Below are 115,343 nucleotides of genomic sequence, written 5' to 3'. Positions count from 1 at the left end.
TGGCGACCTGCGTCTTTGGAGTCACAACCGGCAAGCGAGACGGCTTGCCACGGCTGGGTTCACGTGCAACCGGCCATCGCAAAGTGCGATAGTCGAACACGCGTCGTCTTGAAGCGTCATCCAACATGTCGGTCGCGCGCCGCGCCGACGCCGTCGCCCGGCCTAGCGCGGGACCAGCATCAGTGCGCCGTTGTTCTGGGAGGGAGGCCCTTGCGTGCCGCTGATCAGCAGCAGCACGACGCCCGGCAGGTCGAAGCTGACGGCAAGGTTGCCGGCTGGCGTGAACGCCGGAAACGGGATCTGCTGCGCGCGGTCGCCGTCACCGATCTGGTACAGCCCGTCATGTCCGACCGCGAGCAGGTCGCCGTCGCGGCGCTGCAGCCCGAAGAACGCGGTCGTCTGGGCGAACCAATAAGTTTCCGTCCGCCCGTCGGGCGTCTGATAGGTCGGCGCCCGGATGACATGCGCATAGAGCTGCCGCACCGAGGTGTCGCACACTTCCGCGATGCGTCCATGCGTGGCCATATGGATCAGGCCGATCGCGACGGCGACACAGTCCGGCTTCCAGGGAATGGTTGCGATACCCTTGACCGGATCGCACGCCGGGTTGAGGTTGCCGCCGCACAGGTCACCGTCGACATCCTCAATATCTGATACGATGCCGGTCATCCGATCGATCCGCCGCAGCCCGCCGCCCCACTCTCCGGCATCGGTGCCGACGTAGACATGTTGCGGCGTGACCAGAACGGCGCGGGCCTGCCACCGCTTCAACGGCGTCGGGGAGGGCGGCGCCGCGGGTGCAGCCTGCCATGGTACACCTTCGGTGAGATCGATCACGTCGTCGTCGGTGAACTGCACCCATGCTCCGAGCGTGAACCGCTCCTCCGCCTTGGCCGGCTTGGGGCGGGCGGGCTGCGAAAGGGTGAGAGCCGTCTCCGCTGCCGAGCTGCCAGTGAGCTCAATCATCCTGCTGTCCGTCAGCACGATGCTGGATGTCGCGGCCACGAATGTCTCGCCCCTGGTTGCGATATCGGCCACCGTCTCCCAATCGTCGCCAACCCGCCGGCGCACCGTCCATCGCTCGACAGGAGTCCCGCGCCCGAAAGCCTCCTTTGGGCAGGTCACGATCGCCGCATGCCCATCCTGGACGAACAACTCCATCACCGGATCCGGCGTTGCGACATCGGTCCGTTCGCCGCTCTCTGCGATGTGCGACAGCCGGCCGCCGCCAGCGAGCAGCCAGAGCCGTCCGTCGGCAAAGACGGCCCGATGGATCTGCTCGGGACTGTCCGTGCGCTTCTCCTCGGTTGCGGAGGCACGGCCGGCAAGCAGCGGCACCAGCGCGAGAGCGATGATGGCGAGCCGTCTGGCGATGTTGATCGGCATGTGAGACCTCGGCGGCTTCGATCGGAGCGTCAGCCTGGTTAGGCGCGAACTGCGGCATCGGGAAGCCAGTTGGCGCAGCGACCTCGTTCGTGCCGCCTAGCTAGCGCGGCACCACCATGGGCGCGCTCCCGCTCGAGGAGAGCCGCTGGTCGATCTCGGTCCGCACCAGCGCAAGTCCAGCAATGTCGAAGCTCACCCCGACATCGTTCGTTCGCTTGAAAGCTGGGAGCAGATCGCGCTGGACGAGGCCATTCGGGCCGATCCGATACAGCCCGTCATATCCCGCGGCAAGCAGGTCTCCGCCCAGCCGCTGCACTCCGAAAAACGGTATCGTGTACAGCCGTAACCGTGCGGGCGGCCCATCAGCGTCCCTGATGAGATGGTCCGGGATCGGCTGAGCATAGAGCACACGGACCGTGTTTTGGCAGACTTCGACGAGCCGTCCGTGCGGGAGTGAATGGATGAGACCGATCGCCGCCGCCACGCAGTCAGGTTTCCACGGAATGATCGCAAGCCCGTTGACCGGATCACATGCCGGGTTGAGAGGCCCGCCGCAGAGATCGTCATCGACCGCGATGATGTCAGACACCATGCCCGTCGCTCGTTCGACCCTCTGCAGTCCGCCGCCCCATTCACCAGCGCTGTAACCGATGAAGACGTATTTCGGCGTCATCAGCACGGCGCCGACCGGCCAGTTCTTCAGCGGCTTCGAGGGTACCAAACTGGGCTGAAACACGTAGGAGGGCGGTAAGGCGAACACCGTTTCGGGCTGTCGTTCTTTCGAGGGCGTTGCGGGAGCGAGCATGGGGCCCGGCCACGGAGCCGGTGGCAAAACGAGGGGAATTTCCGTCTGCGTGCCGCCGTCGATCTCGATCAGCCGATTGTCGGTCACCACGGTAATCGTATCGCCAGAGGCCATCGCGGCCAAGAACGCATCGTCTTGACTGGCAATGTCGGATGTCGCGGCCCAATCGTCCCCCACGCGCTGGCGTACGGTCCATCGCGTGCACGTCTGTTGCGGGCAGGTTACGATTGTCGCATGCCCATGCTGGATGAACAGCTCGATCACGCGATCGAGCGTCGTCACGTCGACGCGCTCGCCATTTTCCGCAAGGCTCGACAGCTGGCCGCCCTTATGGAGCAGCCAGAGCCGTCCGTCGGCAAAGACCGCGCGACGAATCTCGAGGCCCGGAATCGCGAGGCCTGAATTCGTGAGGTCTGGCACCCGAATGATGTCCTGAGTTGCAGAGGCCGCATTCGCGATCAAGGTGACGACCGCGAGCGCCATCAGGGCTAGCCCTCTGGCGATCGAGAAGGACATGCGAGACCTCGGCAGTTCGGGACGGAGCACCGAACCGATACGATCATTTTGTGGCGGCGGGAAGCCGTGCGTGCTCTGTCGCAGACCAACAGGCCGGGTGGCGTCTCTGCGGCCGCTTCGCCGGATTTGCATCGCGCCTTACCGATGCTAAGCCTTGGTTCATGCCATGTCCCTGCGGCTCAGGCCTTCCGTTCGACCGCTGCTGCGGTCCCTATCTCAGCGGCGATGCGATGCCGCCGACCGCCGAGGCCTTGATGCGCTCGCGCTACACGGCCTATACGCGCGGCGACATCGGCTATATCGCAGCGACGCTCGCAGCGGATCAGCGCCACGCGTTCGATGCTGCCGCGGCCAAGGGCTGGGCCGCGCGCGCGACTTGGCTTTCCCTGCGCATCGTCTCGACCGCGCGAGGCCAGATCGGTGACGCCGACGGCGTGGTCAGCTTCGTCGCCACCTATCGCGAAGCCGGCAAGACCATCGAGCACCACGAGGTCTCGCAGTTTCGCCGTGATGACGACGGCGCCTGGCGCTTCGTCGCGGGCGATACGCGCGCCATGGTCATGGAGCCGAAGCGCCCCGCCGGCGCGGCGAAGGTCGGTCGCAACGATCCATGTCCCTGCGGCAGCGGTAAGAAACACAAGTTCTGCTGTGCGCGGTGATCTGCGCCGGACGCCATTCGGAATCTCGAAAATTTCGATTGCGTATTATCAGAAATCATGCTTTGATCCAGCCATCCCGTCCTCATGCAGAGGGGCGTACGCGTCGTCACGATACGTAGAGGCGGGGAGCGGTGGCCGCTTGCTTGTCAGGTGCTGATGCGCTGGACGATTGGCAAGCCTGCGGACGTTCAAGCCGTGTGGTCCTGGCGCCCCGACGCTGGCGCCAAGCTCGCGTGACATGACGTGTCGCGCAGGTGACGGGGGCAAGACAGCCGGTCCCCGGGGAGAGCACGGAGCAGACGTGAAGCCCATCGCGCAGGGAGGGCCGGGCCTGTCCGGCTGGACCTGTGGTACCTGCCGCCTGCATTTTTTTCCGCAGGCGGGCCACGGGCCTCAGTCGAGGTCCGGCCTTCCCTGCGCCCTCGCATCTGAGAGCGCGAACGATTAGCAGAACCCGGGCGCGAACGCGCTGCGTGAACGATGGCGGCTGCCTCGTTTCCATCCGTTACCTGAACGCCCGTCGCCATCACTCCGCCCCATCGGCTGGCCTAGAAGGATGCAACCCCTAACAAGGATGGTATCAGGTGGCAGAGTTGGGCGAGCAGGTCCCGCAGGACAATGACGAGGGGGCGCGCGCCGTGGTGGCCGATGTGCTTGCGCCGACGCCGCGCAAGGCCGCCATCCTCGCTCATGCCGACCGCTTTGCCGATGCGCGCGCCTTCTGGCGCGACAAGGCCGGATATTTCCATGATGAGGACGAGCGCTATCTGCGCTTCCTGATTCCGCCCGGCAGCCGCGTGTTGGAAATCGGCTGCGGCATCGGCGATACGCTGGCCGCGCTGGCGCCGTCCTATGGTGTCGGCATCGACATCAGCAGCAAGCAGGTTGCGATCGCCCGCGACCGCCATCCCGGCCTCACCTTCATCGCCGGCGACGCCGAGGATCCGGCCACGTTTCTGGCCGTATCGGGCCCGTTCGATGTCATCCTCGTGCTCGACACGATCGGTTCGCTCGATGATTGCCAGCGCTTCATCGAACAGCTGCATCGGCTGTGCACCCGCGAGACGCGCCTCGTCATCGGCTACTTCTCGCATCTGTGGTATCCGCTCTTGAAGGCGGCGGAGGCGATCGGGCTGCGCATGCCGCAGCCGGAGCAGAACGTGCTGTCGCCTTCGGACCTGCGCAACCTTGCTGGTCTCGCGGATTTCGATCCGGTGAAGTCCGAGCAGCGCCTGCTGTCGCCGCTGCGGCTGTTCGGCCTCGGCCGCTTCGCCAACCGTTTCCTCAGCGTGCTGCCGGGCCTGCGCGCGCTGTCGCTGCGGCACTATCTGGTGGCGCGCGCGATGCGCCCGACGGACGATGACGTCCGCTCGGCCACCGTCGTGATCCCCGCGCGCAACGAGCGCGGCAACATCGAGCCCGCGGTGCAGCGGCTCGCCGCGTTCTGTCCGGATATCGAGATCATCTTCATCGAGGGCCACAGCAAGGACGGCACCTATGAGGAAATGGAACGGGTGCGCGCGGCCTATCCGGGCCACGACATCAAGCTGATGCGCCAGCCCGGCAAGGGCAAGGCCGACGCGGTGTTCACCGCCTTCGACGCCGCGCGCGGCGACGTGCTGATGATCCTCGACGCCGACCTCACGATGCCGCCGGAGCAGCTGCCGAAATTCTTCGAGGCGCTGCGCTCGGGCAAGGGCGAGTTCATCAACGGTTCGCGCCTGGTCTATCCGATGGACGACGGCGCGATGCGCTTCCTCAACCTCATCGCCAACAAGACCTTCTCCTACCTGTTCTCCTGGCTGCTGAACCAGCGCTATACCGATACGCTGTGCGGCACCAAGGTGCTCCGCCGCAGCGACTATCTCAGGCTCAAGGCCGGCAAGGCCTATTTCGGCGATTTCGATCCGTTCGGCGATTTCGACCTGATCTTCGGCGCCTCTAAATTGAACCTCAAGACCATCGACCTGCCGATCCGCTACGCCGCACGCAGCTACGGCGAAACCCAGATCTCGCGCTTCCGCCACGGCTGGATGCTGCTCAAGATGGTCGTGTTCGCGTTCTTCAAGATCAAGGCGATCTGAGGATGATGGGGCCGTCGCGGCAATCGGTCCTGCCAGTGAGTTACTCCATCATGCCCGGGCTCGTCCCGGGCATCCACGTCGGGCCCAGTATACCGAACGACGTGGATGGCCGGGACACGCCCGGCCATGACGACGGGGAGACAGCTGGACCCGAAATGGAGTTCGGTGGTCCCATAGTCGTCCCGCGAGCGGGGCGAGGTGACATTTGCGCGACCGCCGTATGACCAAGGCGGCCGATCCGCTTGACCGCCTCACCCCGTTCGGCTGGCGCGGCGGCGTAGCCATCGCGCTGCTGCTGTCATTCGTCTCGTTCGTCGTGGTCGGCTATTTCACCGTCTATTGGCGCAACGCCGACATGGACTTCATGGTGATCTACAACGCACTCGCCATGAACGACGGCGGCGCGCAGGCGTTCTTCGATCACCCGGCCTATCTCACCATTCTCTCGGTCAAGGCCTGGTTCGCCGGGCTGCACCGGCTCGGCCTGCTCGATGCCTGGACCTTGTCGGCGATCCCATCGGCTGCGGATCGCATCGGCTTCGACGCAGCGATGACCAGTGCGGTTCATGCCGGACGCATCGCCGCGCTGCTCACGGCGGCCGCCATCATTGTCGCATTCGCCTTTCTGGCCCGTCGCCTGGTGTCGGACTGGCGCATCGCCATGCTTGGCGTTGCCGCCTTCACCTTCTCCGGTGGCGTGCAGATGCATCTGCGCATCCTGCGTAGCGAGATGATCGCGGCGTCGTTCTGCATCCTCGCTTTGATGATCCTGATAGCGGCGGCGCGCCGCGCCTGCCTCGCGCGCCCGCTCGCGATCGGGGTTGCCGCGCTGCTGTGCATGCTCGGGCTGACGAACAAGGTGCATGCGATCCTGCTGATCGCCGCGATCCCCGTGCTGGTGCTGCCGTTCGGCAGCGCGGCGAGCGCCAGCGTGGCGTTCTGGCGGACGCCGCGCGCCTGGGCGGCCGTGCTGATCGCGGCGGTGGCCGCGCTGGCTGCCGCGATGAGTGCCTGGCCCTTGATTGCTGCAGGCCTTGATCCGGTCAACACTGCCGCCGCCGGTCTCAAGCCGCTGCTGTCTGGACGCTTCGGCGTCTATCAGCTCGGACTGCTCGCCGTCATCGCCGCCAGCACGATGCTGTTCGCGCGGCTTTGGCGCGTGAGCGCGGCTGAATTGCTGACCGCGGTGCTGGCTGTCGTTGCGGGTGCGGGCCTCGGCCTCTCGGCCCTCGATCTCAGCTACGACATCAACGATGTCGTCGTCGTGCTCAACCCGCTGGAGAAGATGATCACCTATGTCGACGCGCCCGAAGCCGCCGGCAGCCTCTCGGGGGCGATCGGCCTGCTGCTGTCCGGCGTGCTCGGGGTCATCAGGCGCTACACGTTCATCCTGCAGCCGTCGGCGCGCCCGACGGTGGTCCTGACCTGGCTGATCATCCCCGGCATCGTGATCGCCATCAGGCGCGGCGAGCGGCAGGCCGCCATTCAGGCCACGCTGCTGATGCTGGCGGCTGTCGGCATCGACGCGCTCGGCGTCCGCCGCGGGCTGAAGGTCGAGTATTTCGTCTTCACCGATCCCCTGATCATCATCGCCGGCATGATCCTGCTGGATCGCCTCGTCGACCTCAGCCTCGCGCGCTTCGCTTATCCGATCGGCGCCACGCTGCTCGTGCTGCATGTCGGCATCAGCCAGGCCGAGCCGGTCAAGATGGCGCTGAAGCGCAAGGGGCCCGAGGACGTCTGCGAGTGGAACAACTACTACATGCCGCGGCTGGCGCTGCCCTGGTGCGCTCAGCCGAACGGTCCGCCGAGGACATGACCGTGAGCCGGCGCCGTCGTCACGATTGCGCCGACCGCGCCTTGCGCCGCAACGGCTTGACCGGCGCGAAGATCGCCGCGAGATTTTCGCTCTCCGAGGCCCCGTGCTCGTCGAGCCGCAGCCGGCCCTCGACATGCAGGAAGTGCTCGCGCGACACGGCGATCGCGCGCAACAGGTCGCGGTCACGCAGCGCCGCGACGATCGCGCCGTGCTCGTCGACCGCGCAGATCGATTGTGCCGCCGGCTCGTACACCGAGACCATCACCGAGGAGCGGCTGAGCAGATCGCCGAGCATGCGCGACAATTCGGGATTGCCGAGCGCCTCGACGAGATGGACATGGAAGGCGCCGGACAGCCGCACCGATGTCGCGCGATCGCCGCGCTGCGCGGCGGCACGCTCCTCGGCGAGATGCGCATCGAGCCGCGCCAGCAAGAGATCATCGACCCGCAGCACCAGCTGGCTGAGCACGCCGGCCTCGAGCACGCGATGCGCCTCGTAGACCCTTCTGACATCATCGAGGGTCGGCCGCGGCACGCGGGCGCCGCGGTTCGGGATCATCTCCAGCCGCCGCTCGGCGCCGAGCCGGTGCAGCACCTTGCGGATGCGCTCGCGCGACACGCCGAAGATGTCGGCCAATGGCGTCTCGGCGAGCTTGGTGCCGGCCTTCAGCTTGCCCTCCAGCAGCGCGCGCAGGATGGCCTGATACACCGCCTCGTCCTCGGCGGGATTGGCCTTCCCGATTCGCTGCGCTCGCATCGCCATGCGCGATTGCTAGGCCCAAAGGCGCGGCAGGTCACCTCCAAAAAATGTGCACATTCTGCCTGTGGCCGGGCAGACCCGCGGCGGAGGAAACGGTTCAAGATCCGGAATTCATTGGTAAAAATAAAAATGTGCACATTTGGCACGGCGCTTGCTGATCTCTGGTCATACGCCACGCGACAGCTCACACGGGATCCTCTCATGCACCCCTTCTCCCGCCGCAGCCTCCTGAAGACCGGTGCGGCCTTTGCCGCCAGCTTTGCCGCGCCATCGCTGGTGCGCGCCGCCCCGAAAGAGATCGTGATCGGCGGTCCCGCCGGCGCCGCCAAATATTTCAACGCTGACCTGTTTCCAGTGCTGGAGAAGAAGCTCGACTGCAAGGTGCTCTATGAGGGCACGAACTCGCTGACCAATCTGCAGAAGATGCAGGCCGACAAGGCGAGCCCCAAGATCTCGGTGGTGATCATGGACGACCCGGTGATGCTGCCGGCCGCAGCCGAAGGGCTGATCACCAAGATGTCGTCGTCGGCGATTCCCAATCTCGGCAAGCTGGTCGACGACGCCGTGCACCAGGACGGCCTATGGGCCAACTACCAGAAGCCGTGGGTCGGCATCGCCTATTCCACCAAGCGCATGAAGACCCCGCCCGTCAGCTGGACCGAGCTGTGGGATGCGAAATACGACTCCAAGATCGTGATCCCCTCGCTGTCCAACACCGAAGGGTTCTGGACGCTGCTCGCCGCCGCGCATCTCGAGACCGGCAAGCCGTTCAAGGAGGCGCAGTACGAGATCGACGCCGGCTTCAAGAAGATCAAGAGCCTGAAGGCCAACCTGCTGAACGTCTATACCAACGCGCCGCAGGCCATCAATCTGCTGGAGCAGGGCGAAGCGTGGATGATCGGCGGCCAGTTCTCGGCCTACACCTTGATCCGGAAAGCGGACGGCTCGCCGGTCGATCTCGCGATTCCGAAGGACGGCGGCTTCTCGATGCCCTCGGGCATCGCCAAGGTCGCCGGCGGCCCGGCCGGCGATCTCGCCGACGCGGTGATCGACTTCTATCTCAGCCCGGAGGCGCAGACCATTCTCGCCAAGACGGCCTTCATCGCGCCGACCAGCAAGGCGACGCCGCTGCCGGCCGGCTATCCGGATCCGGCCTCGCTGTTCGCGCCCGACTGGGCGTTCATCGCCAAGAACCGCGCCGGCTGGGTCGATCGCTGGAGCAAGGAGATGACATGAGCGCCGCGCCGCATCTCGTCATCAGCGGAGTCTCCAAGCGCTTCGGTGCAACGACCGTGCTCGATCGCGTCGATCTGACGATCGGGCGCGGCGAGCTGGTCACCCTGCTCGGGCCCTCCGGCTGCGGCAAGACCACGCTTCTGCGCGCCATCGCCGGCCTCGCGCCACCGGACACCGGCACGATTTCGCTGGCCGGGCGCGACGTCACCGATGTGCCGCCGCACCGGCGCAATGTCGGCGTCGTGTTCCAGAGCTACGCGCTGTTTCCGCATCTCACCGTCGCCGGCAATGTCGCCTTCGGATTGAAGGTGCGCGGCGCGCCGAAGGCCGAGATCGACCGCGCGGTGGAGCGGGCGCTGGCGCTGGTCAAGCTGGGCCATCTCGGTGGCCGACGCATCTCGGCGCTGTCGGGCGGCCAGCAGCAGCGCGTGGCGCTGGCGCGCGCGATCGCGGTCGAGCCGGACGTGCTGCTGTTCGACGAGGCGCTGTCGGCGCTCGACCGCAAGCTGCGCGAGGAGATGCAGGTCGAGCTGCGCCGCCTGCTGCAGGAGGTCAAGGCGACCGCGATCTTCGTCACCCACGACCAGGACGAGGCGCTGACGATGTCGGACCGCGTCGCGGTCATGAACAAGGGCCGCATCGAGCAGCTCGCCGCGCCGCGCGAGCTGTATGCGCGCCCTGCGAGCCTGTTCGCCCTCAACTTCGTCGGCCTGTCGACGCGCATCGCCGGCCAGGTGGTCGGAGGTCATGACGGCATGGTCGATGTCGTGACGCCGGTCGGCCGGCTCTCGGCGCGCGGCGCGTTCCAGCCCGGCGCCTCGGTGATCATAGCGACGCGGCCGGAGCAGTTGCGGCTCGGCGCTGGCGACGGCGCCAACTCCGCATCCGGCCGCGTGCGCTCGGTCGTGTTCCAGGGCTCGCGGACCCTGGTCGATGTCGACGCCGGGGCCGGCGCGAGCCTGCTCGCGGAGCTGTCGGGACGCGAGGCCGAGCTGCCGCGCGTGCACGACGAGGTCCGTTTCGCCTGGCCCGTCGCCGAAACCTTCGCTTTCGCCGCCGAGGCCTCATGACCGACGCCGTGCTACCAGCGCCCATCGTCAAGCCCGCACCGGATCGCGAGCGGCTCGCCGCGTTCGGCTTCGTCGCGCCTTCGGTACTGATCATTGCGCTGGTGTTCGTGCTGCCGCTCGCGCTGCTGCTCGGCGTCAGCGTGCTCGACGCCAAGGGCGGTGTCACGTCGGCGCATTACGTCCGGCTGCTCGGCACGCCCTATTATCTCGGCGTCATCTGGAACTCGCTGCGGCTCGGCCTGCTGACGACCTTGATCGCCTTCCTGATCTCCTATCCCGCCGCGTTCGCGCTGGCCCGCGCCCGCGGCGCGTTGCGCTCGATCCTGCTGGCGACGCTGTTCCTTCCGCTGGCGGCCTCCGTCATCGTCAAGGCCTTCGCCTGGACCATCCTGTTGCGCAGCGACGGCCTCATCAACACCGTGCTGATCGCGCTCGGGCTCATCGAGGATCCGATCCGGATGATCTTCACCCAGACGGCGCTGATCGTCGGCGCCGTCAACATCTTCCTGCCGTTCATGGTGTTGCCGATCTACGCCGTGGTCGCGCAGCTTGATGGCCGCTATGCCGAAGCCGCGGCGACGCTCGGCGCCTCGCCGTTCGTCGTGTTCTTTCGCGTCATCCTGCCGCTGACCCTGCCCGGCATCATCGCCGGCGTAGCTTTGGTGTTTTCGCTGTCGGTGTCGGCCTATGTCGTGCCGACGCTCTTGATCGGCGAGAAATATCCGACGCTCGCCACCACCATCGCCAAGGCCTATCTGCTGGCGCGCGAGCCCGGCTTCGGCGCCGCCGCCGGCGTCGTGCTGCTGGCGATTGCCGTCATCGTGGTCGCGCTGAGCGCGATGCTGTCGCGGGAGCCGAAATGATGAGCCGCATCGCCATCATCATCTGCTGGGTGCTCGCGATCGGGCTCGCGCTGTTCCTGCTGCTGCCGCTGGTCGTGATCGCCGCGGCTAGCTTCTCGCCGACGCCCGTGTTCGACCTGCCGCTCTCCGGCGCGTCGACGCGCTGGTATGGGCGCATCGGCAGGCTCGACGGCTTCTGGCCATCGCTGTCGCTGTCGCTGCAGATCGCGGTGCTGTCGACCGCGCTGTCGCTGGTCGCAGGCACGCTCGCCGCGATTGCGATTGCACGCGGCAGGCTGCCCGGCGCCACCGCGCTGGGCACGCTGCTGGTCTCACCCTTGATGATGCCCGGCCTCGTGCTCGGCATCGCGCTGCTGCAATATTTCCGCATGATCGGCTTCACCGCGACCTGGAGCGCGCTGCTGGTGGCGCATCTCGTGGTCACGCTTCCCTACGTCGCGCGCACCATGATCGCCGGCCTGTCGCGCTTCGACTTCACCCTGATCGAGGCCGCGCGCACGCTCGGCTGCACCTATGCCGGCAGCGTGATCAGGGTGATGGTGCCGGCGCTGGCGCCGTCGTTCCTGATCGCGGGCCTGTTCAGCCTGCTCGCCTCGTTCGACAACTATCCGGTCTCGATCTTCCTCACCGACGTGCGCTCCAAGACGCTGCCGATCCGCATGCTGCAATATATCGAGGAGGCGCCCGATCCGACGCTGGCCGCGCTCTCCACTCTCATTCTCGCCGGCACGCTCGTGTTGCTGCTGATCAGCGATCGCCTGGTCGGCCTGCATCGCATGGCCGGAACCGCGGATTGAACCGATGAGCGCACAGCCTGCCTTCCGCCGTGACCTCGTCGGCTATGCCGGCCGCCCGCCGCATGCGCGCTGGCCGAACGGCGCCCGTGTCGCGGTGTCGCTGGTGGTGAATTTCGAGGAGGGCTCGGAATTCTCCGTGTCGGACGGCGATGCGACCAACGAGGCGATCTACGAAGTGGTGCACCGGCTCGACGGTCCCGATCCCTGCATCGACAGCCATTTCGAATATGGCACGCGCGCCGCATGGTGGCGCATCATGGATCTGTTCGATGTGCATGGCGTCAAGGTCACGGTCAGCGCCTGCGGCCGCGCCGTCGAGCGCTCGCCGGATCTCGCGCGTGATGCGGTCGCACGCGGCCATGAAGTTTCGGCGCATGGCTGGCGCTGGCAGAGCCATGCCGGCATGAGCGAGACCGAGGAACGGCGCGTGATCGCCCGCACCGCGGAGGCGATCCAGCGCGTCACCGGCAAGCCGCCGCTTGGCTGGCACACGCGCTCGGCGAGTTCGCCGAACACCCGCCGGCTGCTGGCCGAGCAGGGCGGCTTTCTCTACGACAGCGATGCCTATAATGACGACCTGCCGTACTATGTCGATGTCGCCGGCCGCCCGCATCTGGTGCTGCCCTACGCCTTCGACAGCAACGACATGCAGTTCTTCAACGGCTCACGCTTCCGCGGCGGCGACTTCGCCGACTACGTCATCGACGCCTTCGACTGGCTCGCGCGCGAGGGCGCGACCGCGCCGAAAATGCTGTCGATCGGGCTGCATCTGCGCATGATCGGCCGCCCCGGCCGGATCGGCGCGCTCGACCGCATCCTGGCACATGTAACGTCGAGCGGTATCGCCTGGATCGCGCCGCGCGCCGACATCGCCCGGCACTGGCTGGCGACGGTGCCGCCGCCCGGCGCGACCTGACGGGCCTCGGTCTGTGACGGACTGGCGCCGGCGACGTCCGACGCCTACATCTGCGCCATGGTCGATCCGTCAGCGCTGAAATCCTTCATCGATAGCCACAGCCGCATCGTCGTGCTCACCGGCGCCGGCTGCAGCACCAATTCCGGCATTCCGGACTATCGCGACACCGACGGGCAGTGGAAGCGCACCCCGCCGGTGACCTTCCAGGCCTTCATGGCCACCGAGGACACGCGCCGCCGCTATTGGGCGCGCAGCATGGTCGGCTGGCGGCGCTTCGGCCGCGCCCAGCCGAACGGCGCGCACCACGCGCTGGCGCGTTTGGAGGCGCAGGGCCGCAGCTCGCTGCTGGTGACGCAGAATGTCGACCGGCTGCACCAAGCGGCCGGCAACAGCAACGTGATTGATCTGCACGGCCGGCTCGATCAGGTGCGCTGCCTCGGCTGCGGCGCGACGCTGTCGCGGGCCGCGTTCCAGGAGGAGCTCAGTCGCGCCAATCCGCAATGGCTGGCGCATGACGCCGCCGATGCGCCGGATGGCGATGCCGATCTCGACGGTGTCGATTTTGCAGCGTTCATTGTGCCGGCGTGCCGCGCCTGCGGCGGCATCCTCAAGCCGGACGTCGTGTTCTTCGGCGAGACCGTGCCGCGCGAGGTCGTCGCCGCGGCGTGCGATCACGTCGACCAGGCCGACGCCATGCTCGTGGTCGGCTCCTCGCTGATGGTCTATTCCGGCTTCCGCTTCGTGCGCGCCGCCGCCGACCGCGGCATCCCGATCGCCGCCGTCAATCTCGGCCGGACGCGTGCGGATGATCTGCTGTCACTGAAGGTCGAGGCGCCCTGCGACGAGGCATTGGCGTTTCTGCTGGAGGAGTAAGGCGGGCCATACTCTCTCCGCCGTCATGGCCGGGCTCGACCCGGCCATCCATCTTCTTTCCGCAGAGGATGGATGCCCGGGTCAAGCCCGGGCATGACGAGAGAGATGCCGCTCGCTCAACGCGACTGCGGCTTCTCGCGGTTCTCGATGCGGTCCTTGTTGTTGACCTGCTCGCTTTCGGGCTTGCCGACCTCGACGCTCTTGCCGGCCTGGTTGCCTGGATTGTAGTGGAACTTGCCTTCGTGGTTCTCGCCCGGCTGCTTCCGGTCCGGATTGACGTTGTCGGCCATTGAACTCTCCTATGCTGTGTCGGACAACGTCGCGGGCGTGAGGCTTGTTCCGCGGCCGTACGCCGCATCCTCCGCCCGTGCCGATCAGCGAAATGTGCGCACGGTCACGGACGCTGCGCGCCCTGATCGTCATGATCCTCCCCAACGGCTGCAGGGCGCAGCCTCAAGCAACGAGGGACAAGGTCATGACTACCAGCATTCGTCTGTTCGCCGCCGCAGCCATCGTCGCGACCGCCGGCCTGCTCGCGTCAGCATCGACATCGCCGGCCTCGGCCGGCTGGGAGTGGCTCGGCAACAAGAACTACATCAATTGCCTGCAGCTGTTTGCAAGCGGCAATTTCCTGATCCCGGCGAACGCCACTCCAGCCCAGCGCGCGGCGAAGCACGAAGCCGGCCGCCGCTACTGCAATCGCCAGTACTACGGCCACGACTGACGACATACTTGGATGACCTACTTGGATCATGTCCGACCCCCGCCGCAGCGGCGGTGTCCACCTCTCCCGAAGGGAGAGGTCGGATTGCATCGTCAGATGCAATCCGGGTGAGGGCTCAGATGCGCCTGATCGTGTCGATACACCCCCTCACCCGGCGCTGCGCGCCGACCTCTCCCCGACGGGGAGAGGTGGCCTGCCGCTGCCGGCTCGTTCTCCAACACGCACTGTGCGCAGCCTCAAGCCGCCGTCACGCGCCAGATGCAGTTGCCGACATCGTCGGCCACCAGCAGCGAGCCGTCCGGTCCGAGCGTGACGCCGACCGGGCGGCCATAGGAGAAGCTCTCGTCCGGCGCCAGGAAGCCGGAGAGGATGTCGCGCGCCGGGCCCGACGGCTTGCCGTTCTCGAACGGGATGAACACGACCTTGTAGCCGGACAGCTTGCTGCGGTTCCAGGAGCCGTGCTGGCCGATCACCATGCCCTGGGGGAAGCCGGGCAGGGTGCCCGCCGGCAGCCAGCACAGGCCGAGCGAGGCGGTATGGCCGCCGAGCGCGTAGTCCGGCGTCAGCGCGGTCGCGACCAAAGCGGGATCCTGCGGCACGCGGTCGTCGACCGTCTTGCCCCAGTAGCAATAGGGCCAGCCATAGAAGCCGCCGTCGCGCACCGAGGTCAGATAGTCCGGCGGGGTCTCGTCGCCGAGCCCGTCGCGCTCGTTGACGACGGTCCACAGCACCTTCGTCGACGGCTCGAAGGCCAGCCCGACGGCATTGCGCAAGCCTGATGCGAAGATGCGGCTCGCGCCGCTCGCGATGTCCAGCTCATAGATGCAGGCGCGGCCCTTCTCGACCTCGAAGCCCTGCTCGGCGATGTTGCTGAGCGAGCCGACGCCGGCATACAGCTTGGTGCCGTCGGGGCTGACCAGCAGGCTGCGCGTCCAGTGCCCGCCGGGCTTGAAATTCGTCAGCCGCTGGCCCTGAGCAGTGATGCGCTCGGCGCCGTCCGTGTAGGGGAAGGCCACGATGCCGTCGGTGTTGCCGACATAGAACGTGCTACCGACCAGCGCCATGCCGAACGGCTGGCTGAGATTTTCCATGAACGCATTGCGGCGCTCGGCGGTGCCGTCGCCATCGGCATCGACCAGCCGGGTGATGCGGTTGGCGCTGACGCCGAGCGCCGCGGCGCGTCGCATCGTCGCCTGCATCGCATAGCCGAACATGTTGCGCACCGGGCTCGGCACCTGCGTCGACTCCGCGATCAGCACCGACTTGTCCGGCATCACATAGATCCAGCGCGGATGGTCGAGCCCGGTGGCGAACGCATTGACCTTCAGCCCCGGCGCCGCCACCGGCGTCTCGCCATCGCGCCAGCCGCGTGCCGTCGGCATCTTCAGGGTCGGCAGTAGGCCCTGCGGCTTCGCGACCGGAATCTGCGGTTGCGCGCCCCAGGCCGGCTGCGGCGTCTCCCCCTGCAACTTGCGCCACTGCAGCGCCGCATTGCCAACCAGCGCGACACCGCGCGCGACGATGGAGGAGAGCGTTGTCATGGGAGTCCTGTTCAGGCTGGGCAAAAGGAGATTGGGGACGTGCGGGACCATCGGGGGATGGCAGGAAAGGCCAAGCCGTTATGATCTACCACGCCCAGCGTGACAACTGCGTGCGTCGCGCATGGGGGCTGCGGAACCCAATACGTTATCCATCTGTCCAGGGATCGAAGAGGCGAGCGCCCGTGGCCACGAAGTCCTTCACGTTGCGCGTCACCAGCGTCAAATCACGCACAAGGGCGGTCGCAGCGAAGAAGCCGTCCATCACCGAAAGCGCGACGCCGCCTGTGGGACCTGCCGCCTGCAATTTTTCCGCAGGCGGGCCACGGGCCTCAGTCGAGGCCCGGCCTTCCCTGCGCCCTCGGCATTCGACGAGGGTTTTGATGACGATGATCTCGGGTGCGATCGCGCCGCGGGAGGTTTTGGTGTGTCGTGGGAAGGGACGAGCGGCATGCCGTGTCGACATTCACGCGGCCGATGTGATCTGGACATGTGTGAGCCGATCTCTTGCGACGCGGACGGTGCGCTCCCTCTCCCCGTTCTTCACGGGGCCGCGACGAGCTTCGCTCGCGCTGAGAGGGTCGGGGTGAGGGGCAGCGGCGCGAGTGGTGCAGCGATCGGCGCCGGCGCACGAGTCCGATGGAGCTGCAATGCGGCTCCGCTGGTGCCATGCCCCTCACCCGGATTGCTGCGCAATCCGACCTCTCCCCGCATAGAGCGGGGAGAGGTGCACGGCGCACGCTGCGCGATGTGGGCTCAAGCGGGCGAGCGGCAATCCCATGGCGCTGCGGCGGCATTCCCACGCGCGACATCGGCGCGACACCGCCGCACCCGTGGCGCCGTCATTGAATTGCGGTACAGTGATTGCAACACGGGTCGCGCGCGCGAATCGCGCGGCGGGGAGCCAAAGGAGGCGGAAAGCGGCATGGTGGGGGTGATCGTTCCAGGCGCGGCAGTGCTGTCGCTCTCACGCGGTGCGGCTAGAGACGTGTCGACGACCGACATCGCCGCCTTGGCGCCACGCGCGGCCACCTGCGGAGCCTGCCGATGACCGCCTCTCTCGGCATCTCCGCCTTCACGTCGCACGGCTTGCGCGAAAGCGTGCTGAACGAGGTGCATGCGCGCCCGTTCACGCCGCTGACACAGCCGGTCTCGGTGATCCGCTTCGCCTTCATGGCGACCGGCGACAGCGCGTCCGCCGATCGCGACAGCCTCGCCGCGTTCTGCGCCCGCCATGGCGTGCCGGCGCCAGAGCCCGGCATCAAGCATCACCAGGTCGTCATCGGCCCGGCGCGGCTGCGCTGGGAGCAGCATTCGGAGTTCGCCACCTTCACCTGGATCTGGAGCCCGCCGGCCGAGGCGCCGCGGCGGCCGTTCGGCGAGATCGCGCCGGAGCTGCAGGCGCTGATCGGCTCGATGAAGCTGTCCGGCGAGCTGCTGGTGGCGGTCAAGCTCGGCGTCGAGAGCGTCACCGATCCGGTCAAGCGTGCGGAAGCGCTGTTTGACAAGAGCAGCCTGGCGCTGGTCGCGGTGAAAGGCTCGATCGGTGCGCTCGCCTCCGACTTCCGCCTCGACGAGGACGGCTTCACCCGCATCCTGGTCTGCATCGAGGGGCCGACGCCGGAGCGGCTGGGCGCGCTGGTGCAGCGGGTGCTGGAGCTCGAGACCTATCGTACCCTGGCGCTGCTCGGTCTGCCGGTCGCCCTGGAGCTGTCGCCACAGGTCGACCGCATCGAGCGTCGGCTGGTCGAGGTGCTCGCGGAGATGCAGGGCGCGCAGTCGTTCAAGCTCAACAACCATTTGCTGCGCGAGCTGACCGAGCTCGAAGCGCTGCTGGAGCGCGGCGCCATCGGCAGCCTGTTCCGGTTCGGCGCCAGCCGCGCCTATTACGACCTGGTGCAGTCGCGCCTCGCCGTGATCGAGGGTGAGCCGATCGCGCCCTATTCGAGCTGGTCGTCGTTCCTCGCCCGCCGCACCGCGCCGGCGATGCGCACCTGCAACGCGGTCGAGGGCCGCCAGTCCAATCTGTCGCGCAAGCTCGCCCGCGCCGCCGATCTGCTGCGCACCCGCGTCAATGTCGAGCTGGAGCAGCAGAACCGCGACCTGCTGCGCTCGATGAACGAGCGCACCAAGCTGCAGCTGCGGCTGCAGAGCACGGTCGAGGGCCTGTCGGTGGCCGCGATCGGCTATTACGTCGTCAGCCTGTTCGGCTATCTCGCCAAGGGCGCGCACGATACCGGCCTGCCGGTCGAGCCGACGCTGGCCACCGCCGCCTTCGTGCCGGTTGCGATCGCGCTGATCTGGTTCACGACGCACCAGATCCGCAAGCGGCATCTCAAGGAGGACCATGAGGCGGAGAAGGCCGAGAGCGAGTGACGCGCGCCGCTTGCCAGCGGGCGGCGGGGCGGCTAAGCGGCGTGCTGATCATGAAAGGGCAATGAGACGATGAGCGGCACGGCGATCGATTTCCTGGTTCACGCAGACGGCACGGCGGCGCGGCAGCAGGTCATGCTGAACCGGCTCGTCATCGCCGGCTGGACCGGGCGCGATCCGGTCGCGCGCGACAAGCACATCGCCGAATTGGAAGAGCTCGGCATTCCCCGCCCGGCGACGACGCCGATCTATTACGAGGTCGCGGCCAGCCGGCTGACGACATCTGACACCATCGAGGTCAGCGGCGGGGAGTCCTCCGGCGAGGTCGAGTTCGTGCTGGTGCAATCGGGCGGCAAGCTGTTCGTCGGCGTCGGCTCCGACCATACCGACCGCAAGGTCGAGACCTACAATATCACCGTGTCGAAGCAGATGTGCGACAAGCCGGTGGCGCCGGAGCTGTGGCTGGTCGACGACGTCGCCGCGCATTGGGACAAGCTGATGCTGCGCGCCTATGCGACGATCAACGGCGAGCGCGTGCTGTATCAGGAGGGCGCGCTGAGCGGCATGCTGGCACCGTTCGACCTGATCGCGCGACGCTACGGCGAGGCCGGCCTGCCCGAGGGCACAGCGATGTTCGGCGGCACCTTCGCCGCGAAGGGCGGCATCCGCCCCGCCGACCGCTTCGAGTTCGAGCTCGCCGATCCGGTGCTGAACCGCGTCATCCGCCACGGCTATCAGGTCGCGCAGCTCGGCATCGCGGGGTAACGCGATCACGATCGCGTGCGGCTCGAGGACGTTAACGAAGCGCCGCGGCGCGTCGTCGCGGCCGATGCCACGCATGGCGCTATGCGCGCGGGCGTTGTGCGCGGCAAGGGCCTGTTAAGCAAGACGGCCTAGGGTGTCCCAGTGTGCCGAAGCGGGACCATGGCCTCGTTTCGCGTTCTGGTCCGGCACACGCATGTCGCAACATGAGACGCGGTGCGGCTGGCAGATCCTTAACTGATCCCTAACTGATCGCAGTGGATTCGACGGATCGGAGAGCAAGGGCGATTAACTCAAAGTTTAGGATTGGGTTTGTGCGCGTGAACACCTCCCTTAAGGGTTTGTTCAAATACCCCGGGACTTGGGAGAGTGCGATGCGCGTCGCGATCGTCCACGATTGGCTTTACGTTCTCGGCGGTGCCGAGAAGGTGCTACAGGAGATCCTGCGCTGCTACCCGGGCGCCGATGTCTTCACGCTGTTCGACCTGCTGCGTCCCGAGGACCGCGCCAAGCTCGGTTTCGAGACGTCGCACACGAGCTTCCTGCAGAAGATGCCGCTGTTGCGGAAGTATCACCGCTCCTATCTGCCGCTGATGCCGCTCGCGATCGAGCAGCTCGATCTATCGAGCTATGATCTCGTGATCTCGTCGAGCTGCGCGGTGGCCAAGGGCGTTTTGACCGGACCGGAGCAACTGCACGTCGCCTATGTGCATTCGCCGATGCGCTATGCCTGGGACCTGCAGCACCAGTATCTGCAGGAGAGCGGCTACGCGACCGGCATCAAGGGCCTGATCGCCCGCGCCCTGCTGCACAAGATGCGGATCTGGGACGCGCGCACCGCGCATGGTCCCGACGCGATCTTCACCAACTCGCAGTTCGTCGCCCGCCGCATCAAGAAGATCTACGGCCGCGACGCCAAGGTGATCTATCCGCCGGTGACGATCGCGCAGCGCGATGCGATCCTTCCCGTGGGCAACCACTTCCTCGCGGCGAGCCGGCTGGTGCCCTACAAGCGCATCGAGCCGATCGTCCGCGCCTTCAACACCATGCCCGACCTCGAACTCGTCGTGGCCGGCGACGGCCCCGAGGCGGCGCGGCTGAAATCGATCGCGGGGCCGAACGTCAGGTTCGCCGGCTTCGTGCCCGACAAGCAGTTGCGGGATCTCATGACCACCGCACGCGCCTTCGTGTTCGCGGCGGAAGAGGATTTCGGCATCATCCCGGTGGAGGCGCAGTCGGAAGGCGCGCCGGTGCTGGCGCTCGGCCGTGGCGGTGCGCGCGAATCGATCCTCACCACCGGACCGCGGCCGACCGGCATGTTCTTCGACTCCCCCGAGCCCGAGGCGATCGCGGCCTGCGTCCGTGGGTTCGTGGCCAGGGAGAAGTCGATCTCGCGGCTCGATTGCCGCCAGCGCGCCGGCTTCTTCTCGGCCGATCGTTTCCGCAGCCAGTTCGTCGCGGCGGTCAACGAGGAGCTCGAGCATTTCCGCGCCGGCCATCAGGGCCGGGCGACACGTTTGATTGCGTAGCGTTGGTATGTGGTGCGAGTGCAGATCATGAGGCAGGCGGCTCTCAACGAGGCGTTGTCGGGCTTTGACGCCGTCGCCCGGATCTGGCGCCGCCGTGGCGTGTTCGCCCTCGTGGCCGGCGCGGTGCTCGCGCTCGCCGTGGTCGCGCTCGTCGTGCTGCCGGTGCGCTATCTCGCCACGGCGTCGGTGATCATCGCCGAGCAGGAGCCCGGCGCCAACACCTCGGCGGCGTGGGCGCAGAAGGTCGGCGATCCCGCCGACATGGAAAGCCAGCTGCTGGTGATCCGCTCGCCGCGCCTGCTGCGCCAGATCATGTCGTCGCCGGGCGTCGTCGACGCCGTGGTCGGCGAATGCCAGCGTGGCCGCCTGCTCGGGTCAGCGGAGGCGTGCCAGCGGCTCAAGACCGACGTCGGTGCGTTCATCGATCATGTCGACGGCCGCTTCAGCGTCGCCTCGGCGGGGCGTTCGCGCGTCATCAACATTTCCTACCAGTCGAGCAGTCCCGAGGTCGCGCAGACGCTCGCCAACGCGCTGACGCAGACCTTTCTCGAGGACCAGCGCACCGAAGGCGCCAACAGCCGCGAGGTCGCGAGCTCCTGGCTGTGGCAGGAATTGAAGCAGCTCGACCAGCAGCTGCGCGAGGCCGACGACAAGATCCAGAAGTTCCGCCGTACCAAGGGCCTGATGCGTGGCGCCAATGCGCCGATCTCCTCCGAGCGGCTCACCAGCATCGGCCAGCAGCTGTCGCAGGCGGAGGCCGCGCGCGCCGATGCCGCGGCGCGGCTGCAGGAGATCAAGTCAGAGCAGGAGCGTGGGCCGACCGACGCGCCGTCGGTGCTGCAGAGCCGGACGATCGCCGATCTCAAGCAGCAGCTCACCACGGTCAGCGCACAGCTTGCCAGCGCCGCGGGTGTGCTCGGGCCGAAACATCCCTCGATCCTGGCGCTGACGCGCGAGCAGGCGATCATCCAGCAACGGCTGGTCGATGAGATGCAGTCGATCGCGGCGAGCGCGCAGAAGACCTTCGATGCCAACACCGCGCTGGTGAACGCGCTCAAGAAGCAGATGGACACCGCCAAGGCGGAGGCCGGCTCGGCCACGCTGGACGAGGCGTCGATCGAGAGCATGGTGCGCGACACCGAGATCAAGCGCCAGCAATATGCCGAGCTCTACAAGAAGGCGAGCGAGCTCGAGACCGACCGGCGCGTCCTGCGCGGCAGCACGCGCCTCGTCAGCCTCGCCGAGCTGCCGAGCAAGCCGTTCTTCCCGAAGAAGATCCCGTTCCTGGCTGCTGGATTGACGCTCGCCGTCATCTTCGGAGTCGCGGCCGCTCTTCTCGCCGACCAGTTCGCGCGCCTGCGTACGACTCCCAAATCCGCGCCGGACATGCCGAAGCCGGTCAGCAGCGAGGTCGTTGCGTCAGTCGATGCTGCGCCGCCGAGCGTTCCCGATTTGCCGGAGCAGGCCGAACCGTCGATCGTGCCGATCGAAATGCCATCGCCGCCCGAACGGAAATCTCATCTGCCGAGTGTTGCGGATGTCTCGATCCTCGCCTGCCTGCCGCGCCTGAAGACGCTGCGGCAGATGTCGGCGCTCGGCGCCATCCTGCAGGGCTATCAGCCGCTCGCGATCCCGCAGGTGTTGCGCCTCGCGTCGGAGGACGGCGAGTTTCAGCAGACACTGCACGATCTCGTTCATGAGCTCGGTGTTGATCAGGCGACGCGGCCGCAGCGTATCGCCGTGACCTCGCCCGAGTCGGGTGACGGCAAGACGACGACCGTCTGCGCGCTGGCCGAACATCTCGCCGCCGCCGGATCCCGCGTGCTGCTCGTCGAATGCGACCTAGCGCATCCGATCTTCGCGCAGGTGATGGCCCTGCCGCCGCACCGCGGATGGCTGCGCGCGCTCGAGCACGGCACGCCGCTGCGTGACGATGTTCTGAACACGGAACACGCGCATCTGGACGTGCTGCCGGCCGGCGCGGCGACCGGTCCGGTTGGCGATATTCTCGAAGCGATCAATCTCGACGCGCTGCTGGCGGGTCTCGATGACTACGACGTTATCCTGATCGACACGCCGCTGCCGGCCAGGAATGATTTCCTCGCGGGCATCGACTGGGCCGTCGTGTGCGTGCGCAGCGACCGGTCGCTGATCGAGCCGGCAGTCACCACGGTGAACCGCAGCAGGGCGCTTGGCGCCGGCGATGTCGGCATCGTCGTGACGATGACCGAGTCCGAGCGGCACGTGATGCCTCAGCCGCAGGTCGCTTCGGCAGCAGCCTACGCCGAGGCCGGATGATGTCGCGCGAACGCGTCCTGTTCGTTGATCATACAGGACAGATCGGCGGTGCCGAGCTGATCCTGCTCGACGTCGTGCAGGGGCGCACCGAATCATCGGCCTTCCTGTTCGAGCGCGGGCCGCTCGCCAAGGCGCTGGCCGAGCGCGGGCTGTCGGTCATCACGTCGCACTGGGGCCTCGGCCTGTCACGATTCCGACGCGACAGTTCGTGGCTCAAGGCGCTGCCGCTTGCCGGTGGCCTGGCCGCGATTACCGCAGAGCTCGCGCGTATCGCGCGCAGGCACGACGTCGTCTATGCGAATTCGCAGAAGGCTTTCGTGCTCGCCGCGATCGCCAATCTCGCCGCGCGCAAGCCGCTGATCTGGCATCTGCACGACATCATAAGCCCGGCTCATTTCGGCGCGCTGCAGCGCCGGACACAGGTGTTTCTCGCCAATCGATTCGCCGCGAAGGTCATCGTTCCGTCGGAAGCGGCGGCTGCGGCTTTCATCGAGGCCGGCGGCCGGCGCTCTCTCGTCGAGGTCGTGCCCAACGGGCTTGCCATCGAGCCCGTGCCGGCGTCGCGGCAGGAACTGCGGCAACGACTCGGCCTGCCGCCGGGGCCGCTGGTCGGCGTATTCAGCCGGCTCGCGCGCTGGAAGGGCCAGCATGTCCTGATCGAGGCCCTGGCCAGATTGCCGAGCGCCCACTGCATCATCGTCGGCGATGCACTGTTCGGCGAGCAGGATTATGCCGCTGAGCTGCGGCGGCAGGTTGCCGAGCTGGGCCTCGGCGATCGCGTTCACTTCCTCGGCCATCGCAGCGATGTGCCGCTGCTGATGCAGGCCGTCGATGCGATGGTGCATCCATCGATCGATCCGGAACCGTTCGGTCGCACGCTGATCGAGGCGATGCTGGCCGGCGTGCCTGTCATTGCAACGGACGCGGGCGCCGCGCCTGATATCCTGGAGCACGGCCGGGCCGGCATGCTGGTGCCGCCCGGCGATGCGCGCGCACTGGCTGAGGCTCTGGACGCCGTGCTCGCCGAGCCGGACATCCTCAAGCCGCAGCTCGACTACGCGTCGCGCCGGGCTCGCACGCAATACAGCCTCGCGCGCATGCTCGACTCGATCGGGCTCCTCATTCGCAACGTCCGGACCGGAGCGGCGGTGTGAGCACGATCCTCACATCCGCCTCCGCCGAGCGGGACTGGCATGTCCCCGGCTGGGCGGCTGCGGTCCTGGTGCTGGCTGCGACGGCCGTCGCGGCCGGCGTGCTCGGCGGCGCATCGCGCACGCTGTTCGTGCTCGGCTGCGGCGGCGTCGGCTGGTACGCATGGCGGCAGGGACCGGCCGTGCATCTGCAGGCCGCGCTGATCCTGTTCAGCTTCGCGCCGTTCGTGCGGCGCATCGTCGATCTCTCTGCCGGCTATGATCAGCTCGGCCTGATGCTGATCGGCCCGCTGTTCGCCATCCTCGCGCCGGTGCTGTCGTTGCCGCGGCTGCTCGACGAGCGGCAGCTGCCCGCACGCTGGATCTGGCCGCTCGGCATCGTTGCCGTCTGCGTCGTCTACGCAGGTCTGCTCTCGCTTGCGCAGGCCGACTGGACCAACGCCGCATCGGGTCCGCTGAAATGGCTGGCGCCGCTGCTCTATGCGACCGTGCTGATGCTGACCGCTGATCGCCGTGAGTTGATCGATGCCGCCACCTCCGCCTTCGTGATCATTCTGCCCGTCACCGGTCTCTACGCGATCTATCAATATGTCGATCCGCCGGACTGGGATCGCTACTGGATGGAATTCGCGCCGATCATTTCGATCGGTCAGCCCGTTCCCTATGGCGTGCGCTCGTTCAGCACCATGAACGCGCCCGCGGTCTACGCCACCTTCACGGCGACGGGCCTGCTGTTCATCGCCTTCGGCCGCCGCTCTTGGCCGGCGCTGCTGCTGGCGCTGCCGGCAGGCCTTGGCTTCCTGCTGTCGATGTACCGCACCGCCTGGATCTCGCTCGCCTTCGGGCTACTGTTCTGCCTGCTGTTCGCGCAGACGCGGCGCCGCGCCGGCCTGATTCTGGTCAGCCTCGCTGTGACGGTCATCCTGGCCGCGACCTTGACGCCGTTCGGCGATGTCGTTGCGGACCGCCTGTCCTCGCTCGGTGAGGGCACGCAGGATGGCAGCGCGCAAGAGCGGCTGCAGGAATTCGTGACGTTATGGAATCTGCCGGACAGTTCGCTGTTCGGCACCGGCTTCACCATCACCGACGTCGGCGCCGCCGGTGCGATGCCGGTCGACGGCATGATCATCGCCTGCTGGCTGACCATGGGCATCGTCGTCGGCGGCTTCTGCCTTGCGGCGCTGCTCTGGGCGATCGGCAACGCCCTCGCTGCAGCCTTGTCCGATCGATCGCCGGAGGCCGTCATCGTTGGCGCGCTGGCGCTCGGCGCGCTGGTTCAACTGCCGCTCGCCAACATCACCTCGGGTGAGAACGGCTTCCTGTTCTGGACCTTTGCGGCGCTGCTGGTCCCACCGCCCATGGCGGAGGATGCGGCATGAGCGCCTCCGGTCCTTCGCTCCGGCGTTTCAGCGCGCTGCTGATCAGCGGCGCGCTCGCCAGCAAGATGCTCGGCTTCGGCCGCGAGGTGCTGATGGCGCATGTGCTCGGCGCCTCGGTCATTGCCGACGGCTTCCGCGCCGCCATGGCCGCCGTGCTGATTCCGCTCGCGTTCCTGCAGAACGAGAGCGTGCCGGCGATCATGATCCCGATGCACCGCGAGGCGCTGCAGCGCCCGGATGCGCCGCGCAGCCTTGGTGCGCTGACGATCGTGATCGGAGCAGTCTCCACGGTGGTGATGGCGGTCATCCTGCTGCTCGGCGAAATCTGGGTCAACGCCGTCGTCGGCGGCTTCTCGACGGAGGGGCGCGAGCTCACCCTGCATTTCGTGCGGATGATGGCGTTCGGCATGCCGGCGTCGGCCGTTCTCAACGTGCTGGCGGCGGGCGAGATCGCGCTCGGACGGACGCGGCTGACCAATGTCCGCGCCAGCCTGCTGAACGTCGCCGTGATCGGCGGCATCGGTCTGCTGGTGCTGACCGGCGACGCCTACATGCTCGCCTGCGCCTTCACGATCGCGTTCAATGGCCTGGCGGCCTGGGGCCTGGTCTCGCTGTGGCGCGAGGGCGAGTTGAGCTTCGCCGGACTGACCGCCCGCATGGTCGTCGACAAAGGCATCGAGTTCTTCCACCGGCTGCGCGTTCTGCTCGCATTGCCATTGGCGGAGCAGGGCAATGTCTGGATCGAACGTCTGACAGCGTCGCGCCTGACGACCGGCGCGGTGGCCTCGCTCGACTACGCCCGATCGTTGACCGAGAGCGCATTGCTGCTGATCAGCCAGCCGCTCGGCATGGCGGTGCTGTCGCAGCATGCACCCGGCGACCCGCGCGCGCAGACCGAGGCGCTGCTGCGGCCGCTGCTCGCGCTGACCCTGCCGGCGTCGGCATTCCTGCTGGTGTTCTCGACGGACATCGTGCGTCTGATCTACTTCCGTGGCGCCTTCGGCGACGAGGCGCTGCTGCTGACCTCGCATGCCCTGAAGGGCATCGCCTGCGGCGTGTGGGCGGCGACCCTCGGCTGGATCCTGATCCGCCTGCTCAACGGCGCCGGCCGCAACGGCGTCGCGGCGCTGATCATCGTGTCGGCCTATCTCGCCAACATGGGTTTCAATCTGCTGGTGCCGCTGTTCGATCCGTCGCCGGCCGCCGGCATGCAGCTGCTCGGGATCGGCGAAGCGATCCGCAGCCTCGTTCTGCTATCGGGCGTGGTGTTCGTGCTCGGCGATGCGCGCAAGCTGCTGTTGGTGATCGGTCTCGCGCTGCTGCCGACGGCGCTGATGGTGATCCTCGGCCTGACGATCCAGAACGCCGTGCCGGGTCTGCTGCCGCGGCTGTTTGCGGGCGGCATGGCCTATCTGCTGTGCCTGGCCTTTGCCATCGGGATTCTGCTGCCGGCCTTTGTCGGTACGGCGTTTCGGCATGTACGCCGCACGTTCAAGATGAAGGGAGAGCTGAGTTGACCCTGTTGGCCCTTGCTGCAGCCAAGGCCATGATGGCCTCCAGTGCGTTCGTCCTTCCCTTGGCCAAGGCTGCCGATCGGGTGCTCGGCCCGCGCGGCTGCTGTCTGACATTTCATCGCATTGCGCGTTCGGAGCAGTGGGCGCATCTGCCCAACCGCGACTTCTACGTGGATGCGGATTTTCTCGATCGCTTCCTCGGCTATGTCCTCGACCAGGGCTGGGACGTCGTGACGATCAGTGAGGCGCTCCGCCGTGCGGCGGGTGTCGAGCCGGCCGGGCGTTACGTCAATTTCTCGATCGACGATTGCTATCGCGACACGTTCGAGCTTCTGGTGCCGGTGTTCCGCCGCCACAACGTGCCGGTCACGCTGTTCGTGACCACTGGCATTCCCGACGGCACCTTGCCGCTATGGGCCGCAGGACTCGAAGACGCACTGCTGCACAGAGACCGCCTCTGGATCGACGGCGAGCATATCGCGCTGTCGAGCGCCGAGCAGCGCCGCGCGGTGTTTGCGCAGGTCGCGGCCGGCTGGGATGGCCCGCAGGCCGCGGGTTGCTACGCGGCGTTCTGCGCCGCCAACGCCATCGACATCGATGCCATGCATTGGACGCACGCGATCTCCTGGGACATGCTGGAGGCGCTCGCGCGGGATCCGCTGGTGGAGATCGGTGCGCACACCGTGTCGCATGCGCGCATCTCCTCGCTGCCGCCCGAGGCCGCGTTGCATGAGCTGGCTGACGCGCGGCTTCGCCTGAACCAGCGGCTCGGGCTCGATGTCCAGCACTTCGCCTTTCCCTACGGCCGGGCTGCGGACTGTGGTCCCCGCGATTTCGCGCTGGCACGGCAGGCGGGCTTCGCCAGCGCCGCGACCACGCGCAAGGGACTGGTCCATGCCGGCCAGGATGCGTTCTCGATCCCGCGCAACACCATGAATGGCGCTCATCGCAGCCTCGCCGCGATGGAGCTGCATCTGACCGGTCTCAGCGGCACCGCAGCGCGGGTGATGGGCCGTGTCTAGCGGGCGGCGCTTGCGAATCGTCTCGATTGCGCATCCGGCGACCAGCAGCGAAGCGGGCCGGCTGCGCTACCGGCATCTCGCGTCCCGGCCCGACGTCGACCTGCATCTGGTGATGCCCGAGGTGTGGAAGGAGTTCGGCCGCACGATCACGGCCGTGCCGTCCAACGAAAGTTTCCCCGTCCATCGGCTCCCAATCCGGCTGGCCGAAGCCGGACCGATGAAATGGTATCTGCATTTCTATCCTGCGCTGCGTCGCCTGCTGCGCGAGCTCGATCCCGACGTCATTCATCTCTGGGAAGAGCCGTGGAGCATCGTGGCGCTGCAGGCGCAGCTCTCGCGCGGCCGGGCGGCGGTCGTGCTCGAGGTCGATCAGAACATTCTCAAGCGCCTGCCGCCGCCGTTCGAGGCGATCCGCAAATTCGTCCTTGGCCGAACGGATCACGTGTTGTCGCGCAGCCCCGATGCGACGGACGTGGTGCGGGCGCGCGGCTATACCGGTCCGGTGACGCCGATCGGCTATGGCGTCGATCTCGCGACCTTCACGCCGGCCGATGCGTCGCCGCCGAGGAGTGCGGACAGGCCGTTGCGGCTCGGCTATGTCGGCCGTCTCGTGGTCGAGAAGGGGCTGGACGATGCGCTCAAGGCGCTCGCACGTAGCAACTCGGCGGCCACGCTGAGCATCATGGGCGAAGGGCCGCACGAGGCGCATCTGTGCCAGCGCGTGCAGGAGCTCGGCCTGGGCGACCGCGTCGATATCAGGGGATGGGAGGCACCGACTGTCGTCGCATCGTTCTTGCAGAGCCTCGACGCGCTGCTGCTGCTGACGCGAACGACGAACGCGGTGCGCGAACAGTTCGGCCGGGTGATCATCGAGGCCCAGGCCTGCGGCATTCCGGTGATCGGATCGACCTGCGGGGCCATTCCCGACGTGATCGGCGACGGCGGCTGGATCGTGCCGGAGCAGGATCCCGAACGTTTATGCCAGTTGATCGATGAGCTTAGCCTCAACCGGACCGAACTCGGGCCGCGATCGCGCGCCGCGCGCGCCAATGTGCTCAAGCGGTTCACCTATGATGCGGTCGCAACCGCGATTGAAGTGGCGTGCAAGGCAGCTGACCAGTCGAGGAGCGCGTCACGCGCGATGCGGCCGCAGCGGCTGCAGGCGAGCCGGTAGAGCCTAGGCTTTGGCCGACACCGTCATGGCGGACTGGCTCGGCTCCCGCTTGGCCGCATCGATGCGCCTGAGCAGCTCGATATATTTCAGTCCGACCTGGTCCCAGCCATAGGCCTGCGCCGTCGTGTATGCGCCATCCCGAAGTCGCTGCATCAGCGCGGGATCGGCGAAGGCCGCGGCGATCTTGGCCGCGATGTCGTCGGCATCGATCCGGATGCGGAATCCGTTGGTGCCATCATGAAGATAGTCCTCGATGCCGCCGACCGGGGTTGCGAACACCGGCACCGCGCAGGCCATCGCCTCCATGCAGACCAGCGAGAACGTCTCATAGCTCGTGGGCAATACGAACGCGTCGGCCGCCGCGTAGAGCGCCGGCATGTCGGAACGCGAGCCGGCAAAGACGAGCCGATCCCGCGCCTTGCGCGCGAGCTTCTTGTAGGGCGCAGGATTGTCCGAGCCGACGACCAGCAGCCAGACATCCTCGCCGAGCATCTCCAGAGCGCCGATCGCATGCGCCAGGCCCTTGCGGCTGAATTCATGGCCCACGAACAGCAGCACGCGCGCATCCGATGGAATGCCGAACTCGCGCCGGATCGCCTGGCCGCTATGCTCGTCGCGCTTGAACCGGTTGAGATCGATGCCGTTGGAGATCACGTGGATGCGCGACGGCGGCACGCCATAGAAGCGCTGCAGCTCTGCGGTCACCCGCTCGGAGACGGCGACGAAGGCGCGATAGCGCAGGCCGCCGATCATGAAACGGTCGCGCAAGGCCACCCACAGATGCATCGGATTGAGCATCCAGCGCCAGCTGCCGGCGGCGCGCTTCTCGGCAAGGCTCTGCGCGTTGACGGCATGCACGATCAGCACGTCGCCCTTGAGGCTGTCGCCATGGCTGATGACGACGGCGTCGGGATGGCGCGCCAGCGCCCGCGTCGCCGCCAGCGTGAACAGCGGCACCACGATCGCACGGCCGAGGTGACGGAAAAGCCCGCGGGTCGGAATGCGCGCCAGCCATGGCGCGACCCGCTCGACCCTGATCGACTGTTCGAGATTTTCCGCGACCGCGCTGGCGAGCACGACGTTCGATAAACCATTCCGGCCGAAAACGCGCGCCAGCTCGATGGCGACGGTTTCCACGCCGCCGGCATTGCTTATCTCTTGAACGACCTGGACGATCTCGAACGTCATTGCGGACATCTACGGGAATAGCCATTGCGACTTCGTTCCAATCTGCTGGTCATTAGCATAGCGCTGTTAACGATTGGCTCGGCAATCCCAGGCCTCGCCGATGATTTGAAGGGGGCCGCGATCCGCGATCGGATCGGCGGCGGTAATCTCGTCACGCATCTTGCCGGCAAGAGCACGCAGCTCTACCAGGCGCTTCACGGCGTCGGGGCCAGGATGGGGCGGATGGATTCCTACGGCTGGCGCACGCTCGCGCGGGCGCCGACGCCGCATGATTTCGACGCCGCCATGCTGGAGGCGCACAAGAACGGCATCACGCCGCTGATCCTGCTCGAATATGAAGGCAGCTATCAGACCTTGAACCCGACGCAGCCGATCGGGTCCTATCAGGACTGGTTCGCAGCCGGGCAGGCGATGGCCAAACGCTTTCGTCCCGGCGGCGAGTGGGGCCAGGACAACGGTATTCCCGACTGGGGCGCGACCATTTTTACCGCGATCAACGAGCCCGATGTGCAAGCATCGATCCCGCGCAAGGACTATCACGATGCGCTGGCCGGACTGGCCGACGGCGTCCACAGCGTCGATCCCAAGCTGCGCGTCGTGCCCGGCGGCTTCGCCACCTGCAACTCGCATGGCGACGCGACGCTGCGCGGCTATGGACCGGCGATTGCCGATCTGCTCGCGGACGGCCGCCTCGACGGCATCGACCTGCACACCTACTACAATGATCGATGGTATCCGATGACCAGGGGACGCGCGTTCTCGGCGCAGACCTGCTTCGATCGGATCAAGCAGGCGATGGGCCTGACCCGCGACGTCAACTTCTACACCACCGAGTTCAACGTCGCGCGCGCCGGCGCCTGGGCGGACGAGAAGGTTGCTGCCAAATTGTTTCTGAGTGCGATCTGGGATCAGCTGGCCGTGGTCGGGAAGGACGGCCGGACACCGGTCTCTGCCGTCGCCTTTCCCTGGAATGTAGGTGATACACCTGATGTCGACGGGCTCGCTTATGCCATGGCGAGCGGCGCGGATCCGTGGGTGCCGGAGGCGCGTAGCGTGGTGCTGAAGACGGTGCTGCAGCTCGCCGGCCACATGAAGATCGTGTCGATCGACCGGCAGCTCGCACTTTATAGGCTGAGCGGAGCGGATGCCGACCTGATCGTCTGGCAGAACATCGCCGGCTGGACCGACCGGCCGGGCCGCGCGGTCGAGATCGATTTGCCGGCATGGGCGCGCAGCCTGGAGGTCTGGGGGTGGGATGGGCTGCAGCGTCGCATCGACGTGACGCCCGGCCGCTTCTTCGTCGACGGGCTCAATGCCGACGAGACCTACATGTTTCGCGTGCCGAGACCGTGACCGCCTGCGCGTGCCGATCGGTGCGCTGCCAAATGTGAAGCGATGGATGCTGACATCGCGAATGTCTCTCGCGCATGGCGTTAACTCAACAGTAAGGCCGGCACGACGTGGTTCACTGCGACGCGATCCTTTTACGATAATTGCAGCCACGATGGATCCATTCTGCGCAGGCGCGCAGGACGTCGCTTGGGTGATGCTGGAATGCAGCCGATCAGGAAGGCTGAGGTTGTGACCGACACGGCGGCGCCGGCGCAGCCGGTCACCGGCGTGCGCATTCGCGAAATCGGGACCGCGGATCTGGCGGCGGTCGCGGCGCTGCTGACACGCGGATTCGCGTTCCGCAGCGAAGCCTATTGGCTGCGCGGGCTCGAGCGCCACGCGGCGCGTCCGCGGCCGGCGGGCTTTCCGGTATTCGGCTATTGCCTCGATCATGGCGGCGTTCCCGTCGGCGTCATCCTGCTGCTGTTCTCCACCGTGCAGGCGGACGATGGCGCGATGATCGTGCGGGCCAACGTCTCGAGCTGGTATGTCGAGCCTCCGTTCCGTGCCTTCAGCTCGATGCTGGTCCGCGCGGCGACGCGCGACAAGAGCGTGACCTATTTCAACATCACCCCGGCCCCGCATACTTGGCCACAGGTCGAGGCCCAGGGCTTCTCGGTCTATTGCAAGGGACAAATCTATGCGGCGCTGGCGCTGTCCCGACCGCAATCGGGCGTGACGGTCGGAACGTTCGCGGAGAGCGACGTCGGCGGACTGACGCACTACGAAGCCGATCTGTTGCGGGCCCATGCCGGCTGGGGCTGCCTGAGCATCGTCGCGCGCGATGCGGACCGGGCGTATCCGTTCGTCTTTCAGAAACACCGTGTGAAGAATGTTTTGCCGGTCTATCGTCTGCTGTACTGCCGGACTATCGCCGACCTGCACCGCAACGCTGGCAATATCGGACGGTTCCTGGCGCGGCAGGGCGGCGTTCTGGTGCGGCTCGATGCCAACGAGCCCATGAGAAGCATTGTCGGATGGTACTCGGACAAGCGCGGGCGCAAATATGTCAAAGGTCCCCGTCCACCCCACCTGGGCGATCTCGCCTTCAGCGAGGCCGCGCTGTTCGACGGGTGAGGACGCGCGCGTTGGCGGCGATTCGCTCACGGCCGGATCGGTGAGACGACCAGCGATCATGGCGATGCCGCTCTGTTCCCCGCTCGCAACGGACCTCGGCCGATGGCTTTTGCCGATCGTGATCGGCCTCGAACTCTCGGGCCTCGCGCCCGCTGCGCATGCCGAGGCGACGGCGCAGCCCGAGCCCGCGGACCAATTTTCACCGGACAGCGCGATGTCGCGCGAGGCGTGGAAGGAGAGGGTGCAGCAGGCGCGTGAGCGCGCCGAGCGCGCGCGGCGGGACGCAGCTGCGCAGCCGCGCGAGATGCCTTCTCCACCTCCATCCCCCGAGGAACGCGCGACGGACCGTATCCTGAGCGACGAGACCCTCCAGTCTGGCGATGTCATCGTCACCAGCAAGGGATCGTTTGTGTTCCGCGGACGAACGGACGCCGGACAGTTGATCCTGCAGCCGCTGTCGCCGCGACCATAGGCGGATGTGTGCCGCCAAATGGAACCGACGCGCGCAAGCCCCCGCCTTGCTTCTCCTGCATGCGGATGTGCTGATCGGTCGTCGCGGTTTCGCGTTCTCGTTACATGAAGTGAGTATTGTCATGCGTGTGCGCCTGGCCGACAAGCTGGAGGCACAGGGAACGACAGAGAGGATCTACGGATGGCCGCGCCAATGGGACCCTTCTTGCGATCGGGCCGACAGAGTTGCATGCTGCCAAAGTCCATTCGAACTGAAGCCGAGCGATTCTAACCTTAAGAGTCGACTTCGGTTGAACTACGCGCCGGGGGGCGCATACCATATCATAAGCGAAATGGAAGAAGTTCCCCGATGGTGGACTCGAGCAAGCTGCGGCCCATCCTGTCGATGCGCTCGGTACGGCGATTAAGCGATTTATCGGACACCAATCGTCTGCTACGCGAGCAGGTGGTTTCGCTGTTGATCGAGATCGAACTGTTGCGTGAGCTTGCGGAGTGTCCGGATCTGGATGCTGAGCCTTTGATCGCATGCCCGGATCGAAAGCGGAGCCGAAATCATTAGCTCGGGACCAGGCGGGCTCGCGAATCTCCGATCTGATGATTCGAACGCTCAGCCGCCGTGCCGTAAGATCGCTCTGAATTCAAATCTTCGCAGGTTCAAGCGTGCCGGCACCGCATTCGTCGCTGTCGAGACCCATTAACGGCGTGCCTGACATCCATGCGATCCGCAACGGCGGAGCCTGACGGCGATCGCTAGTGGAGGTCTTCTTTCCGCACCATCCTGCGCGTTGCGTCCTTCGTCAGAGCTTCTCGAAGGATTGCAGTCTCCAGCGCCAGGTTCGCCACGGTCTCACGTAGTTCCAGATTTTCGAGAACGAGCCGCTTCAATTTTTCGTTCGGCACGCTGGTCGGGGTCGTCTGCTTCGGCTTATTTGCCACGTTAGATTGCTTTGCCATTATATAGCTCGTTGAGCTAGACCCGAAATATGACGCACGTGTGGAGTGTAGATCGATCCGTTTAGTAGTACGTGCCTATATGGTTTGCAACTTCGCACATATTATAGCGCGTTGCTCAACCGGCCCGCAGGTGTTCCAAAGCTACCACGCGGTTCGAGCGGCAATTGTGAACGAGTTCACAATTGCCGCTCGGTTCAGCTGTGCCGCGAGCGCGTGCCATCCCCGGTCGAATACGGGTGAGTACGGCTGGCTGGCCCTCAAGACCAAGCCGGCGGCCCCCCCCCCCGACGACATCCCCCCCGTCGTCCGAACGGCCACTTCGCCCCAAATGGAGCAAAAAGAGACGTGATAATTCCCGGTGGGGAATGGAAACGTCTCTTAACGGAGGGGATTTTGATAATATATAATGTTACCGAAAGCCCGCCGATCCGGCCGAACCGGCTGCATATCCTGGCATGATGGCGCGGAACTTTCGGGGCCCTAGACTGAACAGACCCAGATGAAGCGGCATTCGGCAGAAGAAATCGCAGCAAAGCTTCGCGAAGCGGGGGATCTCATCGCGAGCGGTCAGTCGCAGGCAAAAGCTTGCAAGGCGCTCGGGGTCAGTGTCATGACCTATCACAGGTGGCGTAAATCGCAGTCTTCAACTGTTGAGGCTGGTGTCCTGCAAGGGGCTGCTGCCGATACCGCCCTTCGGGCCGTGCTCGAACAAAAGGCGGACGCGGATGAAAAGCGGATCGACGAGTTGCGGGTCGAGAATGAGCGCCTCAGGCGGATCGTCACCGATCTCCTCCTGGAGAAGATGAAGATCGAGGAGCAACTGGGCCTGACCGGCCGCGAGAAGAACGTCGGTCGCGGCTGAGCGACTCGGACGGACGCAATAGGGCTGGTTTCTGGAAGGCTGGTTCGGTGTGAACCCGTTTGGAGCGGACACGTAGCTCAGGCGTGGTCTGTGGTGCGAGAGGTCGCTCGGGCGGCTGAGCCGTGACGTCAACAAGCGAGGGCCGTTAGCCTCGGGCGTCGCTGCACCATGAGTCATTTTCCCTGGCTCAGCTTCCAAGGCTCTTCGCGGTCGGTGTTATTTTACTCCGAATGTCATCAGTTGCGGGCGATACCGGCCGGGACGCTAGGTCACGTCCTGCGGCGCGCAACGCCGACCGGCTTGCCTCGTTGCTAACGTACTGATAACCATCCGTTGCAACGTTAATGGGTGTTAACTCTCCGTGACCGAGATAACGGACTCAAGGACGGAGCGGCGAACGGCGATCTATTTCGGCGCTGCGTCGGCGAATGTCGGGCTACTTGAGCTCCTTGCGATCTTTTCTGAAATGCTGGTGGTGTTCGGCGCGAGCCTGACCGCCGGCTATGTTTATCATGTTACCTATTACGGTGTGTTCCAGAAGTTTGAGAGCTTCGTGGGGATCGGTATCTTTGCTGCGGTCCTTCACATGTTCATTGCCAAGTCTCAGGGCTTGTACGACGCGCCGGTGCTGGCGGGGCTTGATCGGCGTTGGAGCCGGCTGATTTGCGGCTGGTTGCTGGTCGTCCTGTTTCTGATCCTCATCCTTTTCCTGCTCAAGGCCGGTGCCGAGGTGTCCCGCGGCTCGATGATCGTGTTTGGCTTCATCGGCTGCGCCGCCCTGGTGACGGGCCGCGCCATTTTCGAGCGTCCGCTTCGGAAGGCGATCGACAAAGGCGTGCTCGCAACGCGCCGTGCGGTCGTCATCGGATCGCCTGACGAACTGTCGCGCTTGCGTCCGGTTGATCTGCTGAAGAAGTACGGGCTTTCGGAGGTTCACAGAGCCTTCTTGTCCGGAACGGATAGCGGCGATGTTGCGGTCGATGACGCCACGGCCGCCCAGGCGGTGATTCAGCGGGCTCGCGAACTGAAAGTGGACGAGATCGTGCTGGCGCTCCGCTGGAGTGATGAAGCGCGGATCTACCGGATGTGCGAGCTGTTCCGCGTCTCTCCGCTGCCGATCCATCTGCTCCCGGATCAGACCGCGGAGCAGTTTCTGTCACTCCCGATCCTGGCGACCGGCCCGCTTCCAACCGTCGAAATGCAGCGCGCGCCGTTGTCGCGCGTGGAGCGCGGCTGCAAGCGCGGGTTCGACGTCATGGCTGCGTCTGCCTTGCTCGTCGTCTTCCTCCCGTTGATGGTCGTTGCCGCCGTCTCGATCAAGCTCGACTCGGCCGGGCCGATCATCTTCCGGCAGCGGCGCAATGGGTTCGACGGCAGAACATTCCGGATTTTCAAGTTCCGTACCATGCTCGTCCAGGAGGACGGAGCAAACGTGGAGCAGGCGCGGCGGAATGATCCGCGGGTGACCCGTGTCGGCCGCGTCCTGCGGCAGCGAAGCATCGACGAGCTCCCCCAACTGCTGAATGTTCTTCGTGGCGAAATGTCGCTTGTCGGGCCCCGGCCTCATGCCATCGCTCACGACAGCGCGTTTTCGAAGCTGATCGCAAGCTATGCCTACCGGCAGCATGTCAAGCCCGGCATCACCGGGCTGGCGCAGGTTCGGGGCCTCAGGGGACCCACCCCCGCCGTCGAGGACATGCAGAGGAGGGTCGAGCACGACCTGGCCTACATATCGAGCTGGAGCTTTACGCTGGACCTCCACATCCTGCTGCGCACCATCCGCGTCTTCTTTCGCAACGAAGCTGATTAGTTGCCGCGGGTCAGCGCCTGGAGGTCGGCTCCGGCTTCCTTGACCTTGGCGGCGATGATGAGCCGGTTGGCGTCGCCGGCTGCAAGGTAGGCGCGACCGATCGCGGGCCTGAGATCCGGGAGCCGAGCCAACACCAGCGCGGTCTGGCTGGCGAGCATGTCGCGGAGTTCGGGATCGTTCGTCGTGTCGATCCGGGCGAGCAGAAGCAGCCGCTCAGCCAGCAAGCTCTTGAGGTTTGCTCCGGTGTAGTAGGACATTTTGAGCGCCCGTGACGATCTCTGGCTGATCCAGGAGAAGCGGTCGGTGGCTGTGGCGAGGCCGAGCCAGGCTTCCGAGTCCATCGGTGATGATGCGACGGCTCGCTCGTAGAGCGGGTGCGCCTCGTCTGCTGAATCGCCCGCGGCCGCAAGGCTCGACGAGCCTGCGCGCTTCCAGAGGTCTGCCCGGACAGCTCCGATCTCCGCGGCAAGACGCGGGCGGCCAGTCAGGGCGTCAGCGCAGATCCACCACGACGACAGCACCAGCGTCACTCCGCCGATGGCAAGCGGAATGCCTCGGCGAGTCCAGCTCATCGCGGCCGACGTGACAGGCCCGGGGATTGTTTCGCTCATAGGAAGCCGACCCGACGCCCCTCGATCCGTGCGCATGTCAGGCGGCCCGTGGCGTAGGCGCCCGTGTCGATATTGATCCGATTGTGGAGCACCTCAGGATCCCGGGCGGGCGTGTGCCCATGCACGATCATCTTGCCGAAATTGTCGTCGCAAAGCAGGAACTCCTCACGGATCCACATCAGGTCCTGATCCTGCTGCTCGGGCAGCGGAACGCCGGGCCGGATGCCGGCATGTGCGAAGAAATAGCTTCCGAAGGAGAACGAGGTCGGCAGCGTCTGCAGGAACTGCAGGTGTGATGAGGGCATCGTCTGGCGCAACTGCTCGGCCAGCAAGAAGCTTTCGTCCAGGTCGGGATTGGCGGATGGATTCAGGCCGTACGACTGCAGCGTCGGTATCGCACCGTACTGCCGCCATGTCTTCAACACGCCGGGGTCTTCAAGGAAGTTGAGCAGGATCTGTTCATGGTTTCCCCGCAGGCAGACGACATGGGGAGCGCGCGCTCTTTCAGCCAGAGCCTCGATGACGCTGAATGAATCGGCGCCGCGATCGACGTAGTCGCCCACGAACACCTCGATCCAGCGTCGCGGTTTCGAGCTCTCGATGTCAGCATCGATCTTGAAGAATGTTTCCGACAGGAGATCCAGGCGCCCATGAATGTCGCCGACCGCGTAGATGCAGACGTCCTCTTGTTCGGCTTCCTCGTTCTCGGAACCCCGCATTCGTGACATGAGATTCTTCCACATCGGTTTAGGCGTCCTGCGTTCTTGTGCGGCTGACACGCTGTGAGATGGCGCAGCCGAGCGCCGTTCCGAGCACGAAAACGTCCGCTGTCGACAGAATGGTCGAAATGCAAAGCGATCCTGCGATCAGCGCGACCAGACTGCCGCTGGCAGCAGCGCAGTAGAACCAATCCTTGCCGCGGTCGAGCGCTCCCAGGACGAGGATGCCGACCAGCGCCATGACGGCCCCGGCGAAGACGAGCGCCGGGATCCTGCCAAATTGGACGACGATGCCTGCGGCGGCGGTGCTGAGTGCCGCCTTCGTCTCAGCGCCGTCGAAATAGGTCGGGAGCAGGGCCGGAATGGTGCCGGCGCCGGTTCCGAGCGCAGGCGTATCCGCGAGAACGCCAAGGGATCTCTGCAGGTCGCTGTCCTGGGCGTCCGCAAAGCTGATCACGAACGGCAAGTCGGGGTTCGAGCGCAGCGCGACGGTCGTGAAGATGGCCAGCCCTGTGAGGCTGAGCGCCGCCAAGCTCGCGGCCCAGACCGGCACTCGGAAGCGCTTGAGCCCCCAGACCAGCGCCACGATGAAAACTCCGGCCGTTGCCGCCACCAGGCCGCTTCCGCGAAACTGCAGGCCGAGCAGCAGGACGCTGCTGGCGATCGCCAGGGCGGGCAACGCCAGCATTCTTGATCGGGATTTGCGGGAGCCCAGCAGCTCGAGCGCGGTGGCCAGACCCATCAGAATGACAACCAGAGAGACCAGCGGGGTCGTCTCCAGCGCCAGCCCGGCGTTGTCCAGAGCGAGTCCGGCGGCCATCGCGACGGCGTGAATGATCCCCGCGCAAAATATCGCGCTTGCAAGCCATTGAGCCCGCCGTGCATCGACGGCGATCGCCGCCGCCACCATCGCGATGCATAGACCAGACAGGCTTGTCAGGAGGGCTCCCGCCGTCAGGCCAATGTCGATGCTGATCGTGCCTCTCAGGGGATGCTGCAAGGCCTCGCTCGCTTGGCTCCAGACGGGGTGCGCCAGCGCCGACAGGGGGGCGATCTGAAGCGCGATCCAGATGGGTATCAAGCTCGCGCCGATCAGGAACGTCGTTCCGATCTGAGAAAGAAAGACAAGCTCACGCGGCCGGATGGCCAGCGCGACCCAGACCAGAGCGACGGCGCTCGCCGCGGCGGATACGCCGACGGCCAGCGCTGCCGGCAGAAAGCCGAGGGCCGGCGAGACGCAGATCAGGCCGCACAACAAGAAGGTCGCTTTCCACACGATATCTCGGAACCCCATCCAAGGTCCAAGCGCGCCCGATGTGCTGTTGGCGTGCCAACGATTGCGTCGCTTGAGACCAGCCAGACGAGCGTTCGACCCAGCCGGCAAGACATGTCGATTGTACCGCGCGATCGGTTTCCGGCTGTGTCGCAGAGCCGGCCGTTGTCTGAAGACAGCGCCGAGATGACCGCGAGATGCGTTATAGCGCAAACCTCAGATCGCCAAAGCACGCACCGCTCGCCCCACCGAAGAGTGCCGCGGCATGGGATGCCGGGGGATCCGGGCGCCCCTTCTTTGCGGCCGGCAAGTCCACGGTGCGCGCGGGCCCATCTCGGAGCAGGGCCGACCGCGACCGGTGCGCGAGCCTGCGCCTGTCGCGCTCACCGGCACCGATCTTCCGCGGCCAATGTTAACGTACGATCATCGGTGACGCCGGCGGATCGCAACGAAGCTTCGCGCGGCGTCGGGATCGATCGGCCGGCGCCGGCTCAACGGTATCCGCCCAGAGACCCATAGCTATAGGCGCTCCAGTAACCGCGCCCGCCATAGGGACCATAGGCACCATAGAGCGGATAGCATGAGAAGCGGTCAGGGCACCCTCCCCAGCAGGTGGTCTTCCATTGGCAGATGTCGCCCTGGCATCGCCAGACGCGCCGGCAATGCGGGCCCAACGGTTCGAGCGACCTCGCGACCCGGGCCTTCGACGGAAAGCCGGACAGGTCGGCTGCCAGGGCGCCGTCCGGCCAGGCCAAAGTGCCGACCGCCATCCAGGCCGACACGACGCAGGCCATCACCTTCGAAATGTTAATGCTCATCAATCTTAGCATATCTTGCCTAGCCTCCAACGCAGGGAGCCGCGGCGGCGCATGAAAACCGCGCCTCGCCCCTGCCACTGTAGCCAAATTGCCTCACTTCGATAACATTCATTGGCCCGTTTAACACCCGCCCGCGCGGGCGCTTGTGAGCGCAACAGTCGCTATGCTACCGAGAGTTCGGGGCGGGTGGTATGTCCATTATTAGATCGATACGCATTTTTCTGGTTTTTGCAGCGACCTCCGCTCTGGCGGGGTGCTTCTACACGCCGACGAGCGGCCCGCAGGGGTCTGACGTCCGGGCGGGGCAGAAAGATCCCGAGAGCCTTCCTTATGCCGTCGTGAAGGTTACGCCTGAGACGGAAGGCGTGCTTGCGTCGTTTGCGCCGCGTCTCGGCGGCGGCATCCAGGGGCCGGCGCCCCGTGAGATTCGCTTCGGCGTCGGTGACGTCGTCAGCGTGACGATCTTCGAGGCGGCGGCCGGCGGTCTGTTCATCCCGGCGGAAGCTGGCGTGCGCCCGGGCAACTACATCACGCTGCCCAACCAGAACGTCGACACCGACGGCAACATCTCCGTGCCCTATGCCGGCGCGGTCCGTGCCAAGGGCCGGACGCCGGCCGAGGTCCAAAAGTCCATCGTCGATGCGTTGAAGAATCGCGCCATCGAGCCCCAGGCCGTGGTGGCTCTGATCGAGCAGCGGACGTCGCTGATCAGCGTACTGGGCGAGGTCAACAGTCCTGCCCGCTTCCCCGCCAACGCCGCCGGCGAGCATATTCTCGATGCCATCACCCGAGCGGGCGGCCCCAAGGGGCAGGGTTTCGACACCTGGGTGATGCTCGAGCGTGAAGGCAAGCGGACGACGGTGCCGTTCGGGCAGCTCGTCTACGAGCCGCAAAGCAACATCTTCGTTCACCCCGGCGACACCATCTACGTCTACCGCGAGCCGCAGACCTTCGTTGCGTTCGGTGCGTCGGGATCTCAGGGCCAGTTCAACTTCGAAGCCTGGCGGGTTTCGCTGGCGGAAGCCGTCGCCAAGGCGGGTGGTCTGAACGACTCCTTGGCCGATCCGGCCTCGGTGTTCGTGTATCGTGGCGAGCTTCCCGAGGTTGCGGCGCGTCTTGGTGTGGACGTGAGCAAGTTCTCCGGCCCGATCATTCCGATCGTCTACAACATCAATTTCCGCGATCCGGCCGGCTACTTCCTGGCGACCCGCTTCCAGCTCCGGAACAAGGACGTGCTCTACGCGTCGAACGCGACGTCGGTCGAGGACGCCAAGGTCATGCAGCAGATCCGGCTCGTGACGGCGACCGTGAACGATCCGATCGTGGCGGCCTACAACGCAACCCTCCTGCGCAATACGATCAAGCTTGCGCCGTAGCCGCGTTGGAGCTGGTGTCGGTGGTTTATGGATACCGCATCAACTCATCATCGGCGACAGGCGCCGATGTCTCGTTCGATCTTTGATGGCGCGTTCTGGCTGTATTCTGCCGTCGTAGTTCTCGCGCCGCTGCCGCTTGGGTCGACGGGCCCCGTCGTCCTTGCGATCGCCACTCTCGTTCTGGGCCTGGCCGTTCCGGGACTGCTGCTGACCAATCTGCGTCGCGGTCAGATCGGTCTCCTGGCAGTGCTGGTGGGGCTCGCTCTGATCACCTTTGGGGTGCTTGGTGAGCAGCTCTCCTGGGTTCAGTGGCCATGGGCCGCTTCCGATCCGCTGTGGCAGGAGGCCGCCAGGCTTCTCGGTGGCAGTGTTCCTCCCGCCGGCGCCGTGGCAAGGGCGCAACCATTCTATGCGATGGGGCTGGGTGCGGCCGGGTTTCTCGCGCTCTCCGGGGGCATTCTGATCGGTGGTGATCCCCAACTGGCGCGGCGTGTTCTGCGCCTCGTCGCGGTCGCTGGCCTCGTCTACGCCCTCGCTGCGGTGGCAAGCTTCGCAATCGATCCCTCGCGGGTGCTTTTGATCTACGCCAAGCAGGCGCACCAGACCTCCCTGACGTCCCCCTTCCTCAATCGAAACACCGCCGGCATCTATTACGGCTGCTGCGCGCTGATCTGGCAGATGTTGGTCTGCGAGGTCCTCGACCGGCATCTGCCGGATGGCCGGTTCAGCGTCGCGTCGCTCCGGCAGCGCTTGAATAACCGGGCGCGGCGCCGGCTGGTGGTGCTGCTCGCGTGCTGGCTGGTCATGTTGTCGGCGATGTTCCTCACCGGCTCGCGCGGCGCCGTGCTGCTCTCGCTCGTGGCCGCCGTCGCCGCGGCGGTGCTATTTTTTCACCGCCGGCTGCCGCGGTATTATGGAGCAGCAATCGCTGCGGCGGGCGGACTGGCGATCGCGGCCGCATTGCTGTCCCTGCTCGGCGGCGGGGTCAGCAGTCGCTTCAGCGCCCAGGGACTGTCCGACGAAGGCCGGCTGTCGACGTACCGGGCAACCTGGAAAATGGTGCTCGACCATCCCTGGCTGGGATCCGGGTTCGGCACGTTCGAGTGGCTCTATCCGGCCTATCGCAGCGACGACATTTCGCTCATGGGGACGTGGAATCGTGCTCACAATTCCTGGCTAGAGCTGGCCGCCGACGGTGGAATGTTAATGGCTGCCGCCATTATCATTGGTTTGATCGGCGGCGGCGTTGTCCTGGCCCATGGGGTGCTGCACCGCCGCCGGGACGTCATCTTCCCAGTCGTCGGCCTGTGCACCCTGATGGCTGCGGTGCTCCATTCCACGATCGACTTTTCGCTGCAGATCCCGGGGTTTACTATTGTCGTTGCTGCGGTCATAGGTGTGTCCCTGGCACAGTCCTTCCGCTCCGGCAGGGCGTCCGTCCCGTCGCGTGACCGCGCCGGCACGACCGAGCGCCGGGTTTAACCTTGATTTTCGGGCCGCCCCGGCGGCCGGGTGAATTCGTTGGCGGACCAACAGCTTTGTGCTAAAAAACTGTTAGCGTGTGAGAAGGAGATGGCCGTGTTGAAACTCCATCGTTCTGTTGGGGCAGTTGGTCTGGGGATGCGGCTGGCTTTGGGCACGCTCGTCCTGGCCGCACCGGGCGCTGTCGCGATGGCGCAACCGAGCGTTCCGTCGGCGGCAGATCAGGCGGCGAATTTCAAGGCGAACCCCGAGCAGATCCTGACGCAGAACCCGACTGGCGGAGCCGAATTGATCGCCAAGGCCCGTGATCTCGCGGTCAACGATCCCGCGACGCTGGACGCGCTGATCGCGCTGTTGGCAAAGGCCAACAAGGATCAGAAGGCGGCCATCGCGTCGGGTCTGGGCCAGGCGGCCCGCATCGTGGTCCGGAGCAACCGCGACTATTCCGAGCGGATCGCCAAGGCGATCGCGGAGACGAAGGACCTCGATGCCATCGTCGCCTATGCGGCGGCGACCGGTGATACCGGAACGGCTGCGACGGGCGCCGGCGGTGCTGGCAGCGCGGGAGCCTCCGGCGGACAAACGACGGGGCTCGGAACCGGGACCGGCGGCGGAGGCAGCCTCGAAGCGATCAACGGCAGCAGCGTGAACACCGGCCAGTTCAGCTTCACGGCAAGCACCAGCGGGGGCGGCAGTTCGACCGGCTCGACGACGTCGACCACGACGACATCGATCATCACGACCGTCTCTCCCTAGTCGACCAACTCGCGGCCACCGCCTGGCGCGGTGGCCGGCTTCGCCCGCAGCGCCTCAGGTCGGCGGCGGGCGCTCATGTTATATTGATGATTTGGCGCCATATTCAGGGCATCGGACCGGCTCTCGCAGGACATGCTTCAGCGCAATCAAGTTTCGCCGCCTGTCGATCTCAGGGCTACGACAGTCGATACGCCTTCGCTCGCTGAGACGTTCGATGGCCTCGTTGCCTATCTGCATCGGCAGTACATCGTCATTGCTGGCGCGGCGGCGATCTGCCTGCTGGCCGGCTTGGCCTATGTGCTGACGGCCGCCCCGAGCTACACCGCGCTCGCCACCTTGATCATCGATACGCGGAAGTTCCAGGTCTTCCAGCAGCAATCGGTGATGAACGACATCCCCGTGGATTCGACGGCAGTCGAAAGCCAGGTCGAAATCCTCAAATCGGAGAACGTCGCCCTTTCGGTCATTCGCGACCTGAAGCTGATCGAGGATCCCGAATTCATCGGCTCGAATGCCGGTGCCGTCGGCGCACTCGTGGACTTCGTCGGCGGCATGTTCGGGAGCAACTCGCCGCACTACGAATTCGAGATGACGAGGCGCGCCGTCCGCGTGTTCCAGCGCCAGCTCGATATCCGCCGCCGCGGCATGACCTATGTCATCGAGATCAGCTTCCGTTCGCTCGATGCGGAAAAAGCGGCCAAGATCGCCAACGCCGTCGCCGACGCCTACATCGTCGATCAGCTCGATTCGAAGTACCAGGCGACACGCCGCGCCAGCGTCTGGCTGCAGGACCGGATCCAGGAGCTGAGATCGCAGGCGTCCGACGCCGAGCGGACCGTGCTCGAGTACAAGAAGTCGAACAACATCGTGACCGCCGCCAACGGCAAGCTCATGAACGAGCAGCAGTTGGGAGAGCTCAACACCCAGCTGGTCACCGTGAAGTCCCAGGTCGCCGACGCGAAGGCCAGGCTCGACCGCATCGAGGCCGTCGTCAAAGGCGGCGCGCCGGATGCGACGGTCGCTGATACGCTCAACAGCCAGGTCGTCACGAAGCTGCGCTCGCAATATCTGGAACTCGCCAATCGTGAGGCGGATTGGTCGGCGCGCTATGGCTACAACCATCTCGCGGCCGTCAATCTGCGCAATCAGATGCGGGAGATCCAGACCTCCATCATGGAGGAGCTGAAGCGACTGGCCGAGAGCTACAAGAGCGACTACGCCATCGCGCTCCAGAGGCAGAACGAGATCGAACGGGCGGTGAGCGACTCGGTTTCGCAGTCGCAATCGACCAATCAGGCGCAGGTCAAGTTGCGCGAACTGGAGAGCTCCGCTCAGACCTTCCGTTCGCTCTACGACAACTTCCTGCAGCGCTACATGGAAACGGTGCAGCAGCAGTCGTTTCCGATCACGGAGGCCCGGGTCATCACGCGCGCCTCCCGGCCGCTCGGCAAGAGCCATCCTCAGACCCTGGTCGTCCTGGCCTTCTCGTTGGTCGGCGGGCTGATGGTCGGTCTTGGCGCCGGCCTGTTCAGGGATCTCTACGACCGCGTGTTCCGGACGAGCGAAAGCGTCGAGGCCGTGCTCGACACCGACTGTCTCGCCGTCGTTCCCCGGGTCCCGCCGGCCCAGCTCAGCGCAACGTCGGCAACGCCGGATCTGGTGCCGCGAGGGCCGCGCATGATCGCGCGGGGCGATGATCCGGTGATGTGGGCCGCCATCGACTCGCCTTTCTCGCGCTTCTCGGAGGCGATCCGGTCGATCAAGGTCAGCGCCGATCTCGGCGTCTCCAAACCATCCAAGATTCTCGGTCTGACCTCGGCCCTGCCGAACGAGGGCAAGTCGACGCTGGCCTTCGTGTTCGCCCAGCTCGTCGCCCAGAGCGGCGTGCGCGTGCTGCTGATCGATTGCGACCTGCGCAATCCGTCGCTCACCCGCAAGGTGTCTCCCAACGCCGAGCGGGGAATTCTGGACGTGCTCTCGAAGCAGTCGTCGCTGCAGGAAACAGTCTGGCGCGACCCCGCCACCGGCCTCGTCTTTCTGCCCGGCGTGATCAAGTCGCGCATCGCCCATTCGCACGACGTCCTGGCGTCCGATCAGATGAAGGACCTGATCGATTCAGTCCGGGGCGACTTCGACTACATCATCGTCGATTTCCCGCCGCTCACCCCGGTGGTCGATGTCAGGACCACGGCTCATTTCGTGGACTCCTTCATTTTCATCGTCGAGTGGGGCAAGACTCACGTCCAGGTGGTCGAGCGGGCCCTGCGCAGCGCCCGCGCCGTGAACGAGAACCTGCTCGGTGTCGTGCTCAACAAGGCCGACATCGCGGCGATGAGCCGCTACAGCGGCTATGGCGGCAAGGGCTATTATTATAACTCCCACTATTCCCGCTATGGCTACACGGAGTGACCGCCAAGGTCCGGTGTTCCTGCCAGGCGCGGTCCTGCTGCGGACGTGCATTGCCCTGATTGCGCTCAGCGCGGTCGCCTGGGGGATTCGCTGTCTGCCGGTCTTTCAGGATCAAAGCCGGCTCGAGGCTGCCAAGGACCTGATCCTGCGCAACGTCAAGGTCAGCGACGCCGATCTCGACGCATTGGCGCCGCTGCTGCAGCGCGCCAGCGATCGCATCGACTGCGTTCCGGTCGTCGATCGGAGCGTCGCGATCATTCGGCTGCGACTCGCCGAGAATGCGCTGTCGTCGGCGACCGACACGCTCGACCGGCGGCTGTCGGAGCTCGATCAGGCGATCCGCAAGTCTCTCGGCTGCGCGCCGACCGATTCCTATCTGTGGCTGGTGCTGTTCTGGGTGCGCAATAACCGGGAGGGGCTGCGGGACGATCACTATGATCTGCTGCGGATGTCCTATCGGCTGGGTCCGAACGAGGGGTGGATCGCCGTCAAGCGCAATGCGATGGCGCTGGCAATGTTCGAAGGCCTGCCACCGGATCTCGCTGACGCCGCCATCGCCGAGTTTGCCCGCCTCGTCAAATCCGAGCTCTACACGGAGGCGATCGATCTGCTCAAAGGGCCGGGCTGGAGGCTGCGGGATCGCCTCATGGCGGGGCTGGCGGGCGTCCCCGAGCGGAACGTCGGTATTCTCGTGAAGGCCATGTCGGACATCGGCTACGATCTCGACAGCCGTGCTCCGGTCGAACGGCGCAATCGCCGACGGATTTGAGGCCGTCGCCACGGCAGGACATCAGCGCGCCTGCCGTGGAACGTTAAGGAATAACGAACAATGCGGCATTTAACGGCTTGGCCGAAAAGCTGCTGATGATATGGGTTTGCGATGATTACCGGTTTCAGCGTCGGCCATCACAACGCCTATTATGAAGGCGCCTATTCGGACGATGAACGTGAATGGCGCCGCGTCTGTGCCATCGACAAGGCCGATCACATCGCGGATCTGATCGGGCCGGCCGCGTCGGCCGTTGCCACCGTGCTGGAGGTCGGTTGCGGCACGGGCGCGGTGCTGGCACGCCTCTCGGCGCTGGGAATCGGCCGGGAGTTCACCGGCATCGATGTCATCGATCCGCGCGTCCACCTGGAAACGGAAGGGGCGGGTGCGGCCGCATTCGCGTGGGGCATCTACGACGGCGTGACGTTGCCCTTTGCTGACGGCTCGTTCGACCTCGTCTATGCCAGCCACGTCCTGGAGCACGTGCCGGAACCTCGACGGCTGCTTCGGGAGCTCGCCCGCGTCGCGCGCAGCTTCGTCGTCGTCGAGGTGCCTTGCGAGCTGCATGCCCGCACCAGCCACCGGGCGCTGCAGAGCACGCTCGATATCGGTCACATCAATTTCTACACGCCCGACACCTTCCGCCTGCTGATCGAGACCTGCGACCTGAAGGTTGCCAGGTTCGGCACTTACGATCACAGCGTCGCGGTCCACGCCTTCCATTCGTCCAGATTGAAGGGCCTCGGCAAGAGCGTCCTGCGCAAGCTCCTGCTCGCGCTGGGACCTGCGGTCGCCACCCGGCTGGCCACCTATCATTGTGCTGCGCTGTGTGACGTCGGTAACCCGCCGCAGAGCGGATGATCGATGTCCCGGCGCGTCGTCGTCTTCAACAACATGATCACCCCGTACACCAACAGGCTCTATAACGAGCTTGTCGCGCAGGGGCTGGATCTTGCCGTCTTGTCATGCACGGAGCAGGAGGCGGATCGCTCATGGGCGGGCTCTTTCGAGCCGCATTATCCGCATCGAACCGTTGCCGGGATATCGCTTCCGCTCAGCCGCTCGCGCTACACCCATGTCAATGTCGGCGTCGGCCGGGCCTTGAGCGCGTTGGCCCCGGCGGCGCTGGTCGTCAACGGGTTCTATCCGTCCATGCTCGCCGGCGCGGTATGGGCGCAGCTGCGGGGGCGGCCTCTCGCGCTGACGATCGACGGATGGCGGGAGACCATGCCTGACACGGCGTACCACCGTCTGGTCCGTCCCTGGCTGCTCCGGCGCTGCCGGACCATCGTCTGCTGCGGCGAGAAGGGCCGCGACTATTTCCTCAGCCAGTCGGTCCCCGCGGACCGGATTGCGACGGTGCCGCTGGTCCCCGCCTGGGGCGCGCCGCCGGAGGTTGTCCCCCTGTCGAGCAGGCCTTACAGCCTGCTATGGTGCGCCCGGATCAATGACGATGCCAAGAACGCGGCGTTCTTCGAGCGGGTCGTGATCGGCCTGTCGGGATCGGTCCCGGGTCTCAAGGTTCGCGTGGTCGGCTCCGGTCCGGTCGAACGGCGCATGTTGTCGCGTCTGGGTGCTGCTGGAATCGAGATCCGCCACGATCCGTACATTCCGTGGCACAGGATGGCCGAGGTTTACAGCGAGGTGCGCGTGCTGCTGCTGCCGTCCCTGCTCGAGCCCTGGGGGCTCGTCTGCAACGAAGCGATGCAGTGCGGCGTTCCCTGCATCGTCTCGCCGCATGTCGGAGCGGCCGGTGATCTCGTTCGTGACGGAGAGAACGGCTTCGTCCGCGCGCTCGCCGAACAGCCGTGGATCGATGCCGCGCGTCTGCTGCTCGAGACGCCGGCGCTCTGGGATCAGATGTCGGTGCGGGCACGAGAGACCATGCAGCAGCGCTCGCTCGGGCACTCCGCGGCGGCCTTCATGCAGGTCGCCGAGGGCCTTCTCGGCCCGGCGGCGCATGAGGGGGGCCGCTGATGCTCGCCAAATGGCTCGCCCGCGTCGATGTGTTTCTCTATGCCTATCTGGTGATGGTGCTCGGCTGCATCTATTTCCTGTTCAACTACATCGAGGGCATCTCGTTCACCGAGCGGGCCGGCGAATCCGTGCTGTTCCGCGGCTGCTGGCTGGTGCTGTACCTGCTGCTGCTGCTGCAGATCCTGCGTCATTCGCACAGCTTCATCCTGCTGCTCTCTCGCTCCCATCTGTTCCTGATCTTCATCCTCCTCGCGGTGGCATCGCAGCTTCACAGCGAGAGCGCGGATGCGGGCTACGTCAAATTCGCGATGTATCTGGCGACGGTCCTGTTTGGTGCCTTTCTGTCGGTGTCCTGCTCCGCCGACGAGCTCGTCGAGGCGTTGTTTCGGATCGGCGCTGTCACTCTCGTCGTGCACGTCCTGCTGCTTCCGATCATCGGCGCGGACTTTTCCTACGACGCGCTTCATCGGGTGACGATCCTGGGGACCGAGGCCTATGCCGGCATCTTCGGTCACAAGAACCTCGCTGGCGCGTTCTTCGGCCTGATGGTGATCGTCTCGCTGGTCCGCGCTCTGGCCGGCCGGCGATCGCAACGCAGATTGTCGGGCGGCGTTGCGGCCTGTCACATGCTGGCGCTCGCTGCGACCGGCGCTGCCGGTCCCCTGGTCAGCCTGCTCGCGACGCTCGCGGTGACTTTCGGACTTGCCCTGATCGTGATCGGCCGACGCGATCTGGCTGCGTTCTATTGGCTGTTGCTGGGCTTCGCCGGCTTGGCCATCCTCGCCGTTCCCACCGAATGGCTCTATGGTCTCGTCGGGCGGACCGCCAACCTGACCGGCCGATCGTTTCTCTGGTCCGTGTGGCCGCACTTCTTCTGGCAGCATCCGTGGCTCGGCTATGGCTTCTCCGGCTTCTTCAACGGCCTGGACAATGCACCGTCGGCCGAGCTGACGCGCATGGCGCCATGGAACACCGAGTTCGGCTCATTCGAGAACTCCTATCTCGATGCGCTGCTGCAATTCGGGCTCCTCGGCGGAGGCCTCTATCTGCTGCTGGTCGTCGCCGCCGTTTGGAATGTGATCGCCTTTGCGTTCCGGGCCTCCGGCATGTTCTGGCTCGCGCCCTTTGCCATCCTGATCTTCATCATCATCACCTCGCTCAACGACAGCAGCCAGCTGCTGCACAACTATTTCGGATGTGTGTTGGTGTTCTGGTGCTATTTCGGTCCGGAAGCGCAGCTCGGACGATCGACCATGGCTTTGAGCCGGCTGAGCCTGAGAGATCTGCGGACATGATGCGGGATGCTGCAGGCCGCAGGGCATCGCCAGCCGCTGACGTCGTGAAGGATCTTCGCGTGCAGGAGAGCGCCCCGTGTCCCCGGGGCGTGCGTCTGGTCGACCGGCTGGTTCAGGCGGGAGCAAGCAATTTCGGTCTCGGCCTGGTCGATCAGGCGCTGTTAAGCGGCTCTGCCTTCGCCTTGACGCTGGTGCTGGCCAATGTGCTCGACGTTCAGGCGTTCGGCAGGTTCAGCGTCGCGTGGTCGTTCTCGATCCTGATCGAATCCGTGTTCCTCCGCGGCCTGTTCGACGACGGCCTGCCGGCCGCGGCCCAGCGCATCCCCAGGCGCCTTTGGCCGCAGCTGCGGTTCGGCATCTATCTGTCGGCGCTTGCCGTGTCCGGCTTGATTGGACTGGGAATCATGCTGGCCGGCGCCATCGGCGCGGGTCTCTCGATGGAATCGGGCCTGCTAGGCGCTGCGACGGGCCTCGCTGTTCCCGCGATCCGGATGCAGAGCGTCTATCGGCGCATCGCCTATCTGGATGGCAAGCCGATCCGTGCGGCGGTTTCCTCGCTGGCCTATTGCCTCGGGCTCTTGATCTCGACGGTCGTGATGATCAGGACAGGCGAGGCCGGCCCGGCTGCAGCCATGTCGTGCATCGCGGTCTCCGCGGCCGTCGCTGGCGCTCTCGTGCTGCTGCGACCGGGGGATCTCGCGCGGTCGCGGCGGAAGATGTTCACCACGGCCATGACCAGGCTGCTGCGCAGCGGCCGCTGGTTCATCGCGACGTCGCTCACCTACTGGATCGGAAGCATCGGACTGATCCCTTTCTGCAGTGTCCTGCTCGGCCTGGAGGCCGGCGCAACACTTCGTATCCTGCTCCTGATCTTCGCTCCGCTCAGCCAGTTCAATCAGACGATCGTCTCCGTTCGCCTGCCCGAGATCGCAGAGAAGCTGCGCGCGGGCTCGCGTTCGGCGATCCGGGCGGCTGCGCGTGACTGCGTGGTGCTGCTGGGCTCGGTCTCGATCGTCTATGGCGCGGTGGTGACCCTGGGCGGCGAAGCGGCGCTGTCGATGATGGTCGGCACCAAGTCCTATCAGCTTGGATCGGCGAATCTGGCTTTGATGGCGCTGGCGATGATGCTCGATTCTATATGGCTGGGGCTCGCATTGCCACTGTTCGCCGTCGGCAAGCCGCAAAGGTTCCTGCTGAGCCGGCTGGCGGGCCTGGTGTCGCTGTGCTGCGCGTTGCCCGCGGCGGTCTGGCTGTGGGGATTTCCCGGAGCGATCGTCGGCATGGTCGTATCGAGCGCCGCGTCGGTCGCCGTATCCCTCCGTACGAACTGGAGGCTGTCGTGAGGACTGATCCCACCTTGCCAATGACGGGGACGTCGGTGATGCCATCCAACGCAAAGCTCCATATCGGAGCCTTCAATTGCGGCATTGAGGGCTGGATCAATACCGACATCACGCCGCATCTCTGGATCGCCCGCATTCCCTTCGCTGCGACCGTGCTTCACGCTCTCGGCTTGATCGGCGACAGCCGCTACGCGGAGCATCGCAGCGGCAAGTTCGCCATGCTGCGCTACGTGAACCTGACGAAGCCGCTGCCGTTCGCGGATGCAAGCACGTCGGCGATCTTCAGCGCGCACGTGTTCGAGCATCTGTTTCCCGACGAGATCGAACGCCTGGTCCGCGAGGCGCATCGCGTGCTCGTTCCCGGCGGGGTGTGCCGGGTCGTCGTTCCCGATGTCGAACGCATCGTGGCTCTCTATGATGCCGCGCGTCCGCAGGCTTTTCTGCAGGGGATGTTCGAAGTCACCACGCGCCGGGACGTGGCCTTCGCGCATCATTGGGGGTTCACGCGCGAATCGCTTGCGACGCTGTTTCGTGAGGCCGGCTTCTCGCAGACCGAAGCGTGTGGTTATCGGCAGGGGCGTTGCCCGGATCTCGAGCTGCTCGACAACAGGCCCGACGAGTCGATCTTTTTCGAAGCGGTCAAATGAGTGGCCGGGGATAGGCCGATCCCGGCCGTTCCACATTGCCATGCCGAACTTGGCGTTAGCCGGAGGTCTGATCTTGTTGGACAGATTGCAAGCTCGATTTTCCGCTGCGGCGCGCCGCCGTCGCGGGGACTTCCTCGTGCAGACGGTCGACATCCCGCGCGGCGCCAGCGTTCTCGACCTCGGCGGCGGAACGGGCCGTCACATCCGTGAGATTCTTCCCGAGCACAAGAACATCACCGTCTGCGACATCTCGGCGACGGATCTTGCGGTGGCCCGGCAGCGCTATGGGTTCAAGACGGTTCTTCTCGAGGAGACCGCGCGCCTTCCATTCTCCGATCAGGAATTCGACTTCTGCTTCTGCTCGTCGGTGATCGAGCATGTCACCGGACCAAAGCAGCAGGTCGTCAAGATCACCGATGATCAGCAGTTTCACGACGTCGCGCGCGCGCATCAATTGCGATTTGCCAATGAAGTATCGAGGGTCGCGCGATCGTTCTATGTCCAGACGCCGTATCGCTATTTTCCGATCGAGAGCCACACCTGGCTGCCGGGGCTGATCGTTGTCCTGCCTCGCCGGTCGCAGATCGCCGTGATCGATCTGTTCAATCGGTTCTGGTTCAAGAAGACGGCGCCGGACTGGTACCTGTTCGATGGCGACGAGCTGCAGCAGATGTTTCCGGACGCCCGGATCTACCGCGAGCGATATCTCGGGCTGACGAAGTCGCTGATGGCTATCAGGGCATAGCGCCGACGCGCGTCAGGTGCGGCGCGCGAGAATGTTGATCAAGGTGCCGAACAGCGGGCTGTGATCGAGGAAGGCCGGCAGCGGAGTGCCGCTGAAATTGAGGCCCAGCACGGAAAATCCGATGTCCTTCATCATCTGTGTCGCGGCGTCTGCCGAGGCCTCGAATTTCGAGACCGCCATGTAGCGGAAGACCGGCCGCGCCCCGATTCTTGATGAAGCAGCGAAGGCCAGCTTGAAGCCTTGCCGCAGCAACGATGCGCGATTGGGAATCGACAGCAGCACCAGTCCGTCGGGACGCAGCACCCGATGGATTTCGCGCAAGGCACCGGCGACGTCGGGGACGTATTCGAGGACACTGGCGCATAGAACGCCGTCGAATGAACCGTCGGAGAACGGCAGGGACTCGATCGTGGCGATCTGGTCGAAGCGCAGTCCGGCAGGCTGCTCCGTATCGGCCTGGAAGCGCCGCGCCAGGCCGATCATCTCGGCGGATGCGTCGACGCCGGTCACCACGCAGCCGCGCTGTGCCAGGAGACGCGACAATGTCCCCGTGCCGCATCCGGCATCGAGCCAGCGCTGGCCGGCGAGATCCTGCCGCGGCAACAGGCCGAGCATCGTGGCCGTCCGCGCCTTGAACGCGCGGCTGCGGTGCAGGGTTTCCCAGCGCGTGGCGATGTCGTCGTGGAAATCGATGGCTGGCCGACGACGCGCCTCGTCTGTCGGGCCGCGCGCGTTCACCAGTGAAAGCCCTTCACCGTTGCGCGAACATCTTCGGGAAGCCGGGCTTCGGTCAGCTCCAGAATCGTCTGGCCGCTGCGGGTGCCGCTGAGGGCCTGGATGAAGCGCGGATCGTTCGTCGTCAGCACGATGATGTCAGCCCAGCCTATCGCCTCGGCAACGTCGTCGACGAGGATCTCGGCAATCTGCCGGTTGCGCATCAGGAAGTCCCGGTTGGCGCCGATCAGCTGCGACAGTCGCACATTGGGATCGTAGACGCGGACCTCGCGGTCCTGGCTCAGCAGCCTGTTGACCAGAAGGACGAACGGGCTCTCGCGCACATCGTCAGTGCCGGCCTTGAAGCTGATCCCGAGAAACGCCACCTTCCGGCCCGCCTGGGACAGGATCCAGTCGACGCCGCGCGACATCACCATGTCGTTGCTCGGCAGGACGTTCTCGATCACCGGCACGGACAGCCCATGACTTTGCGCGAGATGCTTGAGCGCCTTGACGTCCTTTGGGAGACACGAGCCGCCGAAGGCGAAGCCAGGTCGCAGATAGGCGGCCGAGATGTTCAGACGCGTATCCTGCAGGAAGATATCGATCACGTCGCGGCTGTCGATGTCCAGCGTCTTGGCGATCACGCCGACCTCGTTGGCGAACGCGACCTTGAGGGCATGCCAGCTGTTGTCGATGTACTTGGCGAGCTCGGCGGTTTCGATCGATGTCGCGATCTTGGCGCCGGGGAGCTCATCGTAAAGCGCCAGGACGCGCTCGGCCGTTTCCTTTCGGTCGGCGCCGACGACCGTCTTCGACGGCGTGTTGAAGTCGGCAATCGCGCATCCCTCCCGCAGGAACTCGGGATTGAAGCTGACCTCGAAGTCCGTCCCCGCCTTCTTGCCCGAGGCTTCCTCGAGAAGAGGCACGACGATCTTCTGCGAGGTTCCCGGCAGCACCGTCGACCTGATGACGATCAGATGCGGCGTTGGCTTGTCCTTGAGGCCGCGACCGATTTCGGCTGCGACCTGACGAATGGCGGTCAGGTCGAGGTCGCCCGATGCCGCGGAGGGGGTCCCCACGCAGATCATCGAGATGTCGGATGCAGCGATGGCCATCGTGGCATCCGCCGACGCGGTCAGGCGTCCGTTCGCGACGGCCTTTGCGACCTTTTCGGAGATGCCGGGCTCGATGACCGGGGACTGGCCGGTCCGGATCAGCTCGACCTTGGCACCGGCCTTGTCGACGCCGATGATGGTATGTCCCAGTTCTGCCAGACAGGCCGCGCAGACGGTTCCCACATAGCCGAGGCCGAAGATGCTGATGTTCATCGTAATGTTTTCACAGCCTCCTGGACGTGTCGCCCGGCGGCAAAGGGATCAAATGTGAGACCGCTGATATCACAGGTCCCGCAAATCGGTGGAAATCATTCCAGATCGGTAAACGGCCGAACGCGCGCCGGCCGATCGACGCAGTTCAAATCGATCGCGGGCTCGATGGGCGCACGGCGCGTGTCGGCTCGACCGCGACGGGAGAACGCCCGGGCGTCTGCGAGAACAGCGCCTCGTAAGCGGCCAGCAGCTTCGGTTCTTCGTGATCCCAGGACAGCGATTTTTCCAGCCGCTGTCGTCCGTATTGGCCCATGGCCTCCCGCTGCTCAGGGGCGTCGATCAGTTCGATGATCTTGTTCGAGAAGTCGATCGGATCGTTCTTCACGGCGTAGAGCGAGGCATCGAGCGCCGAGCGGCGTCCTTCGCGGACATCGTATTGGACGATCGGCTTGCCGAGCGCCATGTACTCCATGATCTTGTTCATCGTGGAGATGTCGTTCATCGGCGTCACCCGGTCCGGGTTCACGCAAAGGTCGGCGGTGGAGAGCATCGTGAACAAGGCTTCGTCGCCGATCGAGCCGGTGAACGTGACGAAGTCGGAGAGGTTCATCGCCTCGCTCAGCTTCACGATGGCGTTCCACGCCGGACCGGTGCCTGCGATGTTGAACTGGATGTCCGTTCGCCCGAGCTGGTGAACGATGTGATCGATGGACTGCAGGAGCAGGTCCAGACCCTCGGATTCGCCGATCACACCGATATAGCCGACGCTGAAGCGGCGGCCGTTCCGCCACGCCGGATCGGCCGGACGCGGACGGACACGCTGCAGGTTCGGGCCCGACCGGACGATGAAGACGCGGTCCGCAGGCATGCCGCCGCGGCCGAGCGCGATGTCCCGGTATGATTCGTTGGTCGCAATCGAGATGTCGGCCGTCTTGAAGGTGAGGAATTCGACCAGACGCAGCAGCTTCCAGAACACGTCCTTGCGCCCGAACTTGGCTTCGTACAGTTCCGGATTGACGTCGTGATGATCGAAGATGAACCGCTTGCGGCCGAACAGCTTGAACAGGATGCCGAGCAGGAAGATCAGATCGGGCGGGTTGCAGGCGTGGATCGCGTCGAAGCCGTGCTTCCAGGCGACCTTGACGGCGAGCAGCAGCTCCCAGAACAGCGCCGTCGGATATTCGATGAAATAGGCCGCAATGCCGCGTGCTTCGACCGGAAGCGGATGGCGGTAGATGTGAATATCTTCCAGCAGCTCATAGGACGCGTCATGTCCACGCCCTTTCGGGCAGATGACCGCGACCTCGTAACCGGCCTTCCTGAGCGACGTCGCCTCACACCAGACGCGCCGATCGAACGGGACCGGCAGATTCTCGACGATCATCAGAATGCGCCGCGGGGGCTTTGAATGCAGCATGAGGCGTCTAGGCAAGAGGAACCGGCTTGCGTGATATTAACGTCCGAGCGTTAACAAGAAGGCCGAACTTTGTCCAACGCTCAACGCGATCTATGTTAAGAGCCGTGCCGGGCCGGTGTTAAGGTATTACAAGGACAGCGATTTTGAGGGCCGGTGAGATGAAGGCCGTTCCGCGCGGCACCCGCCGCAAGCTCCGTGTGTCGCTGGTGCTGCTCGTTCTGGGCTGTGCTGCTGCTGCAGCGTACCTGGTCTCCAGGCCGTCGGGCGTCGAAGCGATGGCGGCTCCGGCGGAGCGGGCGCGGACGCCGGTCCCTTCGAGCTATTTCGGCATGACGGTGAACGCAATCGGCCTGCCGCGTCCCTGGGCCCCGCTCGACTTCAGCACCGTTCGGCTGTGGGGCGCGATCTATTGGGCGCAGGTCAATCCGGCGCCCGGCGTCTATAACTGGACGCGCTTCGATCGCATCCTTCAGGATGCCGAGCAGCGCCGTCTCGATGTCGTGTTCAATCTGGCCTACACGCCGCGCTGGGCGGCGGCGTCGAGGGATGCGCTGCCGGCCTTCAGCCCTGGCGCCAGTTCGCCGCCGGCCGACCTCGGCGTCTGGGAGGATTGGGTGCGCGCGGCGGTGACGCGGGCGGCGGGGCGGATCCGGTATTGGGAGATCTGGAACGAGCCGGAGGATCCCAAATACTATTCCGGCGACGTCGAGACGATGGTCAGGCTGCAGCAGCGGGCCTACGAGATCATCAAGTCGATCGATCCGACGCTGATCGTCTTGACGCCATCGTCGAACGGCACCGCCGAAGGCTACCGCTGGCAATCGGCGTTCCTCGACAAGGGGGGAGGCCGATATGCCGACGTGTTTGCGTTCCATGGCTATGTGAGCGATCCGGAAGCGGTGCTGCCGGTCATTCAGCGCTTCAAGGCCATGCTGGCCGCGCAGGGTTTGCAGGGCAAGCCGATGTGGGACACGGAGGCCGGCTGGCCGCTCAAGGACGACAATCAGGCGGCCTATCTCGCGCGCTCTTATCTGATGAAATGGGCGGTGGGAGTCGATCGCTCCTATTGGTATGAGATCGATGGCGGCGGCTCCGATTTCGGACGCCTGTGGGATTCAGCCTCCGGACTGCTGGCCTCCGGCGTCGCCTTCCGGACCGTCCGCCAATGGCTCGATGGTGCCCGAGTGCAGACGCTGTCGCGTCTCGGCCGTTCGCTGTGGCGGCTGGAACTGACCCTGCCCGACGGCCGGAGCGGCCAGGTCGTATGGAGCGCGGCCGGCAGCTCGACCTACCAGGCCGGCCGCAATTACCGGCGCCGCCAGGACCTCGATGGCCGCAAGAGCGTGATTGTCGACGGCCGGCTGGAGGTCGGACCGCGGCCGGTCCTGCTCACCGAATCGGAACCCGGTGAGCAGCAAAACTAACCATCGAGCTTGTCTTTTCTTCTATGAAGCGAGCCGGCGCGCTAGAAGGCGCCGTTGACCGGACATCGAGCAGACCGTGAAGCAGATCGCACAGAACTATAAGACCGGCGAGCTCAAATTGATCGACGTGCCCGCGCCGCGCTGCCGGGCTGGCGGCGTCGTGGTGCGCACGGCGTTCTCGGCCGTCTCGACCGGCACCGAGCTGATGAAATTTTCCGAGGGCCGCCTGTCGCTGCTCGGCAAGGCGCGGGCACGGCCGGATCAGGTCGCCAAGGTGGTGCGGTCGGTGCGCCAGCAGGGACTGCTTGCGACCTACAACAAGGTCATGAACAAGCTCGATTCATTCACCCCGCTCGGCTATTCCAGCTCGGGCACCGTGGTCGAGATCGGCGAGGGCGTCAGCGGCTTCCATGTCGGCCAGCGCGTCTGCTGTGCCGGCAATCAATACGCCACCCACGCCGAATACAATTGGGTTCCGGTCAATCTCTGCGTGCCGCTTCCCGATGGCGCGCCGCTGGATCAGGCGGCTTTCACGACGATCGCTGCGATCGCGCTGCAGGCGATGCGCCAGTCGGAGACGCGCCTGGGCGAGACGGTCTGCGTCATCGGCCTCGGCCTGATCGGGCAGATTCTCGTGCGGCTGCTGCGCAGCGCCGGCGTGCGCGCGGTCGGCCTGGATCGATTGGAGCAGCGTTGCCGGCTTGCGGAGGCGGCAGGCGCGGCGTTTTGTGCCGTCGCGTCCGATGACGGCGCCGAGGACTTCTCCAGCAGGGTCGCGCAATTGACCGCGGGCCACGGCGTCGACTGCGTCTTCATCACGGCGGGCAGCAACGACCCCGATCTGGCGAGGCGCGCGGCCGATCTGCTGCGTGACCGCGGCCGCATCGTCGACATCGGCAAATGCACGCTCAACCTGCCGTGGAACGACTTCTACGACAAGGAGCTCGACGTCCGCTTCTCGCGCTCCTACGGGCCGGGCCGCTACGACCCGCTCTATGAGGAGGGCGGCATCGACTATCCGATCGGACAGGTGCGCTGGACCGAGCGGCGCAACATGGAGGCGATCGTCGCTCTGCTCGCCGACGGGCAGCTGGACTTCACGTCGCTCGTCACCGACGTCGTGGCTTTCGATGGCGCCGTCTCCGCGTACGAGCGCCTGAGCCAGGGCAGTGCTGAAAGCCTTGGCGTGCTGTTCTCATATCCTGCCGATGCCGAGCGGTCGGACCGCATTGCGTATCGTCCGCGGGCCGTCCTGACCAAGGATCGGGTCCGGCTCGGCGTGATCGGGGCCGGGGCCTATGCCTCCAGCATGCTGCTGCCGCAACTGGTTGCCAATGATCGTGTCGATCTGGTCGAGGTCGTGACCAACACCGGCCTCAGCGGCGCCACCGCGGCCCGGAAGTTCGGCTTTGCCCGCGCCTCGACCAGCGCGGCGAGCGTGCTCGAGGCCGACGACATCGATGCTGTCCTGATTGCCACGCGTCATGCCTCGCACGCCGATCTGGCGGTGCAAGCGCTTCGCGCCGGCAAGGCCGTGTTCGTCGAGAAGCCGCTGGCGCTCGATGGCGCCTCGCTCGCTCGCATCGTCGAGGCCGTTCACCAGACCGGCAATGATCGCCTGATGGTCGGCTTCAACCGGCGCTTCTCGCCGCTGCTCGCTGCGGCCCGCGACGCCTTCTCCTGTCCCGCTGCGCAAGTCGTGCAATACCGCGTCGTTGCCGGGCCGCTGGAGAAGACGTCCTGGTATGCGCAGGCGGAAACCGAGGGAAGCCGCTTTGCCGGGGAGGGCGGCCACTTCATCGACGCGCTGAGCTGGTGGATCGGATCCGAGCCGGTCCGCGTCACGGCGTCGGCGGCGGGCCAGGACATCGATAATCTGGTGGCCACCCTCGGCTTCGCCGACGGATCGATCGCGACGCTGAGCTACCTGACCGGCGGCGACTCGCGGGTGCCGAAGGAGCTGCTCGAGGCTTCGGGGCCCGCGGGCTTCGTCAGGTTCGACAACTTCTCCCGCTACGAGAGCTGGCGCAAGGGAAGCCGCCTGGCGAAAAAAGGCGCGCTGGACAAGGGGCAGGGGCCGATGCTGGCCGCCTTCGTCGACAGCGTTCGCTCGGGCGCCCCGATGCCGATTCCGCTGCGGTCATTGTTGGCGACGACCCGTGCCACGCTGGCAGTCCAGGAGAGCGCAGCCTCCGGTCTCGCCGTCGATCTCTGGTCGGCTGTGCTGTCGCAGGACGACAGCGAGCGCACGGCGTCTGCGATCCCATGAACCCCGGCTGGTATCTCCGACGGCTCATGCGCATGGAGCCGTCCGAGCTGGTCGGCCGTGTGCAGGATCAGCTCCTGCGCCTGCAATGGCGCCTGACACCGCCGGACATCTCGCGCCTTGCGCAGCAACACGCTCAGCCGAACCGGGTTCGACTCAAGGCGATGCCCGCTCCGTCCGCCGTCCCCGCGGAGGCCGCTGACAGTCTGCGGCAGTGCGCGGATCGCATCCTCGCGGGCCAATGGACGATCTTCGGCGCGCAGCACCCGGCGCTCGGTGAGGATCCGGACTGGTTCGTGGACGCACACAGCGGGCTGCGCGCGCCGTCGTCAGACTATACGTTCGCGATCGCCTATCGCGATGCGGCGCGCTGCGGCGATATCAAGTTCATCTGGGAGCCGTCGCGCTTTCACCATCTGACGGTGCTGGCAGCCGCCTACTTCCTCACTGGCGACGAGCGATACGCAACGCGGGTCGCAGGACATCTGCGGAGCTGGTGGCAGCAGAATCCCTTCCTGCATGGGCCGCATTGGATCAGCGGCATCGAAATCGGGCTCCGCCTGATCGCCATGGTCTGGATCCGCCAGCTGCTCGCCGCGTGGCCCGAGGTCAGCGATCTGTTCGAGGACAATGCCGCCTTCGTCGATCAGCTGTATGCTCATCAACTCTGGCTGTCGCGCTTTCCGAGCCGCGGCTCGTCGGCCAACAATCATCTGATCGCGGAAGCCGCCGGCCAGTTCGTCGCCAGCTGTGCGTTTCCGATGTTCCGGCAGAGCGCGCGCTGGCGGACGGCGGCAGCCGAGACGTTGGCCCGGGAGGCCGTCGCGCAGACATTCCCATGCGGCATGAATCGCGAGCTGGCGTCAGACTATCACGGGTTCGTTCTCGAGCTGCTGCTGATCGCGGCGGTCCAGGGCGACGCCGCGGGCTGTGCGCTGGCACCCTCGGTGTGGCAGGTGATCGAGCGGATGACCGACGCCGTTGCGAGCGTCCTCGACGAGGCCGGGCACCCGCCGCGCCAGGGCGACAGCGATGAAGGCATCGGCCTTCTCATCGATGATCCCGACAGCAATCGCTGGCGCAGCCTGCTCGCGACCGGCGCGCGCCTGTTCGGCCGGCCGGCGTGGTGGCCGGCGCAGACGTCATCCGATGTCAGGAGCGTGCTGCTGGCGCATGATGTGCCGTGTCGGCAACGCGAGTCCAACGCAGCCGGGCGCGCACGGCGGCTTTTTCCGGAGGCCGGCCAGGCCTACCTGGTCTGCAGCCTGAGCGCGTTCTGGGCGCGCTGCGACCATGGTCCGCATGGTTTCGGGCGCATCGCGGCACATGCCCATGCCGACGCGCTGTCGATCGAGTGCCGGATCGCCGGCGTCGAGATCCTCGCGGATCCGGGCACCTATTGCTATCATTCCGAGCCGCGCTGGCGTGACTACTTCCGATCGACCCTGGGGCACAACACGCTGCAGGCGTTCGGGCACGACCAGTCGAGCTCCGGCGGTCCGTTTCTCTGGACGCAGCATGCGCGCAGCCGGCTGCTCGCCGTGGAGGGACTGGACGACGAGGCCGCCGATGCGAGCTGGATGGCGGAGCATGCCGGCTACCCGAACCTCGTTCATCGCCGCAGCGCACGTCTGCTGCGCAACGACACCAAGCTCGTGGTGACGGATACACTCCTGGACAGTGGCGATGTGCCGGTTCCCGTGAAGCTGTGCTGGCACCTGGGGCCCGATGTCGCCTGCGAGCTCGTCGGCGACCGGGCGAGGCTCGCCTGGCCGGGCGGGCGAGGCGAGCTTGCGCTGCCGTCGCAGCTCACCTGGCAGGGCCACCACGGCGACGAGGCGCTGCCCGCCGGCTGGTATTCGCCGTCGTTCGGACACAAGCGTCCCTCGACAACGCTGATCGGCTCCGGCGTGCTGCGGGCCGGGGCAAGCCTCGTCACCGAGCTGATCTGGTCGTCAGCGCTGGGCGAGCCATGAAGATCCTCATCGCCCACAACCGGTATCAGGGGCGCGGCGGAGAGGACGTCGTGTTCGAGGCGGAAACGACGCTGCTGCGCGAGGCAGGCCATCAAGTCGAGACGTTGACCGTGAGCAATGACGCGATCAACTCGCTATCGTCGCGCGTCGCCGCCACGCTGTCGGTGGTCGATAGCCGCTTCGGTCGACGGGTCATCGGCGATGCGCTGCGCTGCCATCAGCCCGATGTGGTTCACGTCCACAATTTCTTTCCGCGGCTGTCGCCGGCCATCTTCGATGTCTGTCGTCAATTCGGCGTGCCCGCCGTCGCGACGCTGCACAACTACAGAACGATCTGCTCCGGCGGCATGCTGCTGCGGGACGGGCGCATCTGCCATGACTGCCTCGATGCAGGAAATCAGATCAGGGGCATCGTTCACCGGTGCTACCGCAATTCGCTGGTGGGCTCGGCCGCGTCGGCCTGCATGATCACCAGTCACCAGCGGCGCGGCACCTGGACCCGGCCGGGCCTTCGACTGATCGCATTGACGCAGTTCGCGCGCGATCTCTTTGCCAGCTCGGGCTTCGACGCCGAACGCATCGACGTGAAGCCCAACTTTCTCCCCGATCCCGGCGAGCCGGATTGGATGGCGCGGCGCGAGGGCATCTTGTTTGTCGGCAGGCTCAGCCCCGAAAAAGGTGTTCACGACCTGCTTCGCGCCGCTGCGCTCGCCAACGTGCCGCTGCGAATCGCAGGCGACGGGCCGGAGAACGATCGGCTGCGCCGCGAAGCCGGACCGAATGTAAAATTTCTCGGCGAGATTCCGCGTGTCGATGTCTTGCGCGAAATGTCCAGCGCGCGGGCCCTGGTGGTGCCGTCGCGCTGGTATGAGGGCTTCCCGATGGTGGTGGTCGAAGCGTTTGCGCGCGGCACGCCGGTGATCGCATCGCGCCTCGGGGCGCTGGCCGAAATCATCAGGGATGATGAGACCGGCGCCGTGGTGACGCCCGGCGACATTGCCGCTCTGGCCGCGAAGATGACGATGCTCGCCGGCGACGATGCCCTGGTCCAGCGTTGCGGGCGCGCCGCCCGGCAGACCTACCTGAACCTCTATACGCCGCGCGTGAATCTTCGACAGCTCGAGGCGATCTATCGGCGCGCCCAGGCCTCGGGCTAGGTTGCGTCGCGTCATCGCCTGCGCATCACTGCGTGCGCCCATTGGCCGGGTCCGCCCCACAAATGTTATAATTAACATTCCGGCAGGAGCCCGCGCGGATCAATATTCATCGAAATCGCTGGAAGTATGGCTGTTTTTGGATGGATTGCGTCTTTTGGTTGCAATGATTGCGGCCGTCGCGCTGGGATCCGAGGGGTTTGCTGCACAATCGACGGGCTTGCCCAATCCGGAGTCGCTTCTGGCCAAAAACCGGTCTCACATTTCGCGCTAACCCCTCAAAAAACAAGTCATTTTTGCGTCGCAGCTAACATTTCCGGCGGAGTCCGTGTCGTCCGGTTCCCGAGCAGAAAGCGAATTTGCTCAGTCAAATCCCACACATATCAATATTAACAGAACATTGCTGGTTGACTCGGGGGTGTCGGCGATTTAACAATGCGGCTAACAAGTTGTTAACGTGCGCGGTCTTGTGTGCTGTGCAGCATTCACGTTGACGAATCGGTTGCTTGCGCACGCGCGGTCTTTTGACGGTAGTTTTTGGAACAGGGGCGGATCTCGATGGCCACTTATAATCTCGACCAGACGGACCTGAAGGCGGCAATTTCAGCCAATTTCGACCCCACCCTGCAGCAGCAGATCATCGATTATCTGGTCGGGAAGACTGCGTACACGAGCCCGGATAACGGCGCGGGGATCCCCGTTCAGGTTGGCGTTGGCATTGGATCGCCCGATCCGAGCGCGAATGTTCTGATCGAGCAAAATGCGAACAATACCGTCACGACCGATGCAGCATTGAAGGCGATCATCGTCGATACGCCGGATGACTCCGTCCTGGTCGTGAATGGCAGCAACCCGGTTCTCGTTGCGACCGGCGGCGGCTCCGATCAGATCTACATCAACGACAGCGCCAACGTCACGGTGCTGACCGGTGGCGGAAACGATACGATCTACGCCGGTGCGGGATCGGATTCGATCGAGAGCGGCTCCGGCAATGACGTGCTCGTCGACCAAGTGTCCGGCACGAGCACGCTGAGCGCCGGTTCGGGCAATGACTACCTCTACGGCTTCGGTGCCGATACATTGTTCGGCGGCTCCGGCAACGACACGCTCTACGGCGGCACGAGCTCCGAGCTGCATGGCGGCGACGACGCCGATGTTCTGATTTCCGGCAGCAACTCGCACACGGCGAGCATCCTGTATGGCGACGGCGGAAACGACCAGCTGTTCGGTGCGGCGGGCAGCGACAGCCTGTACGGCGGTGCTGGTGCTGACACGCTGACCGCCGGAACCGGCAATCAGTATCTCGATGGCGGCGACGACAACGACATCATCCTTGGAAACGTAGCCGGCTACGACTCGCTGTATGGCGGCAACGGCAACGACATCATCTACTCGAATTCCGCGGCAACCCACGCCAGCTACCTCTCGGGTGATGCCGGCAACGACTCGCTCTATGCGGGCGACGGTTCGGATCTCCTGTTCGGTGGTGCGGGCAACGACCTGCTGGTCGGCGGCGCCGCGACCAACGCGTTGCATGGTGGTGACGATAACGACACGCTGTATTCCTACAGTGATGCGTCGCATGGCACGCAGCTGTTTGGCGATGCCGGCAACGATACGCTGTACGGCGGCAGCGGGGCCGATACGCTGTATGGCGGCGCCGGCAACGACCTCCTCGTCGGCGGTGCCAGCACCGCGGTCATCGACGGCGGCGCGGACAACGACACGCTGTACTCGTCCAGCGATGCCTCACATGCAACGAGCCTCTATGGCGGCACGGGCAATGACTCGCTCTATGGCGGCGCCGGCAACGATACGCTGTACGGCGGCTCCGGCAACGATCTGCTCGTCGCCGGCTCGGGGACGCAGACGCTCATCGGTGGTGATGACGGCAGCTCGTTCATCGGTTCGTCGACGGGTACTGCGTCGATGGTTGGCGGTGCCGGCCAGGACTACTTCTATCTCAATAATGCCACCAGCAGCGACACCATCGACGGTGGCGCAGGCAATCTGGACTCGGTGACGTTCCTCGATCACGCCTCGACCGACGTGAGCGGCATCACCGCCAGCGGGACGACACCTGGCGCACTCGACGTGACGTTCAGCAATGGCCAGGTCGTGCAGGTGAGCAATATCGAGTACCTGATCTTCAACGACGGCAACTACACCAAGCTCTGATCTGGTCCGATCACCAGCTGACAAGACGCCGCCCGGCTTTGCCGAGGCGGCGTCTTTGTTTGTAGCTGTCGCTCTTTGACGTGCGGCCAACGCCTCGATCTGCCGCGCGCGCTGCAGCGAGCTTCGTTTTTCAGGGCGCCGCGCGCAGCGCTTTGTTCTTGTCGATTCTCAAATCACTCGGCCGCAATGGCCCCTGAATCCTCTCGTTGTGTGACGAGATTCGCGACATCCAAGGGTTGATTTTTTTCGATCTGCCGGAGATCATCAGGTCATATTCATATTCGTTTTGCACGGGGACGATGCATGACGATCATCAATTTGAACCAGACGAATTTGCTGCTTGCGCTTTCGCCGATCGACCCTGCGCTGCGCCAGCAGGTCGTGTCCTACCTGATCGGACGAACGGCCTACACATCGCCGGACAACGGCGTCGCGATCCCGGCGGAGTTCGGGGCGCTCATTTCGGTGCCGGATCCGGCCGCCAATATCCTGATCGAGACCGATGCCACCAACGCGGTCACTGTCGGTGCCAACCTCAAGGTGATCGTCGCAAACGTCGCCTCCAACGTCGTCCTGTCGGTCAACGGCTCCACTCCGGTGCTGGTCGCGACCGGCAACGGCAACAATCAGGTCTATGTCAACGACCCTGCAAACGTCACCGTTCTGACGGGATCAGGCAACGACACGATCTATGCCGGTTCTGGCGCCGATACCCTGGCGAGCGGAGCAGGCAATGACGTTCTCGTGGATCAGGCCTCCGGCGCCAGTCTTCTCGACGGCGGCGCGGGCTACGATCTCCTGTTCGGCTTGGGAGCTGATACGCTTTCGGGCGGGGATGGAGACGATACCCTTTATGGCGGAACAGCATCCGATCTGAGGGGCGGCAACGACAATGACATCCTCATCTCCGGCAGCGACGGGACCCATGCCAACGTGCTCGATGGCGGGGCTGGCAACGATCAGCTCTATGCCGGCGCGGGGCAGGATACGCTCTACGGCGGCTCCGGAACCGATACGCTGGTTCTCGGCGCAGCCCCCCAATATGCCGATGGCGGTGATGACAATGACTTCGTCGTCGGAGGAGGTGGCGACAGCACGCTCCATGGCGGCGCCGGCAACGACGCGATCTATTCAAACTCCGCGGCCAATCACGCTGCGCGGCTCTATGGCGATGCCGGCAATGATTCGCTCTATGCCGGAGCCGGAGCGGACTCGTTGTATGGCGGCGCCGATTCCGATCTTCTGGTCGGTGGCGTGGCGACGGCACTGCTCGACGGCGGTGCGGGCGATGATGTCATCTATTCAGGCAGTGATGCGAGCCATGGCACCGTCATCCAAGGGGGCGATGGCGATGACAAGCTGTTCGCCGGCTTCGGCAACGACACGCTGTATGGTGGCAGCGGTCACGACCTGTTCAAGGCAGGGTATGGCTACGGCATCACCACGATGATCGGCGGCGACGATGGCAGCTCCTTCATGAACGACACCGGCGGTCATGCCTCGTCCATGGTCGGAGGCGCCGGACAGGACTATTTCTACATGAGGAACATCTTCACCTCGGACACCATCGATGGTGGCGGCGGAGATCTGGATTCCGTGACGTTTTTCTATGGCAATCTGTCGAACGTCATGTCCATTACGCCCGGAACTACGGCCGGGTCCTATGACGTCAATTTCGGCTATCACGTCTATCAGCGCTATCCCGAGGAGCCGCCGACCTACGATGTCATCACGCAGGTCACCCATGTCAGCAACGTCGAATACCTGATCTTTGCAGACGGCAACTACGTCCATCTCACCTGATCATCCCCTGCGTCGATCCGCGGCATCCGCAGGGTCGATGCGACGCGAGTGTTCCATTTGGAGTTCGGTCGAATGGCGACTGTCAATGCGAGTCAGACAGACCTGCTCGGGGTGTTGACGCCCGATATCGATCCGGCGATCCGGCAGCAGATCATCGACTATCTGGTCGGCAGAACCGCCTACACTGCACCGGACAATGGCGCGCTCGTCCCTGTTCAAATATCCGGGCAGATTTCGACACCCGATCCGGCCGCCAATGTCGTGGTCGATCTGGGCGCGATCGGCACCGTGTCGGCCAATGGCGCCTTGAAGGCGATCATCGTCGACGTCTCGTCGAACGTCGTGATGGCGGTGACCGGCCTTGCGCCGGTGCTCGTCGCCACCGGCAATGGCGACAATCAGCTTTTCATCTACGATAGTGCGCCGGTGAAGGTTCTGACAGGCTCCGGCAACGACACGATCTACGCCGGGCCCGGGCATGATTCGTTGTACAGCGGTGACGGCAATGACGTGCTGGTCGACCAGGCCTCCGGCACCAGCCTGCTCGATGCAGGCGCTGGCTACGACTTTCTGTTCGGCCTCGGCGCCGATACGCTGAATGGGGGCGGCGGTGACGATACGCTCTATGGCGGCACGGCGTCCGAACTGCATGGCGGCTTGGGGAATGACTTCCTGTTTTCGGGGAGCGACGCAGCCAACGCCAATACGCTTTACGGTGAGATCGGCAATGATCTGCTGTTCGGTGGTGCCGGTCACGATTCACTTTATGGCGGCGTCGGCAGCGACACGCTGACCCTCAGCAATGCGGGACAGTATGCTGATGGAGGCGATGACAATGATTTCGTGATCGGCGGCACCGGAAGCGACACGCTGTTCGGCGGCAGCGGTGATGACGCCATCTATTCCAAGAGCGACCTTGCGCACGGCTCCAGCCTGTCCGGCGACGGCGGGAACGACTCGCTCTATGCCGGAAATGGATCAGATACCCTGGCGGGTGGCGCTGGAGATGACCTGCTGGTCGGTGGCCGGGCGACGGTGCAGATCGACGGGGGAACGGGCGACGACACGCTGTGGTCCAAGAGCGACATCGGTCATGCGACGATGCTGACCGGCGGTACGGGTAACGACACGCTCTATGCGGGGTTTGGAGCGGATACGCTCTATGGCGGCAGCGGCCATGACCTGCTTGTGAGCGGCAGCGGCCTCGGGGGCCATACCCTGATCGGAGGTGACGATGGCAGTTCCTTCGTCGCGAACCCCGGTGGCAACGTCTCCGTCTTCATGCAAGGCGGCGCGGGCCAGGACAATTTCTATCTCTATAACGATGTCAATTGGGACACGGTCGATGGCGGCGCGGGTGACCTCGATACGGTCACGCTCGGCAACTTTTCGAGCACGAGCGTCATCGGCATCGCGCCTGGCGATTCCCCCAATTCCTACACCATCGTCTTTGGCTCGATCGATGCGCCGAGATTTCCAGGGTACCCCTACACCGAACAGGTGATCGCCACGCTCCACATCAGCAATGTCGAGTATCTCGTGTTCAGCGACGGAGCCTCCATCCACCTCTGATCCACGGGCGAAGCTCTCGCGTCAGCCGGTCAGCCGTCTGCGGTCCCGCGGCAGGCGGGCGTGGCTGTTCACCTTGTTCCCGATCTGCCCCTGCGCCGGGTGGTTTTCCGTCCCAGGCCCTGCTAGGGTTGCGCTCCGAAACATTTCGACAAATAAATCAGAGCTTCAGCCCGGGTTTGGAGCGCTCCGAAATTGGCTAAACGACGCTTGTTGAATGCTGGAGCGGGGTCCACGACCGCGCGGCGTATCCTGCCGCTGGTGGCAACCCCGGAATGGGAAGAGATCCGGCTCGATATCGATCCCAATGTGAATCCCGATATCGTGGGGTCCGTGAGCGATCTCGTCAGGCTGTTTCCGCCCGGGTCGTTTGATGCGATCTGGTGCTCGCACGTGATGGAGCACGTCTACGCTCATGAGGTCCACCCGACCTTTCTGCAGTTTCGCGAAGTCCTGAAGCCCGGCGGCTTTGCCCTGGTGCTGTCTCCCGATCTCGAGGCCGTCGCCGAGCATGTTCTGGCGCATGGGCTCTCCAGCATCGCCTATGTGTCGCCCTCCGGTCCCATCCGGCCGCTGGACATGATCTACGGTCACTCGAAGGCGATCGAGGAAGGGCGTCACTACATGGCGCACAAGACCGGCTTCACGGCCGACCGACTCGGCAATCTGCTGCTCGGCGCGGGATTTCCGGCGGTGTCGGTGCGCAGCGAGAACTTCGAAATCTGCGCGCTTGCCTTGATGGCCGATGCGGACGTTGCCGCCATTCAGCGGGAACTCGACGCCTGTGGCTTCGATTTTCGCGAGAAAGTCAGCTGACCCCGCTGCAAATGTTAATTCAACAACACATCCGATCTCAGATTTACGTTATATCACTCTTCCAGATTGGCTTTTGATGTGCGTTGCGGCATAATCCCGGCCGCGACATTTGGTAGCGATTAATATTGGTGTCGGACCGCGCGGCCATGCCGCGGCGGTAACAGATAATCAAGGCAGGTGTGACCATGGAGCTCGTTCCCAGCGCGCAGACGGCCGAGGCCGTCGAGCCCACGGGTCTCGCCTCGCTCGCGATCGTTGCGCGCCAGCATGGCCTGCATTTCACGGTCTCGCAGCTGATCCACGACAACGTGCTGAGCGGCGCCGAAGTCTCGACCGCCGAGATCGTCAAATGCGCCAACAATTCCGGCATGCGCGCCAAGTCGGTGCGGCTGGACTGGAACGGCCTCAGCCATCTCAAGCGGGCGCTGCCCGCCATCGTTCGCTTGAAGGACGGCAGCAGCATGGTTCTGCTGCGGTTGGAGGGCGACGAGAACAATCCGCGCGCCGTGCTGCGCGATCCCAATGTCGGCGAGGATGCGCTGCTGGTGATCGACCGGCTTCGGATGGAGGAGGTCTGGACCGGCGAGGTCGTGCTGGCCAAGCGCGATTACGAGATCTCGGATGAAACCCAGCCGTTCAGCCTGGGGCTGATCGCCGCGCTGATCTTCCGCGAGCGGCGGATCGTGCGCGATGTCGCCATTGCGGCGCTGGTGCTCGGCATGATGGGCTTGGCGCCGATCATGTTCTATCGCCTGCTGTCGGAGAAGGTGCTCTACTACAAGGCGTTCAACACCTTCACCGTGCTGTGCGTGGCGATGCTGGTGCTGATCGCCTTCGAATCGGCCTTCGCGTTCCTGCGCCAGCTCCTGGTGCATCAGCTGACGGCGCGGCTCGACGTCAAGCTGTCGACCTACATGTTCGAGAAGGTGCTGAACCTCCCGATCGACTTCTTCGAGCGCAACCAGGTCGGCATGGTGTCGCGCGACATGCGCGAGATCTTCCGCATCCGGACCTTCCTGATGGGGCAGCTGTTCGGGACGATCCTCGATTCGACGACGCTGATCTTCTTCCTGCCCGTGATGTTCTTCTTCAGCCCGATCATGACGTTCGCCGTGTTGGCCTTCGTCGCGCTGATCGCGGTGTGGCTGGTGGCGATGCTGCCGGTCTATCGCAAGCGGTCGCATGCCGTCCTCGCCGCCGAAGGCGCCATGGGGGCCTTCATGGTGCAGACGCTGAACGGCATCCGCACCGTGAAGTCGCTGGCGCTCGATGCGCGCCAGAAGCACATGTGGGACGTGTTCGTCGCGCGCGTCGCCAAGGCGCGCATGGCGGAAGGCATGACCGGCACCATCATCCAGGCCGTGGTGCGGCCGCTGGAGCGGCTGGCGGTCAGCGCGCCGTACGCGCTCGGTGTCTACCTCGCGCTCACGACCGACGATCCGGTCTATGTCGGCGCGCTGTTCGCCTTCCTGCTGCTGGCGCAGCGCGTCGCCGCGCCGCTGATGCAGATGGCGCAGCTGATCAATCAATATGACGAGGCGCGCTCGGCGGTCGGCATTGTCGGCAAGCTGGTCAACCAGCCGGCCGAGGAGGGCCGCTCCGGCCATGGCGTCCGCGTGCCGCTGAAGGGCCACATCGAGTTCTCCGGCGTCACCTTCAAGTACAAGGGCGCGGTGTCGCCGGCGCTGAACAATCTGTCGTTCGAGATCCCGGTCGGCGGCACGCTCGGCGTGATGGGCAAGAGCGGCTCGGGCAAGACCACGATCACCCGGCTGCTGCAGCGGCTGCATTCGGACTATGGCGGGCTGATCAAGATCGACGGCATCGACGTGCGCGAATACGACGTCGATCATCTCCGGCGCAATGTCGGCGTGGTGCTGCAGGAGAACTTCCTGTTCTCCGGCACGATCCGCGAGAACATCTCGGCCGCCAAGCCCGACGCGACCTTCGACGAGATCGTGCGCGCGGCCCGGCTCGCCGGCGCCGAGGAGTTCATCGACAAGCTGCCGCGCGGCTACGAGACCTACATCTATGAGGGCTCGCCGAACCTGTCCGGCGGCCAGCGCCAGCGGCTCGCGATCGCGCGCGCGCTGTTGGTCAATCCGCCGATCCTGATCCTGGACGAGGCGACCTCCGCGCTCGACGCCGACAGCGAGGCGATCGTCAACGCCAACATCGCCCGCATCGGCCATGGCCGCACCATGATCATCATCTCGCACCGGCTGTCGTCGCTGATCGATTGCGACGCCATCCTGGTCCTGAACCGCGGCGTGATCGACGACATCGGCCGCCACGAGGAGCTGCTGGAGCGCAACGACATCTATTCCGGCCTGTGGCACCAGCAGAACAGCCACGCGCTGGCGGCGCCGAAGCGCAGCCGGCCGGGCTATGGAGGGCCGACCCTTGTCTCGTAGTTCCTCAGCCGTCGCCACGGTCCGCCAGTTCCAGTCCGAGACCGACGCGATCCGCGAGGCGCCCGAGCCGGTCGCCGCGCGCGCCACGCTCTATGTGCTGGTCGCTATGATCCTCAGCCTGGTCGCGGTGATGTGCCTGATGCGGCTCGACCGCGTCGTCGCCAGCGTCGGCGGCAAGATCGTGCCGCTCGACGCCATCAACGTGCTGCAGGCGCTCGATGCCTCGATCATCAAGAGCATCGACGTCCGCGAAGGCGAGCAGGTCGCGAGCGGCCAGCTGCTCGCGACGCTCGATCCGACCTTCACCCAGGCCGACGTCGCGCAATACAAGGCGCAGGTCGCGAGCCTGTCGGCGCAGGTGGCGCGCGACAAGGCCGAGCTCGCCGGCACGCCGCTCAGCTTCTCCTCGAGCGACGATGTCGAGTTCGCCAGCTACGCCAAGCTGCAGCAGGCGCTGTACCAGCAGCGCCGCGCGCAATATGACGCGCAGATCGCGAGCTTCGATTCCAAGATCAGCCAGACCGAGGCGACGCTGCAGAAGCTGCAGAAGGACGACGAGCGCTACGCCCAGCGCGACGACGTGCTGCAGAAGATCGAGACCATGCGCTCGACGCTGGCCGAGAGCGGCAGCGGCTCCAAGCTCAACCTCTATCTGTCGCAGGATTCGCGGCTCGAGCTGCTGCGCCAGATGGACTCGACCCACAACAGCCTGATCGAGGCCCGGCACCAGCTCGACTCGCTGCGCGCCGACCGCCGGGCGTTTATTGAGCAGTGGAACGCGCAGCTCAGCCAGGACCTGGTGACGACGCAGAACTCGCTCGATGCGGCCCGGTCGGCCTATGAGAAGGCGATCCGCCACCAGGACCTGGTGCGGCTGACCGCGGCGGAGCCGTCGGTGGTGCTGACGCTGGCAAAACTGTCGGTCGGCTCGGTGCTGAAGCCCGGCGATCCCTTCATCACTTTGATGCCGGTCCGCGCCCGGCTCGAGGCCGAGATCCGCATCGCCTCGCGCGACATCGGCTTCATCCGCCCCGGCGATCCCTGCACGCTCAAGGTCGACGCCTTCAACTACGCGGAGCACGGCACCGCGCAGGGCCGGATCCGCTGGGTCAGCGAGGGCGCGTTCACGGTCGACGATGACGGCAAGCCGGTCGACGCCTATTACAAGGCGCGCTGCTCGGTCGATGGCACCAATTTCCGCGACGTGCCGCCGAGCTTCCGGCTGATCCCGGGCATGACCCTGACCGGCGACATCAATGTCGGCAGTCGGTCGGTCGCGATGTACGTGATCGGCGGCATGCTGCAGAACCTCGGCCACGCGATGCGCGAGCCGTGAGCGGGCAGGCGGGCTGACCATGAGCGCGATCCAACGGGTGCTGTCGCGGGTGGGCGCGGCGCTGCCGCGCGGCGCCTCGGTCGCCGCCGGCGAGGCACGCCACGCCGCCGGTGAATATCTCGCGGCGATCCGGATCTGGCAGCGCGCCGCCGCGGCGGGCTCGGCCGAGGCCGCGTTCCGAATCGGCCAGGCCTATGCGAAGGGCGAGGGCGTGGTGCGCTCGTTCCCCGACGCGGCGCAATGGTATCGCCGCGCCGCCGAGGGCGGCCATCTCGAAGCGCAATATCAGCTCGGCTGGATGCTGCTCGACGGCGTCGCCGCGCCCAACATGGGCGTTTCCTGGCAGTCCGAAGCCGCCGAGCCCGGCGCCGAGGCGCCCGCGGTGGCGCAATTGCTGTTTCCCGCCGGCCTCGCCGTCGCCAAGGACCCCGAGCAGGCCGCGCGCTGGCTCGCGCAGGCCGCCGGCGCCGGCCATGCCGAGGCCCAGGCGCGGATGGGCGATCTCTGCCGCCACGGCCGCGGTGTCCCGCGCGATCTCGACGCCGCGCGCGGCTGGTACGAAAAGGCCGCGGCGCAGGGCTATGCTGCCGGCGCCTTCGGCCTCGGCGACATCCATTTCCAGGGCCTCGGCGTTCCCACTGATGCCGAAGCCGCGATCGGCTGGTACCGCCAGGCGGCGGACGCCGGCCACATCCGGGCCAAGGTGGCGCTCGCCTCCTGCTATCAGTCCGGCACCGGCGTGGCGCAGGACCGCACTGAGGCCGCGCGGCTCTACGCCGAGGCGGCGCGTCACGACGACATCCAGGCGCTGCACGCCATCGGCCTGATCTATCTCGCCGGCGACGGCATCGAGGCGTCCACCGACCGCGCCGAGACGGCGCTGCGCAAGGCGGCGCGCAAGGGCCATTTGCCGGCGATCCAGAAGCTGGCGGAACTCTATGCCCGCGGCCTCGGCGCCGAGCCCGATCTGCGCGAGGCCGCCAACTGGTACCAGGCCGCGGCCGAGAAGGGCGACGTGCAGGCGCAGTTCTTCACCGGGCGCTTCTATGCCACCGGCAGCGGCGTCGCGCCGTCGGTCCGCGAGGCGGCGAAATGGTTCCTGCGCGCGGCCGAAGGCGGCCACGCCACCGCGGCCTTCAACATCGCCGTGTTCTATCGCGACGGCACCGGCGTCGCCCGCGACGTGCCGGCCGCCATCGCCTGGTTCGAGAAGGCCTCCGCCGCCGGCATCAGTGCCGCCGACATCCAGCTTGGCCGCATCTATGCCGCCGGCGCCGGCATCGAGCGCGATCCCGCCCGCGCCGCGCACTGGCTCGCCCGGGCGGCCGAGGGCGGCGACGCCGAGGCGCGCACCGCGCTGGCGATGTTCCTGCTGCAGTCGGAGCGCACCGAGGAGGCGCGCGGCCGCGCCGCGACGCTGCTGGCGCAGGCCGCGGCCTCCGGCCATGCGCCGGCGAGCCTGCAGCTCGGTCATCTCAACGCCGGCCGCTTCGGCGGCCCGCCGGATTGGGCCGCGGCCGCAGCAGCCTATGCGCCGGCAGCCGAGGCCGGCCTGGTCGAGGCGATGGTCGGGCTCGCCGGCCTGCATCTCGATGCCAATTCGGGACTGACGGATGCGAAGACCGCCTTCGCCTGGTTCGAGAAGGCCGCGACGGCCGGCCACGCGCCCTCGGCGTTCCAGCTCGGCGTGATGTATTGCACCGGCAACGGCGTCGAGATGGACCTGGCCAAGGGCGTCGCCTGGTACGAGGCCGCCGCGCGCGAGGGCCATCCCTTCGCGCAATACAATCTCGCGGTCATGCTGTCGAAGGGCCAGGGCTGCGAGCGCGACCCGGCCAGGGCCGTCGAATGGTTCCGCGCCGCCGCCGAGAAGGGCATGGCGGCTGCGCAGCTGGCGCTGGGCGATGCGCTCGCATCTGGCAACGGAATTGCAAAGGACAGCGCGGCGGCGGTCGACTGGTATGGCAAGGCTGCTGCTCAGGGGAACGAGGCTGCGAAACAACGTATGCAGGCGCGAGCCGCATCCGACACGGTATCGCGCGACCGGAACTGATTAGTCCCCGGACGTGGATCTTTGAGCATCAATGAGCAATTGCCGGATTAACTTTGAGCATTCATAGCGATGACAGAGATATTGCCTACGCTTTGACATCAAGCGATAACGTCAACATCTGGGAAATGATTGCGCGAGATGGCAGACTTTCTTTCTAAGCTGGCGCGCGACGCCGGACAAAAAGACTCCCGCACGAAACGCGCGGCCGCGCCCGCGCCATCAGAAACGAAATTGGATCCTGAGAGTTCGGAAGGCGTGGTGGCCCAGATAGACGGCGGCCCGGCAGAGCCTGGCATCGATCTCCGGGAGGCGGCACAGTTCCTGAAAGGCATCGGGTTGTTCGACGATGCTTTTTATGCCGCCGTATACCCCGACGTCGTTGCCGTAGGTGCTGATCCCTTCGAGCATTTCTTTCTTCATGGCTACAAGGAAGGCCGTAAGCCGAACGCCATCTTCGACCCGCTCTGGTACCTTGCGCAGAATCCCGACGTCGCGTCCTCCGAGCAGCAGCCACTGCTGCATTACGCCAAGTTCGGTGAGCCGGAAGGCTTGAGGCCAAGTCCTTATTTTCAGCCGAGCTTCTATCGCGAGAAATACGCGATTCCTGCCAGCGAAAGTCCGCTGGGGCATTATCTGAAGAACCGGCTGGGGCCGTTCAGCCCGATCCCCGAGTTCGACGCGGAATATTACCTGCAGACATATCAGGATGTCGCCGCTGCCGGCGTCGATCCGTTCGAGCACTTTCTATTTCACGGCTACAAGGAAGGCCGTAACCCTTCGGCTGAGTTCGACACCAAGTTTTACCTTCAGCGTTATTTCAAAGGTAAGACGGATCAGAATCCGCTGCTTCATTACCTGGAGCACAGGCACGAGGAGGGCATCTATCCGGTCCCGCCCGAGTCCGAGGCGACGATTCCGGCCGAGATCAAGCGCTTCACCAAGCCAAGCCCTTCGTTCGAAGAGCTCCGGCCGATGCCATCGACCGCCAAGCCGCGGGCGAAAGTGCTGGCCTACTATCTGACACAGTTTCACGCCTTCCCCGAGAATGACAAATGGTGGGGAACGGGCTTCACCGAGTGGACCAACATCGCGCGCGGCGTTCCGCGCTTCAAGGATCACTACCAGCCGCGTATTCCGCGCGATCTCGGTTTCTATTCCCTTGCCGACGTCGAGACCATGCGGCGCCAGGCCAAGCTGGCCAAGGCCGGGGGCGTCCATGGTTTCGTTTATTACTACTATTGGTTCAACGGCAAGCGACTGCTCGAAAAGCCGCTCGAACAATTCCTGAAGGCGCGCGACATCGATATGCCGTTCTGCCTGATGTGGGCGAACGAGAACTGGACACGGCGCTGGGACGGCATGGAAGGCGAGGTGCTGATCTCGCAGGACTATCTGTCCGATGACGATTCGCGGCTGCTCGGCGACTTCAATCGCCATTTCAAGGATCCGCGCTATATCCGCATCCAGGGCCGGCCGCTGCTGATGATCTATCGGCCCAGGCTGATCCCCGATACGGCCAATGTGATCGCCCGCTGGCGCGAGATCTTTGCCAAGAAGTTCCGTGAAGACCCGATCATCGTCATGAGCCAGAGCTTCGACGATTTCGATCCGGGTCCGAACGGCCTCGACGGTGCCATCGAGTTTCCGCCGCACAAGATCACCAAGTTCACGCCGCTGCGGACCGCCGAGCACAAGATCCTCGACGACACCTTCTCAGGCCAGATCTATAGCTACGACGACGTCGCGAAATACTCGCTCGAAGAGCCGACGCCGTCATTCCCACTGATCAAGACGGCGGTCCCCAGCTGGGACAACGACGCCCGCCGCCAGGGGACCGGGCTGGTGATCCAGGGCTCGACGCCGCAGAAATATGAGGCTTGGCTGGCAGCGCTGGTCGAGCAGGCGCAGAAGACCCCGTTTTTCGGCGAGCCGATCGTCTGCATCAATGCGTGGAACGAATGGTGCGAGGGCGCCTATCTCGAGCCCGACCTGCATTTCGGCTCGGCATATCTGAATGCGACCGCCCGGGCCGTCACCGGCCTGACCCGCGATCTGTCGTCTCCGAAGATTCTGCTGGTCGGCCACGATGCTTTCCCGAGCGGCGCGCAGCATCTGCTGCTTTCGATCGGCAAGGTGCTCCGCTCGAACTTCAATTTCGAGGTCGAGTTCCTGCTGCTGTCCGGCGGCGCCATGGAGCACGACTATCAGGCTGTCGCGCCGCTGACGGTTCTGAAGCAGCCGAGCGAGGTTCGCTCGGCCCTCAATCACTTCAAGGAGAAGGGCTTTACGGCCGCGATCGCCAACACTTCGGTCTCGGGCGTGGCAGTCAAGTTCCTGACCAAGATCGGCCTGCGGGTCGTCTCGCTGATTCATGAGCTGCCTCGGATCCTCAAGGAGAAGAACCTGGAGGAAACAGCGCGTGAAGCGCTGATGCGCGCCGACAAGGTCGTGTTCGCCTCCGAGTTCGTGCGTGACAAGCTGATGGATGCGCTGGAGATCGAGCCGGATGCGGACCGGTTCCTGATCCGGGCCCAGGGCAGCTACAAGCAGATGGTTCACGATGCCGCCGGTGCGGCGGCCGTGCGCAAGGAGCTTGGCCTTGCGCCGTCCGACCGGCTCGTGCTCGGTGTCGGCTATGCGGATTTGCGCAAAGGGTTCGACCTTTTCCTCCAATTGCGCAACCAGATCCAGTATGACGGCGGCGATGTGCATTTCGCGTGGGTCGGCGGGGTCGATCCGGTCTTGCGCGAGTGGCTGGATCAGGAGATCAGCCGGGCGGAAGCCTCCGGAGCCTTCCATATGCTTGGCTTCCGCTCCGACATGCAGGCCATTTTCTCCGCGTCGGACGCGTTTGCGCTGACCTCGCGCGAGGATCCGTTTCCCACCGTGGCTCTTGAAGCGCTCAGTGTGGGCGTGCCCGTCGTGTCCTTTGCGGAGTCGGGTGGCATTCCCGGCTTCCTGGTCGGTGAAGGCGTCGGAGCGGTCGTCCCGTATTGCGATGTCGCCGCGATGTCGCGCGCGATTGCACGATACCTTGCTTATCCCCCGTCGGCGACCGAGCAGAGCCGCATGGTCGAACTGGTCGCGGCCAAGTTCGATTTCATGGAGTACGTCCGCGATCTCGTCCGCCTCGCGGTGCCCAAGCTGCCGACCGTGTCGGTCGCGGTCCCTAACTATAATTACGCCCAGTGCCTGCCGGAGCGTCTCGGCACCATCTTCGACCAGAACCATCCGGTCGAGGAGGTCATCGTGCTGGACGACTGCTCCTCGGACGACAGCGTCAACGTCATCATGAAGGTCGCTGAGGAGCGCCAGCGCGATCTCACTTTGGTGCTGAACGAGCAGAATTCAGGCTCGGTGTTCGCACAATGGACAAAAGCGGCCGAGATGGCTCGCGGCGAATTCCTGTGGATCGCCGAGGCCGACGATCTGTCAGAGCCGTCGTTCCTCTCCAGCCTGCTGGGGCTGATGAAGACTGATCCGTCCATCGCCTTCGGTTTCACCGATTCGAAGTCGATCGATGGCGAAGGGGCTCATGTCTATGAGAGCTATAAGCCCTATTTCGCCAGCGTCGAGCCGGGCGCCCTGTCACGCACCGAGGTGTTCGACGGGCCGGACTTCGCCCGGCGTTATCTCAGCGTCAAGAACCTGATTCTCAACGTGTCGTCGGTGCTGTGGCGGCGCGACGCGTTGCTGCGGGCACTGGAGGCGTGCCGCCGGGACCTGACGGATCTACGGATGGCGGGTGACTGGCGCATCTATCTGGAATGCTTGGCCGCGCCGGGAGCCAAGATCGCCTATGTCGCCGATCCGCTCAACGTTCACCGCCGCCACGCCGCCTCGGTCACCCACTCGCTGAAGGCCCAGAAGCACGTCGACGAGATCGCCGCCATGCACGACGCCGCCCGCACGCGCTTCGGTCTCGACGACCGCGGCGTTTCGTCCCAGGCGGTCTATCTGGCCGAGGTGACCGCTCAGCTTATGGGTGCGCCACTGGAGGCAGCGAGGGCTAAGAAGCCGAAGGCGGCCCAGGCTTAGGCACGGTAGGCGATCGCTCGCAAACACTTTCCACAACGTTGGACTATGTCCATACTCATGGGGTTATCTTATGTATGTTCCTTCAGCCGACTCGTTAATGGCCGCCTTGAACGCGTCCAAGGCCGACCTTAATGGTACCGGTAAGATCGAGGTGCCTACCAAGCTGTTGAAGCTGCTGCTGCAAATTGCGCTCGCTTCGAGCGAATTTGACGAGAGGCGCTACCTGGAGGAGAACCCGGACGTCGCTAAGGCAATCGAGCGGGGCGAGATTGAGAGTGCCCACATGCACTATATCGGTTATGGCTATTTCGAAGGCCGCAAGGGAAGTGGACCCATCGTCGATCCGGATTGGTATCTTGCGAAGTATCCAGATGTGGCCAACGCAGTGCGCGAAGGACGGTTAAAGTCAGCCGAGGCTCATTTCCATACGATGGGGGGCGGCGAGGGGCGGAGTCCCGCGGCGGACTACGAAACTGAAGCCGCACAGTGGAAGGCTGCTATCAAAGGACATTGACCATTTAAGGTTGCGAACGGCTTGGCAAAAATCCATTTTTGGTCGAGTAGCGTTCAGAGCAGGGTCGTTGCAATCCGCTCCGCACCCAAATAACTCCTCCGGAGAAACGCTGTGAATATTTTCCTGCTCGGAGCTACGCCCAGTATTTCAGTCGAGCCGGGTGAGGACCCTATGTCCAAGCTCGCCAAGACCGGGGGCAACACCGGGAATCAGGTCATCGCCTATGGGTTGCTCAGCCAAATCGCCTACGACGATATCTCGTGGGATTATCGGATTGATCCGAAAGAGGTACGTGAGCGCTTCGATATGATAGTGATCGCCGCTGCGAACTTCCTATTTCCGAAGTTCGATTTCGGTGGCATGGCCGACTACATTGAGCGTGCGGATTTGCCCGTTGCGATCGTTGGACTGGGCGCTCAGTCTAACAGCTATGATCCAAACATTGAACTTATGCCTGGAACCGAGCGGTTTGTGAAGGTAATTGCTGAACGTGCTCCCAGCATTGGCGTGCGCGGTCCCTATACTCAACAGGTTCTGGCCCGGAGAGGCGTACATAATGTTACGGTCACCGGCTGTCCTTCATTTTATATGCGCGGGCCCGGCGGTCTGAACCTTCGCGCAAAGCCCTTCGATCAGATCAAACGCATTTCGATCAATGCTTCCCGGGACGTGATTGGACACTCCTTTGACAAGGAGAAGATGAAGAAACATCTGCTCGATATCTACCGTACGGGCGTTGAGTGGAAAGCTGACTTCATCGCCCAAAGCGAACAGGCGGAGATCAAACTTGCGGATCGGCTACCCGGTGCGACCGCCGACGCACAATTGAGCGAGATCGTGACATTTCTCAGCGGTGCCGTCGCCGCGGAGGCTGCACGGAATTGGGCAGCCGAGCATGTAAAGGTTTTCTTCGACGTGGATCGCTGGCTCGACGCAATGTCGAACTACGATTTCGTGTTCGGTACTCGCTTCCATGGCTGTATGGCTGCTATACAGCGCGGCGTTCCAGCCATCGTGATCTGTCATGACACTCGGACTGAGGATATGTGTAGCTTCCTCGGTATGCCTAATGTGAGCATTGTAAAGCTAGATAAGGTCGACGTGCAGTCCCTCTATAATCTTGCAGAGCCGACGAAGCTCAATCAGCGTTATGATGAACTCTATAGAGCGTATATTGAATTCGCCAAGAAGAACGGTCTGAAATTAAAGGGTTGAACGCTTGAGCTCCGCGATCAATGTAAAACAGCTAGGCCTCGCCCGCTTCTCCCCGTTTCACAAAGTGCCCCCAATCAAACTCGGATCCGTTGATCTTGCTCTCGCAAATATAGAGGTAGCGATTATCTATCACCTTGCGAAGGCAAATATGGCGCCAGTTCGTTCTGATTAGAGCGTTTACTGCCTCTCCTGGGGTGAGATCATTGACCCATCCGCAATTTCGCCTCTCATTAGTTGAGCCCTGGGAGCTGTAGTCGAGTAGCAAAATCGAACAGCGCTGACTGGCTTGATCGAGTACAAACTCCGGATCGTGCACATACTCAAGAACGCCAAGAAGAGTGATGTAGCGATACATTCCTGGCGGAAATTCTCGTTTGTTTAAATCCACAACGAAGCAGCCTTCGCCGCGATCATGAATATCGCAGGGCTGATACGTACATCCTGTCGGTAGATACCTCCTCAGCGCCATAGCGCCGCATCCAATATCCAGGACACTTGAATGTGGCTCGATTAATCGCGCTGTCGCAATGGATCGTGAGTGATCCAAGGCTCCGTCGGCGTTCAGAGGATTTAGCCAGCGCTCTGAATCGGAAGCTTGTTCTCGAATGAGCCGCTCGACGCGTTCTTGCCGCTCTACGTTGGGTAGAGACCAGAAGTCGATCATGAGTCCACCTTCTTAGCTCGATCACGGTTGTTGAGCAAAAAACGGTAGAGCGTCATGGAGCGCGGCCCTAGTTCTGATTCGCGCTCCAGCTGGGGAGGGTGTCAGCCATATTAGTCCAGGGAAACTGGAAGGCGTACCCCTTGTTAAGGGCGACGGCTCTTCTCGCCCATTGTTCTTCTGGAATCTTCCAAGTGTCAGGATAATCAGCTAATGATGTATAGTGTGTGACGTAGGATTTTCTCGTAAGTGTAGGGTCCTTAATTCGAGTCCCGCTGTGCGGCAAGTTCCCATGCCAAACTAGAATATCACCTCTTTTTGGACAAAACACTACGGGCCTTATGCCGGCGCTGACTACTCGATCTTCAAGAAATTTTGCAAACTCCATAGAATTTTGCATGGCTTCTGCGCCCTTCACTATGTCTCCGTTTCCCCAATCGAAGAACCCTGAAATGGCGATCTTGTGAGCTCCCGGGTAGTACTCAAGAGGACCAGAGTCGGGTGATATATCTTCAAGCGGAATCCACGAGGCAGCAACGTAAGCTAATCGCTTCTGACGGTTTACAAACGGATAGTCGATATGGAGTGGCTGCTGACTTCCTCGCCAAAACGTTAGGCTTTGAGTTACTGTGGCTGGCGACTCAAAAACGATCCCTAGAAACTGTGAGACCGGCAAAGCAAGACTAACTTCCGCAGCCTTGCGCGAGACGGTGTGCAGATGGTTGAACTTGACGCCAGGGTCGTTAAGTTTCTCGGCGGGGACGGCTCTCGTATATGTTTGCTTCCCTTGTAGTTCAATGCTGATATTGCGGTCGTGGCTATTGGATCTTATGAAGTCTATCTCAGCTTCAAAGTCATCCAAAAGAGCCGAGTCAACTGCGTTTTCGAATATAACGAAGCCGTTCTGCTGCCAAAATAGTAGCTTTTCCCTGATATCGAAATTCGCCTCGACCTTGTTTTCTCTAAGAAAACTATCTACGTCGGCGTCGGGACGATCAATCCAAGGGACTTCCTTAGTCCATTGATTCAGAGGAAAATTGGTCATCTCAATGTACCCCGTCAGGATCACCAAAAACTAGGCCAATGTTTTGAAAAGTTCAATCTTAAGCTTCATTGCTGCATTATCTTGCAGCCGGGGCTTGTGCTGGCGCCCGGCTGTAGGGCGAGCATTCTGTGAAGCGCATCAATTCGTTCTGAATTGCAAGGAAGTGTCGGGACTAGCCATCCGCCTTCGTCATTTTCGTTCCAAGCATAGATTAGGAGGGCCGGTGCTCTGAGTTGGTCAGGCTGTTCGTTCGTAAACTTAATTGCCATGTCAAGCTGAGCCGCGATCTGATCGGAGCGCGGAGATTCGAAGAAGTAGTTAATGCCGGCGCCAGCGTGCTGACCTCGCTCCCATGGAACCGGGCGCTCGACTCGAGGTCGGCGATCCCACCCTGTTACCACCGTTGGGACTACCGGAAGATGGTATCGAGTCATAGATCTCCACCGTTGCTCCACAATTCGCGTCAACGAGTCATAGTCACCGGTCCCCCGTGGATCGCTTATGGTGTAGGCTCCAATAGCATCTCCTCCTAAGGAGGACCAAAATTCGATTTGCGAAGAAGATCCTGCGAGTACAATGTACGGATTGCCGACTCCAGATTTGGTGCACTCGGTGCGGAAATCGTTGATCTGGGTCTTGAGACCTTCCGCTCCACCCCAACGGCTTACGACGTCGTTCCTATCAATGAATCCAAGGTAATAGAGTGGCCGTTCGCCTGAGACTTTGACGTATTCAGGTCGCTTCATGAGCTCGATATGCTCGTCGATGAGAGGCGTAGGTTTACCTTGAGTCCCCCATCGGTTGACTTCCGTAAACAAGCAGAACTTGAGCTGTTGCTTCTTCTGGCTATCTAAGTACCTCAGAAGGGCTGCAGACATTGGATCGTCTTTTGGGTATGCGACGAATGCCCAGTAGTCCAGCCCCGCGTAGATCGCCTGTTGAATCTCAAGATCGAGTTCGGCCTGCGTAAGCGTTGGAAACGTCGGCTCTTGTTCGCTGTTTAGCTTAGCGAAAAAGGGCAGGCGCCAGTGGTACTTCTCCGGTGCCAGTGATCGTCTAACAGCCTCTGTCGGCGTTGATCCGGGCGTGTACCATGCGTCCCATCGAAGCGCGCCAATCAGGGGGTGATATTTGGGCGCTCTTCCAGAATCACTGAGCGCTCCGCGTGCGAAAAAGGCGGCGCCAATGTAGGCTAACAAAGCCCGACGGCTAAGAACTCGAAGCGGCTTTGATGTCATTATATGGCAGAGTTCAGCTGTTTGAATTGGAGAAAAATGCCGTAAGGCGCGCGGTGGACAGAAAGCCGACCGGGTCCGCCCCAGCAGGGAAGACATGCATAGAATCTCGATTTGAATCCGACGCCGTTTATTGCCTCAGTTGCCCGTCGCGTTACCATGTCGCACCCTTTCGCGCTTGCGCCGTCGGGCAAATCACCGGCACTTTTCCCGCCGTCCCGGGCTCCTCGGAGGGGCGTGCGCGTCGTTACGGACGTTGGGCCTGGGATGCGGTGGACGTGCCGCGGCCGACTGACGAGCGGTCGCTGGTGCGGATGGTCAAGTCGTGTGGTCCTGGCATCCCGATGCTGATGCCAAGCGCAGCGCGTGACGCGCGCTGAGGTGACGGGGGCAAACAAGCCGGTCCCCGGGGAGAGCGCGAAGTAAGCCGTAAACCACTGTGCAGGGAAGGCCGGCGTGATGCCGCCGACACCTGTGGTTCCTGCCCCGTGCACTTCTTCCGCACGGGGGCCATGGGTGCAGCGGGCACCCGGTCTTCCCTGCGCCCTCGTCTCTGAGGGCGACATTCTCAGGACAACTCGGGCGCCGATCGCGCCGCGAGAGCGCGGCGCCACGGCTTGATGGTGCGGGCCGCCGCGCATCGGAGGGCCTAATGCGCAGCCTTGCGGCCGAGCCGCTCCGTCTGATAGCCGCGCTGCAGGATCGCCTGCCACCATGGCTGCTCCTCGACATACCAGCGGACGGTCTTGGCGATGCCGGTCTCGAAGGTCTCCTGCGCGCGCCAGCCGAGCTCGCGCTCCAGCTTGGAGGCGTCGATGGCGTAGCGGCGGTCGTGGCCGGGACGGTCGGTGACGAAGCTGATCAATTGGCGGCGTCCGCCGTGCGTAGATGGCGCGACCTCGTCGAGCAGGTCGCAGATGGTCTCGACCACGTGCAGATTGGTGCGCTCGTTGCGGCCGCCGACATTGTAGGTCTCGCCGACCTGGCCGCGCTCCAGCACCAAAGTCAGCGCCTTGGCGTGGTCCTCGACATAGAGCCAGTCGCGAATGTTCTGGCCGTCGCCATAGACCGGCAGCTTCTCGAAGCCGAGTCCCTTGATGATCATGTGCGGGATCAGCTTCTCGGGGAAGTGATACGGCCCGTAATTGTTCGAGCAGTTGGTGATCATGGTCGGCAGCTCATAGGTCTCGCGCCAGGCCCGCACCAGATGGTCGGACGAGGCCTTGCTCGCCGAATAGGGCGAGTTGGGCGCATAGGCCGTGGTCTCCGTGAACAGGCCGGTGTCGCCGAGCGTGCCGAACACCTCATCCGTGGAGATGTGCAGGAAGCGGAAGCCGGCGCGCTTCTCTTGAGGCAGCGTGCGGAAATGGCGCAGCGCCTCCTGCAGCAGCGTGAAGGTGCCGACGATGTTGGTCTGGATGAACTCGCCGGGGCCGTCGATCGAGCGGTCGACATGGCTTTCGGCGGCGAGGTTCATCACCGCGTCCGGCTGGTACTTCTCGAACAGCCGGCGCAACGCAATGGCGTCGCAGATGTCGGCCTGCTCGAAGGCGTAGTTCAGATTGCCAGCCGCGCCGGGCAGCGAGTCGAGATTGGCCGCATAGGTCAGCTTGTCGATGTTGACCACGCGCGCATGGGTGTCGCGCAGGAGATGCCGCACCACGGCCGAGCCGATGAAGCCGGCGCCGCCGGTGACGAAGATGGTCGAGCCTTTGAAACGCATCGATGCCCCCAGGCGTCAGCGGTGGAAGGAACGGGAGACGGACTGCAGATATTCGCCGTAGCTGCTCTTGGCGGTCTTGGCGGCGACCTTGTCGAACTGCTCCAGCGAGATGTAGCCCTGGCGCAGCGCGATCTCCTCGGGGCAGGCGATGCGCAGGCCCTGGCGCTGCTCGAGGATCTGCACGAAATGGCTGGCCTCGACCAGCGAGGCATGCGTGCCGGTGTCGAGCCAGGCGAAGCCGCGGCCGAGCACCTCGACATAGAGATCCCCGCGCTCCAGATAGGCGTTGTTGACGTCGGTGATCTCGATCTCACCGCGCGCCGACGGCTTGACGTCGGCGGCGATGCTCACGACGTCGTTGTCGTAGAAATAGAGCCCGGTCACCGCGACGTTGGACTTCGGCTGCTTCGGCTTCTCCTCGATCGACAGCGCCCGGCCGGTGCCGTCGAGCTCGACCACGCCGTAGGCCTGCGGCTCGTTGACGACATAGCCGAACACGGTCGCGCCTTTCTTGCGGAACGAGGCGCTCGACAGCATGCTCGGCAGGCCGTGGCCGTAGAAGATGTTGTCGCCGAGGATCAGCGCGACGGAATCATTGCCGATGAACTCGCGGCCGACGATGAAAGCGTCGGCGAGCCCGCGCGGCGTCTCCTGCGTCGCATATTGGAACCTCAGGCCGATCTCGGCGCCGTCGCCGAGCAGGCGCTGGAACAGCGGCTTGTCCTGCGGGGTCGAGATGATCAGGATGTCGCGGATGCCGGCCAGCATCAGCGTCGACAGCGGATAATAGATCATCGGCTTGTCGAACACCGGCAGCAATTGCTTGGAAACGACCGTTGTCACCGGATACAGGCGCGAGCCCGTGCCTCCGGCGAGGATGATGCCCTTCATGGGACCTCGCTCTGCGAATAATTGTTACGTTAACAGATAGCGTGCGTTGCACAAGTTGGATAAAGGGATACAGTAAATTGCATAAGCATCAATCTTTTAACAGATCATCCGATGAACGTCATCAAGACCGACCTGCCGGAAGTTATCATTCTCGAGCCGAAGCTGTTCGGTGATACCAGAGGCTTTTTCCTGGAAACGTTCCAGGCCGCGCGCTACCGCGAGCTCGGCATCGCCGGGCCGTTCGTGCAGGACAACATGTCCCGCTCCGCCCATGGCGTGCTGCGCGGGCTGCATCTGCAGAACCCGAACACGCAGGGCAAGCTGGTCAGCGCGATGCGCGGCCGCGTGCTCGATGTCGCGGTCGATGTCCGCGTCGGCAGCCCGAATTTCGGCCGCCACGTCGCGGTGGAATTGTCCGAGGAGAACCGCCGGCAGCTCTGGGTTCCCCGCGGCTTCGCCCACGGCTTCGTCGTGCTGTCTGAAAGCGCCGACTTCTTCTACAAATGCGACGACTATTACAGCCCCAAGGACGAGATGTCGGTGCGCTGGAACGATCCGGCGATCGGCATCGACTGGGGCATCGCCGAGCCCAAGCTGTCGGCCAAGGATGCCGAGGCGCCGCTGCTGGCGGATGCCAAGAATCTTCCGGTGTATGGGCAGATCTGATGCGCATCCTGATCACCGGAACCAGCGGACAGGTCGGCGGCGCGCTGCGCCGTGTGCTGGCGGCCGAGGCGGCGCATGAGCTGGTCTGCCCACCGCGCGCGGCGTTCGACCTGACCCGGCCGGACAGTCTCGCGGACGCGCTGGAGGCGATCAGGCCGGATCTCATCCTCAACCCGGCCGCCTATACCGCGGTCGACCGCGCCGAGGACGAGATCGAGCTGGCGACCACCGTCAACGGCCATGCGCCGGGCGTGATCGCGCGCTGGGCGGCGGCGCATCGCGTGCCGCTGCTGCATGTCTCGACCGACTACGTGTTCGACGGCTCGGGCGCGCGGCCCTGGCGCGAGGACGATCCGGTCGGCCCGCTCTCGGCCTATGGCCGCAGCAAGCTCGCCGGCGAGGAGGCCGTGCGCGGCGCCGGCGGGCCGCATCTCGTGGTCCGCACCGCCTGGGTGTTCGCGTCGGAAGGCGCCAATTTCATGCGGACCATGGTCCGCCTGGCGCGCGAGCGCGATCAGTTGCGCGTCGTCGCCGACCAGACGGGCACGCCGACCTCGGCGCGCACCATCGCCGAGGTGATCGCGGCGATCCTGGCGCAGGGCGAAGGCGACCTGCCGGGCACGTTCGCGCGCGCCGATGGCCTGGTGCATCTGACCAGTTCCGGCGCCACCAGCTGGCACGGCTTCGCCACGGCCATCGTCGACGGCCTGCGCCGGCGCGACGTGGCGGTAAAGGCGGGGGCGGTCGAGGCGATCACGACGGCGGATTTTCCCACCAAGGCGCGCCGTCCCGCCAATTCACAGCTCGACCTGTCGCGGCTTGCGGCCGCTTTCGGCCTCGTGCCACCGGCCTGGCCGGACGCGCTGTCCCGCGAGCTCGACGATCTCGTCGCGACCGAGCGCGCCGCCCGCTAGGACCGGTTCGCCACAGCGGCGCGCGCGCTGCATGGCCGCTGGTCCATGCCTGTTGTCTTTTCCAAGGGGATCGGCAATGACCACGTCAGCCCGTCGACGGGGCTTGCGCGACGCGAGAGGGCGGTTGGGGACGACATGTCGGGAATGGAAGCCGAGCCCTTGCTTGATGCGGACGAGACCGGAGATCAGCTGCAGACGGCCTTGTTTCGCAGGGGAAACGTGTTCTCCGGCTTCGCCTACGACCCCGCCACCCCCACCCGCACCTTCACCATCGAGCTGGTGGTCGACGGCTATGTCGTTGCCGTCGGTGTCGGCGACGGGATGGTCGCGCGCCTGCGTGACGCGGGGATCGGAGATGGCCGTTTTGGCTTCACCTTCAGCGTCGCCGCCGAGGCGCTGGCCAGCGCCGCCTGCGTCGAGGCGCGGCTCGCCAATCTGGGCATCGCGGTCGGCGCGCCGATCTACTGCGACAGTCCGCTGACCGATGAGGCGGACTATGTTCTGGGCGACCTCGAATGGGTCGGCGGTCTGCGCTTCGTCGGCTGGCTCGATTCGGAGCTCGAGGACGATGTCGAGGTCCTGGTCGCCGAGCAGCTCGTGATGGTCGTCAAGCCGTCAGGCTGGACCCATGTCGCGCAGGGGGACGGCTTCGACGCCGCGCGCCGGCTGGATTTTCATCTTCCGGAGCACTTCGCCGACGGACGCGTCCGCCAGCTGTCCGCCCGCCTTGCCGATGGCCGCAGCATCCTTGCCCAGCCGCTGCCCTTCGTCGCCTTCGAGCGCGGCCTGGAACAGGCCCTCCAGCAGCTCGGCCGCTGGGACAGCGAACGTCTGCGGGGACGGCTGTTCGATCAGCTGGTGCCTGCGTCGCTTCCGCTGCATCTCTATGAGAGCTGGAAGGAACGCTTCCAGCCGCCCAGCCGCGCTGGCGGCGCGTTCGAGGCGGCTGTCATCCTGATCGGCGAATCCGGTGTCGACGAGACCGTGGAAAGCCTCGAGGCGCAGCGGAACTGCGCCTGGACCGCGATCAGCCTGCCGACACCCCGCAGCTTCGGCCGGTTCGACGCGAAGCCGGCCTGGGAGTTTCTCGGCGGCGATGCGGCAAGCAGCGAATTCGTCGTGTTCTGCCTCAGCGGCACCTTCATCGCACCGGATGCCTTGCAGCGGCTCGGCGAGGTGTTCGAGGCGGACCGCCGCTGCGACTGCGTCTACAGCGATGTCGAGCTCCAGTCGGAGGGCAAGCTCTGGCCGTTGATGTTCCCGGCATTCGACCGGGAGCGTGCGTTGGAGCAGGCGTATGGCGCCTATTTCTTCGCGGTGCGCCGGGCGTGCGCCCTGGAGACTCTCCGTTCGGCGATGTCGCTCTACGAGCTGTTTCATGCCTGCGTCGGCAACGAGCTTGCGACGCGCCGCGTCCGTCATCTGCCGGGTGCCCTCGCCACGCTGCCCGCCATCGACGCGGCGTCAGCCGTCAAGGAACTCGGCGACGCCAGCCGTGCTTTCCTCGCCAGGAGCGGAATCCGGGCTGCGGTGTTGCCGCGTGAACATGGCTTGATTCCTTCGGTGAGAATCCAGCGTGAGGTCGCTCCGAACGAGCGGACGACCATCGTGATTCCGACCCGCAATCGCGGCAAGTTGCTGCGGCGCTGTCTCGACACGATCGAGCCCGCTGTTCGCAAAGTGCAAGCCAAGATCCTGGTCGTCGACAATGAGTCGACCGAGCCTGAAACGATCGAGTATCTCGAAAGTGTCGCTGCGCGCGGCGTCCGCGTTCTGAAGGTGCGGGGTCATTTCAACTTCGCCCGTATCAACAATGCCGCGATCCGTCTCGTCGACACGGAGAACGTCTGTCTGCTGAACAACGATATCGAGGCCCTGGACGACGACTGGCTGGGCGAAATGCTGTCCCGGCTCAGCGAGCCCAATGTCGGCGCGGTCGGCGCCAAGCTGCTATGGCCCAACGGCGTCGTTCAGCACGGCGGCGTGGTGCTCGGCACGAATTTCGCCGCGACCCACGCTTTCAATGATCGCATGGACGGTGACCCCGGCTACGGCGATCTGTTGCAGGTGGCCCATGAATGTTCTGCTGTCACGGCTGCCTGCCTGTTGCTCCGCAAGCGCGACTACGATGCCGTCGACGGCATGGACGAAATCCGCTTCCCCGTGAATTTCAACGATGTCGATCTCTGCCTCAAGCTGCGGCAGCTCGGCAGGCGTATCGTGATGACGCCCGATGCCCGACTGACCCATCTCGAGTCCGTCAGCCGTGGCCGTGACGTGACCCCCGATCGCAAGGCGCGCTTCGACCGAGAGCTTCTGAATCTGCGGATCAAATGGGGAGAGGCGTTGATGGAGGATCCCTACTATCATCCGCTTCTCGGGCTGGATCATCCGCCGTTTTCGGCGCTCGCCTGGCCGCCGCGCTCCTGGGTGTCGCGGGTCAACAGGCGACCTCATCCCGAAGCTGCTCCGGCGGGATTCTGAATTCGGCTGACACGGGTCTCAGCCAATCGACGATTCGCGAAGCCGCCTCCGGTGCCGCCAGGCCGGACGGGATGACCAGGTCCCGCCCGTCCCGGTCCGGAGCCGCCAGCCAGTCCGTCGCCGCAACCGGCAGTCCGGTCGCTTCGAGTGCGACGATCAGCGGGTGTCCGAACAATGGATCACCCGTATCCAGCAGGATGCTGGTGATGCCGTACGCCTCGATCAGGCCGTCGATCTCACCGGGAGTGATCGCACCGCCCGTCACGACGACATTGTCCTCGTTGATCAGGCTGAGATCATCCAGCGTGGTACCAAGGATCACCAGCCTTGCGGTGGGCAGCTTCCGGCCGAGCTGGTGCGCCAACCCGCGGATGAAGCGGATCTCCTGAGCCGACGCCCGCAGGGCCACGACACCGAGCACCTCGCGTTCAGCCGGAGAGGGGCGATCGGTCGGTGTCCGGCCGCTCGGCGGCCCGTCCGGCTCCGCATTGATGTGCAGGACCTCGTCGACAAATCGCGACCCCCGTGGATCGAACGTCAGGATGCGATGTGCGCCTTCGACCAGGTTGATCCAGCTAGGCCGCAGGCCGGATCGATGCGACGCGCCGTCGCCGAGCGACGTATCGGCGATTGCGATCTGATAGGGCAGCCGGTCTCTGATGAAGGAGAGCAGACGGGGCGGGATGCGTCGGGTTCCGACGATCTCGATCTCCCCCGACGAATGCTCGATCAGGAACTGTCCAAAGGCGGCGACGTCGGCATCCGTCGTGAGCGCGAAGCGAAGCGATTGCGGGACGCCTCCCAGCGGATTCCTCAGAGCGGCAAAGATTTGACGTCCATCGCCATCGATCTGTGCATTCAGACTTTGGAGGGCTCGGTCGCATGCCGCGCTGGATCGCTTCGTCGCCGTGGCGCTCAGCGCTCCGCAGCCTGACAGCACGATGTGCCAGCCTTCGCCGTCCTGGCTCATGATGATCTCGCGTTCCAGCGCGGCGCGGTGCTTGCGCAGCGGATCAGCCAGCACAAATGCCGCGCACTCGGTCGAATAGCGCGGATAGCGCTGCTCGAGAACGCGCAGATTGCGCATGACGAGCGCGCGCTTCTCGTCGAGAAATGATCGCGATCCTTCGTGACCGACGAAGACCGAGGGAACGCAGACGTTCCTGAAGCCTGCTTCCGCGGCGCGCAAGCACAGGTCGACATCTTCGAGATAGCCGCGCTGGAAATCATCCGAGAGTCGTCCGACCGCGTCGAGGCACGCGCGTGTGAGATACAGGCAGAACCCAATGCCATTGGGAATGTCGACCAGGCTGCCGGCATTGGCTGTCGCGGCCCGCCGGTCGAGCTCCTCGACCTGGTCCAGCGAGGGAAGCGGGTTGGAGGTGTTCGGCAGCGGGAAGCTGGTAAACTCGCCATTGTTCGACAGCGGCGTTGCCGTGCCAATCCGCGGGACCGATCGGACGGCGGCGCGCAGCCGGTTGAATGCCTGCTGCGGAACCAGCGTATCGGCGTTCAGCAGCACGACGTCGCCGGCTGGGCTTGCATCGAGCCCTCGGTTGACGGCGCCAACAAAGCCGAGATTGCGCTCGTTTGTCAGCACGATCACGTTTGGCCTGCTCTGCAGCCGATGCAGCAGATCCTTGATGGCCGGCTCAGGTGATTCATCGTCAACGATCAACAGGCGGCTGTCGGGCGTCGCCTCGATTGCGCTGATCGCGCTGCTCAGGCAGGCGGTCGTGGCGTCCAGGTCACGATAGACCGGAACGATAACGGTGAGTTGGCCGGATCTGGCCTCGCCGCCTGACCCTGGATTCGGTGCGGAGCGCGGCGCTTCGGGTCTTCCTTCCGCGATGTACAGCTGGTGGATCGGCTGGTCGTCGACCGTGATCTGAAGATGCAGCGGACCGGCTGCATCAGGTCTTTCGAGACGAAAATCGGCCGCCTGGCGTTCTGCCGTCGCGAGCGGATGATGGGAGGTGCCGGTGAGGGTGAACCTGCGGATCTGATCGGGAGAGGTGAGCGTGATCTGCAGCGTGCTCGCCGTCGGCCACGTGGCCCATCCCCAGATCTCGCTGTCGAGCAGCTCGGTGCGCGCGCAGGCAACTTGTCCGGCGGCCTGCAGGTGGCGCAGCGCCACCCGTATTGTGCCCGGATCATTATCGATTCTGGCGACGGTTTTGGCGGCCTCGAGCTGCTCGCGACCTGCCGTCCACGCCATCATGCGGCGGGCGGCCGCGAGATTTTCGGGTTCGAGCTCCCAGGCCTTCGTGACCGCACCCGCAGCCGCGTCGGCGAGGCCGAGGTGGTGGAGGGCCTCGGCGCGCAACAGATGGGCGCGCGCGGTCGCAGGCGGAGAAATCCGACAGCGCCGGTCTGCCAGTGCGAACGCTCGCCGGTGGTCGCCGCGCTCGAGCGCGGCGATCGTCGCGCGTTCGAGTTCCAGATGGTGATTCATCCTCGAGATGAATCGGGTGGCCGTGTGGTCCGCCCGGGATCCGGTGGCCTCGGACTCGTTGCCCAAGAACCCGCCCAAGAATCAAACGCCGGGTTTGGCGGCGCTCTGTCGACTGCGGAACACTCTGACGCGTCCGCCGGAGCGCGGACTGCCGGCGTCGATGGCTGCCCGGGCCGCGGGCGCCGCGAGAATGGTCGGGGGCGTCTCCTCGATGCTGATCTTCAGCCCGACGAGAGGCTCACGACCGGATGGCCCGGAAAGATTGATGCGCCTGCCGGTGACCCGCATCGCCGGCGCGCCCAGGAAGATGGCCTCGACCGCGAAATTGTAGCGGTTTGCACCGGCCCCCAAAGCCTCCAGGGAGATTCCGGTCAGCGGCAGCGCCCGGCCGCGGGTGCCGGCGAAGGTCCCGAGCGGGACCAGCTGGTTGTCGCCGCGCTGGGGGCGGGCAAAGCGGACCGCATATTGGACGTCGAGATCATGTGGCTTGTTCGGCCACAGCAGGCAGATTCCCTCGATGCGGGCAGGCGCCGTCGGGCCGGCCACCCACGCGTTCGACGCTTCGGTCACGTCTCCGATGCCGGCGACATGGGCCAGCACCTGCAGGTCGGGAAGTTCGCTGATGACGGCGCCCCCGCGCGACGGCAGCGACCTGTCCCGCTTCTGCCCCTGCGTCAAAGGCTCGATCTTGACGTTCGCCGCCGTCGATCCGCCGGGCTGCTGCGCGATTACTTCGACCGTGAGGCGGGACGGCCGCACGACTGAGACCACCAGTGCACTGTCGGGGCTGTACAGCGTTCCATCGACGGAATCGGGAGACGTGATGACGGTACAGCTGTCGATGGACGACCGGTCCGGCGCCACGCGGACGATCGGTGGCGAGGCCTTGTCCTCAGCTCCATTGTAGCGGACGAGGAACAGTCCTCGGGCCAGATCGATGGATTTCTGCTGAGTTGTGTCGCTCATTCGCCGCCCCGCAATCCTGCGCCGTTCGACTGGAAAGGTTCATCTGTACAATGTGCACCAGAAAAATGTGCTACAGAAGAGACTTAACGTTAATCCATGAACATATATCAACGCCGCTTGGCGCGAAAGGCTAGACAGGAAAATCTTGCGTCTTCTGAGCTCTCGCGGCGCTGGAGGCTCCTCTTTCCCGATGAACATCCTTTTTGTCCATAACAATTTTCCGGCCCAGTATCGTCATTTGGCGCGCGCGCTTTCGGAAAATCAGGATAACACCGTGGTGGCCGTCGGCTCCAACACGGCGAAGGCTCCGTCAGGCGTCCGACTGCTGAAATATTCGAGCCCGGTCTCGGATCCGACGCTCGTGCATCCGTTCGCGCGGCGGTTCGATCTGGAATGTCGCCGGGCCGAGGAGGTCCTCTATGTCTTGTCCTCTCTTGCGGGGCAGGGCTTCGTCCCCGATCTGATCTTCGCTCACCCCGGATGGGGAGAGACCTTGCCGCTTCGGACGATGTTTCCCAAGGCGCGCATCGTGCTCTATTGCGAATTCTTCTATGCGGCGGAGGGGCGGGACGTCGGCTTCGATCCGGAATTTCCGATGACCGGCCTGGACGGTCATGTCGCTCTGCATCTCAAGAATGCCAGCTCACTTCTGGCTCTCGCCGAATGCGATCTCGGTGTGTCGCCGACGCCCTGGCAGAAATCGACATTCCCGCGCGAGTTCCAGAGCAAGATCCAGGTGATCCACGAAGGGGTCGACGTCGACGAGGCGAAGCCGGATTCGGACGCTGCGCTGCTGCTTCCAAACGGCCGTTGGCTGTCGCCGAACGATGAGGTCATCACCTACGTGTCGCGCAATCTCGAGCCGCTGCGGGGGTTCCACATCTTCATGCGGGCACTCCCCCGGATCCTTCAAGCGCGGCCGAACGCGCAGGTCCTCATCGTCGGCGGCAGCGCGACCTCCTATGGTGCGCAGCCGCCCAAGGGCACGACCTGGAAATCGAAGTTCCTCGAGGAGGTTCGGCCTCAGCTCGATCTGCGCCGCGTTCATTTCCTGGGGCAGCTTCCGCGCGATCAGTATCTGCAGGTCCTGCAGGTCTCATCGGTGCATGTTTACCTGACCTATCCCTTCGTGCTGTCCTGGTCGTGCCTGGAAGCGATGAGTGCCGGCTGTGTCGTCGTTGCCTCAGACACGCCGCCGCTTCGCGATGTGATCTCGGCTGACACTGGCGTCTTGGTGCCCTTCTTTGATATTGATGCCTTGTCCGAGAAGGTCATCTCGGTCCTGTCTCGACCCAGATCGTTCCAGAACATGCGCGCCAAGGCACGGCTCTTTGTCCAAGAGAACTACGATGCTCTGCGGGTATGCCTGCCTGAAATGCTGAAGCTCGTTTACTGAGAGCATCCCGCTTGAGCCCAACGCCGGTTGTGATCGCTGTCGCCCAGCGCAAGGGCGGAGTCGGCAAGACGACTCTGGCTGTGCTGCTGGCGGCTGAGATCGACAGGCGTACCCGATCGGTCGGGCTCATCGATGCCGATTCGCAGGCTTCGGCCTGTCACTGGGCGGAGCCCGGACATCTTTCCTTTCCGGTCTATCAACTTGATCCGGAGACGCGGCCCGTCGGTGAATGGGTCAGGCTGGTGCGACAGATCGAGCACCCCATTCTCGTGATCGACGCCGCTCCGAACGACCGCGTGCTCGGGGCGGTGCTGGCTCTGACTCACATGGTGCTGGTGCCTTGTACCCCGTCTGGCCTGGACATCGAGGCGACCGCCAGAACGCTCGGCATCGTCCGGCGGGTCCGTGTCAGCCGGCGAGCCTCGCTTCGCGTGCTGCTGGTGCCGAACCGCGTCGATCGGCGCACGCTGGAGGGCCAGCAGCTCGTTGCCGAGCTGCAGGAGTTTGGTGAAGAGATCGCTCCCATGGTCGGCAGCCGCTCGGCCTTCATCCGCGCCTTCTCCCTCGGCCAAGCCATGCCCGACGTCGCTGCCGGGTCGCCTGCCGATCACGAGATCAGGGTGCTCGCGGACATCGTCATGAGACATTGCGGGATTGCGTCCAGGACCAAGCGCGGCCGTTGATCACAGGCTCGCTCGGCGTCCGCCCCGCGCGACGCTTCATGCTTGATTGACCAAGTCCGAAAGAACCGCGTTGCCGGTTCACCGCGCCGTCTTCTCAAAATATCGCTGGCGATCAAGACGGAGCGCCGAACCCGGCCGGTTTTGCCGCGATCTCCCGCTGATATCGCCGTCCTTTGCCGGCGCGAGTGCTCGCGCGCCCGGATGGTTAACGTACGGCTCGTCACCGTCGGGAGAATTGAGACAAATGCGTCCTCTGCTCTCTGTCAAAGCTCAAAACATTTCCCGTACGTCTGCAAAGGCAAGACGGGGAGTTTTGGAATGTACAGGTTCAGTAAGGCGTTGGCGGCACTGGTTGCGGTCGTTGCGTTCGGAGTCACTCAGAATCAGGCTCATGCCGGTCTGATCGGATCGCCACTGGCGTTGCGTGGCATCGTCGAGAAGATCCGCTTCAGCGAGCCGACGCTCGCGCCGATGGCCTACACGATGTTCTGCATGCGCTATTCCGACGAGTGTGGCGTCAAGCGGCCGCGGATGGTCTTCCGTGGTGGCGCGACGCGCCTGACCAAGGAGCGTCTGGCGCAACTGGTCGAAGTCAACGCGCAGGTGAATCGGCAGATCGTTCCGCAGCGGAATGAGCGCGGGCTCGCCGGGGAGGAATGGCTGATCGGGCCGGCGCGCGGCGACTGCAATGACTACGCCGTGACCAAGCGCCACGAACTGTTGGCGCGCGGCTGGCCCATGCGCAACCTTCTGCTGAGCGAAGTCGTCACCTCGTGGGGAGAACACCATTTGATCCTGGTCGTTCGTGCGAAAGAGGGCGATCTCGTCCTCGATAATCTGAACGCCCAGATCCGCAGCTGGTCGAAGGCAAACTATCGCTGGGTTCGGTCGCAGACCCCAGCCAATCCAAATCATTGGGCCGCTGTCGCCCAGATCGGTGCCTGATAGCTGCGCTGTTTCGTCGGCCGCATGCCGCGCGGCCCGCTCGGAGGACGGTGTTCCACTTCCGCGCTTCGCAGGCGACCATCCCGCTGTCGCGTGCGGGCTTCGAAAAGAGATATGCGCCGGCATCAGTGGCATTTGCACCTGCTGAGCGCGTCGATCGCAACGATCTCCCGGTGTCGTGATACGAAGGTTGGAACCTCTGCGAAGCGGTGGCATTTCCTGGCCTTGCGATCACGGAGGTTGGACGGATGTCTGCCAGGCTTGCGACGACAGCGGTGATGCTGATTCTGACTCTTGGACCGGCTCTGGCGCAGAACAGCCGGACGTCCAATGGACAGTCCGCAGGGCGCTATACGATCGATGGTCCAGGCGGTGGAGTATCCACCGGCAAGCCGACCGCCACTCAGCCTGTGCCGCCAGCCACGTCTCTGTATCCCTCCGCGGGCCGCGGCAGAACGGCGCCGCTTCCGGGGCAGACGACGAACGTACCGATCACGTCGCCGCGCTAAGCGCCTGAGCCGATCCGTACGCCCGGACATGCGTTATGGCTGATGCTCCAGGCGACATGACCGGGGAGGGCTGACGCCCCTCGCTCCGGCAACATCGTAACATTTGTCTTAACGTCCGGAATCTGCATAAACTCCCGCTCTCGGATCACGCAATCTCGTTTCAGCGAAGTCTCATTGTTTGATGACCTCAGGGCCTTTGGAGCGGTCGGTCAAGGATATCACGTCCGCGCATCCGGAGGTGGAATTCGCGCTGGTTTTGGCGCGGACGATCGATGCCGTCAGCGCAGATCCGGAACAGCTTCGCAGCGCGGTCTACGAGCTCGCTCGCCACAAGCTCCAGGAGCTTGCTACCGACGATCCGTCGGAGAAGCAGCGGCTGATGAAGGCGCTCGAGGTTGCGATTGAGGGCGTCGAGGCCCACACCCAGAGCAATGGCCCGGCGCAGCTCGCGCCTCCGCCGACCGTGCGCCCGGTTCGCATCGCGCATGAGGCCGTGCCGAACCTGTTGGACAGGCCGGGGTCGCTTCGCGGCGAAGCGGCAGCGGATCCGATTCTGCCGGGCCGGGACAGCGCGGCTGCGCCCGCGCGCCGGCGTCGGGGCTGGTCGTCGTCGGTCCCGCTGCGCTTCCTGGTGATGCTGGCCGTGTTGGGCACGGTCCTCGTGCTCATCGCGCTGCAAAGACGTGATGCCTTCTCGTCGTTGCGAACGACCGTGGCGGGCGCTCTCTCTGCCCGGCCGTCAGCCTCCGTCGAGCCGGTCGAGGTGCCGGTCGCGCCTGTGTCCGCTCAGCCGACACCAGAGCCCCGGCTCGAGCCGAAGCGAGCCTTGCCGACCGCCTATGGCGTCTATGCGGAGGTTGCCGAAAAGCTCTATGAGCTGGAAATGCTTCAGGGGCGCGCGCCTGATCCCCGCGTTGCGATTTCGGCCGCGATCACCAAGCCGAGCATCACCGTGCTTCCTGACGGGCGCGTCAAATTCATCGTGTTCCGGCGCGAGAGCGGTGCGGCGGCCTCGGATCCCATCGAGGTCCGGATCATCGCGCGGGTCAATCAGGTGACCACATTCGATGCGGCCGGCAAGCCTCTGCTGGCATCGGCTTCGGGCGATGAGAAGACCTGGGTGATGCGCAACGTGTCAATTCCGTTCCGGGCCGCGCCCCTGAAGGAAGACCCGCAGATGATCGAGGTTCAGCCTCGGGACCCCGACGTTCCGTTGCCGCCCGGCCGTTACGCGCTGGTGCTCAAGACCCAGGCCTATGATTTCACGGTCGAAGGCGCGGTCACCGACCGGCGCCATTGCATGCAGCGCCTGTCCGCCGCAAACGGCACGTTCTATTCCGAATGTGAAAAGCCGTAGCAGGCGTGTGACGGTCGTCGAGCGGATGTGATGGCAGGCGTACGCCCGCCGGTGACGATGTCGGAGTCTCTCAGGATCGGGACCGGATCGCTCATCGCCCTGGCCAATCTCACGCCAGAGCCAGCCTCAAGCCAGAGTGACGGCCCGCACAGTCCGCGGCCACCGCATGGGCCATCCTTCCCGGGAACGGAGAAGATGGTCATGTCCTACATATTCGATCTCGTGCTGGCAGCGGCGCTGCTGTTCTTCCTGTTTCTGCCGATCACCGACCGCCGGACGGTCATGATGAAGCTCGGCATGGTGCTGGCGATCGTCATGCTGTTCGCGGTGACGCTTGCCGTTCCGCACGGTGCCGGGCCCGCCGCCGGATCGGCCCACGCGCTGCTGATCACCGGAAACTGAGGCCGCGTGGTGTCGGATCCGGACGACGGGGCACCCGTTTGACAGCGGCGCGGCGAATGGACGGCGGCCATTTGGCGCATCCCCGCGCGACAAGTCCGGCGATTGGCAGGGCTTCCCTCATCGTGTAGCACCGCTGAACGCCATGCTACTCGGAGGGTCCGAATGCCCGCTCTTGCTCATGCGCTGCTTGCCGCCCTGAAGGATCACGGCGCCCGCGAGATTTTCGGCATTCCCGGCGACTTCGTGCTGCCGTTGTTCAAGGTCATCGAGGAAAGCAACATCCTGCCCAGCGTCACGCTGAGCCATGAGCCGGCGGTCGGCTTCGCGGCGGACGCGGCCGCGCGCTATCATGGCGGCCTCGGCGTGGCCGTCGTGACCTATGGCGCCGGTGCCTTCAACGTCGTCAATGCGGTGGCCGGCGCCTATGCCGAGCGCTCGCCGGTGGTGGTGATCGCCGGCGCGCCCGGCGCGCGCGAGCGCGTCTCCGGCTTCCTGCTGCATCATCAGGCCCGCACCGTCGACACCCAGCTTGCGGTGTTCAAGGAGATCACCTGCGACCAGGCGGTGCTGTCGGATCCCGCGACCGCACCGGCGCAGATCGCGCGCGTGCTGCGCAGCGCCCGCGAGATGTCGCTGCCGGTCTATCTCGAATTCCCGCGCGACATGGTCGATGCTGAGGTCGAGGCCGTGGTGCCGCTGCCGCCGCGGCGCGCCAATCGCGAGGCGCTCGACGAATGCGTCGATGAGATCCTGTCGCGCATCGGACGCGCCGAGCGGCCGGTGATCGTGGTCGACGTCGAGATCCGTCGCTACGGCGTCGAGGATCGGATCGCGGCGCTGGCGCGCAAGCTCGGCCTGCCGCTGGTCACCACCTTCATGGGACGCGGCCTGCTCGACAAGGCCGACGATGTCGTCGCCGGCACCTATCTCGGCGCCGCCGGCGACCCCGCCATCACCCGGCTGGTCGAGGACGCCGATCTCGTGCTGATGCTCGGCGTCATCCTGTCGGACACCAATTTCGCGCTGTCGAACCGCGCCCCGGATCCGCGCCGGATGATCCTGGCTGCGAGTCGCGAGGTGCAGATCGGCCATCATGCCTATCGCGACATGCCGCTCGGCGATCTGATCGATGCCCTGGAGGCGCGTGCCACGCCGCGCGCCGCGGCGCCCGCAAGCCTGCGGCAGCGCTCGGCCTATCCGCGCGGCCTGAGCCCCGACGCCCAGCCGATCGCGCCGTCGGACATCGCCACCGCGATCAACGACATGTTCGATCGCCACGGCCGGATGCCGATGACCTCGGATATCGGCGACTGCCTGTTCACGGCGATGGAGATCGACAACACGGCGCTGGCGGCGCCGGGCTACTACGCCGGCATGGGGTTCGGCGTGCCCGCCGGCATCGGCGTCGCCGCCACGGGCTTGCGGCCGCTGGTCCTGGTCGGCGACGGCGCCTTCCAGATGACCGGCTGGGAGCTCGGCAACTGCCGCCGTTATGGCCTCGATCCGATTGTCGTGCTGTTCAACAATTGCAGCTGGGAGATGCTGCGCGTGTTCCAGCCGGAGTCGCGCTTCAACGATCTCGACGACTGGCACTACGCGGACATCGCCAATTCCATCGGCGGTGCGGGTGAGCGGGTCTCCACCCGCGGCGAGCTCGTGGCTGCGCTGGAGCGTGCCGTGCAGCGGCGGGGACAGTTCTCATTGATCGAAGTGATGCTGCCGCGCGGCAAGACCTCGGACACCCTGGCGCGCTTCGTCGCCGGGTTCAAATCCGCCCGGGAGCGCATGGCCAAGGGATGAGGGCCGCCGCCCGGCCGCCGAACTTCTCACAGTTCCGGGCCGCGTCGGCGCGCCGGTCCTTGCTATCGGGTGTGCTGATCTACTGCATCGCCTTGTCGTGATGGGCGAGGCCGACGGCCTTGTAGTCATAGGTCGGATAGAACTCGGTGCGATAGGCACCCCACGCCGTCGTTTCGAAGATGCGGTTGACCTCGCGCAGACGCGAGGCCGGCAGGCGAAGCGTCACGACCTGGCCGACCCCCATCATCACGTACCAGCTCACCACCTCGATGCCGGCCGGTGGGAAGGCCTTGTAGAAGCCCTGGCGCTCGAGCTGCGCGTTGAGCTCGCCGAGCGGCCGCGACTGATCGTGCTTCAGGAAGACGGTCAGCAGCACGGCATTGTCCGCCGTCGGCGCTGCCGGCGGATCAGCCGCGTTCTGCGCGCCACTGTCCGAGCTCACCAGCGCAGCACATGCCATCACCAGCGCTACCAGCACGGTTCTGCTCGCTCTCACCTCAGCCTCCCTCGTTCCATCGTTAGAGATACTCTGCCGCATCATCAGCGGTGTGACATGCGGAGTAAATCATGCCCGGCGCATGAAGAAGCTACGACGGCGCGCCGGGTTCCAGCGGTTGGCCGAGGGTCCGGGATGGGCGGACGCCTGCGGCGTGATCGCGATATCAGGGGAGGCACACGGCGAGGAAACGGCCCCCCGAGGCGTTTTCGCCGATGCCGTTCGAGCTTTGGCTGACGCTCATGCCAGCTACGAGCTGCCGCCTGCTTGCCGCCACCGTCAGCCGGTCGCGGAGCGCAGCGCCGTCTTGATGGCGTCGCGGCCCTTCCAGGCGATGTAGGTCAGGCGGTCGCCGAGCGAGCGGTGACTGCGCAGCCGGTTGGAGCCGAGCACATGGCCGACATCCTCGGGGAAGCGCTTGACCTCGTCCTGCACCATCTTGGCGGTGTTGCTCATGATGGCGCTCAGGCGATGGCCCCAGTCCGACTCCTCGATCCGGTCGATGCGAACCTGGATGGCGTATTCGATATCATAGATGCTGGTCAGGATTTCCTTGGCGGTGACCACGCGGTTGTTCTTCAAGGCGACCCGCAGCGCCAGGCGCTTGTCCTCCAACTGGTCGAGCACCATCGGAACGGTCATCGCGTAGGGCGCCGTGATGACGTCGGTGACGTTCTTGGTGCGCGCCGCCTTGGTCGCCAGCCGCATCACCTGCCATGGCTCCTTGAGGCGCTTGGCGACCAGCGTCAATGCGAAGGGCACGGCTTCGGGCTGCTTCTTGCGAAGGCCGTCGAGCAGCAGCACCATCTTCTTGACCTGCGGGTCGTCGAACTCAGCGATCCGGTCCGGCAGGGAGTCGGCGAACTTCGCCAGCTCCTCGCGGGCGCGCAACGCCTTCATCAGCTTGACGACGTCGTCGAACACGGATGGGGAGGCCGTATAGGCCTTGAGCTTGCTGCGGACCTGCTCGATGCCGTCGGCCCGCGCCAGCGTGCCCTCGAGCGACTTCGTCACCTTGGTCTGGAAGGCGCTCGCCGCCTGGCGAATCTCGCGCTGCTTGTCCGCCGCGATGAGGTCCTTCATCTGCGCGTTGTAGTCGCGGGCCATCGTCGGCAGCAGATCGCGCGAAATCCATTCCCAGATCGGCGTCAGCGAACCGCGGGCAATACGGCCTTCATTCGCATGCTCCGGCGAGCCGTCGACGAGGAGCTGCTCGATCGGCATGAAGAAGTAGCGCGACGGATTGATGGCGCGGTTGCTGCTGGCGCCATCCTTGCGGATCTCGGCGCGCAAGCGCGCCTGCAGGTCGGCGGAACCAGGCATGTCCACCCCGCTCAGCTCCAGCCGTTCGAGCTCGCTGAGGAGACAGCTCCGCGTCAGCGGCGACAACCGCTGCAGGAATTCCCAGATCCGGTCAACGGGTCCCATTGTCGTGTCTGGCTACCAGCTTCGAGGTCTCAACGGCTCGTCTTACGGACGAGGACGGGGCGCATCGAACCACGAAACAGTTGGTGCCGAATTAATTTCGGTAAACAATCGTAGCAATGCGCGGCGCCCTTGGTTGCGCAGTGGGGCGGTCACGATGACCTGTCGCGACAGGGAGCCTGCTGCGGCGCGTTAATCTTTTGAATCTGCAACTTTTGAGGGAAATTATCGACTGTTGCGCGAGTTGCCGCCGATATCCCGTACTGTTACGGGCTGCAATATTAACCATGTTAAAGTCCGGGACGCGCGATGATGAGCCATGGCACAGCTCAGCAACAGCCTTTCCGACGATCGCGCCGCACGGGTGCCGGCAGACCCAAAGGTTAACGACCGCGGCCTTCCGTCCGGCCGCGACGGCGCGCAGGCGATGGAGCGGTCCGAGGATCAAGACGCAACGGCGCTGGCGCATCAGCTCAACGGGTCGCTCACGGCGCTGATGCTCTATATGAGCGAAATCAAGCAGCGCAGCGATGAAATCGCCAGGAGCCCCGGCGAGCGCCGTCATGTCCAGATCGTCGTGGACAATGCGCTGATGCAGACCGAGCGCGTCTGTGCCCTGGTGAGCAGGATGTCTGGCGCACAGGCGCAGCCGGGTCTGGTGTCCCAGGCGATGGCGGTTCGTGAGCAGGAGCTCGTGCCGGCTCCCGCGTCTGCCCGCGCCGGCCGTTCCAGCAAGTCCCTGACGCCGCGCGAGCGCGAGGTTCTCAAGCTGATCAGCGAAGGTCATTCGAACAAGGAAGGCGCCCTGCGCATGGGCATCAGCCCTCGCACCTTCGAGAGCCACCGCGCCGAGGCCATGCGCAAGCTCGGCGCGCGCAACACCGCCGAGCTCGTTCGCGCCGCGATTCTCAACCAGATGGGATGATGTCGACGTGCGCCATGCGCGCCGGCGCTGTCGGATCGGGTATGGATGGCTGGGGTGACCGCGGTATCGAGGCATCCCGTCCGGTCCATTGGACGAATGGATGGGACGCCCGCTGACGCGGCCGTCAGAAGTAGTCCTCGGCAAAAGGGCGGACCCGTGAAGCGGGCCGCAGCGCCGGCTGTGCCTTGGGTGTCGTCGGCACGATCGTAATCGTCCAGCGCGGCGGGACGCTCGCTTCCTTTTCCATGACCGAGCGGACATGCCCGGTGATCGTCGCTCCGCCGGATTTCACGGTCGCGGTCCGGCCGTTGAACTGTGCAATTCGGAAACGCCTGACTTCCTTCTGGTCGGCGGTTTCAAACGTAAACATGGGACACATCTCCTATGTGGCCTTGAGTCTCGCAGCTCATGATTAGTCGATTGTGAAAATCATGGGCCGTAGAAGTACGGCGTCAACCTATTGGTAGGGAATGTGAAAATCGCGTTCGGCGAATCTCGGTCGCGACTGTCCTGGTTGCCCGTCGAGGCGGCTCGGGGCGAGCAGGGAGGCGTCCCCTCAGCCGCGTGACCGATACGAATGGCCGCCGCGGGGCAGGGCGCAAGGCGGTCGCGCCCACGCAAGCGCAACCGGGTTGGCGTCAGTATTGCAGCTCCTGAACTCGGGCGGCAGCGTAGGCGGCGTCGATGTTGTCGAGCAGCTCGAAATATTCCTTGGGAGAGAGACGCGGCGCGCTCCTCTCCAGCGCGAGCGCATAGGTCGCGAGCCGTCTGTAGCCGAAGGTTCCGGCAGCGCTCTTCAGCGAATGGGCCTCGCGGCCGATCTTGATGCGCTCGCCGTCGAGCGACAATTTGCGGAACAGCTTCAGCCGCATATCCGTTTCGCTGAAGAACACGTCGCGGATCTCCTGCGCCGCGTCGTCGCCGATCTCGCCGACCAGCTCCGCATAGGCTTCACGATCGAGTGCAGGCTCGGGAGCAACCTCGGTCTCCGCGGAGACATCGACCGTTCTTGCGTCCGGCTCGGTCGGCGCCAGCGGCGCGACATCGGAGGCGACCATTTCCATGACCGGCGTGGGGGCGGGCAGCACGCGCAGGATGGCTTCCACCAGCGCCTTCTTGCGCGCCGGCTTGACGACGAAGTCGTTCATCCCGGCCTCGCGGCAGGCCCGGATGTCCTCCATGAAGGCGTTTGCCGTGAAGGCGATGATCGGCACGTTGGAGCGGCGTTCGCCACGCGCGCGAATGGTCCGCGTCGCCTGGAAGCCGTCCATCTCGGGCATGCGGACATCCATCAGGATCAGGTCGTAGTTGAAACGGCTGGCGGCGGTGACGGCCTCGGCGCCATCGCAGGCGGTGTCGGTCTGGATGTCGAAATCCTTGATCATCTTGGTCGCGACCAGCCGGTTGGTCGGATTGTCGTCGACCACCAGCACCCGAAGCGGCCGGCCGAACGCCGCGATCCGGCTCTGCAGCGCGGCGTAGACGCTGTCGTCGTTCTGCTCGGGCACCGCCACGGTCTCGGCAATCGGCAGGGTCAGGCGGAACGAGAAGGTCGAGCCGCTGCCCAGCGTCGAGGTGACCTTGATCTCGCCCCCCATCTGTTCGGTGAGGCGCTTGCAGATCGCAAGTCCCAGCCCGGAGCCGCCGAAGCGCCGGCTGATCGAGTTGTCGGCCTGCACGAAGTTCGCGAACAGGGAGCCGATCTTGTCGGCGGCGATGCCGATGCCGGTGTCGGTCACCGACCATTCGACGGTCGCCTTCTCCGCGTCCTTCTCGATGCAGCGCGTGGTGATCACCACCTCGCCCGAGGAGGTGAACTTGACCGCGTTGGACACCAGGTTGAGCAGGATCTGGCGAATGCGGCCGGCGTCGCCGATCAGCGCCGGCGGCACCGCCGGATCGCTGACATTGCGCAGCTTCAGATCCTTGGCCGAGGCCCGCGGCCCGATGATGCTCAGCGTATTGTGCACCAGCGCTTCGGCCGAGAATGCGATGTCCTCCAGCGAGAGCTGGCCGGATTCGAGCTTGGAGAAGTCGAGAATGTCGTTGAGAATCTCGAGCAGATTGTCGCCGGCATTGTGGATCGCGACCACGGAGCGGCGCTGTTCGGGGTCGAGATTGGTCTCCAGCAGCGTGGTTGCGAGACCGAGCACCGCATTCATCGGTGTACGGATTTCATGGCTCATCATCGCGACGAAGGTGGACTTGGCCGCGTTTGCGGCCTCGGCCGCCTCGATCAGCTGCTCGTGGCGCTGCCACCAGCGTGAGATCAGGACAGCCGCGGCAACCACCGCCAACGCGCTGACCAGCGACACGATGACCAGCAGCGTCGCCATGGCGCGCCACGCCGTCAGCACGTGCTGCTCCGACACCGACACCACGATCATCGCGGGATAGTTGGGCAGCATCTTCGCGGCGCGCAGGCGCATCTCGCCGCTCCGCCCGGAGAGTTCGCGCAGCACGCCGCCGGCCGACAGCGCGCGCTGTCCGAAGCCGGAGGTCGATTTGCCGATCTCGCTGGTCGGCGGGAAATGCGCCAGCAGCGTGCCGTCCTCACGGATCAGCGACACCGCGGCCTCGAGGCCGAGCGAGGTGGAGCCGAAGAAGTTCTCCAGATAGGGCACGGACATCGCGCCGAGCATCGTCCCCATGAAGTCGCCCTTGGAGTCGTTCAGCCTCCGGGCGAAATAGATGTTCCAGGTGCCATCGCCGCGATTCTGGACCGGCGCGCTGACGAATGTCTGCAGCGCCGGATCGGTCTTCAGCGCCTTGAAGTAGTCCCGGTCGGAGATGTTGACGTCCGGGATCGGCCAGTAGCGGGAGAAGTTCAGCAGCTTGCCGTCCGCGTCGATCAGCGTGACGGCGTCGATCTGCGGCAGCCCCGCGATCTTCTCCTTCAGCAGCAGATGCGTCTGATGGTCGGACGCGACCTTGCGGTAGGCCGCAGCGTCGATGGCGCCGCCGCGCACCAGGTAGTCGCGCACGCTCGTCAGCACGAGGTCGACCGACTTCACCGAGCGGTCGGCGTTCTCGGCCAATGTGAGGCTGTGGCGGCTGAGATCCTCCTCGGCATGCTGAAGCGCGTTCTCGCGCAGGTTGGTGAGGAAGAACAGGTTGCTACCGGCGATCACGCAGATCAGGATGAGCGCGATCGCAGCCGGCGCTCCCAGGAAACGCTTCTTGTTGCTCATCGTCTGCTACCAGCCCGCCGCTCTGACCAGCCGCTGGCGGTCGGTCCCCTGGGCGATCTGCTTCAGCGTCTGCCGGAGCAAGGTCAGATCGATCGGCTTGGCGAAGGGAGGATACACGTTCAGATCGAGGAAGTTCCCGATCCGCACCGACGCGGACAGCGCGTCTTCTTCGGAGGCGCTGATGATCAGCACCGGTCCGCGAAATTTCAGTAGCGCGAGGCGATCGAGAACCTCCGTGCCGGACCGCTCGCCGAGCGACAGGTCCAGCGTGACGCAATCGAAATGCCGGTTTTGCAGGACGTCATAGGCGGCGTCGACCGAGGTGACGCCGGTCGTATTGAAGCCGGCCTGGGCCGCGATCTTCCGTAGAATGGAGAGATGCACGTCGGCATCTTCGATCACGAGGAGCTCGTTGCGCATGAATTCCCTGTCCCGTTGCCAGCCTGGCGTCGTCGTCGGCAAGCAGGGTCCTGTCTAATGGCCGGCTCTGACCCCCTCGTAAATTTTGGTTTCCGTACAACTACGGATGGAGCCCGGCCCGACGACGTACAGGCTGCAGCCGCCAACGAAACGGCCGGACGTCGGTCCGGCCGCAGAAGCCGCGCAATCTCGAGGGCGGCTATTCGGCAGGGCCGAACACGGCTTCCATCTTGGTCTTGAGGGTTGCTGCGTTGAACGGCTTGACGATGTAGTTGCTCACGCCGGCCTTCTTGGCGGCGATGACGTTCTCGGTCTTGGATTCGGCCGTGATCATGATGAACGGCGTCTTCGACAGATCCGGGCTGGCACGGACCTCGCGCAGCAGGTCGTAGCCGGTCATCGGCTCCATGTTCCAGTCGGAAATCACCAGGCCATATTTCTTCGCCTGCATCTTGGCGAGCGCGGCCGATCCGTCGCTGGCGTCGTCGACGTTCTCGAATCCGAGCTGCTTGAGCAGGTTGCGGATGATCCGAATCATAGTGGCATAGTCATCGACCACCAGGATCGGCATCGACAGATCAAAGGCCATGTCATTACTCCGCGCGTTTGGTCAAAAGCCGAACACGGGCGAGATATATCAGCACGAAGATTATTCGACGCTTCTTGGAACTCGCGCTCGTCAGCACGTCGACAATTATCAGGGCCCGTTGAACAGCGCGTTAATTCCGCGCGGGCCGGAGGGACTGTTCATGCCGCTGGCCGTAGTTGTACGGAGCCCGTCCGGAGCGGTCCGGCTGCAACCGCCGAGCGCCCATCACGGCCGCCGAACAGGGGCCGCTCAGGGCAGGCAGCGCGGCCGAACCAGCTTTTCGTAATGTCCCTTGACGGTGCCGTAGCATTCGCAGGCCGTCCTCTTCAGGCCCTCCAGATCCATGATCTCGATATGGCCCCGGCTGTAGTGGATGAAGTCCGCCTGCTGCAGGGTGCTCGCCACCAGCGACACGCTGTTGCGCCGTGCTCCGATCATCTGGGCCAGCGATTCCTGGGTGACGTAGAGCTTGTTGCCGCCCGAAAGGTCATGCGTCTGCAACAGGCAGCGGGCGAGCCGCGATTCAACCGTGTGGGCAGCATTGCAACCCGCCGTCTGCTGGCTCTGCACGTAGATGGCGAGTGCGTGCCGAAGCAACAGCGAGCGGAAGGTCGAGCTTTGCTCCATGGCGGCCCGCACCCGGTCGATGTCGACGACCGAGGCGGTGCCGGGCACCAGGATGGCTGCGCTGTTGAGCACCACGGGCTCGCCGCCGGCGAGCAACGACATGCTGCCGAAGAAGCTGTCCCGTCCAATCATGGCGACCTGCACGCGCTCGCCGCGCGCCAGATTGACGACGAGCGAGATGACGCCGCGGTGAGGAAAGTAGATGCGCGGAAGCTTCTCGCCGACCTCGGCGAGCACGGAGTCCTGCACGAGATCGACGGTCCGCAGATAGGGGCGGATCAACTCGAAATCATCGTCGGCGAGCGACGACAGGAAGCCGTTTGGAGAACGCAAGCTGGGGTCCAAAGCCATCTCCTGCATTGCAGTAACGCAGCCTCTCGGATCTCAATGCACTCATGGTTCCATAGAACTGCGTCCCGCCTGCTGACAAGAAAAATAACCAGGGAAGATTCCCAGTTACACGCATCATTTCCCGCTGTGCTCGCTGTTGTGCAGACACGCCGATTGTGCATCGACGATTTCGCCGTCAGGCGTCGTCGGAATGAGGTGTGCGCTGAACGCAGGCTGTATACAGCGTGCCAGGTCGGCCGGTCCGCGATCTCGCCAACGGCGCGCGGCGCCTGTGGATGGCGGCATGTGAGCGACGTGGCAGCTGGAGCGGCGAGGTGGCCGGCTGCGATCATTGACAGCCGACATCTTGAGGCCAAAATCGCTAACAAGCGCGCTGATTCGTTGACCGATCTTTGTCTGTCGGGATGCAAGTCTTATCTCGATCGGGGGCATCGGTCTGCCTCCAATCGCTGGTGACGCGTCGGTCGTCACGGCGACAGCGAGGTTTCGGACTGATGCTGGATCCGGCTGGAGCGCGATCGATGCTCAGCGACGACGCTGAACCCCAAGGCGACGCTGAACGCCATGGCGAAGCTGAAAACTGCAGCAGCATCCGCCCGTATGTGTTTCCCCGGCACCCCCGCCGTCTCTCCCTCAACAGGTAGCTCAGGACTCATGGCGCTTTCTCATCATCAAGTCGCCGACCCGTCATCACCTGACGAGGGTGCAGAGCCGGCGATGCAAGACGTCAATCCGGGATTGGCGATCGTCGGTCAGGTCGCCGGCGGCCTGCTCCACGACTTCAACAACATCCTCACCGTGATCACCGGGACCATCGACATTCTCGCCCAGGCCGTCGAAGACCGGCCCGAGCTTGCGGCCGTGGCGCGTCTGATCGATGAGGCGGCGACCCGCGGGGCGCGATTGACGTCGCAGCTTCTGTCGTTTGCGCGCGGACGTCCGCCGCGGCCATGCGCCGTCGAGCTGAGCGAGCTGCTGACCGACGTCGGACGGTTGCTTCGGCCGACTCTCGGCACGGAGGTCGAGGTCATGACGTCGGTGGGGACGAACGTGCCGGCGGTGTTCGTCGATCCGGGTCAGCTGATGGCCGCGCTGCTTTGCCTTGCGATCACTGCGCGCAACGGCATGGACGGTGGCGGCACGATCGACATCGAGGCGATCAGTCCGGACTCGCCTGCCGATGGCCCTCCAGGCCGCGATGTGCTGATCGTCCTGCGGGCCTCCGCGCATGCTGCCGACAGCGCGCAGACCGCCGCCATGTTCCACGACGTTCGGATGGTCGAGGATTTCGTCAAACGTTCGAACGGGCGCCTCGCGCTCAAGGAAGCGCACGGCCAGGCGGCAAGCGTCGAAATCGTACTTCCGCGCGCCGAACGGGATCCGTGCTAGCCCGATTGGCGTTCCAGCTCATAGTTAGCGCCGTGCTAACGACGGAGCGGGTGTCAGCGCGAGACGAGGCTCGCCATGCGCTTCCGGTACGATTTTCGCGCGAATTCGGCCAATCTTCGCGCATTTGACGGAATTGATTAGCGGCCAATTAGGATTAACCGCGGTCGCCGGGCGCCGGTGCCGTCGTTCCCAGCTCAATTTAACGAACGGGTAGGATTCCGGGGACCAGTCTGCCCCGTCGCCGACAGAACGGTTCGGCGATCACTACTCATGTTCATCCAGAAGGGAATGACAATGTCAGGTATCGTACTCTCTGCGTCGGTTCGCCAGAACCTGCTCTCGCTTCAGTCGACGGCTCAGCTCCTCGCGAACACGCAGAACAATCTCTCCACGGGCAAGAAGGTCAACTCGGCGCTCGACAACCCGACCAACTTCTTCACCGCCCAGGGCCTCGACAACCGCGCGTCCGACATCTCCAATCTGCTCGATGGCATCGGCAACGGCGTGCAGGTGTTGCAGTCCGCCAACACCGGCATCACCTCGCTGCAGAAGCTCGTCGACAGCGCCAAGTCGATCGCCAACCAGGTGCTGCAGAGCGCTGTCGGCTACTCCACCAAGTCGAACGTGACGTCGACCGCGCTGACCGGTGCCACTGCGACCGATCTGCTGGCCTCCAGCACGACGGCTGTCACCGGTTCGGTCGTGCTGAACGACAACACCACGGCGGTGGCGATCACCGGCTCGACCAAGCTGTCGGGTACGTCCGGCACCTCGTCGAACGACCTGGCCACCGGCATCACCTCTGGTGAGACGCTGGTCGTCAACGGCACCACCTTCAGCTTCGTCACCGGCACGTCCTCGACCGGCACCAGCATCGGCATCGGCGACAGCGTCACCAACCTGCTGTCGGCGATCCAGACTGCGACCGGCGTCACCTCGTCGATCACCGCCGGTGCGATCACCCTGACGCCGCCAGCGGCAGGATTGACGCTTTCGGGCAGCAGCGGCACCTTGGCCAAGCTCGGTCTCAGCGCGGTCGGCGACGGCCTGTCAGGAAAGACGCTGACGGTGGGTGCCACAGGAGGTGGCACAGCGACGAGCATCACCTTCGGTCTAGGGACAGGGCAGGTCAAATCGCTGAACGATCTGAACACGGCGCTCGCAGCCAACAACCTGCAGGCTTCGATCGACTCGTCCACCGGCAAGATCACCCTCACCACGACCAACGACGCAGCGTCCGCCACGATCGGCACGATCGGCGGCACCGCCGCGGCATCCAGCAATGCGTTCAACGGTCTGACGGCAGCCGCTCCGGTCGCCGATTCGACCGCGCAGACGCAGCGGGCGAGCCTGGTCTCTCAGTACAACAACGTGCTGGCGCAGATCAACACGACCGCGGCCGACGCATCGTTCAACGGCATCAACCTGCTGAACGGCGATACGCTGAAGCTGACCTTCAACGAAACCGGCAAGTCGACGCTGTCGATCACCGGTGTCACGTTCAACTCGGCTGGCCTCGGCCTTTCGAGCCTGACCTCGGGCACCGACTTCCTCGACAACAACTCGGCGAACAAGGTGATCGGTGTCCTCAACAGCGCCAGCTCCACGCTGCGCAACGAGGCGTCGACGCTGGGTTCGAACCTCTCGGTCGTGCAGGTGCGTCAGGACTTCAACAAGAACCTGATCAACGTGCTGCAGACCGGTTCGTCGAACCTGACCTTGGCCGATACCAACGAGGAAGCGGCCAACAGCCAGGCGCTGTCGACCCGCCAGTCGATCGCGGTGTCCGCGCTGTCGCTCGCCAACCAGTCTCAGGCAAGCGTGCTGCAGCTCCTGCGCTAAGGCGCAGGCGCGTATCCAACATCATCGGAGGCGGCGGGGCTGGTCCCCGCCGCTTTCGGCTAGACCATCCGGGATTCACGCCGGTCTCGATCGAAGTCGACCCATACCCGCGCGACAGCGCGGCGCGCGGTTGCAAACAGCAGCCTCGTGTCGACGAGACGAAGCCTGCCGGCGGTGTCGCTCCCGAAAGGAGACTCTCGAGAGGAGACCGGGCCATGCCCTTGCGGGTCGAGCTGAAGCCTTTCGAGCGGATCGTGATCGGCGACACCGTGATCGTGAATTCGAACACGCGCGCGCGCTTCATCGTCGAAGGTGACGCGCCGATCCTCCGCGAGCGTGACACCGTCACCGCGGAAACCGCCGATACGCCGGCCAAGCGCCTCTACCTCTGTGTCCAGACGATGTATCTGAAGAACGACGCGATCCGTCATCGCGCGTCCTATCTCGCCTGCATGAACGAGTTGCGCAGGGCGATCCCCGACGTTGCGGGCCAGGCCGAGGCCGTCGACCGCCATGTCACCGAAGGCGCGCTGTACAAGGCGTTGAAGGAGATCAGGGCGCTGATCGAGCGCGAGCACAGCGCTGTGCTGCAAGCCGAAGCGGTGCCGTGAGATCCGGGCCTCGCGAGCGCGCAGGCCTGCAGCCAACCGAGCGCCCGGGCTTCGTCCGTATTAGCACGGACATTAAAATTAACGGGACGGAGAAAAGCCGCGCCTAACGATGGCAGGAAGGAAAGTCCGTTGAGCCGAGCGACGGGCGGGTTTGATCCGCACGCCTTGGCGAAAGCACTGGACCGACCATCGCTCTGACAGGATCAGCGGTCGCCAGCGATCGCAACGCCACTTCTTGGAAGGCCAGTTTCATGGATGATCTGTTGCGTGAGTTCCTGACGGAGACCAGCGAGAGCCTGGATACCGTCGATAATCAGTTGGTGCGGTTCGAGCAGGAGCCGAACAACGCCAAGATCCTGGATAACATCTTCCGGCTGGTGCACACGATCAAGGGGACCTGCGGCTTCCTGGGCCTGCCGCGGCTCGAGGCGCTGGCGCATGCCGCCGAAACCCTGATGGGCAAATTCCGTGACGGCATGCCGGTGACCGGCGAGGCCGTGACCCTGATCCTGACCACTATCGACCGCATCAAGGACCTGCTGTCGCAGCTCGAAGCCAACGAATCCGAGCCCGAGGGCGAGGACCGCGATCTGATCAGCGAGCTCGAGGCGATGGTCGAGCGCGGCATGGCGGCGATGGCCGCCGGCGAAGCCGCGCCGCCGCTCGCGCCGGCTGCGCCCGCCGCGGCGCCGGTCACGCAGGGCAGCCTGATCGACCAGACGCTGGAGCGTCCGCTACGTCCGGGCGAGGTGTCGCTCGACGAGCTGGAGCGCGCCTTCCGCGAGACCGCGATCGAGACGCCGCCCGCGCATGAGAAGGCGCCCGAGCCCAAGGCTGCCGCGCCCGCCGCGAAGGCCGAGCCGGCCAAGGCCGAGGCCAAGACTGCGGCCAAGGCGGAGCCGAAGAAGGCTGCGCGGCCGAAGGCCAATGCCGACGGCGAGGTGCACGAGAACGACAAGGTCGCCAACCAGTCGATCCGCGTCAATGTCGACACGCTCGAACATCTGATGACGATGGTCTCCGAGCTCGTGCTGACGCGCAACCAGCTCCTCGAGATCGCCCGTCGCAACGAGGACACCGAGTTCAAGGTGCCGCTGCAGCGGCTCTCCAACGTCACCGCCGAGCTGCAGGAGGGCGTCATGAAGACGCGCATGCAGCCGATCGGCAATGCCTGGCAGAAGCTGCCGCGCATCGTCCGCGATCTCGCGACCGAACTCGGCAAGCAGATCGAGCTCGAGATGCACGGCGCCGACACCGAGCTCGACCGCCAGGTGCTCGACCTGATCAAGGATCCGCTCACCCACATGGTGCGCAACTCCGCCGATCACGGCCTCGAGACTCCGGCCGAGCGCGCCGCTGCCAACAAGCCGGACCAGGGCACGATCCGTCTCTCCGCCTATCATGAAGGCGGCCATATCATCATCTGCATCGCCGACAACGGCCGCGGCCTCAACACCGAGCGGATCAAGGCCAAGGCCCTGCAGAACGGTCTCGTCACCGAGGCCGAGCTCGAGAAGATGACGGAAGCGCAGATCCACAAGTTCATCTTCGCGCCGGGCTTCTCCACCGCGGCCACCATCACCTCGGTCTCCGGCCGCGGCGTCGGCATGGACGTGGTGCGCACCAACATCGACCAGATCGGCGGCACCATCGACATCAAGTCGGTGGCCGGCGAAGGCTCGTCCGTCACCATCAAGATCCCGCTGACGCTCGCCATCGTCTCGGCGCTGATCGTCGAGGCCGGTGGCGACCGCTTCGCAATCCCGCAGCTCGCCGTGGTCGAGCTGGTGCGCGCGCGGGCCAATTCCGAGCACCGCATCGAGCGCATCAAGGACACCGCCGTTCTGCGCCTGCGCAACAAGCTGCTGCCGCTGATGCATCTGAAGAAGCTCCTGAAGATCGACG

Annotated in this window: 92 protein-coding genes and 1 pseudogene; 64 read left to right on the top strand and 29 right to left on the bottom strand. The window is 64.7% G+C overall.

Translation table 11 applies throughout. From position 1 onward, the window contains the following. Positions 1 to 162 precede the first annotated feature (162 nt). On the bottom strand, positions 163 to 1,386 hold the full coding sequence (locus QQL87_RS08605) for a hypothetical protein (protein ID WP_284416964.1): 1,224 nt from the start codon (positions 1,384 to 1,386) through the stop codon (positions 163 to 165). A gap of 100 nt (positions 1,387 to 1,486) precedes the next feature. Then, a complete protein-coding gene (locus tag QQL87_RS08600) occupies positions 1,487 to 2,707 on the bottom strand; it encodes a hypothetical protein (RefSeq protein ID WP_284416963.1) in 1,221 nt (406 codons plus the stop codon). A gap of 161 nt (positions 2,708 to 2,868) precedes the next feature. On the opposite strand from QQL87_RS08600, the gene QQL87_RS08595 reads away from it, so the two are divergent. The 3 genes from QQL87_RS08595 to QQL87_RS08585 all read left to right on the top strand — a co-directional run bounded on the left by QQL87_RS08595 (position 2,869) and on the right by QQL87_RS08585 (position 7,269). Next, positions 2,869 to 3,366, top strand: a complete 498-nt coding sequence (locus tag QQL87_RS08595; protein ID WP_284416962.1) for a YchJ family protein — start codon at positions 2,869 to 2,871, stop codon at positions 3,364 to 3,366. Between the two features lie 584 nt (positions 3,367 to 3,950). After that, complete coding sequence (locus QQL87_RS08590) at positions 3,951 to 5,450, top strand: glycosyltransferase (RefSeq protein ID WP_502871142.1); 1,500 nt, start codon at positions 3,951 to 3,953, stop codon at positions 5,448 to 5,450. Between the two features lie 220 nt (positions 5,451 to 5,670). Further along, the gene (locus tag QQL87_RS08585) at positions 5,671 to 7,269 is read left to right on the top strand and encodes a hypothetical protein (RefSeq protein WP_284416961.1); all 1,599 of its coding nucleotides are present in this window, start codon (positions 5,671 to 5,673) and stop codon (positions 7,267 to 7,269) included. A gap of 19 nt (positions 7,270 to 7,288) precedes the next feature. Here QQL87_RS08585 and QQL87_RS08580 read toward each other — a convergent pair whose 3' ends face one another. After that, positions 7,289 to 8,032 carry a GntR family transcriptional regulator gene (locus QQL87_RS08580; RefSeq protein ID WP_284416960.1) on the bottom strand — a complete coding sequence of 248 codons (744 nt, stop codon included), beginning with the start codon at positions 8,030 to 8,032 and terminating at the stop codon, positions 7,289 to 7,291. A gap of 198 nt (positions 8,033 to 8,230) precedes the next feature. Here QQL87_RS08580 and QQL87_RS08575 point away from each other — a divergent pair, with 198 nt between their 5' ends. Genes QQL87_RS08575 through QQL87_RS08550 form a run of 6 tightly spaced genes read left to right on the top strand, consistent with a single transcriptional unit; the run spans position 8,231 to position 13,784 of the window. Beyond that, positions 8,231 to 9,265: an extracellular solute-binding protein gene (locus QQL87_RS08575; RefSeq protein ID WP_284416959.1), complete on the top strand. Its 1,035-nt coding sequence runs from the start codon at positions 8,231 to 8,233 to the stop codon at positions 9,263 to 9,265. Further along, positions 9,262 to 10,335 (top strand): ABC transporter ATP-binding protein, encoded by a 1,074-nt coding sequence (locus QQL87_RS08570; protein ID WP_284416957.1) that lies wholly within the window; start codon positions 9,262 to 9,264, stop codon positions 10,333 to 10,335. The genes QQL87_RS08575 and QQL87_RS08570 overlap by 4 nt, the downstream gene beginning before the upstream one ends. Further along, positions 10,332 to 11,198, top strand: a complete 867-nt coding sequence (locus tag QQL87_RS08565) for an ABC transporter permease (protein WP_284416955.1) — start codon at positions 10,332 to 10,334, stop codon at positions 11,196 to 11,198. The genes QQL87_RS08570 and QQL87_RS08565 overlap by 4 nt, the downstream gene beginning before the upstream one ends. Further along, positions 11,198 to 11,995 (top strand): ABC transporter permease, encoded by a 798-nt coding sequence (locus QQL87_RS08560; protein WP_284416953.1) that lies wholly within the window; start codon positions 11,198 to 11,200, stop codon positions 11,993 to 11,995. Before QQL87_RS08565 ends, QQL87_RS08560 begins: the two co-directional genes overlap by 1 nt. Positions 11,996 to 11,999: 4 nt before the next feature. After that, entirely contained in the window at positions 12,000 to 12,911 is a 912-nt protein-coding gene (locus tag QQL87_RS08555; RefSeq protein WP_284416952.1) for a polysaccharide deacetylase family protein, read from the top strand. A gap of 48 nt (positions 12,912 to 12,959) precedes the next feature. Further along, complete coding sequence (locus QQL87_RS08550; RefSeq protein WP_502871146.1) at positions 12,960 to 13,784, top strand: NAD-dependent protein deacetylase; 825 nt, start codon at positions 12,960 to 12,962, stop codon at positions 13,782 to 13,784. Between the two features lie 116 nt (positions 13,785 to 13,900). Here the strand turns inward: QQL87_RS08550 and QQL87_RS08545 are convergent, their stop codons facing one another. Continuing rightward, positions 13,901 to 14,074, bottom strand: coding sequence for a hypothetical protein (locus QQL87_RS08545; RefSeq protein WP_284416951.1), 174 nt, complete (start codon positions 14,072 to 14,074; stop codon positions 13,901 to 13,903). 185 nt (positions 14,075 to 14,259) lie between these two features. Between QQL87_RS08545 and QQL87_RS08540 the strand changes: the two genes are divergently transcribed. Next, positions 14,260 to 14,508 carry a hypothetical protein gene (locus QQL87_RS08540; RefSeq protein ID WP_284416950.1) on the top strand — a complete coding sequence of 83 codons (249 nt, stop codon included), beginning with the start codon at positions 14,260 to 14,262 and terminating at the stop codon, positions 14,506 to 14,508. Between the two features lie 236 nt (positions 14,509 to 14,744). On the opposite strand, the gene QQL87_RS08535 is transcribed toward QQL87_RS08540, so the two are convergent. Beyond that, on the bottom strand, positions 14,745 to 16,049 hold the full coding sequence (locus QQL87_RS08535; RefSeq protein WP_284416949.1) for a PQQ-dependent sugar dehydrogenase: 1,305 nt from the start codon (positions 16,047 to 16,049) through the stop codon (positions 14,745 to 14,747). Positions 16,050 to 16,194: 145 nt separating this feature from the next. Next, positions 16,195 to 16,329 (bottom strand): annotated as a pseudogene (locus QQL87_RS08530) (VapC toxin family PIN domain ribonuclease); the annotation flags it as partial. Positions 16,330 to 17,093: 764 nt separating this feature from the next. Here QQL87_RS08530 and QQL87_RS08525 point away from each other — a divergent pair. The 9 genes from QQL87_RS08525 (at position 17,094) to QQL87_RS08485 (ending at position 29,248) form a co-directional block, all read left to right on the top strand. Then, on the top strand, positions 17,094 to 18,422 hold the full coding sequence (locus tag QQL87_RS08525; RefSeq protein ID WP_284416948.1) for a DUF3422 domain-containing protein: 1,329 nt from the start codon (positions 17,094 to 17,096) through the stop codon (positions 18,420 to 18,422). A 69-nt stretch (positions 18,423 to 18,491) separates the two neighbouring features. Then, entirely contained in the window at positions 18,492 to 19,184 is a 693-nt protein-coding gene (locus QQL87_RS08520; RefSeq protein ID WP_284416946.1) for a DUF2848 domain-containing protein, read from the top strand. Between the two features lie 371 nt (positions 19,185 to 19,555). Continuing rightward, complete coding sequence (locus tag QQL87_RS08515) at positions 19,556 to 20,710, top strand: glycosyltransferase (protein WP_284416944.1); 1,155 nt, start codon at positions 19,556 to 19,558, stop codon at positions 20,708 to 20,710. A gap of 27 nt (positions 20,711 to 20,737) precedes the next feature. Beyond that, positions 20,738 to 23,008: a GumC family protein gene (locus tag QQL87_RS08510; RefSeq protein ID WP_284416942.1), complete on the top strand. Its 2,271-nt coding sequence runs from the start codon at positions 20,738 to 20,740 to the stop codon at positions 23,006 to 23,008. Then, on the top strand, positions 23,005 to 24,162 hold the full coding sequence (locus QQL87_RS08505) for a glycosyltransferase (protein WP_284416940.1): 1,158 nt from the start codon (positions 23,005 to 23,007) through the stop codon (positions 24,160 to 24,162). Before QQL87_RS08510 ends, QQL87_RS08505 begins: the two co-directional genes overlap by 4 nt. Then, positions 24,159 to 25,538, top strand: a complete 1,380-nt coding sequence (locus tag QQL87_RS08500; RefSeq protein ID WP_284416939.1) for an O-antigen ligase family protein — start codon at positions 24,159 to 24,161, stop codon at positions 25,536 to 25,538. Before QQL87_RS08505 ends, QQL87_RS08500 begins: the two co-directional genes overlap by 4 nt. Continuing rightward, positions 25,535 to 27,055, top strand: a complete 1,521-nt coding sequence (locus QQL87_RS08495) for a lipid II flippase MurJ (protein WP_284416938.1) — start codon at positions 25,535 to 25,537, stop codon at positions 27,053 to 27,055. Before QQL87_RS08500 ends, QQL87_RS08495 begins: the two co-directional genes overlap by 4 nt. After that, complete coding sequence (locus QQL87_RS08490; protein WP_284416937.1) at positions 27,052 to 28,074, top strand: polysaccharide deacetylase family protein; 1,023 nt, start codon at positions 27,052 to 27,054, stop codon at positions 28,072 to 28,074. The genes QQL87_RS08495 and QQL87_RS08490 overlap by 4 nt, the downstream gene beginning before the upstream one ends. Further along, the gene (locus QQL87_RS08485; protein WP_284416936.1) at positions 28,067 to 29,248 is read left to right on the top strand and encodes a glycosyltransferase; all 1,182 of its coding nucleotides are present in this window, start codon (positions 28,067 to 28,069) and stop codon (positions 29,246 to 29,248) included. Before QQL87_RS08490 ends, QQL87_RS08485 begins: the two co-directional genes overlap by 8 nt. A gap of 3 nt (positions 29,249 to 29,251) precedes the next feature. On the opposite strand, the gene QQL87_RS08480 is transcribed toward QQL87_RS08485, so the two are convergent. Further along, positions 29,252 to 30,436, bottom strand: coding sequence for a glycosyltransferase family 4 protein (locus QQL87_RS08480; RefSeq protein WP_284416935.1), 1,185 nt, complete (start codon positions 30,434 to 30,436; stop codon positions 29,252 to 29,254). A 105-nt stretch (positions 30,437 to 30,541) separates the two neighbouring features. On the opposite strand from QQL87_RS08480, the gene QQL87_RS08475 reads away from it, so the two are divergent. From QQL87_RS08475 to QQL87_RS08460, 4 genes are all read left to right on the top strand, one after another. Continuing rightward, positions 30,542 to 31,789, top strand: coding sequence for a hypothetical protein (locus QQL87_RS08475; RefSeq protein WP_284417224.1), 1,248 nt, complete (start codon positions 30,542 to 30,544; stop codon positions 31,787 to 31,789). A gap of 201 nt (positions 31,790 to 31,990) precedes the next feature. Then, the gene (locus QQL87_RS08470) at positions 31,991 to 32,905 is read left to right on the top strand and encodes an acyl-CoA acyltransferase (protein WP_284416934.1); all 915 of its coding nucleotides are present in this window, start codon (positions 31,991 to 31,993) and stop codon (positions 32,903 to 32,905) included. A 58-nt stretch (positions 32,906 to 32,963) separates the two neighbouring features. Continuing rightward, on the top strand, positions 32,964 to 33,377 hold the full coding sequence (locus tag QQL87_RS08465) for a hypothetical protein (RefSeq protein WP_284416932.1): 414 nt from the start codon (positions 32,964 to 32,966) through the stop codon (positions 33,375 to 33,377). Between the two features lie 348 nt (positions 33,378 to 33,725). Beyond that, positions 33,726 to 33,935 carry a hypothetical protein gene (locus tag QQL87_RS08460; protein ID WP_284416931.1) on the top strand — a complete coding sequence of 70 codons (210 nt, stop codon included), beginning with the start codon at positions 33,726 to 33,728 and terminating at the stop codon, positions 33,933 to 33,935. Between the two features lie 191 nt (positions 33,936 to 34,126). Here QQL87_RS08460 and QQL87_RS08455 read toward each other — a convergent pair whose 3' ends face one another. Beyond that, positions 34,127 to 34,330 (bottom strand): hypothetical protein, encoded by a 204-nt coding sequence (locus QQL87_RS08455; RefSeq protein ID WP_284416930.1) that lies wholly within the window; start codon positions 34,328 to 34,330, stop codon positions 34,127 to 34,129. Positions 34,331 to 34,829: 499 nt separating this feature from the next. Between QQL87_RS08455 and QQL87_RS08450 the strand changes: the two genes are divergently transcribed. Both QQL87_RS08450 and QQL87_RS08445 read left to right on the top strand, forming a co-directional pair. Beyond that, a complete protein-coding gene (locus QQL87_RS08450) occupies positions 34,830 to 35,192 on the top strand; it encodes a helix-turn-helix domain-containing protein (protein WP_284416929.1) in 363 nt (120 codons plus the stop codon). Positions 35,193 to 35,553: 361 nt separating this feature from the next. Continuing rightward, a complete protein-coding gene (locus QQL87_RS08445) occupies positions 35,554 to 37,002 on the top strand; it encodes an undecaprenyl-phosphate glucose phosphotransferase (protein ID WP_284416928.1) in 1,449 nt (482 codons plus the stop codon). Here the strand turns inward: QQL87_RS08445 and QQL87_RS08440 are convergent. The 4 genes from QQL87_RS08440 to QQL87_RS08425 form a co-directional block, all read right to left on the bottom strand. Next, the gene (locus QQL87_RS08440; protein WP_284416927.1) at positions 36,999 to 37,532 is read right to left on the bottom strand and encodes a hypothetical protein; all 534 of its coding nucleotides are present in this window, start codon (positions 37,530 to 37,532) and stop codon (positions 36,999 to 37,001) included. The genes QQL87_RS08445 and QQL87_RS08440 overlap by 4 nt on opposite strands. A 77-nt stretch (positions 37,533 to 37,609) precedes the next feature. Next, positions 37,610 to 38,356 carry a metallophosphoesterase family protein gene (locus tag QQL87_RS08435; RefSeq protein WP_284416926.1) on the bottom strand — a complete coding sequence of 249 codons (747 nt, stop codon included), beginning with the start codon at positions 38,354 to 38,356 and terminating at the stop codon, positions 37,610 to 37,612. 4 nt (positions 38,357 to 38,360) lie between these two features. Next, the gene (locus QQL87_RS08430) at positions 38,361 to 39,608 is read right to left on the bottom strand and encodes a hypothetical protein (protein ID WP_284416925.1); all 1,248 of its coding nucleotides are present in this window, start codon (positions 39,606 to 39,608) and stop codon (positions 38,361 to 38,363) included. Positions 39,609 to 40,096: 488 nt separating this feature from the next. After that, the gene (locus tag QQL87_RS08425; protein WP_284416924.1) at positions 40,097 to 40,423 is read right to left on the bottom strand and encodes a hypothetical protein; all 327 of its coding nucleotides are present in this window, start codon (positions 40,421 to 40,423) and stop codon (positions 40,097 to 40,099) included. A gap of 365 nt (positions 40,424 to 40,788) precedes the next feature. Here QQL87_RS08425 and QQL87_RS08420 point away from each other — a divergent pair, with 365 nt between their 5' ends. The 11 genes from QQL87_RS08420 to QQL87_RS08370 all read left to right on the top strand — a co-directional run bounded on the left by QQL87_RS08420 (position 40,789) and on the right by QQL87_RS08370 (position 53,222). Beyond that, positions 40,789 to 41,799 carry a polysaccharide biosynthesis/export family protein gene (locus QQL87_RS08420; RefSeq protein WP_284416922.1) on the top strand — a complete coding sequence of 337 codons (1,011 nt, stop codon included), beginning with the start codon at positions 40,789 to 40,791 and terminating at the stop codon, positions 41,797 to 41,799. A gap of 66 nt (positions 41,800 to 41,865) precedes the next feature. Then, positions 41,866 to 43,281 (top strand): O-antigen ligase family protein, encoded by a 1,416-nt coding sequence (locus QQL87_RS08415; protein ID WP_284416921.1) that lies wholly within the window; start codon positions 41,866 to 41,868, stop codon positions 43,279 to 43,281. 39 nt (positions 43,282 to 43,320) lie between these two features. Then, positions 43,321 to 44,037, top strand: a complete 717-nt coding sequence (locus tag QQL87_RS08410; protein WP_284416920.1) for a hypothetical protein — start codon at positions 43,321 to 43,323, stop codon at positions 44,035 to 44,037. 132 nt (positions 44,038 to 44,169) lie between these two features. Continuing rightward, positions 44,170 to 46,446 carry a polysaccharide biosynthesis tyrosine autokinase gene (locus QQL87_RS08405; protein ID WP_284416919.1) on the top strand — a complete coding sequence of 759 codons (2,277 nt, stop codon included), beginning with the start codon at positions 44,170 to 44,172 and terminating at the stop codon, positions 46,444 to 46,446. Next, complete coding sequence (locus QQL87_RS08400; protein WP_284416918.1) at positions 46,388 to 47,215, top strand: hypothetical protein; 828 nt, start codon at positions 46,388 to 46,390, stop codon at positions 47,213 to 47,215. The genes QQL87_RS08405 and QQL87_RS08400 overlap by 59 nt, the downstream gene beginning before the upstream one ends. 111 nt (positions 47,216 to 47,326) lie before the next feature. Continuing rightward, positions 47,327 to 48,076 (top strand): class I SAM-dependent methyltransferase, encoded by a 750-nt coding sequence (locus QQL87_RS08395; RefSeq protein ID WP_284416917.1) that lies wholly within the window; start codon positions 47,327 to 47,329, stop codon positions 48,074 to 48,076. A 3-nt stretch (positions 48,077 to 48,079) separates the two neighbouring features. Next, positions 48,080 to 49,192: a glycosyltransferase family 4 protein gene (locus QQL87_RS08390; RefSeq protein WP_284416916.1), complete on the top strand. Its 1,113-nt coding sequence runs from the start codon at positions 48,080 to 48,082 to the stop codon at positions 49,190 to 49,192. Further along, positions 49,192 to 50,487 carry an O-antigen ligase family protein gene (locus tag QQL87_RS08385; RefSeq protein WP_284416915.1) on the top strand — a complete coding sequence of 432 codons (1,296 nt, stop codon included), beginning with the start codon at positions 49,192 to 49,194 and terminating at the stop codon, positions 50,485 to 50,487. The genes QQL87_RS08390 and QQL87_RS08385 overlap by 1 nt, the downstream gene beginning before the upstream one ends. A 59-nt stretch (positions 50,488 to 50,546) precedes the next feature. Continuing rightward, entirely contained in the window at positions 50,547 to 51,830 is a 1,284-nt protein-coding gene (locus QQL87_RS08380) for an MATE family efflux transporter (protein ID WP_284416914.1), read from the top strand. A 20-nt stretch (positions 51,831 to 51,850) separates the two neighbouring features. Further along, the gene (locus tag QQL87_RS08375) at positions 51,851 to 52,477 is read left to right on the top strand and encodes a class I SAM-dependent methyltransferase (RefSeq protein ID WP_284417223.1); all 627 of its coding nucleotides are present in this window, start codon (positions 51,851 to 51,853) and stop codon (positions 52,475 to 52,477) included. A gap of 136 nt (positions 52,478 to 52,613) precedes the next feature. Beyond that, on the top strand, positions 52,614 to 53,222 hold the full coding sequence (locus QQL87_RS08370; protein ID WP_284416913.1) for a class I SAM-dependent methyltransferase: 609 nt from the start codon (positions 52,614 to 52,616) through the stop codon (positions 53,220 to 53,222). Between the two features lie 12 nt (positions 53,223 to 53,234). Here QQL87_RS08370 and QQL87_RS08365 read toward each other — a convergent pair whose 3' ends face one another. The 3 genes from QQL87_RS08365 to QQL87_RS08355 form a co-directional block, all read right to left on the bottom strand. Continuing rightward, positions 53,235 to 53,960, bottom strand: a complete 726-nt coding sequence (locus QQL87_RS08365) for a class I SAM-dependent methyltransferase (RefSeq protein ID WP_284416912.1) — start codon at positions 53,958 to 53,960, stop codon at positions 53,235 to 53,237. Continuing rightward, on the bottom strand, positions 53,957 to 55,267 hold the full coding sequence (locus QQL87_RS08360) for a nucleotide sugar dehydrogenase (protein WP_284416911.1): 1,311 nt from the start codon (positions 55,265 to 55,267) through the stop codon (positions 53,957 to 53,959). Before QQL87_RS08360 ends, QQL87_RS08365 begins: the two co-directional genes overlap by 4 nt. 145 nt (positions 55,268 to 55,412) lie before the next feature. Next, positions 55,413 to 56,684 carry a glycosyltransferase family 4 protein gene (locus tag QQL87_RS08355; protein WP_284424107.1) on the bottom strand — a complete coding sequence of 424 codons (1,272 nt, stop codon included), beginning with the start codon at positions 56,682 to 56,684 and terminating at the stop codon, positions 55,413 to 55,415. A gap of 158 nt (positions 56,685 to 56,842) precedes the next feature. Here QQL87_RS08355 and QQL87_RS08350 point away from each other — a divergent pair, with 158 nt between their 5' ends. The 14 genes from QQL87_RS08350 (at position 56,843) to QQL87_RS08285 (ending at position 81,440) form a co-directional block, all read left to right on the top strand. Beyond that, positions 56,843 to 58,108, top strand: coding sequence for a glycosyl hydrolase (locus QQL87_RS08350; protein ID WP_284416908.1), 1,266 nt, complete (start codon positions 56,843 to 56,845; stop codon positions 58,106 to 58,108). A gap of 76 nt (positions 58,109 to 58,184) precedes the next feature. Continuing rightward, on the top strand, positions 58,185 to 60,377 hold the full coding sequence (locus QQL87_RS08345; RefSeq protein WP_284416907.1) for a bi-domain-containing oxidoreductase: 2,193 nt from the start codon (positions 58,185 to 58,187) through the stop codon (positions 60,375 to 60,377). Between the two features lie 32 nt (positions 60,378 to 60,409). Beyond that, positions 60,410 to 62,350 (top strand): heparinase II/III family protein, encoded by a 1,941-nt coding sequence (locus QQL87_RS08340; protein WP_284424106.1) that lies wholly within the window; start codon positions 60,410 to 60,412, stop codon positions 62,348 to 62,350. Then, a complete protein-coding gene (locus tag QQL87_RS08335) occupies positions 62,347 to 63,507 on the top strand; it encodes a glycosyltransferase family 4 protein (RefSeq protein WP_284416905.1) in 1,161 nt (386 codons plus the stop codon). The genes QQL87_RS08340 and QQL87_RS08335 overlap by 4 nt, the downstream gene beginning before the upstream one ends. Positions 63,508 to 64,062: 555 nt before the next feature. Then, positions 64,063 to 65,682 (top strand): calcium-binding protein, encoded by a 1,620-nt coding sequence (locus QQL87_RS08330; protein WP_284416904.1) that lies wholly within the window; start codon positions 64,063 to 64,065, stop codon positions 65,680 to 65,682. Positions 65,683 to 65,985: 303 nt separating this feature from the next. Continuing rightward, positions 65,986 to 67,485, top strand: coding sequence for a calcium-binding protein (locus tag QQL87_RS08325; protein WP_284416903.1), 1,500 nt, complete (start codon positions 65,986 to 65,988; stop codon positions 67,483 to 67,485). A 306-nt stretch (positions 67,486 to 67,791) separates the two neighbouring features. Then, on the top strand, positions 67,792 to 69,057 hold the full coding sequence (locus QQL87_RS08320) for a calcium-binding protein (RefSeq protein WP_284416902.1): 1,266 nt from the start codon (positions 67,792 to 67,794) through the stop codon (positions 69,055 to 69,057). A 258-nt stretch (positions 69,058 to 69,315) separates the two neighbouring features. Then, complete coding sequence (locus tag QQL87_RS08315; protein WP_284417222.1) at positions 69,316 to 69,870, top strand: class I SAM-dependent methyltransferase; 555 nt, start codon at positions 69,316 to 69,318, stop codon at positions 69,868 to 69,870. A gap of 185 nt (positions 69,871 to 70,055) precedes the next feature. Beyond that, positions 70,056 to 72,284 (top strand): peptidase domain-containing ABC transporter, encoded by a 2,229-nt coding sequence (locus QQL87_RS08310; RefSeq protein WP_284416901.1) that lies wholly within the window; start codon positions 70,056 to 70,058, stop codon positions 72,282 to 72,284. Then, positions 72,274 to 73,620 (top strand): HlyD family type I secretion periplasmic adaptor subunit, encoded by a 1,347-nt coding sequence (locus tag QQL87_RS08305; RefSeq protein ID WP_284416900.1) that lies wholly within the window; start codon positions 72,274 to 72,276, stop codon positions 73,618 to 73,620. Before QQL87_RS08310 ends, QQL87_RS08305 begins: the two co-directional genes overlap by 11 nt. Positions 73,621 to 73,639: 19 nt before the next feature. Beyond that, positions 73,640 to 75,673, top strand: coding sequence for a tetratricopeptide repeat protein (locus QQL87_RS08300; protein ID WP_284416899.1), 2,034 nt, complete (start codon positions 73,640 to 73,642; stop codon positions 75,671 to 75,673). Between the two features lie 138 nt (positions 75,674 to 75,811). Continuing rightward, a complete protein-coding gene (locus QQL87_RS08295) occupies positions 75,812 to 79,711 on the top strand; it encodes a glycoside hydrolase family 99-like domain-containing protein (protein WP_284417221.1) in 3,900 nt (1,299 codons plus the stop codon). 97 nt (positions 79,712 to 79,808) lie between these two features. Beyond that, positions 79,809 to 80,225 carry a hypothetical protein gene (locus tag QQL87_RS08290; RefSeq protein WP_284416898.1) on the top strand — a complete coding sequence of 139 codons (417 nt, stop codon included), beginning with the start codon at positions 79,809 to 79,811 and terminating at the stop codon, positions 80,223 to 80,225. A gap of 111 nt (positions 80,226 to 80,336) precedes the next feature. Further along, positions 80,337 to 81,440 (top strand): polysaccharide pyruvyl transferase family protein, encoded by a 1,104-nt coding sequence (locus QQL87_RS08285; RefSeq protein ID WP_284416897.1) that lies wholly within the window; start codon positions 80,337 to 80,339, stop codon positions 81,438 to 81,440. 31 nt (positions 81,441 to 81,471) lie between these two features. Here the strand turns inward: QQL87_RS08285 and QQL87_RS08280 are convergent, their stop codons facing one another. The 5 genes from QQL87_RS08280 to rfbA form a co-directional block, all read right to left on the bottom strand. Beyond that, complete coding sequence (locus QQL87_RS08280; protein ID WP_284416896.1) at positions 81,472 to 82,104, bottom strand: methyltransferase domain-containing protein; 633 nt, start codon at positions 82,102 to 82,104, stop codon at positions 81,472 to 81,474. Between the two features lie 67 nt (positions 82,105 to 82,171). Next, a complete protein-coding gene (locus QQL87_RS08275) occupies positions 82,172 to 83,146 on the bottom strand; it encodes a phytanoyl-CoA dioxygenase family protein (RefSeq protein WP_284416895.1) in 975 nt (324 codons plus the stop codon). Between the two features lie 65 nt (positions 83,147 to 83,211). Next, positions 83,212 to 84,480, bottom strand: coding sequence for a glycoside hydrolase family 71/99 protein (locus QQL87_RS08270; protein ID WP_284416894.1), 1,269 nt, complete (start codon positions 84,478 to 84,480; stop codon positions 83,212 to 83,214). Between the two features lie 550 nt (positions 84,481 to 85,030). Then, entirely contained in the window at positions 85,031 to 86,104 is a 1,074-nt protein-coding gene (rfbB, locus tag QQL87_RS08265) for a dTDP-glucose 4,6-dehydratase (protein WP_284416893.1), read from the bottom strand. Positions 86,105 to 86,119: 15 nt separating this feature from the next. After that, the gene (rfbA, locus tag QQL87_RS08260) at positions 86,120 to 86,995 is read right to left on the bottom strand and encodes a glucose-1-phosphate thymidylyltransferase RfbA (protein WP_284416892.1); all 876 of its coding nucleotides are present in this window, start codon (positions 86,993 to 86,995) and stop codon (positions 86,120 to 86,122) included. A 111-nt stretch (positions 86,996 to 87,106) separates the two neighbouring features. On the opposite strand from rfbA, the gene rfbC reads away from it, so the two are divergent. The 3 genes from rfbC (at position 87,107) to QQL87_RS08245 (ending at position 91,059) form a co-directional block, all read left to right on the top strand. After that, complete coding sequence (rfbC, locus tag QQL87_RS08255; RefSeq protein WP_284416891.1) at positions 87,107 to 87,661, top strand: dTDP-4-dehydrorhamnose 3,5-epimerase; 555 nt, start codon at positions 87,107 to 87,109, stop codon at positions 87,659 to 87,661. Next, positions 87,661 to 88,575 carry a dTDP-4-dehydrorhamnose reductase gene (gene rfbD, locus QQL87_RS08250; RefSeq protein WP_284416890.1) on the top strand — a complete coding sequence of 305 codons (915 nt, stop codon included), beginning with the start codon at positions 87,661 to 87,663 and terminating at the stop codon, positions 88,573 to 88,575. The genes rfbC and rfbD overlap by 1 nt, the downstream gene beginning before the upstream one ends. 135 nt (positions 88,576 to 88,710) lie before the next feature. Then, positions 88,711 to 91,059 carry a glycosyltransferase gene (locus QQL87_RS08245; protein WP_284416889.1) on the top strand — a complete coding sequence of 783 codons (2,349 nt, stop codon included), beginning with the start codon at positions 88,711 to 88,713 and terminating at the stop codon, positions 91,057 to 91,059. Here QQL87_RS08245 and QQL87_RS08240 read toward each other — a convergent pair. Both QQL87_RS08240 and QQL87_RS08235 read right to left on the bottom strand, forming a co-directional pair. After that, positions 91,016 to 93,580, bottom strand: coding sequence for a glycosyltransferase (locus QQL87_RS08240; RefSeq protein WP_284416888.1), 2,565 nt, complete (start codon positions 93,578 to 93,580; stop codon positions 91,016 to 91,018). The two genes, QQL87_RS08245 and QQL87_RS08240, sit on opposite strands and share 44 nt — an antisense overlap. A 15-nt stretch (positions 93,581 to 93,595) precedes the next feature. Continuing rightward, complete coding sequence (locus QQL87_RS08235) at positions 93,596 to 94,480, bottom strand: hypothetical protein (protein ID WP_284416886.1); 885 nt, start codon at positions 94,478 to 94,480, stop codon at positions 93,596 to 93,598. Between the two features lie 190 nt (positions 94,481 to 94,670). Here QQL87_RS08235 and QQL87_RS08230 point away from each other — a divergent pair, with 190 nt between their 5' ends. The 6 genes from QQL87_RS08230 to ipdC all read left to right on the top strand — a co-directional run bounded on the left by QQL87_RS08230 (position 94,671) and on the right by ipdC (position 101,572). Then, entirely contained in the window at positions 94,671 to 95,876 is a 1,206-nt protein-coding gene (locus QQL87_RS08230) for a glycosyltransferase (protein ID WP_284417220.1), read from the top strand. 11 nt (positions 95,877 to 95,887) lie between these two features. After that, positions 95,888 to 96,559: a nucleotide-binding protein gene (locus QQL87_RS08225; protein WP_284416885.1), complete on the top strand. Its 672-nt coding sequence runs from the start codon at positions 95,888 to 95,890 to the stop codon at positions 96,557 to 96,559. 318 nt (positions 96,560 to 96,877) lie between these two features. Beyond that, the gene (locus QQL87_RS08220; protein ID WP_284417219.1) at positions 96,878 to 97,504 is read left to right on the top strand and encodes a transglutaminase-like cysteine peptidase; all 627 of its coding nucleotides are present in this window, start codon (positions 96,878 to 96,880) and stop codon (positions 97,502 to 97,504) included. 690 nt (positions 97,505 to 98,194) lie between these two features. Beyond that, positions 98,195 to 99,370, top strand: a complete 1,176-nt coding sequence (locus QQL87_RS08215) for a hypothetical protein (RefSeq protein ID WP_284416884.1) — start codon at positions 98,195 to 98,197, stop codon at positions 99,368 to 99,370. Positions 99,371 to 99,571: 201 nt separating this feature from the next. Then, a complete protein-coding gene (locus QQL87_RS08210; protein WP_284416883.1) occupies positions 99,572 to 99,772 on the top strand; it encodes a hypothetical protein in 201 nt (66 codons plus the stop codon). Positions 99,773 to 99,934: 162 nt separating this feature from the next. Then, positions 99,935 to 101,572 (top strand): indolepyruvate/phenylpyruvate decarboxylase, encoded by a 1,638-nt coding sequence (gene ipdC, locus QQL87_RS08205; protein ID WP_284416882.1) that lies wholly within the window; start codon positions 99,935 to 99,937, stop codon positions 101,570 to 101,572. 79 nt (positions 101,573 to 101,651) lie between these two features. Here ipdC and QQL87_RS08200 read toward each other — a convergent pair whose 3' ends face one another. Continuing rightward, positions 101,652 to 102,032, bottom strand: a complete 381-nt coding sequence (locus QQL87_RS08200; protein ID WP_284417218.1) for a hypothetical protein — start codon at positions 102,030 to 102,032, stop codon at positions 101,652 to 101,654. A gap of 315 nt (positions 102,033 to 102,347) precedes the next feature. After that, entirely contained in the window at positions 102,348 to 103,496 is a 1,149-nt protein-coding gene (locus QQL87_RS08195; protein WP_284416880.1) for a hypothetical protein, read from the bottom strand. A gap of 316 nt (positions 103,497 to 103,812) precedes the next feature. Here QQL87_RS08195 and QQL87_RS08190 point away from each other — a divergent pair, with 316 nt between their 5' ends. Then, positions 103,813 to 104,418 carry a response regulator transcription factor gene (locus QQL87_RS08190; RefSeq protein ID WP_284416879.1) on the top strand — a complete coding sequence of 202 codons (606 nt, stop codon included), beginning with the start codon at positions 103,813 to 103,815 and terminating at the stop codon, positions 104,416 to 104,418. Between the two features lie 124 nt (positions 104,419 to 104,542). Here QQL87_RS08190 and QQL87_RS08185 read toward each other — a convergent pair whose 3' ends face one another. From QQL87_RS08185 to QQL87_RS08165, 5 genes are all read right to left on the bottom strand, one after another. Then, positions 104,543 to 104,788 carry a hypothetical protein gene (locus tag QQL87_RS08185; RefSeq protein ID WP_284416878.1) on the bottom strand — a complete coding sequence of 82 codons (246 nt, stop codon included), beginning with the start codon at positions 104,786 to 104,788 and terminating at the stop codon, positions 104,543 to 104,545. A 268-nt stretch (positions 104,789 to 105,056) separates the two neighbouring features. Next, positions 105,057 to 107,609 (bottom strand): hybrid sensor histidine kinase/response regulator, encoded by a 2,553-nt coding sequence (locus QQL87_RS08180; RefSeq protein ID WP_284416877.1) that lies wholly within the window; start codon positions 107,607 to 107,609, stop codon positions 105,057 to 105,059. A gap of 6 nt (positions 107,610 to 107,615) precedes the next feature. Next, complete coding sequence (locus tag QQL87_RS08175; protein ID WP_284417217.1) at positions 107,616 to 108,029, bottom strand: response regulator; 414 nt, start codon at positions 108,027 to 108,029, stop codon at positions 107,616 to 107,618. A gap of 199 nt (positions 108,030 to 108,228) precedes the next feature. Beyond that, complete coding sequence (locus QQL87_RS08170; RefSeq protein WP_284416876.1) at positions 108,229 to 108,618, bottom strand: response regulator; 390 nt, start codon at positions 108,616 to 108,618, stop codon at positions 108,229 to 108,231. A 249-nt stretch (positions 108,619 to 108,867) separates the two neighbouring features. Continuing rightward, entirely contained in the window at positions 108,868 to 109,590 is a 723-nt protein-coding gene (locus QQL87_RS08165) for a Crp/Fnr family transcriptional regulator (protein ID WP_284416875.1), read from the bottom strand. A 660-nt stretch (positions 109,591 to 110,250) separates the two neighbouring features. On the opposite strand from QQL87_RS08165, the gene QQL87_RS08160 reads away from it, so the two are divergent. The 4 genes from QQL87_RS08160 to QQL87_RS08145 form a co-directional block, all read left to right on the top strand. Next, positions 110,251 to 110,985 (top strand): histidine kinase dimerization/phospho-acceptor domain-containing protein, encoded by a 735-nt coding sequence (locus tag QQL87_RS08160; RefSeq protein ID WP_284417216.1) that lies wholly within the window; start codon positions 110,251 to 110,253, stop codon positions 110,983 to 110,985. Positions 110,986 to 111,279: 294 nt separating this feature from the next. Then, entirely contained in the window at positions 111,280 to 112,827 is a 1,548-nt protein-coding gene (locus tag QQL87_RS08155; protein WP_284416874.1) for a flagellin N-terminal helical domain-containing protein, read from the top strand. A 215-nt stretch (positions 112,828 to 113,042) separates the two neighbouring features. Further along, positions 113,043 to 113,438 carry a flagellar biosynthesis repressor FlbT gene (flbT, locus tag QQL87_RS08150; RefSeq protein ID WP_284416873.1) on the top strand — a complete coding sequence of 132 codons (396 nt, stop codon included), beginning with the start codon at positions 113,043 to 113,045 and terminating at the stop codon, positions 113,436 to 113,438. Between the two features lie 251 nt (positions 113,439 to 113,689). After that, a partial coding sequence (locus tag QQL87_RS08145) for a chemotaxis protein CheA (protein WP_284416872.1) occupies positions 113,690 to 115,343 on the top strand: 1,654 nt, incomplete at its 3' end.

The sequence above is a fragment of the Bradyrhizobium sp. SSBR45G genome, from assembly GCF_030159255.1.
Taxonomy (GTDB): Bacteria; Pseudomonadota; Alphaproteobacteria; order Rhizobiales; family Xanthobacteraceae; genus Bradyrhizobium.
Note: the sequence above shows the minus strand (reverse complement) of the source record. Positions and strands in the feature narration are given on the sequence as shown.

Coding starts and splice junctions, on each gene's coding strand:
- QQL87_RS08190 (WP_284416879.1), top strand. CDS start 103,813: ATGGCACAGCTCAGCAACAGCCTTTCCGACGATCGCGCCGCACGGGTG.
- QQL87_RS08470 (WP_284416934.1), top strand. CDS start 31,991: ATGCAGCCGATCAGGAAGGCTGAGGTTGTGACCGACACGGCGGCGCCG.
- QQL87_RS08540 (WP_284416950.1), top strand. CDS start 14,260: ATGACTACCAGCATTCGTCTGTTCGCCGCCGCAGCCATCGTCGCGACC.
- QQL87_RS08215 (WP_284416884.1), top strand. CDS start 98,195: ATGACCTCAGGGCCTTTGGAGCGGTCGGTCAAGGATATCACGTCCGCG.
- QQL87_RS08555 (WP_284416952.1), top strand. CDS start 12,000: ATGAGCGCACAGCCTGCCTTCCGCCGTGACCTCGTCGGCTATGCCGGC.
- QQL87_RS08230 (WP_284417220.1), top strand. CDS start 94,671: ATGAACATCCTTTTTGTCCATAACAATTTTCCGGCCCAGTATCGTCAT.
- QQL87_RS08480 (WP_284416935.1), bottom strand. CDS start 30,436: ATGACGTTCGAGATCGTCCAGGTCGTTCAAGAGATAAGCAATGCCGGC.
- QQL87_RS08185 (WP_284416878.1), bottom strand. CDS start 104,788: ATGTTTACGTTTGAAACCGCCGACCAGAAGGAAGTCAGGCGTTTCCGA.
- QQL87_RS08325 (WP_284416903.1), top strand. CDS start 65,986: ATGACGATCATCAATTTGAACCAGACGAATTTGCTGCTTGCGCTTTCG.
- QQL87_RS08360 (WP_284416911.1), bottom strand. CDS start 55,267: ATGAACATCAGCATCTTCGGCCTCGGCTATGTGGGAACCGTCTGCGCG.
- QQL87_RS08275 (WP_284416895.1), bottom strand. CDS start 83,146: ATGACCAATTTTCCTCTGAATCAATGGACTAAGGAAGTCCCTTGGATT.
- QQL87_RS08330 (WP_284416904.1), top strand. CDS start 64,063: ATGGCCACTTATAATCTCGACCAGACGGACCTGAAGGCGGCAATTTCA.
- QQL87_RS08160 (WP_284417216.1), top strand. CDS start 110,251: ATGGCGCTTTCTCATCATCAAGTCGCCGACCCGTCATCACCTGACGAG.
- QQL87_RS08395 (WP_284416917.1), top strand. CDS start 47,327: ATGATTACCGGTTTCAGCGTCGGCCATCACAACGCCTATTATGAAGGC.
- ipdC (WP_284416882.1), top strand. CDS start 99,935: ATGCCCGCTCTTGCTCATGCGCTGCTTGCCGCCCTGAAGGATCACGGC.
- QQL87_RS08560 (WP_284416953.1), top strand. CDS start 11,198: ATGAGCCGCATCGCCATCATCATCTGCTGGGTGCTCGCGATCGGGCTC.
- QQL87_RS08510 (WP_284416942.1), top strand. CDS start 20,738: ATGAGGCAGGCGGCTCTCAACGAGGCGTTGTCGGGCTTTGACGCCGTC.
- QQL87_RS08405 (WP_284416919.1), top strand. CDS start 44,170: ATGCTTCAGCGCAATCAAGTTTCGCCGCCTGTCGATCTCAGGGCTACG.
- rfbD (WP_284416890.1), top strand. CDS start 87,661: ATGCGCATCCTGATCACCGGAACCAGCGGACAGGTCGGCGGCGCGCTG.
- QQL87_RS08585 (WP_284416961.1), top strand. CDS start 5,671: ATGACCAAGGCGGCCGATCCGCTTGACCGCCTCACCCCGTTCGGCTGG.
- flbT (WP_284416873.1), top strand. CDS start 113,043: ATGCCCTTGCGGGTCGAGCTGAAGCCTTTCGAGCGGATCGTGATCGGC.
- QQL87_RS08515 (WP_284416944.1), top strand. CDS start 19,556: ATGCGCGTCGCGATCGTCCACGATTGGCTTTACGTTCTCGGCGGTGCC.
- QQL87_RS08375 (WP_284417223.1), top strand. CDS start 51,851: ATGACGGGGACGTCGGTGATGCCATCCAACGCAAAGCTCCATATCGGA.
- QQL87_RS08425 (WP_284416924.1), bottom strand. CDS start 40,423: ATGAGCATTAACATTTCGAAGGTGATGGCCTGCGTCGTGTCGGCCTGG.
- QQL87_RS08400 (WP_284416918.1), top strand. CDS start 46,388: ATGGCGGCAAGGGCTATTATTATAACTCCCACTATTCCCGCTATGGCT.
- QQL87_RS08310 (WP_284416901.1), top strand. CDS start 70,056: ATGGAGCTCGTTCCCAGCGCGCAGACGGCCGAGGCCGTCGAGCCCACG.
- QQL87_RS08435 (WP_284416926.1), bottom strand. CDS start 38,356: ATGTGGAAGAATCTCATGTCACGAATGCGGGGTTCCGAGAACGAGGAA.
- QQL87_RS08605 (WP_284416964.1), bottom strand. CDS start 1,386: ATGCCGATCAACATCGCCAGACGGCTCGCCATCATCGCTCTCGCGCTG.
- QQL87_RS08390 (WP_284416916.1), top strand. CDS start 48,080: ATGTCCCGGCGCGTCGTCGTCTTCAACAACATGATCACCCCGTACACC.
- QQL87_RS08595 (WP_284416962.1), top strand. CDS start 2,869: ATGCCATGTCCCTGCGGCTCAGGCCTTCCGTTCGACCGCTGCTGCGGT.
- QQL87_RS08175 (WP_284417217.1), bottom strand. CDS start 108,029: ATGCGCAACGAGCTCCTCGTGATCGAAGATGCCGACGTGCATCTCTCC.
- QQL87_RS08355 (WP_284424107.1), bottom strand. CDS start 56,684: ATGCTGCATTCAAAGCCCCCGCGGCGCATTCTGATGATCGTCGAGAAT.
- rfbA (WP_284416892.1), bottom strand. CDS start 86,995: ATGAAGGGCATCATCCTCGCCGGAGGCACGGGCTCGCGCCTGTATCCG.
- QQL87_RS08455 (WP_284416930.1), bottom strand. CDS start 34,330: ATGGCAAAGCAATCTAACGTGGCAAATAAGCCGAAGCAGACGACCCCG.
- QQL87_RS08300 (WP_284416899.1), top strand. CDS start 73,640: ATGAGCGCGATCCAACGGGTGCTGTCGCGGGTGGGCGCGGCGCTGCCG.
- QQL87_RS08295 (WP_284417221.1), top strand. CDS start 75,812: ATGGCAGACTTTCTTTCTAAGCTGGCGCGCGACGCCGGACAAAAAGAC.
- QQL87_RS08520 (WP_284416946.1), top strand. CDS start 18,492: ATGAGCGGCACGGCGATCGATTTCCTGGTTCACGCAGACGGCACGGCG.
- QQL87_RS08465 (WP_284416932.1), top strand. CDS start 32,964: ATGGCGATGCCGCTCTGTTCCCCGCTCGCAACGGACCTCGGCCGATGG.
- QQL87_RS08200 (WP_284417218.1), bottom strand. CDS start 102,032: ATGGCATGTGCTGCGCTGGTGAGCTCGGACAGTGGCGCGCAGAACGCG.
- QQL87_RS08580 (WP_284416960.1), bottom strand. CDS start 8,032: ATGGCGATGCGAGCGCAGCGAATCGGGAAGGCCAATCCCGCCGAGGAC.
- QQL87_RS08415 (WP_284416921.1), top strand. CDS start 41,866: ATGTCTCGTTCGATCTTTGATGGCGCGTTCTGGCTGTATTCTGCCGTC.
- QQL87_RS08495 (WP_284416938.1), top strand. CDS start 25,535: ATGAGCGCCTCCGGTCCTTCGCTCCGGCGTTTCAGCGCGCTGCTGATC.
- QQL87_RS08340 (WP_284424106.1), top strand. CDS start 60,410: ATGGAGCCGTCCGAGCTGGTCGGCCGTGTGCAGGATCAGCTCCTGCGC.
- QQL87_RS08535 (WP_284416949.1), bottom strand. CDS start 16,049: ATGACAACGCTCTCCTCCATCGTCGCGCGCGGTGTCGCGCTGGTTGGC.
- QQL87_RS08170 (WP_284416876.1), bottom strand. CDS start 108,618: ATGGCCTTTGATCTGTCGATGCCGATCCTGGTGGTCGATGACTATGCC.
- QQL87_RS08245 (WP_284416889.1), top strand. CDS start 88,711: ATGTCGGGAATGGAAGCCGAGCCCTTGCTTGATGCGGACGAGACCGGA.
- QQL87_RS08570 (WP_284416957.1), top strand. CDS start 9,262: ATGAGCGCCGCGCCGCATCTCGTCATCAGCGGAGTCTCCAAGCGCTTC.
- QQL87_RS08600 (WP_284416963.1), bottom strand. CDS start 2,707: ATGTCCTTCTCGATCGCCAGAGGGCTAGCCCTGATGGCGCTCGCGGTC.
- QQL87_RS08270 (WP_284416894.1), bottom strand. CDS start 84,480: ATGTCTTCCCTGCTGGGGCGGACCCGGTCGGCTTTCTGTCCACCGCGC.
- QQL87_RS08350 (WP_284416908.1), top strand. CDS start 56,843: ATGAAGGCCGTTCCGCGCGGCACCCGCCGCAAGCTCCGTGTGTCGCTG.
- QQL87_RS08335 (WP_284416905.1), top strand. CDS start 62,347: ATGAAGATCCTCATCGCCCACAACCGGTATCAGGGGCGCGGCGGAGAG.
- QQL87_RS08235 (WP_284416886.1), bottom strand. CDS start 94,480: ATGAGCGACACAACTCAGCAGAAATCCATCGATCTGGCCCGAGGACTG.
- QQL87_RS08220 (WP_284417219.1), top strand. CDS start 96,878: ATGTACAGGTTCAGTAAGGCGTTGGCGGCACTGGTTGCGGTCGTTGCG.
- QQL87_RS08180 (WP_284416877.1), bottom strand. CDS start 107,609: ATGAGCAACAAGAAGCGTTTCCTGGGAGCGCCGGCTGCGATCGCGCTC.
- QQL87_RS08195 (WP_284416880.1), bottom strand. CDS start 103,496: ATGGGACCCGTTGACCGGATCTGGGAATTCCTGCAGCGGTTGTCGCCG.
- QQL87_RS08505 (WP_284416940.1), top strand. CDS start 23,005: ATGATGTCGCGCGAACGCGTCCTGTTCGTTGATCATACAGGACAGATC.
- rfbB (WP_284416893.1), bottom strand. CDS start 86,104: ATGCGTTTCAAAGGCTCGACCATCTTCGTCACCGGCGGCGCCGGCTTC.
- rfbC (WP_284416891.1), top strand. CDS start 87,107: ATGAACGTCATCAAGACCGACCTGCCGGAAGTTATCATTCTCGAGCCG.
- QQL87_RS08525 (WP_284416948.1), top strand. CDS start 17,094: ATGACCGCCTCTCTCGGCATCTCCGCCTTCACGTCGCACGGCTTGCGC.
- QQL87_RS08565 (WP_284416955.1), top strand. CDS start 10,332: ATGACCGACGCCGTGCTACCAGCGCCCATCGTCAAGCCCGCACCGGAT.
- QQL87_RS08460 (WP_284416931.1), top strand. CDS start 33,726: ATGGTGGACTCGAGCAAGCTGCGGCCCATCCTGTCGATGCGCTCGGTA.
- QQL87_RS08155 (WP_284416874.1), top strand. CDS start 111,280: ATGTCAGGTATCGTACTCTCTGCGTCGGTTCGCCAGAACCTGCTCTCG.
- QQL87_RS08450 (WP_284416929.1), top strand. CDS start 34,830: ATGAAGCGGCATTCGGCAGAAGAAATCGCAGCAAAGCTTCGCGAAGCG.
- QQL87_RS08575 (WP_284416959.1), top strand. CDS start 8,231: ATGCACCCCTTCTCCCGCCGCAGCCTCCTGAAGACCGGTGCGGCCTTT.
- QQL87_RS08545 (WP_284416951.1), bottom strand. CDS start 14,074: ATGGCCGACAACGTCAATCCGGACCGGAAGCAGCCGGGCGAGAACCAC.
- QQL87_RS08385 (WP_284416915.1), top strand. CDS start 49,192: ATGCTCGCCAAATGGCTCGCCCGCGTCGATGTGTTTCTCTATGCCTAT.
- QQL87_RS08280 (WP_284416896.1), bottom strand. CDS start 82,104: ATGATCGACTTCTGGTCTCTACCCAACGTAGAGCGGCAAGAACGCGTC.
- QQL87_RS08290 (WP_284416898.1), top strand. CDS start 79,809: ATGGCCGCCTTGAACGCGTCCAAGGCCGACCTTAATGGTACCGGTAAG.
- QQL87_RS08210 (WP_284416883.1), top strand. CDS start 99,572: ATGTCCTACATATTCGATCTCGTGCTGGCAGCGGCGCTGCTGTTCTTC.